Below are 115343 nucleotides of genomic sequence, written 5' to 3' on the forward strand. Positions count from 1 at the left end.
GGTCATCACGTCGATGAGCTGGCGGGCCTTGGTCGAGGCTGGGGCGCTGTTGAAGCCGTGGATGTAGAGGATCGAGGCCGACATGCCAACTTCCTGTGTTGGGGGCAAAGGCCGGAGTTTACAGGGAGATTGGGGTGGTTTGGGGGGATTTGGCCTTATCGTCGGCCCATCTCTATCAGCTGTACTCCGATCCAATTGTGGGAGCGAGCTTGCTCGCGATGGCGGCCTTACTGGGTACATATCCATTGCTGCGGTAACGGCCACTTAGGGTTCCGCCCTTACGGCGGGTCACTTTTGGATCCATTGCTGCGGTAACGGCTGCTTACGGTTCCGCCCTTACGGCGGGTCACTTTTGGAAGAGCGCCAAAAGTAACCAAAAACGCTTTGCCCCACCACTGGGCACCTCGCCAAGGCGAGGTGTTCCCTCACTCCGGCATTGCTCCGTGGGCCCGCCGCGAAGGGCCATCCATGGCCCAGCGCGGCTATCCCGGCATCCATGCCGGAATACCCACTACGCAATGCCTGCGTTCGGCCCTTGTGGTTAATGGGGCGTTCAAGATCAAAAGCCAAAGCAAGAGCAAGAGCACGATCGAAGCGGCCTGACGGCCGCTCTATCTCTCCCGGTTGTACCGAGAGTCACCATCTGCGGGAGCAAAGCTTGCTCGCTTTGGCGGTGGGTCAGGTTGCGTCAATGCAGAATGGTTCGACGTCAGCGCGGGTCAACGATATCCAATGCCCGATTTGCCAATAACTCACTGAGCTCGATCATCTGCTGGACACCCAAGGCAAAGTGTCGGCGAGAGCCTTCCAGATCGAAGGCCAGGTCGCTGAGCATGACGTTGGCGGAGGCTAGGGTTTCGCTGAGGTTGGTCAGGAGGGTTTCGGTGTCGAGCTTTTTGTTTACCGTGAACACTTGGCAGGGATCCGAAGAATTCGGGTTAGTGGATTTTGGCTTGAGATAAAAATCTAAAGTGCGCTTGGCTGCTTCATCAAGCTTTGGGGAATGCTGGCTTGTTTCGGAAGAGATGGAATCGTTTTTTGTTGGTCCAGAGTTATTTTCAGACATGTTGAGCGCTCCATTAGGATGAAATTTCGCTCCTTTTACTTCGGGTTTCCAGGCCCGACCGCTGAATCTTCAGCGACGGAAAAAGCTTAGCGACAGCCCTTCCCACCCAGCAACCGCCAGAACTCGTCGGAAAAATCTGCGCGGAGGTCCGAGCATTCCCACAGATGTAAGTCGACTGTAAAGCCGCCTTCGCGGGCAAGCCCGCTCCCACAGGGAACCAAGGTCAGCCGTAAGAACAGGCCGGCCACAAGGCGGCCTTGTTTTGCTTTTGCTTTTGCTTTAGCTTTTGCTTTTGCTTTTGATCTTCAGGCCCCGTTAACCACGACGGCCGAACGCAGGCATTGCGCAGTGGGCAACCCGGCATGGATGCCGGGTTAGCCGCGCTGGGCCACGGATGGCCCTTCGCGGCGGGCCCTCGGAGCAATGCCGGAGTGAGGGTATGCCGAGCCTAGGCGAGGCACCGAGTGGTGGGGCCAAGCCTTTTTGGTTACTTTTGGGGCGTTTGCCAAAAGTGACCCGCTGTAAGAGCGGAACCGTAAGTAGCCGTTACCGCAGAAATGGATATGTACGCGGTTCAAAAAACCACACAGTCCGCCAGTCCGCCATCGCGAGCAAGCTCGCTCCCACAGTTGATCAGAGCCAGTGGATGAGTGCTCAGTACCCATTGGCCCCATAGTCGACCGCAAACTCAAACCCAATCACCCGCTCAACCCCCGTCTCCAACCGCCCATCCGCCAAAAGCCGCAACCACCGATACCCCGGCACCTGCTCCCCCACCGCAAAATCCACAGAACCAGGCTCAAACTGAATACAGGTCGAAGGCGAAGCCAACAACCGCACCCCATTGCGCACCTGATCAACCTCCTGATGCACATGCCCCCAAAGCACCGCCCGTACCTGGGGAAACCGATCCAACACCGCAAACAACGCCTCAGGATTACGCAACCCGATGGGCTCCATCCACGCACACCCAATCGAAACCGGATGATGATGCAAGCACACCAGATGATGCCGCTCCGGCGCCTCACTCAGGGCATTGGCCAGCAGAATCAGTTGCTCTTCGGCTAAAAAACCCGGCACCGATCCGGGCACGGCGGAGTCGAGCATCGTCACGCGCCAGTTGCCAACGTCCACCACCGGATCGAGCAATGTGCTCTGGACCGCCGCCTGGAGCATCACCTGCGGCTCATCGTGATTGCCCGGCAGCCAGCGCGCCGGAGCGTCGATCCGCGCGCTCATCTGGCGGAACGCCTCGTAGGATTGCAGCGTGCCGTCCTGGGACAGATCCCCGGTCGCCAGCAGCAGGTCGATCTTCGGTTGCTGGTCCAGCACCAGATCCACGACCGCCCGCAGGCTGTCGCGGGTGTTCATGCCCAGCAACGAGGCGTCGGCCTCGGCGAACAAGTGGCTGTCGGAGAGTTGGACCAGCATCACCGGGTCGGTGGCGGTCAGGGTGGATACGCTCGGCAAATCGCTCGCTCCCAGGCGCGATCACGCCATTGGATGAAGTGGCAATTATGCTGGGGTTGATCGAAAGGTGAAACCCGCGAACCGGAACCGGTTCACAGACTGACACCCACTAGCGAACCGCTTCGAACTCGTGCCCCAGCGCCAGGCAATGACTCAACCACTCGCCCAGGAACAGGTTCAACTGGGCTTTTTCATCCGGCTGGTGCATCGAGGCGTTGGGATAAGGATAGATGCCGCGAAAGCGTCGTGCATGCTCGGCGCTCACGACTTCGGCCATGCGCGCGTCGTGATAGACCTGAACCTCCAGTTGCGGCACCGGCAGCCACGGCAGGCTGTGCTCCTGGCGCACCTGCAGCGTGGTGGTGTAGGGACAGGTCTGCAGCACTTCGAGGGCCAGCACGCCGAGCATCTGGTCGCCATGGGTCACCGCGATACGCCGCGGCGCCGGGTCGTTGCGCATGTCGGGCAACAGGCGCATCAGGCGGGCGTAGTTGGCCTCGCAGGCTGCTTGCAGCCCTACCAGGTCGACGCGATAACGATCGCGCAGCTTGCTCAGGACCATAGCCCCCTCACTTCATCGCGGTTCAAGGCCAGCCATTGCAGGGCAATGATGCTGGCAGCGTTGCAGATACGCCCGTCGCGCACCGCTTGCAAGGCGTCTTCAAAAGCCCAGGTTTTCACGCGGATGTCTTCGGCTTCTTCCTCCAGGCCATGCAGGCCGCCGGCCCCCGTGCTGTCGCAGCGCCCCAGGAAAAGATGCACGAATTCATCACTGCCGCCCGGCGAGGGAAAATACTTGGTCATTGGCCACAACGCCGCGAAGACCAACCCAGCTTCCTCCTGCGCTTCGCGATGAGCAACTTCTTCCGGTTGCTCGTCCTTGTCGATCAGGCCCGCCACCAGCTCTACCAGCCAGGGGTTGGCGGCCTTGTCCATGGCGCCGACGCGAAACTGTTCGATCAACACCACTTCATCGCGCAGCGGGTCATATGGCAATACGCACACCGCGTCATGGCGCACGAACAACTCACGGCTGATTTCACGGCTCATGCCACCGGCGAACAACTCATGGCGCAAGCGGACACGATCGAGCTTGTAGAAACCCTGGAAGCAGTTCTCGCGCTTGACGATGTCCACGGCGCTCGGGGTGGTGTTGGCGAAATCGGTCATGACTGTCCTCGTTTGCGGTGATCAATACGAGGTTCCAACCTCGGCTTCGCGCCATCCTAACGCGCCCGTACCCTTTGATGCAGCCCCTTTCCCGTCATCGGGATGGACGGCCAGGCGCAAAATCACTCTAATGAGCTTAGTGGCGAACTGATTGCCTTGCTGACAGTCGAAGCGGGTAACTTTTCGCCTTTCCCTGTTCCACGAAGGACGCCCATGTCGCTTTTCAGAATTGTCTCGCTGGCCGCCATTGCCCTGACGCTGGGTGCCTGCCAAAGCCTGTTCCAACCCAACTACCGCGCCCCGCTGGAAACCACCCGCGACGCCTCGGAGCAATTGCAGCCGGGCTGCGCCAGCGCCGACTGCCCGCTGGTGAACATCGACACCGTGCATTTTCCTGCCGAGCCGGCCTTGGACAGCCTCATTGAAAAACGCCTGCTGCAAATGACCCGCACCACCCCGGACGCCCCGGTCGCGCCCACGCTGGCCGCCTACCGCGAGCAGTTCCTGCGCACCGCGGGGCCGCGCACCAGCAGTTATTTGCAGGCCAAGGTACGTGAGCAGCATGACGGCTTGGTGATCATCGAATTGTCCAGCTACCTGGACACCGGCGGCGCCCACGGTACGCCGGGACGCGGCTTCATCAACTATTCGCGCCAGCAGCACAAGGTGCTGACCCTGGCAGACATGCTGCTGCCGGGCCAAGAAGACGCATTCTGGAAAGCCGCCCAGGTCGCCCACAACAGCTGGTTGATCAGCACCAAGCTGGATCAGGAACCGGACTTCCTGAAACAGTGGTCCTTCCAGAAAACCCCGCACATCGCCCTGACCTATGGCGGGGTGATCCTCAAGTATGAAACCAGCACCATCGCGCCCTACGCCCTGGGCCACATCGAGCTGAAGATCGCCTACCCGCGCCTCAACGGCATCCTCAAGCCCGAGCTGTTTCCCGGCCGTAGCTGAACGCCCGGCCCAGCAGCAGTTGCAGCAGCCCTGCCAGGATGAGTGATGGCAGGGTCGCACCGATGTCCGGGTAGACATTGGCGAGCAGGTGATACGTGCTCACCCCACCCAGCCAGGCCAACAGTGCCGGCCAGCGCAACGCGGCCGATGCCACCTGGCTGCTGCGTTTGCGCAGGATGAAGTGGTCCACCAGCACCACGCCGAACAGCGGCGCGAACACCGAGCCGATCAGCAACAGGAAATTCTGGTACTGGGCCAACGGCGCGAAGCAGGCGATCAAGGTACAGACCAGACCAATCGCCAACGCCAGGTGCTCGACCTTCAGCCCCGACAACATGCCACTGGACACCGCAGCAGAATGGATATCGGCGAAGGCGTTTTCCGACTCGTCCAGCAGAATCAGCAGCAATGGAATACCCAATCCGGCACCCGCCAGCGCCAGCAACAGCGCGTTGACCTCACCGCTCGGGGCGAACGCCAGTGTGTAGGCGACGCCCAGGCTCATTAGCCAAAAGTTACCGATGAAGAAGCCCAGGGCGGTGCCGCCGAAGACATTCCGGGCGCGCTGGCCGAAGCGTGAGTAGTCGGCGATCAGCGGCAGCCACGACAACGGCATGGCGATCGCAATGTCGAACCCCACGGCCAGCGGCATCGAGCCGTCACCGGGCCGGGCCCATAGCGCCGCCAAGTCGGCCTTGGCGAACAGGTTCCAGGTCAACCAGATGCACGCCGCCAGCAACAGCCAGATACCCCACTTGCGCAGGACCTTGCGCACGAACGTCAACGGCCCGCTCACCGCGAGTAAGGTTGCCAGGGCACCGAAGAACAAGGTCCACAGCAGCGGATTCGCCCCGAGGCTGCCTTCGCTGAAGGCCCGGGCGCCGAGCAGGCTGGCGGCGTCGCGCATGACGATGATTTCGAATGAACCCCAGCCGACCAACTGCAACAGGTTCAACAGCGCCGGCACGCTTGCACCCTTGCTGCCGAGGCTGAGCTTGAGGGCGGCCATGGCCGACAGGCCGGTGTCGCTGCCGATCACCCCGACGACCGCAAGCAGCAGCACGCCCACCAGCGTGCCAAGGAAAATCGCCAGCAACGAACCACTCAGGCCCAGGCCCGGCGCCAGCAAGGCCCCGACCTGCAAGACCATCAGGCCGATGCCGAGGGAAAACCACAGGGAAAACAGATCGCGGGCGCCGAAGACGCGTTTGTCCAGGGGGACGGCGATGTCGGGGGAGTAGGTGCTGGGTTGGATGTTCAAAGGTGCTATCTCAGATGAATACTTGTTGTTCTGGCGATTGCTTTCGCGAGCAAGCTCGCTCCCACAGGGGATCGGGGTAAGCACAAAAATCTGTGTGCACCAGTGATCCACTGTGGGAGCGAGCTTGCTCGCGAAGGCGGCGGCAAGGACACCACCGCCTCCAGCTCACATCACACTTTCTTGTAAAGCTGACTGCCTTCCTGCTTGAACCGCTCGGCCTGTTCCGCCATCCCTTGTGCGACTTCCACATCCACCGCCTCGATGCGCTGGTTGGCCGCGTACTCGCGCACTTCCTGGGTGATTTTCATCGAACAGAACTTCGGCCCGCACATCGAGCAGAAATGCGCGACCTTGGCCGAGTCCTTCGGCAGGGTTTCGTCGTGGTATGAACGGGCGGTGTCCGGGTCCAGGCCGAGGTTGAACTGGTCTTCCCAACGGAACTCGAAGCGTGCCTTGCTCAAGGCGTTGTCGCGGATCTGCGCGCCCGGGTGCCCCTTGGCCAGGTCCGCGGCGTGGGCAGCGATCTTGTAGGTGATGATGCCGGTTTTCACGTCATCCTTGTTCGGCAACCCCAGGTGTTCCTTGGGGGTCACGTAGCAGAGCATCGCGCAACCGAACCAGCCGATCATCGCCGCGCCGATGCCGGAGGTGATGTGGTCGTAGCCCGGCGCGATGTCGGTGGTCAGCGGGCCGAGGGTGTAGAACGGCGCCTCGTCGCAGCACTCGAGCTGCTTGTCCATGTTTTCCTTGATCAACTGCATCGGCACGTGACCCGGGCCTTCGATCATGCATTGCACGTCGTGTTTCCAGGCGATCTTGGTCAGCTCGCCGAGGGTTTCCAGCTCACCGAACTGCGCTTCGTCGTTGGCGTCGGCGATCGAGCCCGGACGCAGGCCATCGCCCAGCGAGAAGCTGACGTCGTAGGCCTTCATGATTTCGCAGATGTCTTCGAAGTGGGTGTAGAGGAAGTTTTCCTTGTGGTGCGCCAGGCACCACTTGGCCATGATCGAGCCGCCACGGCTGACGATGCCGGTGACACGCTTGGCGGTCATCGGCACATAGCGCAGCAGCACACCGGCATGGATGGTGAAGTAATCGACGCCCTGCTCGGCCTGTTCGATCAGCGTGTCGCGGAACAACTCCCAGGTCAGGTCTTCGGCCACGCCGCCGACTTTTTCCAGGGCCTGGTAGATCGGCACGGTGCCGATCGGCACCGGCGAGTTGCGGATGATCCACTCGCGGGTTTCATGGATGTGCTTGCCGGTGGACAGGTCCATGACCGTGTCCGAACCCCAGCGGATGCCCCAGGTCAGCTTCGCCACTTCTTCTTCGATGGACGAGCCCAGCGCGCTGTTGCCGATGTTGCCGTTGATCTTCACCAGGAAGTTGCGGCCGATGATCATCGGTTCCAGTTCGGTGTGGTTGATGTTGGCCGGGATGATCGCGCGACCACGGGCGATTTCGTCGCGGACGAATTCCGGGGTGATGACCTTAGGAATGCTGGCGCCGAAGCTGTGGCCGGCGTGTTGCTGGTCCAGCAGACCGGCTGCGCGGGCCACTTCCAGCTTCATATTCTCGCGGATGGCGACGTATTCCATCTCGGCGGTGATGATGCCCTTGCGCGCGTAGTGCATCTGGCTGACGTTGGCGCCCGGCTTGGCCCGGCGCGGGTTGTTGACGTGAGCGAAGCGCAATTGGGTCAGCTCGGGATCGGCCAGTCGCTGCTGGCCGAAGTTGGAACTCAGGCCGGCCAGGCGCTCGGTGTCGCCACGGGCCTCGATCCACGGCGAGCGCACGTCGGCCAGGCCTTTGCGCACGTCGATGATCACGTTCGGGTCGGTGTAGGGGCCCGAGGTGTCGTACACGGTCACCGGCGCGTTGATCTCGCCGCCGAAGTCGGTCGGGGTCACGTCGAGGCTGATCTCGCGCATGGGCACGCGGATGTCCGGGCGACTGCCCTGGACATAGATTTTTTGCGAGCGGGTAAAGGGCTGAACCGATTGCTGATCGACCTGGGCCGAATCACTGAGGTTGATCGCGTTTTTTGATTTTGTCGTCATCACGGGCTCTCCAGACACACATCCAGGCAGTGGATTTTTGTCGGAGCGAACCTGTAGCGAATGGACGCAATCGCGCACGACGGTGCGGATGCTGTGCTTGCTGCGGAGCGTGCTCGAAGATCGAAAGTCGATGGTCGAACCACATCCCGGACGAAGCACAAGAGGACTCGCCGGGTGACGAGAAATCTTGTTCCCTACGCAGGCGTTAACCTGATCAGGTTCAACGGGATCCGAAATTATTCGATCTCAGCCTCATAGCAAGGCACCCCGACAAGAACCTGGCCAGTCTAGACACAACTCCCGCGGAACGCCATCACCTGGGCAAAAGCCGTGATGAATGGCGCATATACAGGATTGTTGCCGTGCGTGCGCGCAACTACACTCGCTACGCCGCGCCTCTTTAGTGCGCACTCATCCGTGAAATAGGGATCGCCTCATGCTGCGCAAACTCTCACTGGCCCTCGCCGTGTCTTGTGCGTCCAATGGACTGGCCTGGGCTGCCGAAGCGCCCTTGACCACCAAAACCGATCTGGTGAGCGTGTATCAGGAAGCGGTGGACAACAATGCCGACCTGGCCGCCGCCCGCGCCCAGTATGGCGCCCAGAAGGAAGTGGTGCCCCAGGCGCGTGCCGGGTTGTTGCCCAACCTGTCCGGCGGCGCCGAAGTGGCCAACGTGCGCACCGACATCGACCAGCCGGCCGCCGTCGCCACCCGCAGCGCTCGCTCGTATCAGGCCACGCTGTCCCAGCCGCTGTTCCGGGCCGACCGTTGGTTCCAGTTCCAGGCCGCCAAGTCGGTGAATGAACAGGCCTCGCTGCAACTGTCGGCCACCGAGCAGAACATGATCCTGCAAAGCGCCGAGAGCTACTTCAACGTGCTGCGCAGCCAGGACAACCTGGCCTCGACCAAGGCCGAGGAAGCCGCCTTCAAGCGCCAGCTCGACCAGTCCAACGAACGCTTTGACGTGGGCCTGTCGGACAAGACCGACGTCTTGCAATCCCAGGCCAGCTACGACACTGCGCGCGCCAACCGGATCCTTGCCCAGCGCCAGGTCGAGGATGCCTTCGAGGCGTTGATCACCCTGACCAACCGCCAATACAACTCGATCCAGGGCATCGTCCACACGCTGCCGATCCTGCCGCCGGCACCCAACGATGCCAAGGCCTGGGTCGACACGGCCGCCAAGCAGAACCTCAACCTGCTGGCCAGCAACTACGCGGTCACCGCGGCCGAAGACACCTTGCGCCAGCGCAAGGCCGGCCACGCACCGACCCTGGACGCCGTGGCGAGGTACGAAAAAGGCGACAACGATGCCTTGGGCTTCAGCAACCCGAACGCGTTCGGCCAACCGTATGGCGGTGACGTCGAACAGCGCACCCTGGCGTTGCAACTGAACATTCCGATCTACAGCGGCGGCTTGACCAGCTCCCAGGTGCGCGAGTCCTACTCGCAACTCACCCAGACCGAGCAGCAACGCGAAGGCCTGCGCCGCCAGGTGGTGGAAAACACCCGCAACCTGCACCGCGCGGTGAACACCGACGTGGAACAGGTCCAGGCGCGGCGCCAGTCGATCATTTCCAACCAGAGCGCGGTGGAAGCCACGGAGATCGGCTATCAGGTGGGGACGCGCAACATCGTCGACGTGCTGGATGCCCAGCGCCAGCTGTACACCTCGGTGCGCAACTACAACAACGCCCGCTACGACTACATCCTCGACAACCTGCGCCTCAAGCAGGCCGCCGGCACCTTGAGCCCGGCCGATCTGCAAGACCTGTCGCGCTACCTCAAGCCCGACTACAACCCGGACAAGGACTTCCTGCCGCCGGACCTGGCGCAAGCCGCGGCGCAGCAGTTGCGTTCACGGCCGGCGCAGTAACCCATTCAACAGGCAACGGTTCCCTGTGGCGAGGGAGCTTGCTCCCGCTGGACCGCGAAGCGGTCCCCGCCTTGGTGGGCGCTTCGCACCCAAGCGGGAGCAAGCTCCCTCGCCACAACAGCGTTCTCGGCAGATGCGGGTACATTCAGCCGATCAACCGCCCCAGCCCGTCCAGCAACCGCTGCAACGCACCCTGGTTGGCCCGCATCACCTTCAGTCCCGCCTCGGCCATGCGCTGGGCATCGCGGGGCAGCTCGAACAGGCGTTGCACCGCCAGGGCCAGGCTCTCGGCATCCTCGACCTCCTGCAACGCACCGGCGCTACGCAATTGCGCGGCGATGTCGAGGAAGTTGAACAGGTGCGGCCCGCTGAGCACCGGCTTCGCCAGCGCCGCCGGCTCGAGCAGGTTGTGCCCGCCGTTGGCCACCAGGCTGCCACCGACGAACGCACTGTCGGCCAACGCATAGAGAAACAGCAGCTCGCCCATGGTGTCGCCGAGCAAGACCGAAGCCTGGGCGGTGATCGGTTGTGCGCTGGAGCGCCGGACCGTGGCGAAGCCCTGGCTTTCACAGAGCTGGTGCACGGCGTCGAAGCGTTCGGGGTGACGCGGCACCAGGATCAGCAACGCATCGGGATAACTGTCGAGCAGCCGGCGGTGGGCGTCGAGCACCACCTCATCTTCCCCTTCATGGGTACTGGCAGCGATCCACACCGGGCGCTCCATGGCTTGCCACTGACGCCGCAAGGCGCCGGCGTTTTCCAGCAGTTGCGGGTCGATGGCCAGGTCGAACTTGATCGAGCCCGTGACCTCGACGGTCTCCGTCCGGGCGCCCAGTTGCCGGAAACGTTCGGCCTCGGCTTCGGTCTGGACGGCGAACAGGCTCATCTCGGCGAGCATCGGCCGAGTGAGCCCGGGCAAGCGCGCATAGCCTCGGGCCGAACGCTCTGACAATCGCGCATTCGCCAAGGCCACGGGAATGCCCCGGCGAGCACACTGGTGAATGTGATTGGGCCACAACTCGGTTTCCATGATCACCGCCAGGCACGGACGCACCTGGTCGAGAAAACGCCTGGCCGCGCACGGCAGGTCGTACGGCAGGTAGCAATGCTGGATGCGCGGCTCGTTGGCGAACAACGCCTGGATCCGCTCCGATCCCGTCGGGGTCATGCAGGTGACCGTGATCGGCAACTGTGGATAACGTTGCAGCAAGGCGCGGATCATCGGTGCGGCGGCAATGCTCTCGCCCACCGAAACGGCATGGACCCAGATCCCTCCCGGCGCCATCGCCGGCAGCCCCCGAGAGAAACGCTCGCCAATGCGCCGGGCATACGCCGGCGCCTTGCGGGCCCGCAGCCACAGCCGAATCGCTACCAGTGGCAGCCCCAGATAAAACAATGCGCTATAGAGAGTTCTGTTCATGGCGGCGGAGTTTATCGGTTTTTCAGCCGATCGCCTGCAACTGCACGGCAAAACGTTCCGCCAGCCAGCGCGCCGCCGGCCCCAAAGGTTCGTCGCGGCGCCAGACCAGTTCCACCACCAGGGCCGGCGGGGTCCACTCGCTGTTGAGCTCCACCATGTCGCCCAGATACGCCGGGTACTGCACGACGTGCCGTGGCAACCAGGCCCACCCCAGGCCACTTCGCAGCCATTCGGCCAACACATAGAAACTGTCGGCGCGCCAGACCTGCGGGCTGGCCTGCTCGCTGCCGGGATAGACACTGGATTGAGTCGCCATCAGCAACTGCCGATGCCGGGCCATCTCTCGGCAGGACACATAAGCGTGGCTGGCCAGCGGATGCCCCTTGCCGCACACGGTGACCATCTCGACGCTGCCCAACACGCGGCGCTCCAGGGCTTCGGGGATCTGGTCGTGGTAGAACAACAACCCCAGATCCGCGCGGCGCTCCACCAGTTTGCGCGCCACGTCGCCCTGGGCGGCGCTGGCCAGTTGCACCTCAAGGGTGGGGAATTGCTCGGCCAGCGCCGCCAGGCTGTCGATGACCGGTTGATACGGCATGGCTTCGTCCTGGGCCAGACGCAGGGAGGCTTCCTGGCCACGCATCAGCGCCATAGCCCGGCCGTTGAGGCGCTCGCATTGACGCAAGACCTCCCAAGCCTCTTCCAGCAAGACCTCGCCGGCCTCGGTGAGCGTCGGCTGCCGGCCGCTGCTGCGCTCGAACAGGCTCACCCCCAGGTCGGTTTCCAGCCAGGCGATCGCACTGCTGATGGCCGACTGGGCTTTGCGCCGGTCCCGTGCCACGGCAGAAAACGAGCGCTTCTCGGCGACTTCCACGAACAGCTGTATTTGTTCCAGATCCCACTGCACAGGCATGGCGCAACCTATCTCTTAGACAGATAGGTAATGACTTTACCGCATCTGCCCAGCTTCTAGAATGGCGCCATCGAAAGATGCAACGCTGACCGAGGACTGCCCATGAACGCTTACTACTACCTGGCTATTGCCATTTGCGCGGAAGTGATCGCCACCGTTTCGATGAAAGCGGTGAAAGGCCTGAGTACACCTCTGCCCCTGATCCTGGTGATCGCCGGCTACGGCATTGCCTTCTGGATGCTGACCCTGGTGGTGCGCACGGTGCCGGTGGGCGTGGCGTACGCGGTGTGGGCCGGAATGGGGATCGTCATGGTCAGTGTGGCGGCGTTGTTCATCTATGGGCAGAAGCTGGATGTACCGGCGATGCTGGGGATGGCGCTGATTGTGCTGGGGGTGGTGGTGATTCAACTGTTCTCCAAGACGGCCGGGCACTGAAGCTGCAAGCTGCAAGCTGCAAGCCAGGGACAGCCTCTCGCTTGTAACTTGCAGCTTGAAGCTTGAAACTTGGGGCTTCATTTCATCCGAGGTCGCTGCATGCCATCCGTTATTTCCACCGACGTTCTGATTGTCGGCGCTGGAGTCGCCGGCCTCTGGCTCAATGCACGCCTGCGTCGCCTGGGCTTTTCGACCGTGCTGGTGGAGAGCGCCAGCCTCGGCGGCGGGCAGAGCGTCAAATCCCAGGGCATCATCCACGGCGGCGCCAAGTACGCCTTGCACGGCGCCCTGACCGGTGCCTCGGAAGCCATCGCCGACATGCCACGTCGCTGGCGTGAAGCCCTCAAGGGCGAAGGCGAGCTGGACCTCTCCGGCGTGCGCATGCTGTCGGATGCCCATTACCTCTGGTCCCCCGGCACCCTGGCCGGCAACCTCACCAGTTTCTTCGCCAGCAAGGCCGTGCGCGGCCGGGTCGACCAGGTCAAGGGCGAACAACTGCCGCCGGCCCTGCAAGACAAGCGCTTCAAGGGCAAGGTCTATCGCCTGGCCGAACTGGTGGTAGACGTTCCCAGCCTGATCGCGCGCCTGGCGGAATTGGCCGGCGACGGCTTGCTGGCCGGGCAGCGCATCGAGCCGCTGCGCGAGGGCGGCGCACTGGTGGGCCTGAAGGTGGACGACCGCGAGATCCGCGCCCAGCGCATTGTCCTCAGCGCCGGCGGCGGCACCGCCGACCTGCTCGGCACCCTGGGCCTGGACCAGCCGGCCATGCAGCGCCGGCCGCTGCACATGGTGCTGGTCAAGGGACCGACCCTCAAGCCGCTCTACGCCCACTGCCTGGGAGGCGGGCCGAAGCCGCGCGTCACCGTGACCACCCACCCGGCCGCCGACGGCCAGTGGGTCTGGTACCTGGGAGGCGACCTCGCCGAAGGCGATGGCGTGGCCCGCGAGCCCGCCGCACAGATCGCCGCCGCCCAGAAGGAGCTCGGCCAGTTGCTGCCCTGGATCGACCTCAGTTCCGCGCAATGGGCCACGTTGCGGGTCGACCGCGCCGAACCGTTGCAAACCGGCCTGACCCGTCCGGACAACGCCTTTCTCGCCGAGCAGGATCGCCTGCTGGTGGGCTGGCCGACCAAGCTGGCCCTGGCCCCGGATTTTGCCGACCGGGTGATCAGCGCGCTGCAACGCGACGGTGTCGAACCCCATCAAGCGGCGCCGTTGCCGGAGTTGCCGAAACCGCCCATGGGCGTCCCGGCGTGGGAGCAACTGCTGCCATGAGCCAACCGACCCTGCACGATCTCTACCGGCCGCTGGGTCATAACGGCCCCCAGGTCTCGCCGCTGGGCCTGGGCACGGTCAAGCTCGGCCGCGACCAGGGCGTCAAGTACCCCAGCGGCTTCCAGATCCCCGATGACGAGCAGGCGCGCATGTTGCTCAAGCTGGCGCGCGACCTGGGCATCAACCTGATCGACACTGCGCCGGCCTACGGCCAGAGCGAAGAACGCCTCGGCCCGTTGCTACGCGGCCAGCGCCAGGACTGGGTGATTGTCAGCAAGGTCGGCGAGGAATTCAGCGACGGCCAGTCGCGCCACGACTTCAGCGCCGCCCACACCCGACGCTCGGTGGAACGCAGCCTCAAGCGCCTGGAAACCGACTACATCGACCTGGTGCTGGTGCATTCCGACGGCAATGACCTGGCGATTCTCAACGACAGCGAGGTTTACCCGACCCTCGCGGCGCTCAAGCGCGAAGGCAAGATCGGCGGCTTCGGTTTTTCCGGCAAGACCGTCGAAGGCGGCTTGAAAGCCCTGGAGCAAGGCGATTGCGCGATGGTCACCTACAATCTGAACGAACAGGCCGAGAAGGCGGTCATTGACTACGCCAACGCTCACGGCAAGGCGATCCTGGTCAAGAAAGCCCTGGCCAGCGGCCATGTCTGCCTGAGCCCCGGCGTGGACCCGGTCCGGGCCAGCTTCGAACTGTTGTTTGAACATCCTGGGGTCGCCAGTGCTATTGTCGGCACCATTAATCCGCTGCACCTCGCCCATAACGTCGCGACCGTTGCCAAGGTCCTGCGTGAGAACTGACGCCGCTTGACGCGGCATGAAGAAGGAGTCGACATGCCGCGTACGCTCATCCGCAAGAACCCAAGCAACTTCAAGACCCTGCCCCTGTTTGTCGAAGCGACGCCCGAAGGCCTGGCTTACCAGAGCGTCGGGATGCCGATGAATTTCGCCCAGACCCTGCAGCGCCGCCGTCCTGTCACCGTGGCCGACGCCGAACGCTTTTCCCTGGAGCTGGCCAACCTGGGCGTTTCGGTGCGCCTGACCGTGCATTGGCAGAATCGTGACTATTGGGTGTTGGTGCGCCAGCGCCGGCAGGACCGTGGCGATGTGGTGCTCAAGTTGATTTCCGGCTACGTCCCGGCCCACGAGCTGAACCTGCCACTGCTCACCGCCATCAGCGAAATCGCCGAGGAATGCCTGCTGGAAACCCCGGAAGGCTGGCTCGGCGGACGCTTCAACGACACCTGGCTGCCGGCCCCTTACGCCAGTGCCTTGCACTATCGCGAAGCCCTGCCGTTCCGCCTGACGCCGCTGTCGGGCTCCGCGAGGCCGGTGCGCAGCGCGAACCTGCAACTGATCGAACGGCCTCGGGCCTATGTGCACCTGCCCACGGCGTCCCTGCAATTGATCTATGACCTGCGCCTGGACGTGCCCAAGGAAGCCAAGTCCCTGAGCCTGTTCCATGTGGATGAGCGCCTGGAGGGCGACCAGTTGGTGGCGCGCCTGGACCGCAAAAGGCCGGATCTGTACCTGATGCCGCTGCAGGATGGGCAACCGCTGCCGGAGCTGTATACCTTGAAGAAGGACCAGTTATACCCGGCCAGCACCCGGGGGCTGTACCTGGCGGAAAGTTTTGCCCGGCAGGACGGCTGGCTGGTGCGTGACGAGCGGATTCGCTGGAAGGACTGGTTGCGCCAGCAAGGCTTGGCGCCACCGGGCAAGGAATCGGGACTGACCCGACTGAAGGGCAAGGCCCGGCAATTGTTCAAGAAGATCGTGCCGCGCAAGACGGCTCGCTAAGCCTGATGCCCATTTTCTGGCTGGACAATGGGCCCTGTGGGAGCGAGCTTGCTCGCGATTGCGTTGGAGCATTCAGCCTCGATTAGGCTGATACACCGCTATCGCGAGCAAGCTCGCTCCCACAGGTTCTGCGCTTTGCCAGACCCATCAGTTGTTGCGAATTTTCTCCACAATCGCCGTCGTCGAGCTGTTCTCCACCAGCCCCAACACCTTCACGGTGCCGCCGTAGGCCGCGACGATGTCCGCGCCCACGACCTGGTCGATCCCGTAGTCACCGCCCTTGACCAGCACATCCGGCTTGACCTGGCGCAGCAGGTTTTCCGGCGTGCTTTCGCTGAAGCTGATTACCCAGTCCACCGCACCCAGCCCGGCCAGGACCGCCATGCGCCGGTCGACGCTGTTGATCGGCCGGCCCGGGCCCTTGAGACGGCTCACGGAGGCATCGTCATTGACCGCGACGATCAGACGATCGCCTTGGGCCCTGGCCTGTTCCAGGTAGGTCACATGGCCCGCGTGGAGAATGTCGAAGCAGCCATTGGTGAAGACGATTCTCTCGTTATGGGCTCGGGCGTCGTCAACCGCCAGCAGCAGTTGCTCCAGGCCCAGCACACCGCGCTCGGAGCCTTCTTCGCGCTGGATGGCACGCCGCAATTCCGGGGCGCTGATGGCCGCCGTGCCCAGCTTGCCGACCACGATGCCCGCCGCCAGGTTCGCCAGGGCCACCGCATGGGGCAGTTCCTCACCCGCGGCGATGGCCGCCGCCAGAGTGGAGATCACGGTGTCGCCGGCGCCCGTCACGTCGAACACTTCGCGGGCCCGGGCCGGCAGGTGCAACGCCGGATGATCGGGACGCAGCAGGGTCATGCCGTGCTCGCCACGGGTTACCAGCAAGGCGCCGAGGTCCAGATCCTGCATCAGCTGGGCACCCTTGCTCACCAACTCGTGCTCATCGACGCAACCGCCGACGATGGTTTCGAACTCGCTGAGGTTCGGCGTGATCAGGCTGGCGCCACGGTAGATGGAGAAATCCTTGCCCTTGGGGTCGGCCAGGACCGGAATGCCGCGGGCACGGGCGGCCTGGATCAGCACCTGGTGGTTTTTCAACGCACCCTTGCCGTAGTCGGACAACACCAGCACCTTGACCCCATCGAGCAGGCTCTCGACTTCCCCGCCGAGGGCCAGGGGATCGGTGGAAAATGGTTCTTCGAAGTCGATGCGCAGCAGTTGCTGGTGACGGCTCATGACCCGCAGCTTGACGATGGTCGGCTGGTGCGCAATGCGCTGGAAGATCGCCCGCACGCCCGCGCCCTTGAGGCTGTTGGTCAGGCTGTCGGCGGCCTCATCGTCGCCGGTCACGCCCACCAGTGAAGCCGGTGCGCCCAGCGCGGCGATGTTCAGGGCAACGTTGGCGGCACCACCGGGGCGGTCCTCGATGTTCTCGACCTTCACCACCGGTACCGGTGCCTCGGGGGAAATCCGTGAGGTACCGCCATGCCAGTAGCGGTCGAGCATGACATCGCCGACCACCAATACAGGGGCTTGATCGAATCGCGGCATGGACAACTTCATGGAGATCCCACATACAAAATGAACAGGGGCGCGATATTAGCACAGGGTTGGTGAAGGCTGATTCATGGCTGTGTGCCACTGCTTTCACTCGTCGATGCGCGCCCCCATTCGGAGGCGCGACGCGATGTAGGTTTGCCCGCCCGATCAGCGTTGCAGCAACGCCGACAACCGCTCGCAGGCCTGGACCAGCGCCGTTTCACTGGTGTCGATCTGGCAGTCCGGAGCGAGCGGGGCCTCGTAGGGGCTGTCGAGCCCGGTAAAGTTCTTGATTCGCCCGGCGCGGGCTTCGCGGTACAAGCCCTTGGGGTCGCGCTGGGCACAGACGTCCAGGGGGGTGCTGACGTAGACCTCCACGAAGGTGCCTTCCGGGAACAACTGCCGGGCCGTCTCGCGGTCGGCGCGAAACGGGGAGATCGCCGCGACGATGACGATCAGGCCGGCATCGACCATCAACCGCGCCACCTCGCCGATGCGCCGGATGTTTTCCTTGCGTGATTCGGCATCCATGCCCAGGCCTCGACACAACCCTTGACGCAGGTTGTCGCCATCGAGCAAGGCCGTGTGCAGGCCCTGCCGGTTGAGCTGTACTTCCAAGGCATTGGCCAGCGTCGTCTTGCCCGCCCCGGACAACCCGGTCAGCCAGATGCAGCGTGGACGCTGGGCCTTGATCGCGGCCCGATCCTGGGGCGTGAGCGCCGGCGCACAAGGACGTGTCTGCGCCTGCAATACCTTTGACGTTTCATTCATAGCCGAGCATCTCATAGTCACGTTGGTACACCCGCCGCACCAGGCGGCGCGTGCGCACCGAGCACAGGTCCCGTACCGGCACCGCGGCGCGCTGCTGCGAACGGTTCACATGGGGCAAGGTCGCACGCCCGCCGAGACGTTCGTATAGCTGCCGATAATCGCGCCCCAGGTGTTCCTGATAACCGATGAAGTCCATCGCCAGATGGCCGAGGGAGTCGGTGAGAAAATCCGTCTGGGCAGCGAAATGCAGTTGCCGGGTGATGTTTTCCGGGTGCAGCCAGCGGGCGACGAAATCATCGAAATCGCGGTAATGCCTCACCATTGCCTGCGCCGCGTGATCGCGTTGCCCCAGCGTATTGCCCCGCAGGAAAGCATAGGCTGAATATGCCCGCTCCAGCGGATCACGCACAAAAGCGAATTTGAAGCTGTCGGCGTACTGCCGCGCAAACTGTTGCTCGTACCAGTACAACGGCAGGTGTCCGGGGGTATAGCCTTCGAACAAGCCGGCGCAAACACTGCTGCCGGCGCATTTTGGCACATGGATGAACAGGCAGGCGCGCTGGGCGAAGATTTCGGGGAAATGGCAGTTGGCCGACATCGACTTGTTCACGACCTGGCGGTCGACCACCGACAGGCGCCCCAACAGAAAGGACCGCTGCGCCTTGGGCAGCAGCTTCCAGAGATAGCGTTGCAGCATTCGGATACCCACGCGAGAAGGATGAGCCCCTCGATCGCTGAAGTGCGTTCAGGAAAGTTCTGTGGGCAAAACCTTACCAAGCGCGGGTCGCCGTTTTATGGTGGTTTGGTCAAGCCTGGTAACGGCTTCGATACAAACCCGAGGGGACAAGCCCGCCCTCACCCAGTGGGTCGGTGCCAACGGACATCAGCACCGGGACGGGCCTGTGGGTCAGGCAATATTATGGGCTGGCGCATCCAACCCCATGGCGTGAAGACGCGCGTAGTAGCCGTTCTGGGCCAGCAGCTCGCCGTGGGTGCCGCGCTCGACAATACGGCCCTGGTCCATCACCAGGATCATGTCGGCCTTCTCGATGGTCGACAACCGGTGCGCGATGACCAGGGTCGTACGGCCTTTCATGACCTGGTCCAGCGCAGCCTGGATATGCCGCTCGGACTCGGTATCCAGCGCCGACGTCGCCTCATCGAGAATCAGCAGTGGCGCATTCTTGAGCAGGGCCCGGGCAATCGCCAGGCGCTGGCGCTGGCCGCCCGACAGCAGCACGCCGTTTTCCCCCACCTCGGTGTCCAGGCCATTGGGCAACTGGGCGATGAAGTCCATCGCATAGGCATCCTCGGCGGCTTTTTCAATGTCCGCCCGGGGCGCTCCGGCCAGGTCGCCGTAGGCGATGTTGTTGGCCACCGTGTCGTTGAACAGCGTGACATGCTGGGTCACCTGGGCGACGTGCCGACGCAGGTTGCGCAGGCGATAGTCTTCGATCTCCACGTCGTCGAGCAGGATCTGGCCGACCTCGTGGTGGTAGAAACGCGGGATCAGGCTCGCCAGGGTCGACTTGCCGCTGCCCGAACGGCCCACCAGCGCAATCATCTGCCCAGGGGCGGCAGTGAAGCTGATGTCCTTGAGCACCTCACGGTCGGCACCGGGGTAGGTGAAGCTCAGGTTGCACACGTCCAGGCGACCGCTGACACGCTCCTGCTCGACCGTGCCGGAATCGACCTCCGGCTCGACGTCCAGTTGCTCGAAGATACTCTCGGCACCGGCCACGCCTTTCTGGATGGTGGAGCTGACTTCCGAGAGCTGGCGAATCGGCTTGGGCAGCAGGCCGGCGGCGGTGATGTAGGCCACCAGGTCACCGGCCGTGGCGTCGCCGCGCAGGAACAGCACCAGGAACATCAGCGCCGCCATGGCGGTGTAGATCACCAGTTGCAGCATCGGCGTATAGACCGCGCCGGTGCGGGTCATGCGCAACTGCTTATCGGTATTGCCCTGGCTGGCACGGGCAAAGCGTTCTTGCTCGTAGGCCTCGCCACCGAAGCTGCGCACCACGCGATAGCCCTGGATGGTCTCGGACGCGACATGGGTCACGTCGCCCATGGCCACCTGGATCTTCTTGCTTTGCTTGCGAAACTTCTTGCTGGTGCTGCTGACCATGACCGCGATCAGCGGCAGGATCGCCAGCATCACCAGCGTCAGTTTCCAGTTCATCCACACGAGGTACATGAAGAGAAACACCACGGTGAGGCCTTCGCGAATCACCACCTTGATGGCGTCGGTGGCGGCCCCGGTGACCATCGTCACGTTGAACGTGATGCGGGAAATCAGGTGTCCGGAGTTATGGGTGTCGAAATAGCGGTTGGGCAACACCAGCAACTTGTTGAACAACTCGACCCGCAAATCGTGGACCAGCCCCAGGGACACCCTGGCCAGGTAGTAGTTGCCCAGGAACGACCCCAGGCCCTGCCACGCCGCGATCAGGATGATCAGCAGCGGCACCGCCATCAGCAGTTTCAGGTCCTTGAGGTAGGGCACGCCGGGGAAGAGCACCGCATCGGGGTTGCTCAAGCCGTCGACGAAATATTTGAGGATCCCGGCCAGCATGGGCTGGGTGGAAGCAAATATCACGAAACCCACGATACTCAGCAGGAAAATGCCCGCGTAGGGTTTGACGTATCCCAGCAGCCGAAAATAGATCTTCAGGCTGGAATCCTGTTCCGCTTTGGGCGGTGCGTCACTCATCGTCGAGCTCACTGGTTAGGAAGAACGCGGAATTTTATCACAGCCGCCGGACTTGGCCCGCGCCCAGGTCAAAACGCCGGCCAGGCCGATCGGCAGCCAACTGATGAACCATTCGGCACGTGGGGTTCCGGTGAGGTTCGAGGCATCGAATTGCATCGCCAGGAACGAGAACACCCACATGCCGAGCATACCCCGGCCCAGCAGGCTGTCCCGGGTTCGCCAGGCTTCGCGCAGCACGGCGAACCAGGCGATGCACCACAACAGCAGCCCAGGCAGACCGAGGAGGATGGCGATGTGGCTGAACAGGTTATGGGCGTGATCGAATGTCAGGCCGTTGCTGAGCACCCGATAATCCGTCCCCACTCCCAGCCCACCCCATGGATGTTCAGCAATCATGTGCAGGCTCGACATGAAGATCTCGGGCCGATAGGAAGCGCCACGCGCCATCACCAACGGTTCGAGCAGCCAGAAGGTGAACATTGCCAGCACCAGGGTTGTCGCCGCGATCAACCGGGCCCGTTGGTCAGGGCAGTAGATCGGCATGGCCAGGACGCTGAGCAGCAACGCCAGCGCCGCCCCCCGACTCTGGCTCATCACCACGAACGCCCCGAGAAAAGCCAGGGCCACTGCCCACAGCACCTGCAGCCCGATGCGCCGTGGCACCCAATGGAGCATCCAGACGGCCGCCAATCCGATCACGTAGCCGCCCAGGATCGGATGGGACAATTCCCCCAGTCCTTCCAGGCGCTCATCCCACGGTTTTTGCTTGATACCGTAGAACTGGGCGATGGCCATCAAGGCTGTCAGCGCAAGCCCCACGCCCCCCCATTGCATCAGGCGCATCATTCGCTCAGGCCGGCCATCGGCAAGAATCGGAAAGAACAACAGAAACACCAGGATATAGAGCAACCGTTTGACTTCCCGCACCGGCTCAACCGCCTCGGACCAGGCCAGACTGATCAACGCCCAGGTCATCAACCCCAGCAAAGCCGTGTACATCAGGCGCTGCGCGCGCCACACCTCCAACAACCGGTGGCGGGCCGACCAGACGAAGACAATCGCCGGCAACCAGACGAACGCAACCAACCCCTGTTGATAGATTTTGTTGGTCGGTGCCAGAGCTATCGCCAGCAGGAACCACAGCAAGCCAAGGGCCAACCATCCCTGAGCCCAACGTGTCGTGTGCATCTATCGCTCCTAAACGTTCCGCCGGCCAAACCGGCATGGTTAAAACGTGAACTTTTGGGCATCATGGCCCGCCACGGCACCGGTTTATCAACAAGGTTTCCCTACGATGCAATCCTTACGGCTTCCCCAAGCCGCTTTAAATCAATTGATTGAAGGCGCCAGCATTCTGGAGGCCGACAGCTACGGCCCAAAAGTCTATCTGCTGAAGGATGGGAATATTCTCAAATTGTTCCGCCGCAAGCGGCTTTTTTCTTCGGCTCTTTTACGACCGTATTCAACGCGATTCATCAATAACGCCGTGCGCCTGCAAAAACTCGGCGTGCCGACACTTCAGGTGCTGGCCTCCTACATCTTGGACAAGCCCGGCATGACGGCCGTGTTGTACCGGCCCTTACCGGGCAAAACCTTGCGACAATTGTCGACCCAGGAAAATTTCAACTGGCAACAAGCGCTGCCGGCGCTGGTCGAGTTGATCCGGCGCCTGCACACCAGCGGCATCTATTTTCGCTCACTGCACCTGGGCAATATCGTCGTGACGCCTGAAAACGAATGGGGATTGATCGATGTGGCTGACATGCGCTTCCTGCGCTCGCCGTTGCCACGCTACCTGGCGCGGCGCAACTTGCAGCATTTCGCGCGTTATATTGCCCGAGAGAACCTGAACGGGAGCTTTCCAATGCAGGCATTGGAAAACGCCCTATTGGCCGCCTGAGATCAATTGCCGGGCGGCCTGACTGAAACGCAGCCAGGCCTCCTCTGGCGCCAGGGCCTGGTATTGGGCCGCCGCGACCTTATCGACCGGAACCTGCGCAGCCCGGGTGATCGCCTCGCTCCACCCGCCCTCGTCGTTGATCGGCGCATACCAGCCGGTGTCGCCCAACTGCTCCCGGAAAACAGCCAGTTCGCTGGCCAGGACCGGTGTACCAGCCAGTACCGCCTCCTGGAGAGTCAGGCCAAGCCCCTCGTCCAGGGACGGGATCAGCACCCAATCGAAAGCTTTGTAGAGCCTGGCGACGTCCTCCAGGTGCCCGGTCAGCAAGACCTTACCAACCAGATCCGGCTGGGCCATCCGCGCTTGTAGCGCCGAGCGCCGGGGACCTTCGCCAACGATGACCAGGCGCCAGTCCGGATGATCGGCCGCCGCCCGGCCAAAAGCCTCCAGCAGGCTGGCGAATCCTTTTTTGCTCACCAGCCGCCCCACCGCACCGAACACCCGCCCACCGGTGCCAGACAACCCCAACCGCGCGCGCGCCTCTTCGCGGGACAGGAGCGCGGACCGGAAGGCCGCAGGGTCGAAGGCGCTGCGCAGCGCCGTCACCGGGATGCCCAATGTTTGCTGGAGCGACGTCGCCAGGGTCTCGGAGACAGCCGCCAGGGTCAGGCGCGAAACCGGGAATCCGCGCAGCAGTTCCCGGGCCGCGATGCTGAGGCGCGTCGCACCGTGGAAGATCACTACCACACGGATCTGCGGCATGTCCTTGAGAACCGGCAACAGCGCCCGAGCCACGCCCACCCCGTCGAGCAACACCACCTGGGCATCGCTGTCGAGCAATGCCTGGCGGAAACGGCTATGCATCAGGGGTTTGAACAGGCGCCAGATATGACGGCCCTTGAGCCGCGCAGAGGTCAGCCTCCATTCACGCGCCGGGCCGACGTCGACCTGGCAGGCCGCTGCCGACCCCTGCAAGAGCCAGGTCTTGACAGGCGTCGCTGGCTCCATTCGCGAAAGGATCTGATGATGAACCTTGTGCACCGAAGCGAACGGCGCGCCGCCCGCCCACATGACATTGATAATGCTCATCAAGCCGGAAACCCTTTATCACGGACCGGTATTCGAGCTTTGCAGCGTTCAGTAATCGATAAGCCAGCCAATGCAGACTCCGAGCAAGAGAACCAGGGACAGCTTGACTTGCTCGCGGTGCTGGCGATATGCCTGCGTTGACGCTCCGCGGGCACTTCCATGTGAACCCCGAATCCGGTGTGTAAAACAGCATCCCCTTCCAGCATGACTGCCGTCAAGTTCGGCCGCGCATAGCAACGTGGGCAGGCTTTTCGCCGACGAAACCGGCAAAGGGACGCAACGCCGATCGCTCTTCAGCCGCAGGTCCGGGACTACAGAACAAACCCAGCCATGCGAGCTGGCCGCAGATCGGCGAACAGCGAGACAAGACACCCATGGCTAGACAAGTGGACCCCGAACCGGATGACAGAACGAGGGCTTTCAAATGCCCAGCCGCAGGCGACATTTTGCCAGCATGCTCAAGGGTGCACGAGGCCGCAGGGGCGGCTCCATTGTTTCAACGATTTTCTGGCCTATGCGGGCAAAACTGAACTGGTCCAGCGCCAACTGCTGGCCATTGCGCGCCACGCTTTGGGCCAACTCGGGATCGGCGCGCAGCCGGGCGAGCTTTTCCTGAAGCTGCGGGATGTCCTTGTACAAGACCACGTTGTGCATGTCTTGCAACCCCAGCGCGCGCGCCTCGTCGGCGCCCTGGTCAAAGGCCAGCAGCACGCAGCCACAGGCCATGGCTTCGAAGTTCTTGATCATGAACTCGCCCATGCCGACATCGGCACTGACGAAAAAGCGGATGCGATTGAGGGTCTCGCAGTACTCCTCGCCGGATTTGGTCCGGGTCACCACCAACGGCTCGACGCGTCCCAGCTCATCGAGCAAGGCCTTGCGACCGCTGTAGGCAACGCTGTTGGTGCTGCCGACGAAGGCCAGCTCGATATCCCGTTCCCGGCCCCGGTCCTGCAGCAACGCCTGATCGTAGCCCTTGGGCACGAACACCGCGTCGAAGCCTTCGCCACGCAGGCGCTCGGCGACCATGAAGCCGGAACTGATCACCCGCACCCAGGGCAGTTGCCGGTAATGCGCACTGAACTTGCCGGTGTACTTGCACGGGATGTAGTTCTGGTAGGCGTCGTGTTCGAGGATCACCAGGTTAGGGATCGTGCGGATGAAGGCGACCTGGCGGATTTCCTGCTTGAAGCGCAGGAAAAACACGATCCGGTCATAGCGCGACACCTCCACGTGGTGGCGGAAGTATTTGCGCAGGTTGCGTTGCTCCTGGCTGTCGAGCCAGCGCAGGTCACACTCGCAATGAGCGGCCACGCCTTCGTAGAGTCGGTCCAGGATGGCCCGCTGCTCTTTCTGCACCAGAAATAGAACTTTCATCGTCTTCCTTGCGGCAGCGAACGACTTGATGGATGACCGGGGACACCGACGCGCCATCGCGCACGGGCACCCCGCGTTGGGCCCTTACAGTCGCCAGAACAGTTCATGGCGACGCACAGCCTTGCGAAAGAATTCGTTCTCGCCATAAACGGAGCCCTTGCGCCCCGCCAACAGGCGTTGGATGCCACGACGCAGGCGGCGCTTGAACGGCGCGCGTGGCTGCAGGTCATGCATCATTCCCAGCGCCATGGCCTTGTCGCGCTGGTCGGCCAGCGCCAACGGCAGGCTGACCGGTTCCATTGGCCCGGCTGACTCGAAACACGGCGGCAATGCAATGCCGCTACCGGCATCGCCCATGGGCCAGCGATCATTGTCATGCAGGTGATTGGCGTAGCCCAACACGGTGCCGGGCTGCCACTCCAGGCCTTCAAGGGCTTGCAGGACGGCATGATGGGCGCAGAGATGGTCGGGGTGTGGGTCCAGGGTCGGGTGCGGCAACACAATGACCTCGGGCCGCGCCATCAGCAACAACGCGCGCAAGTCGGCCAGCAGGTTGTTCCAGGTCGGTGCACCGTCGGTATCGCCGGGCAGGACAACAGGGTTGAGCTGGCGCAACGGCCGCGTATCGTTCAGGTCTGCCTCACGAGAACCCTGGGGCTGGCCCGGCGCGGCCTGCATGGCCGCCAGTTGCAGGCAGAAGTAACCTAATTGCACGCAGTGCTCTTGCGGTACCCCGGCCCAGCGCGGCACGGCGATGCTATCCCAGGCCCGCAGGCGCCCCTTGAGCCGCGCCGCCTCGACACGGTCCAGCCCCATCTGCTGATAATGCTCGGCTTCGATTTCACCGGCGGTCAACGTCACGATCCAGGCTTCGTCGGCCCGGCTGTACAACCCATAGGCCGCCAGTTCCGCATCGTCGGCATGGGGAGCGATGACCATGACGCGCCGGTGCTGCAATTCAGGCGGCGTGAACGACCAGAGCGTCGGTTCGCCCAGCAAGCGGCAGAAACGCCCGCGCAGACGCAACTCGCCGCGGGAAAGCGCCGGGCCCTGCTCGCTGAGGTTCAGGTAGCGCAGGCCGTTGACGCCGCGCTCGAACGTTTGCCGATCCGGGCAGTCGCCGCCCGAGAGTTCGACGACCGGGTCGAAAAACCGCCCCAGCCAAGCACTCTTGACCTGCAAGCCGAGGACCAGCGTCGCGCCATCGTCCAGGATAACCCCGTCATCCAGCCGCAGCCGACCGGCGTTCAGGTGCACCTTCGGTTGCTGGGTGAACGGCGGGAAGTTGTACTGGTAGTCGTCCTTGGGCGAGTAGAACAGATGGTCCGCGAACCAGGCCTCATGGGCGACCCAGCCCAGCACCGCCAGCACCAGCGGCAACCACCAAGCCACCAGCACCCCAAGCAGGATCAGCACCACCAGGGCAAGCAACAACCCCACGCGCTTGTTGCGGCGGTGACGCTTGAGCAACTGCTGCTTGCGACTCATCGGTGGGTTCATACGGTAAAGACCGGCACAGGGTTGCACCAGCGATCCTTGTATTCGCGGTCCGCGCGACCGAAGGAAAAACGCAACGGCTTGCCCGCGGCCCGGGCATGCTCCCAGGCACTTTGGGTGTTGAGGAAACTCAACACACTGCCGGGGCTGAATTCACGGGTCTGCGGATCGACGCCACCGTTGATGTACTCGACGCTGATCCACTCGGGTGCTTCCACGCGGTACACCAGTTGAATGGCGATCGGCGCATCGTTGAGGAAAATCACCGAACCGATCAGCCACTCGCGCAACAACTCGATCACCTCGCCCATGCGCTCGGCCCCGGTGGCCGCAAAGCCCCAGCGACGCAGGAACAGATCGCAATAGATCGAGGCCAGGTCCGTACTGGAAAACGCTTCGACAGGCCGTACCACACCGCCCGCCTCTTCCAGCAGGCGCAGCTCACGGCGCTGGTTGTAGCGAAATTTCTTGGACAGCTCTTCCGGCGTGCGCGCCATGGCCAGCTGTTCCGACTGCAACTTCAAGCCACTGAAGCGGCCCTCATTGAGCGCCGACAAATAGCGCGCGCGATGGCGCAAGGGCGCCTGGGCATCAGGGGCCGCCGGCAGAATCAGCTCGGCGTTGCCCAGGTCGAACAGGCCCTTTTTGCCGTTGCGCTTGAGCACGTCCTTGGACAACGCCAGGTCTTGCCCCCAGGTCGCAATGGCCGCCTTGAGGTCGCCATCGTGTTCGTAGGCCAGGTAGCGCACGGCAATCCCGGCCAGGCCTGCCAGACGTTCGACCACGAGTGGATGGGTGGCGACGCTGCCGCCGTAACGGTGCCATGCCTGCGCGTAGATCGACGCGTCTACGGCCGTCCAGCCGCGCTCGCGCCAGCCTTGGAATCGGTTGAGCATCAGGCCCTCGGCGCCAGTTCGATGACTTGAGGCAAGCGCCAGAAGGTGTCGCGTACGGCGCGGTCCGAAAAGCGTTCGCGCAAACGGTCGAACATCAACTCGGCACACTGGCGACGCTGCTGCTCGTCCATGGCCGCCAGGTGTTGCAGCCCCTGGGCCATGTGCTCGGCATCGCCCAACGGGAACAGGATGCCCACGCCTTCGACCACTTCCTTCGCGCCGCCGCACGCGGTGGCCAGCAGCGGGACGCCGGCGGCCATGGCTTCGAGCAGCACCATGCCGAATGGCTCATGGTCGGAACTCAGGGCAAACACATCGAACGCACGGAAATAACGCCGCGCCTCGGGCACCTGGCCAAGCAGCAGCACGCGGTCGGCAATGCCCAACTCCAGCGCCAGCGCCCGGAGATCCTGCTCCAGGCGTCCCTTGCCGAGGATCGCCAACTGGCTGTTGGCCGGCAGATACGCCAGCGCGGCGGCAAAGCCACGCAGCAACGTGGCCTGATCCTTGTCCGGGTGCAGGCGACCGACGTTGCCGACAATCCAGGCATCCTTGTCCAGCCCCAGGGTCTGCCGCGCTTCATCCCGGGCAAGCAGGGCTGCCTGCGAGGCTTGAAGGTCGATGCGGTTGTAGAGGGTCTGGATCCGGGCCGCCGGCCAGGCCGGCAAGCAGCGGCGCATGTCGTCACGCACCGCATCGGAAACCCCGAGCAGGCTCAGGCGCTTGCGAAAAAGATGGGCGAACAGCCGACGGGTACGCCGCTGGTAGTCACCAAAGGCGTGGTGCACGCCGATCACCGGCAGGCGAGTGCCCAGCAGGGCGATGTAAATGGGTTTGAAGCGATGGGCAATGCAGAAACTGAAATTGCGCGACGCGGCGATCTTGCGCAGGTCGGCGATGGCGCCCAGCTTCAGGCCGCGAACAGCGCTGGAGCTGTACTCCATGAACAGCACCTCGTCCGAGGCGCAACCGGCGGCGACCTGCGCATCCGCCGCTCCCGTCAGAAACACCGTGGTCACACGATAGCCGGTGCCGGCGAACAAGCTGGCGTATTGACGGGCACAGTCGAGGAACGGCCCGTCATAGCCGTGGCAGAACTGCAGCACATGTCGCTCAGCCGAGCGTGTCATAAGCATCCACGCCGTCTTTGACCACCAGAATGTCTTCCATGATCAGGTACTGCAGGTCGGAACCGAAGAACATGTTCAACGCATCGGTCGGCGAGCAGATCATCGGCTCGCCACGACGGTTGAGCGAGGTGTTCAGGGACACGCCGTTGCCGGTCAGCACTTCCAGGGCCTTCATCATGTCGTAGTAGCGCGGGTTGTATTCGCGCTTGAGCACCTGGGCCCGGGAGGTGCCGTCTTCATGGACGACTTCCGGTACGCGGGTTTTCCATTCCTCGGCCACTTCGAACGTGAAGGTCATGAACGGCGCCGGGTGGTCGACCTTGATCATCTGCGGTGCAACGGTGTCAAGCATCGACGGGCAGAAAGGCCTCCAGCGCTCGCGGAACTTGATCTGCTCGTTGATCCGGTCGGCCACGCCGCTGGCGCTTGGGCAACCGATGATCGAACGACCGCCCAAGGCCCGTGGACCGAACTCCATGCGCCCCTGGAACCAGGCCACCGGGTTGCCATCGACCATGATCTTGGCGATACGCTCCGGGGTGTTGTCGATCTTGCGCCATGCCGGCTTGCTCGGGTGACGAGCGCACGCGGCGATCACGTCTTCGTTGCTGTAGGCCGGGCCGAGGTAGACGTGTTCCATCTTCTCCACCGGCACGCCACGGGCGTGGGACACGTACGCCGCCGCGCCCACCGCGGTGCCGGCGTCGCCGGAAGCCGGTTGCACGAACAGTTCCTTGACGTCGTCGCGGGCGATGATCTTCTGGTTGAGCTTGACGTTCAACGCACAGCCGCCGGCGAACGCCAGCTTGCCGGTTTCCTTGAGCACGTCGCCCAGGTAGTGATCGATCATCTGCAGCGCGAGCTTCTCGAACAGCGCCTGCATGCTGGCAGCGTAGTGAATGTATGGCTCGTCGGCGATGTCGCCTTCACGTTTCGGGCCGAGCCATTCGATCAGCTTCGGCGAGAAGTAGAAGCCCTTGCCCTTCTCTTTATAGCGGCGCAGGCCGATCACATTGGCATAGTCGGTGTTGATCACCAGCTCGCCGTTCTCGAACGAGGCCAGGCGCGAGAAATCGTACTTGGTGGCGTCGCCATAGGGCGCCATGCCCATGACCTTGAACTCACCGTCGAGCATTTCAAAGCCCAGGAATTCGGTGATCGCGCCATACAGGCCGCCGAGGGAATCCGGGTCGTAGAATTCCTTGATCTTGTGGATCTTGCCGTTTTCGCCGTAGCCAAAGAACGTGGTCGCGTATTCACCCTTGCCGTCGATGCCCAGGATCGCGGTTTTTTCCTGGAAACCCGAGCAGTGGTAGGCGCTGGAAGCGTGGGCCAGGTGGTGCTCGACCGGCTCGATCTTGATCTTTTTCGGATCGAAGCCCAGTTGCTCCAGGCACCAGACGATCTTGCGGCGATAGCGCTTGTAGCGACGGTTACCCATCAGGATCGCGTCGAGGGCACGGTCCGGGGCATACCAGTAGCGCTTGGCGTAGTGCCAGCGCGCTTCGCCGAACAGGCTGATCGGGGCGAAGGGGATCGCCACCACATCGACGTCGGACGGTTTGATACCGGCCTGTTCCAGACAGAACTTCGCCGACTCGTAGGGCATGCGGTTCTTTGCATGTTTATCGCGTACGAAGCGCTCTTCCTCGGCCGCCGCAATCAGCTTGCCGTCGATGTACAGCGCTGCGGAAGGATCATGGCTAAGGGCGCCGGACAGGCCAAGAATCGTCAATGCCACAGGGTCTAGCCTCTTTTCTGCTTACGGGCGACAAGCGCCGCGAAAAATGAATGTGCCGCTCGCCGGGGCGTAGGGCAGCTAAAGGGCGGGATTATAGCGTAAAAGCGCCGGTAAGCCTCTAGCGGTGAATGGCAAGGTTCCAGGAGTTACCCTTTGCCTGTTCGTTGACAGCTGAGGGCTACGCACATAGACTTCGCGCAAATGGACTGGGGGATCCCGGTCGGCGTCTAAGCCTCGGTGAGTTTCACCGGGGCTTTTCGCTTTCTGGAGGAGGGAAAATTTTCAGCCCCCAGTTTTCGAAACCCTCCCCCGCTTTATCGCGCCCACCACTGCAATAAAATTTTCGCTTAAGCACCTCAAATGCCCGATTTTCCTGGCCGGCACGCAAAACACTCATGCCGATGGGCCTCGCAACAAGATCGGCCAGCTGAAGGCCCGTGGAATTAACCTGCTTAGTTGCGAAAACAATATCAAAAGGGAGCTGGATTCCCATACGGTTAGCGCCATCACACATACGACGAAACTCTAATTCAAGCTCGTTATCTTCCTTCTTTCCTCTTCGCTCGACAATCACGTGAGTGAGGGCATGCTGCTGGTTCTTTTCTTTTAAGAATTCATAAAGTGTTTCAAGACAGAATCCCAAAGCAACATGATACGGATTATCCGCGCCACCCTGTTTATCACGCAGCCTTTCTTTATCTATAACGCAACTGATCAGAATAAAATTGCTTGCCTCGATGATGCTGGTCAGCTCATCAAGAAATGCATGCTTGTGCTGCCTGGATACGAACAAATTGGAAAAGGCCCCTTTCTCTTTGCGAATTTCCAGCTCATGCAACCCAATCAAATCATGCCCCATGTGATTGAATTTGAACTTCTGCAACGCAGGGATGACTTTTTCGCAATAGTGACGTTTATGAAAAACGCAAAAGGCAAGTACAAACATTGGATAGTTCGGGTCCAGCGTCTGCATTCCGTGATCGCCACTTTCATCCACATACACGACAAAGTCGCTGAACTTCCCGCTCAGTACCAACGGTGGATCCTTCCTGGCGGCATCTTCGGCTTCAGTCTCAAAAAGTGAAAATTGCTGAGAAGACATAGGGCGATCCGACATGGCGTCATATCCTTTTCAAGGCGTACTGGGCGTCAACTCAACCACCTGCATATGATCCGGCAATGATATCTCACGCCTTTTGGGGCAACCGCTGGTCGATCAGCCGATGCAACGCACTGTCCTGCGGCCAATTGCGCATGAAGCGGGCGCGGTCGCGGGCGTAGGCCGGGGCGAAGCTGGCGTGGGTGCGGTGCTGGCACATCGAGTCGAGGTCGATCAGGGCCCAGCGGTCGTGCTGCCAGAACAGGTTATGCCCCTTGAGGTCACCGTGGCTGATGCGCTCGCGGATCAGGCTGGCGAACAACTGGTCCAGCGCCAGCAGCTCGGACTCGGGCGCGTCGCCGTTGTCGATGTACGGCGCGAAGCGTTCGATGATGTCTGGCCCCGACAGGTGCTCGGTCACCAGGTAAGCGCCCCGGCGCAGCCACAGGAAACGCTTCTCCAGCAATGCCAGGGGCTTGGGCGTGGCGATGCCGAGGAACGCCAGGCGATGGCCTTCGCGCCAGGAATGCCAGGCCCGGCTGGGACGCCAGAAGCGCTTGAGCCAATGGGCAAGGTTCTTGATGTTGTAGCGCTTGATCACCAGGGCCCGGCCATCCACTTCGACCTTGCCGACGCTCGCCGCCCCACCGGTCTTGTACAGATGGCCCTGGTCAAGCAAGGCGTCCGCACGTTCCAGCACCGGCAGCATGGCCGCCTCTTCGTCTCGCCGGATCGCCCGCAGGCCGAAGGGCCCGCGTTGCACGCTGAACAGACTGCATTCGCGCCCGACCTTGTCCAGGAAGTCTTTCAGGCGCCAGGCCTGCACCTTGTCGATCTGCTTTTGCAGCGCTTCCATGGGCAGCGCGTGTTCGGCGTTGCCCAGCAGGTAATGCACCAACAGCTCTTCAGTGAACGGTTCGAGGGACTTGGGCAACTGGGCGAAGAACACTCCCAGGTTCTCCAGCACTTTTTGCCGCGACAATGGCTGTCCCGGTGTTTCGGCACGGATGCCGGCGCCATCGATCAGGTAGAGCTGGCCACCGTGGCGCAGCAGGTTGTCCAGGTGCAGGTCCTCCTGCCACAGCCCTTTGCCGTGCAGTTGCGCAATCGCGCCCAGGGCCTCGGCCAATACCGTCGCCTGTTCGTCGGCCAGCAAGGGCAGTGGCTCGACCTGTTTCCAGGCGTCCCCCAGGCTCTCGGCGCCTTCGAGCAATTCGAACAGCAACCAGCCGCCCTCGCCGTCCTTCAGGCCATCGGCCAACAACAACGGCGTCGTCATACCCTGCTCGGCCAGCAGGCGCACACCTTGCAGTTCCCGCTGGAAGTGCCGGGGCGCCTTGCTGCCCACCAGCAGCTTGGCCAGCACCGGCCGACCGCGCCAGATACCGGCGCCGACGTAGCGCTGCCCCGGCAGCACCCGCAACAACGACAGCAACTGCAATTGCGCCGGGCCGGCGGCATCGGCCAGTTCCAGGCTCAGAGGCAGGGCTGGGCGGCGACCGGCGTTCTTCAATTCGGACAAGTGCATCAGCGGGTTTCCTTGTGGCTGCGCCGGGCAGTCAGGCGGGTCAACCAATTGTCCACCAGCGCGGCGTCCTGGGGCTGATCCAGGTAAGTGGACAGCAACTGGCGAACCTCGCCTTCATTCCAGACGGACGCGCGCCGCAGCAAGGGTTCGAGATCCTTGACCCGATCGCGCTGGCCGAACAGCAGCGGCCGGGTCTTTTCCAGGTCGATCAGTTGCGCCTGATAGCCGCTGGCAGTGGCTTGCAGGAAGATGTGCTTGGGGTAGAAGCAGCCATGCACCTGGCGCATGCCGTGCAGCCGCCGCGCCAATTGGCCGCAAGCCTGCAGGATGGTGGTGCGCTGCGCCGCCGTGAGGCTCGGCCAACGTAGCAAGAGGGAGTCCAGGTCATCCCAGCCGTCCAGGGCCCGCGTCAGCAGGATCGCCCGCACTTGGCCGTCAACCTTGCGCTGACCGTAGAACACCGCCTGCAACGCCGGGATTCCCAACTCGCGATAACGACTGATATTGCGAAACTCCCGGGAGAAACTCGGCTCGCCAAACGGGTGCGACAGCGTGCGCGTCAGGTAGTTGTTCTGACGCTTGAGGTAATACCCCTGGCCCTCCAGGTCCAGCCGGAACACGCTGCTCCAGCCCTCGCCCGAGGTGTTGGGTTCGTCCACCGCGTCCAGTTGCCGCGCCCAAAGCGCATCAAAGCTGTCCAGGCCGTGACGCTGCAGCAGCGCACGGTCTTCAGCGGCCAGGAAATCAGTCATTCACGCCCCTCGAAAAATCTCACCACGTGACGAATGCGCTTCTTGTCGCACGCGTCGAGCCGGTCACGCTGGCGGTACTGCAGGTAAAAGCGCAGCCGCTGGGTCGCCGACAGATGATACTTGGCCACTTTGTCCAGGCAGGCCAGGTCCTTGGTGATACGGTACTTGAGCCAGAAGCCGCGCCAGAAATCGCCGTTCGGACAGTCGATCAGGAACAGCCGCGAGCGGTCATCGATCAGCAGGTTGCGCCACTTCAGGTCGTTGTGGGTAAAGCGATGATCGTGCATGGTCCGCGTATAGGCGGCCAGTTGCCGGCTCACGCCGTCGACCCAGGCACGGTCGCCCAGCCGCGGATCATGCCGCTCGGCCAGCGCCGAGAGGTCCTCGGTGCGGGGCAGCTCGCGGGTAATCATCGCACCGCGGGCGTAAGTGGCGCCATGTCGCTCCAGGCCCCAGCCCACGATTTCGGCGGTGGGAATCCCCCACTTGGCGAAACGCTTGAGGTTCTGCCATTCGGACTTGACCCGTGGCTTGCCCAGGTAACGACGCAAGCCCTTGCCAGCCCCGACGTAGCGCTTGACGTAATAGTTCACGCCATTGCGTTGCACCCGGATCACTTCCGACAGCGGGTCGCGGGTCAGCCGCTCCCCTTGCAAGGCAAACACCGCGTCGAGGCTGCCGAAGTCCTGCGCCAGCTCGGCATAGGAAGGTTCCAGTTTCCAACCCGACATCAGAGCGCGTCCCCATACCGCTGCTTACGGGCATAGAGCTTGTTGGCCTTGCCTTCGAGCCAGCTCAGCAGGGCCGCCTCCTGCGTGAGGATCTCGCGCAGTGGCTGCTGGAAATAGCCCTTGAGAAAGCGCAGCTTGTCGCGGCGGGTCAGGCCGATGTCCAGCGCCGAGAAATACAGCGCGGCCAGGTCCTTGTTGCGCCAGCGTCGGGTGATCGCCGCGCGGGTCTGGGCACGGTGCAGGTCGATTACCGAGAGCTTGAAGTCCTGGGCGGTCACCGGCTTGTCGGTGTGCAACAGGAAGTGGCAGATGTAGCAGTCCCGGTGGTTGACCCCGGCGCGGTGCATCATGCCGGTCATGCGCGCCACTTCGGCAATCAGGGCACGCTTGAGGGCCGGTTGCGGCGGCTGCTTGACCCAGTCGATGCTGAAATCTTCGAGGCTGATCGTCGGCGCCAGTTCTTCGGTGACGATGAACGAGTGCTGGTCAGCCGGGTTGCGGCCCTTCTCGCCGTAGGCGACGGCCGTCATGGTCGGTACGCCGACTTCCTGCAGGCGCTGGATCGCGGCCCACTCCTGCCCCGCACCGAGCACTGGCAACTTGGCGGTGAGCAGGTTCTTGAAGATCTCGCCCCAGCCAATGCCACGGTGGATCTTGACGAAAAAACCGTGGCCGTCCACCTCCGTGCGCAAGGTGCGCCGGGCTTCGAGTTCACGATAGACCTCGCCCTGGAGCGCCTCGACTTCGACGAACGCATCGCGCCCGGCCCACAGGCGCTTGAACGGTTCGGCCAGCATCAGTTTCATTGCGCTTGCTCCGCCAATATCACATCGGCCGCGTGCTGCGGCATGCTGTAGAGGTCAGCCGTCTCGGCGAAGGCCAGGCCATTGCGGCTCCACGCCGCCCGGGCGTCGGCATCGCTGAGCATACGCCCCAGGTATTCGGTGAGCTGCGCCTGTTCGAACGGCTCGTCCAGCACCAGGCCGCTGTCGGCCTCGGCGATGTAATGGGCGTACCCGCACACCGCGCTGACCAGCACCGGCAACCCGGCCACCAACGCTTCGAGCAGCACGGTACCGGTGTTTTCGTTGTACGCAGGATGGATCAACAGGTCGGCCCCGAGCAGGAAACGCGGGATGTCGCTACGGCCCTTGAGGAACCGTACGTTGTCACCGAGCCCCAGCGCGGCACTCTGCAATTGAAATACCTTGGGGTCGTCCTGGCCGATTACAAACAGCCGGGTCCGTTTTCTCAACTCGGCAGGCAACGCGGCCAGGGCCTTGAGGCTGCGGTCCACGCCCTTGGTCTTGAACCCGGAGCCGATCTGCACCAGCAGCAGCTCATCATCGGCCAACTCGAACTCGGCCCTGAACGCGGCGCGGATCTCATCGGCATCGGCGGGCCGGCGGCGGTCCTGGGCGATGCCCGGCGGCAGCAAGTGGAAGCGCTCCAATGGCGTGCCGTAGTGCTTGATGAACAACGGCTGCTGGACTTCGGAGATCATCAGCACTTCGGTCCTGGCATCCCTGGCGAACACCGCCCGCTCGTACTCGGCGAAATGCCGGTAACGGCCCCAACGCCGATACAGGGAATTGCGCAGGTTCTGCGCCTTGTCTTCGAAGCAGCCATCGGCGGCGTAATACACGTCCAGGCCGGGCATCTTGTTGAAACCGATCAAGCGGTCCACCGGGCGCTTGGCCAGGTCGGCCTCCATCCACGCACTGAGTTTTTCGTTGCGCCGGTGGTTGAACAACGCCTTGACCGGCGCCACCAGCACTTCGAAACCCGGCGGGACGTCGCCTTCCCAGATCAGCGTGTAGACGCGGATCTGGTGACCTCGCCGCTGGCATTCCAGGGCGATGCGCATGAAGTCACGCTGCAAGCCTCCGAACGGGAAATACTTGTAAAGGACAAAAGCCAATTGCATCAGCGCGGCTCCTCAGCCAATAACGTGCTCAGGTGGCTGGCCACACGCTCGGGGTTCAGACGCGTGAAGCACAGGGGCTGCTCGCGTTTCAGGTCAAACCGACGGGCATCTTCGGCGGTCGGCGGGTAAGTGCACTGCTTCTGCATGCAGGGTGCACAGGGAAAATCGCTGGCGAGGTGAACCTGGCCCTTGCCATAGGCGCCGGTCAGAATCGGGTTGGTGGGGCCCAGCAGCGAAATCGTCGGCACGTCCAGGGCCGCAGCCAGGTGCCCGAGACCAGTGTCCACTGCCACGCAGGCCTGGGCGCCGGCAAGCACCTTGCCCATGCCACCCAGGTTCAGCTTCGGCAACACTTCGACATTGCGCAGGCCCTTGGCGATACGCTCGGCCCGGGCCTTCTCCAACGGGTTGCCCCACGGCAGCTTCACCACCACGCCGAACTGCCCCATGCGCTCGGTGAGCTGGCGCCAATACAGCTCGGGCCAGTGCTTGGATTCCCAGGTCGTGCCGTGCAGGAACACCACATAAGGGTACTTGCGCGGCAATTCAACCAGGCGATCGACATTCAGGCCGTAGCTGCCCTGGGTCCGGGGCAAATCATACCCCAGCGCCACGGCGAACAACTGGCGCACGCGCTCCACCGCATGCTGACCGCGGGCCACCGCCAGGCGGCGATCGTAGAAGCGCGCGGCGATGGGCTCGCGGGCCGAATCCTTGTCCAGGCCGGCGACCGGCGCCTTGACGTAACGGGTCAGCCAGGCACTTTTCAACAGGCCCTGGGCGTCGATGACCAGGTCGTACTTTTCGGCGCGCAGGCTCTGCTTGAAGCGTCGCCACTCGCCGCTCTTGATCGTTTGCCAGAGGTTCTTGCGCCAGCGACGGATCGCCACCGCGATGACCTTGCCCACGGCCGGGTGCCAGGTCGGGATCTCGGCGAAGCCTTCTTCCACCACCCAATCGAACTTGATCCCGGGGATCGCCCGCGCCGCATCGGTCAGGGCTGGCAACGTGTGGACCACATCCCCCAGCGAGGAGGTCTTGATCAGCAATACCCGCAAGTTACTCGACCTCCACGGGTGTGCCCTGCAAACGCTCCAGGGCCTCGTTCACCGACTGCGGCATGAGCTGGCGCAGGCAGTTGTAGTGCCCGAAGCGGCAGGTGCGGTCAAAGCATGGGCTGCATTCCAGGCCCAGGCGCACGATTTCGACCTGGTCGGCCAGCGGCGGGGTGAAGCCCGGCGAGGTGGAGCCGTAGACCGCCACCAACGGGCGATTCAAGGCCGCGGCCACGTGCATCAGGCCGGAGTCGTTGGAGACCACCGAATCGGCACAGGACAGCAGGTCGATGGCTTCGGCCAGGGACGTGTCGCCGCTGAGGTTCACCGACTCTTCGCGCAGCCCCGGGATCAGCCGCGAACGGATGTCCTCGCCCACCGGATGATCCTTTTTCGAGCCGAACAGCCAGACCTGCCAGCCTTCCCGAATCTTCGCCTCGGCGACCTGGGCGTAGTGCTCGGCCGGCCAGCGCTTGGACTCGCCGAATTCGGCGCCCGGACACAGGGCCAGCACCGGGCGGTCCAGGCTCAGGCCGAACTTGGCCAGGGCTTGCGCGCGACTCACCGGGTCAATGGCCAGGCTGGGGCGCGGATACGGCGTGGGCAACTCGGCCCCGCGCTCGTAGGCCAGGGCCATGAAGCGCTCGATCATCAGCGGATAACGCTCTTTGTCCAGCGTGCGCACGTCATTGAGCAAGCCGTAGCGGAACTCGCCGCGCCAGCCGGTGCGCTTGGGGATGCCGGCAAAGAATGGCACCAGCGCCGACTTCAACGAGTTGGGCAGCAGGATCGCCTGGTCGTACTGGCCGGCCAGGGACTTGCCGATGCGCCGCCGGGTCGCCAGCTCCAGCGCGCCGTGGCCGAGCGGGAAGCTCAAGGCCTTGCGTACCTGTGGCATGCGCTCCAGGATCGGCCGACTCCACTCGGGGGCCAGGACGTCGATTTCGCACTGCGGGTGGCGCTGCTTCAGGCACTGGAACAGTGTCTGCGCCATCACCATGTCACCGACCCAACTGGGCCCAACGATCAGAATATTCATGTGGTTTCCAAAAACGCTACGGGGAGGCCTACGCCTCCCCGCCTAAAGACACTGCAATCCACTGTGGGAGCGGGCTTGCTCGCGAAAGGGCCGGCACATCCAACATCTATTTTGCCTGACACTGCGCTTTCGCGAGCAAGCCCGCTCCCACAAGGGGTCTTCATTCGCCTCAAGTGCGGTGAAGCACCGCCAATCCAACTGTGGGAGCGGGCTTGCCCGCGAAGAGGCTGGCACATGCAGCCTCTACTTCGCCTGACACTCCGCCTTCGCGAGCAAGCCCGCTCCCACATCAATCAGTACTCAATTCAACCCCAACGTCCGCCAGATCCGCAGCACCTGCCGGCGTTCATCCACGAACTGGTCGCCTGCAATCACCCCGGCCTCTTTCTGCAGGGCCTGGCGGTGGGCGGCGGAGCGGTAGGCTTTGTAGGCCTCGCGCAACAAGGTGGCGTCTTCGGCCGGCATCAACCCGACCTCCTGCAACCCTTCCAGAATGCGGATGTTATCGGTGTAGCGCAGCAACGACGGGTGTTCCTCGGACCACGCCAGGGCCGCGTATTGCACCATAAATTCAATATCGACGATACCTCCGGCGTCCTGCTTGAGGTCGAACGGCGCCGTGGCCTCGAAGGCATTTGCCGCGGTTCCGGCAGCGGTGGCCTTGCTGCCGAGGTTATCGCGCATCTTGGCGCGCATCTCGCTGACCTCCTGGCGCAACATCGACAAGTCACGCTTGCGCCCCAGGACCTGGGCGCGGACATTTTCAAATGCCAGGCCCACGTCCTGGCTGCCCACCAGCACCCGGGCCCGCACCAGTGCCTGATGCTCCCACGTCCAGGCTTCATTTTCCTGATAACGGGCAAACGCCCCGAGGGAGCTGACCAGTAACCCCGACGCCCCGGACGGACGCAAGCGCATGTCCACTTCATAGAGCTGCCCGGAGTTGGTCTGGGCCGTCAGCAAGTGAATGATCCGCTGGCCAAGCCGGGTGAAGAACTGGGCGCCATCGATCGGCTTCGGCCCGTCGGTTTCGGCCTGCGGGTCGCCGTCGTGGATGAAGACCAGGTCCAGATCGGAACCATGCCCCAATTCAAGGCCGCCGACTTTCCCATAACCGACAATGATGAAGCCCGGATCGCACAAACTGCCGTCAGTGCGCAACGGCACGCCATGCTTGGCGGTCGTCTGGCGCCAGGCCAGGGCCAGCACTTGTTCGAGAATCGCCTCGGCCAGCCAGGTCAGGTAGTCGCTGACTTTCATCAGCGGCAGGCTGCCGGCGATTTCCGATGCAGCCACCCGCAGGCGGTGCGCCAGCTTAAAATGCCGCAGCGCCTCCATCTGCTGTTCAAGATCATCCTCGGGAATTCGTGTCAGGCGCTCGCGCAACTCGGCGGCCAGCTCCGGCGCCAGCGGCGGCTTGAACAAGCGCCCCTCGTTGAGCAGTTCATCGAGTAATAAAGGAAAACGCGTGATCTGCTCGGCGATCCACGGGCTCGCCGCGCACAAGGTCAGCAAGCGCCGCAGGGCGCCGGGGTTTTCCGTCAACAGCACCAGGTAAGCCGAGCGGCGCGCCACCGCTTCAACCAGCGGCAATACGCGCTCCAGCACCAGGTCCGGGTTGGCATGCTCCACCGCCTGGGCCAGCAAGCGCGGAATGAAGGCGTCCAGACGCTCGCGCCCCAGGCGTTGCATCGCTCGCAATTGCGGGCTGCCGCGCAAGACAGCCAGGGCCTTGAGGGCCTTGGCCGCATCGCTGAAACCGCCCGCCTCCAACTGGCGGCAGGCCGCCTCCTCATCCTGGCTGTCTTCCCACAACGGCAGCCATTCGCCGCCCACCACCACTTCGCTCTCACTGCCCTCGTCTTCGTCGGGGTCAGCAATGACCTGGCCGAAGTGCCAGGCCACCCGCTCGCGCCAATACATCAACCGCTCATGGAACGCCGGCCAGTGCGCAAACCCCAGCATGAAGGCAATCCGCGCCTGGTCCTGCGGGCTGTCCGGCAGCATCTGGGTCTGGCGATCGCCGATGGCCTGGATCGCGTGCTCGGTATAACGCAGGAATTCATAACCCTGGCGCAACTCGTCGACCACCTTGGTCGGCAGATACCCCTGGCCTTCGAGAGTGCCCAGCACTTTGAGCAGCGGGCGCTGCTGCAGGCTCAGGTCGCGACCGCCGTGGATCAGCTGGAACGCCTGGGCGATGAACTCCACCTCGCGAATCCCGCCCGACCCGAGCTTGATGTTGTCGGCCATGCCCTTGCGCCGCACTTCCTGCTGGATCAGCTGCTTCATGGTGCGCAGCGCTTCGATGGCGGAAAAGTCCAGGTAACGGCGATAAACGAACGGACGCAGCATGTCGAGCAACTGCGCACCGGCCACCTGGTCACCCGCGACCACGCGCGCCTTGATCATGGCGTAGCGTTCCCAGTCGCGCCCCTGGTCCTGGTAATACTGCTCCAGGGCATTGAAGCTCAGCACCAGTGCGCCGGCCGAACCATAAGGACGCAGGCGCATGTCCACGCGGAACACGAAACCGTCGACGGTGATCGGGTCCAGGGCCTTGATCAGGCGCTGGCCGACCCGGATGAAGAACTCCTGGTTATCCAGCGGCCGCTTGACGCCGACGGTTTCGCCCCCCTCCGGGTAGGCAAAGATAAGGTCGATGTCCGACGACAGGTTCAGCTCCACCGCCCCCAGCTTGCCCATGCCGAGAATGACCATCTGCTGCGGCTCGCCGCTGCGCCGCCCGGTGGGGGTGCCGAACTGCTGGGCGAGGCGCTGGTACAACCAATGGTAGGCCTCGTCGATGCAGGTATCGGCCATGTCGGAGAGATCGCGGCAGGTTTGCACCAGGTCGGCCTGGCGGGTCAGGTCGCGCCAGATGATCCGCACCTGCTGGCGCGTGCGCTGGCGACGCAGGACGCGGCCCAGTTCGTCTTCGGTCTCGGCAGCCTGGACCGCGGCACCAATCTGCGCACGCATCTCGCCGGGGGCGAAGCCGCGGTCCAGCTCGCCGCTGCGCACCAGCGCCAACAGCATCGCCGGGTCACGCACACTTTGCTCGATGACAAAGTCACTGGCGGCAGCGACGCGCCGGAATGCCTCCCAGTGCTGCGGCGTCCAGCTCGACAGGCCGTGGTCGTCGTCGAGCGAAGCGACCGCCGCACGGAACGACTCCTCGGCCCGACTGACCAATGACTGGAGAATGACCGGTACTTCGGCAAGCGAGGGCAGGCTCATGGTCTATCCTTGATCGGCGCGGGGAAGGCTGGATGTAGTGTTTTTTCAAAAACCACTACCTGATCGACTGTCGAACAAAGATGATAAATAGCTGAAAATCTGATTTTATTGGCAGCCGACATCAAGTTTTTACCTGTTCGAGTTGGGTAAAGACCAACAGTAACGATTATTCTCACAACGAAACGAGGGGCCATAAGCCGCTCTTGTGTAGTTTTACTACTCGTCTATACATTCGAAAAGCTGAAACGGCCAACGATTTGTAGTAAAACTACACGCCGTCGAATCTACCTTCGGCAATCCAAGAATTTATATCGTCTGCCCACAAGGCCAGTCGCAAACTCAGGCAACCGATTCTGGTAGCCTTTCCGCCCTGGAGCAAGCCATGCAAGACCTCGATCCCGTCGAAACCCAGGAATGGCTGGACGCCCTGGAATCGGTTCTCGACAAAGAAGGCGAAGACCGTGCTCATTATCTGATGACCCGTATGGGTGAACTCGCGACCCGCAGCGGCTCGCAACTGCCCTACGCCATCACCACGCCGTACCGCAACACGATCCCCGTGACCCACGAAGCACGCATGCCTGGCGACCTGTTCATGGAACGCCGCATTCGCTCGCTGGTACGTTGGAACGCGTTGGCCATGGTCATGCGCACCAACCTGAAAGATTCTGACCTGGGCGGTCACATCTCCAGCTTCGCTTCCAGCGCGACGCTGTATGACATCGGCTTCAACTATTTCTTCCAGGCCCCGACCGATGAACACGGCGGCGACCTGATCTACTTCCAGGGTCACGCATCGCCCGGCGTCTACGCCCGTGCGTTCATGGAAGGCCGTATCTCCGAAGACCAGATGAACAACTTCCGCCAGGAAGTGGACGGCAACGGCCTGTCCTCGTACCCGCACCCTTGGCTGATGCCTGACTTCTGGCAGTTCCCGACCGTTTCCATGGGCCTGGGCCCGATCCAGGCGATCTACCAGGCACGTTTCATGAAGTACCTGGAAGCCCGTGGCTTCATCGAGCCGGGCAAGCAGAAAGTCTGGTGCTTCATGGGCGACGGCGAGTGCGACGAGCCGGAATCCCTGGGCGCGATCTCCCTGGCCGGCCGCGAGAAGCTGGACAACCTGATCTTCGTCATCAACTGCAACCTGCAGCGCCTCGACGGCCCGGTTCGCGGCAACGGCAAGATCATCCAGGAACTCGAAGGCGTGTTCCGTGGTGCCCAGTGGAACGTCAACAAAGTCATCTGGGGCCGTTTCTGGGACCCACTGCTGGCCAAGGACGTCGACGGCATCCTGCAACGCCGCATGGACGAAGTCATCGACGGCGAGTACCAGAACTACAAGGCCAAGGACGGCGCGTTCGTCCGTGAGCACTTCTTCAACACGCCTGAACTCAAGGCGATGGTTGCCGATCTGTCCGACGACGAGATCTGGAAACTCAACCGTGGCGGCCACGACCCGTACAAGGTCTACGCGGCGTACCACGAAGCGGTCAACCACAAAGAGCAGCCGACCGTCATCCTGGCCAAGACCATCAAGGGTTATGGCACCGGCGCCGGCGAAGCGAAGAACACCGCGCACAACACCAAGAAGGTCGATGTCGATAGCCTGAAGCTGTTCCGCGACCGCTTCGACATCCCGGTCAAGGACAGCGAGCTGGAAAACCTGCCGTTCTTCAAACCTGAAGAAGGCAGCGCCGAAGCCCGTTACCTGGCCGAGCGCCGTGCCGCGCTGGGTGGTTTCGTGCCACAGCGTCGCGCCAAGAGCTTCAGCGTCCCGACCCCGCCACTGGACACCCTCAAGGCGATCCTGGACGGCTCGGGCGACCGTGAAATCTCCACCACCATGGCCTTCGTGCGGATCCTCGCGCAACTGGTCAAGGACAAGGAAATCGGCTCGCGCATCGTCCCGATCATCCCGGACGAAGCCCGTACCTTCGGTATGGAAGGCATGTTCCGCCAACTGGGCATCTACTCGTCCGTCGGCCAGCTCTACGAGCCAGTCGATAAAGACCAGGTGATGTTCTACCGCGAGGACAAGAAGGGCCAGATTCTCGAGGAAGGCATCAACGAAGCGGGCGCCATGAGCTCCTTCATTGCCGCCGGTACCTCGTACTCCAGCCACAACCAGCCGATGCTGCCGTTCTACATCTTCTATTCGATGTTCGGCTTCCAGCGGATCGGCGACCTGGCCTGGGCCGCTGGCGACAGCCGCACCCGTGGCTTCCTGATCGGCGGCACCGCCGGCCGTACCACCCTCAACGGTGAAGGCCTGCAGCACGAAGACGGTCACAGCCACATGCTGGCCGGCACCATCCCGAACTGCCGCACCTATGATCCAACCTACGGCTACGAGCTGGCGGTGATCATCCAGGACGGCATGAAGAAGATGACCGAAGAGCAACAGGACGTCTTCTACTACATCACCGTGATGAACGAGTCCTACCAGCAGCCAGCCATGCCGGCCGGCGTGGAGGAAGGCATCGTCAAGGGCATGTACCTGCTCGAGGAAGACACCCGCGAAGCCGCGCACCACGTCCAGCTGATGGGCTCCGGCACCATCCTGCGCGAAGTGCGTGAGGCGGCGAAGATCCTGCGCGAGGAATTCAACATCGGTGCCGATGTCTGGAGCGTCACCAGCTTCAACGAACTGCGTCGCGACGGCCTGGCCGTGGAGCGCAGCAATCGTCTGCACCCTGGCCAGAAGCCTAAGCTGAGCTATGTCGAAGAGTGCCTGAGCGGCCGTAAGGGTCCGGTCATTGCCTCTACCGACTACATGAAGCTGTTCGCCGAGCAGATCCGCCAGTGGGTTCCTTCCAAGGAGTTCAAAGTGCTGGGCACCGACGGTTTCGGCCGTAGCGACAGCCGCAAGAAGCTGCGTCACTTCTTCGAAGTCGACCGTAAGTTCGTTGTGTTGGCAGCCCTGGAAGCCCTGGCTGACCGCGGCGATATCGAACCGAAAGTGGTGGCCGAAGCCATCGCCAAGTTCGGCATCGATCCAGAAAAACGCAACCCACTGGACTGCTGAGGAGAATTTTCGTGAGCGAACTCATTCGCGTACCTGACATCGGCAGCGGTGAAGGTGAAGTAATCGAACTGTTTGTGAAGGTCGGCGACCGTATCGAAGCCGACCAGAGCATCCTGACGCTCGAGTCGGACAAGGCCAGCATGGAAGTGCCTGCGCCGAAGGCCGGCGTCATCAAGAGCCTGAAAGTGAAGCTGGGCGATCGCCTGAAAGAAGGCGACGAACTGCTGGAGCTGGAAGTCGAGGGCGCCGCCGCGGCGCCTGAAGCGGCCGCGCCGGCAGCGGCCCCGGCCGCCGCTGAAAAGCCTGCTGCCGCACCGGCTGCCGAAGCAGCCCCAGCACCGGCGGCCGCACCAGCCGAAGCGTCTGTCCAGGACATCCATGTCCCGGACATCGGTTCGTCGGGCAAGGCCAAGATCATCGAAGTCCTGGTCAAGGTCGGCGACACCGTCGAAGCCGACCAGTCGCTGATCACCCTGGAATCCGACAAAGCCAGCATGGAAATCCCATCGCCCGCCGCCGGTGTGGTGGAGAGCGTCGAGATCAAGCTGGAAGACGAAGTCGGAACCGGTGACCTGATCCTGAAGCTGAAAGTGGCCGGCGCTGCTGCTCCTGCCGCGCCAGCACCTGCTCAAGCCGCCGCGCCGGCTGCCAAGGCCGAAGCCGCTCCCGCTGCCGCCCCTGCCGCTAAGGCCGAGGCTGCGCCAGCACCGGCCCCTGCCGCGACCCCTGCGCCAAGCGGTGCCAAGGTTCACGCAGGCCCTGCAGTGCGACAACTGGCCCGTGAGTTCGGCGTCGAGCTGTCGGCTGTCAGCCCAAGCGGCCCACACGGCCGCGTGCTGAAAGAAGACGTGCAGGTGTACGTCAAGGCCATGATGCAGAAGGCCAAGAACGCACCGGCCGAAGGCGCCTCGGGTGGCGCGGGCATTCCGCCGATCCCGGCGGTGGATTTCAGCCGCTTCGGCGAAACCGAAGAAGTAGCCATGACCCGCCTGATGCAGATCGGCGCGTCGAGCCTGCACCGCAGCTGGCTGAACATTCCGCACGTGACCCAGTTCGACCAGGCCGACATCACCGAGCTGGAAGCTTTCCGCGTGGCGCAGAAAGCCGTGGCGGAAAAGGCCGGCGTGAAGCTGACCGTGCTGCCCCTGTTGCTCAAGGCTTGCGCGCACCTGCTCAAGGAACTGCCGGACTTCAACAGTTCGCTGGCTCCAAGCGGCAAGGCTGTGATCCGCAAGAAGTACGTGCACATCGGCTTCGCCGTCGACACCCCGGAAGGCCTGCTGGTACCGGTCATCCGCAACGTCGACCAGAAGAGCCTGCTGCAACTGGCTGGCGAAGCCGCTGCCCTGGCCGAAAAAGCCCGAAACAAGAAGCTCACCGCCGACGACATGCAGGGCGCCTGCTTCACGATCTCCAGCCTCGGCCATATTGGCGGCACCGGCTTCACGCCGATCGTCAACGCGCCGGAAGTGGCGATCCTGGGTGTTTCCAAGGCCACCATCCAGCCGGTCTGGGACGGCAAGGCCTTCCAGCCGAAGCTGATGCTGCCGCTGTCGCTGTCCTACGATCACCGCGTGATCAACGGTGCCGCTGCTGCACGCTTCACCAAGCGTCTGAGCGATCTGTTGGGCGACATTCGTACCATCCTGCTGTAACGCCGAGTGGCCCTTCCCCAGGGAAGGGCCACTCGCACCGCTGTTTTCCGAGCGCCACGCTCGTACCTCAACCCCGTCCATTTGACGGGGCTTTTTTTGCCTGGCCGTCAGGGCTGAAGCGCCACGCCGTACACCGGCAAACTTTCCTACCCTTCCCCGCCTGACTGACTACGCCCTCTGTTAGTCATTGCCCACATCCTGCGTCCCCTCGCCTGTCGATATTTGTCCCGCCTCGCGCCTTAGCATCGGCACAGCGCGACACCCTTGCGCTCGTACCCTCCTTAACTGAAACGCTGCATTTCGAATGGATTCGAATATGTTCATACCCACCGTCGGCCCGATCGTTGGCCACACCACGACGGATCACGCGCGGATATTCTTGCGCGGCGATCATGACAACAGCCTGGTATTCGCCGGTGTTCGCTACCGGCGCCTGGGCGACGCCCACTGGTCGAAGGGCCATTTCGTCCAGTTGAAGGCCTACCGCGACATGTCCGATGTCATCGTGCTCGATGGCCTTGAGCCCGGTACGGCCTATGAATACCAGGCAGGCTGGTTCAGCCCGCTAAGCCCGACCCACACCATAGGGACCGTTGAGGAACTGCCGCTGCAATGGCCCAGGAACACCTATCGCCTGCGCACGCCAACCAACGAGCCCGGCCTGCCGCGCGCCTATATCGTCGGCTCCTGCCGCTACCTGCGGATCACCGCCGGCGTGCCTTCGCGGCCCGCGCTCGGGGACCGCACCTTTGCCGGCATCAACCGCGTCGTGGCCCAGGCCGACCCGCCGATCAGCGCGGTCCTGATGACCGGGGACCAGGTCTACCTCGACGACCTGAACGTGGTGGCCCCTGACCGGACCTACAAGGACATTCTCTTCAAGTACCGCACGGCATTCTCCCAGCCGCACATCCGGCGACTGATGGCGCAGGTGCCCACCTACATGATCCTCGACGACCACGAAATCGAAGACAACTGGCCCGCCAACAGGTCCGGCAACGACGAGGTGCTCTATGCCAACGCCATGAGTGCGTACGCGCTTTACCAGGCCAGCCATGGCCCGGCCCATGAACGCTTGGCCAACGGCACGCTGGATAAGTCGCTCAAACGCTACTGGTACCGGTTTGCCCACGGCGACGTCGGATGGTTCGTCACCGACAGCCGTACCCAACGCAACCTGTCGGCAGATGACCGCCGCCTCCTGGATGAAGAGCAGGAGCAGGCCCTGCTCCAATGGCTCGTTGGCAGCCCCGCCCGGGTCAAGTTCGTGGTGACCAGCGTGCTGTTCTACCCCGACAGCAAGCGCAATGATGGAGATGCCTGGCAGGCCTTCCCGCAACAGCGCCTGCGGCTGCTGGAAACCCTGCGCAAGCATCGGGTCAGGAACGTGATCTTCATCTCGGGCGATGTCCATGGCGCCATGACCAGCCGCCTGCGACACAGCGAGGATCCTGATTTCGAAGTCAACACCCTGGTGGCCTCGCCGTTCTGCAACAGCAAGCTGCTGCCTTATGCCAAGGCCACGGATTTTATCTTCGACCAGCCCATGGCCCGCACGGGCGACGGAGAATATCGCTACGAACTGACCAGCAAAGTCCTCAGCCAGGATAACTTCGCACGCCTGAACATCACGGCCCAGAGCGTCCAGGCCACGTTCCACGACCGTGACGGCAACCCGGTGCAGACCGTCGATATTCCCTTGCGGTGACGGACGGCATCACCTGGCGTGCCCTCTGATCGGCTGGCGACTGGAGAAATCCCTTCGTCGGCCGATAAAAGGTTTATAGCACTTGGCCTTCATGTCTCTTGTCAGCCAGTGCCGCAATGATGCAACCTTGCGGCAGTCCGTAAGAACGAGGGCGTCAGCCCGGCGCGATCAGCATTTTCGAAGCGAGTTTCCCCATGAAAAGCCAACCCGATGCCGCCAGCCGTATGGCGGCCGAGGTAGTGACGCAGTTACCGGTGCCCTCGCGGCTCGGTATGCTGCGTTTCGAACGGCTGAATGAAGCGAGCTGGGCGCTGCTGTTCCTCGATCCCAATTGCGAGCGCTACTTCGGCCTGCCGGCGGTGGAGCTCTGTTCGCTGGTCAGCGCGCCCTACGCCAGCCTGATGGAACCCGAAGCGCGCTACCAGTTGCATGACACCATCCAGGAACAACTGGCTCAAGACTCGCATTACCAGATCCGCTATACGCTGCACACCGCCAAGGGCCCGATGAACCTGCTGGAAACGGGCGAAGCCTATAAGCAGCACAATCGTCAGTTGTTGCGCGGCTACCTGCTGGTGGTGGACAGCCTGCTGCAAGACGAGCCGTCCCTGCCGGCCGTCGACCTGGAAACCCAGAACTCGCGCCTGCAGATTGCCTTGGAGTTGAACCAGCGCGCCCAGCAGGAGCAACTCCAGCACCTGGACCGGGTACGCGCCCAGCAGGACCTGATCCTGCTGCTGACCCGACAACGCTACAGCGCTAACAACTCCCTGCTCGAAGCCGCCGAACTCATCACCCGCAGTGCCTGTGACATCTATCAGATCGACAGCGCCAGCCTCTGGAACCTTGAAGACGGCAAGCTGGTGCCGATCACCGCCTTCAACCGAGCCTCCCAAGCGCACTTCCTGCCAGCGGCCATCGACGCCAGCGACTACCCCAACTACATGGAAGCGCTGCAATCGTGTCGTGCCATCGATGCCCACAACGCCATGCGCGACCCGCGCACCCGGGAACTGGCGGAGAACCTGCGCGCCCGCGACGTCAACGCCATCCTCGACGCCAGCGTGCGCATCGACGGCCAGGTGGTGGGCGTGCTGTGCCTGGAACAGGTCGGCGTCACCCGCGCCTGGCAGTCCGACGAAATCGCCTTTGCCGGTGAGCTGGCGGACCAGTTCGCCCAGGTGATCAACAACCACAACCGACGCACCGCCACCAGCGCCCTGCACCTGTTCCAGCGCGCCGTGGAACAGAGCGCCAACGCCTTCCTGCTGGTCAATTGCGACGGCGTGGTGGAATACGTCAACCCGAGCTTCACGGCGATCACCCAGTACTCCACCGAGGAAGTCCACGGCCAGCGCCTGTCCGAGCTGCCGGCCCTGGAGAATCTCAGCGAGCTGCTGTTCGACGCACCGTCCGCCCTGGCCCAGAGCAACAGCTGGCAAGGCGAGTTCAAGAGCCGGCGCAAGAACCTGGAACCCTACTGGGGCCAGCTGTCGATTTCCAAGGTCTATGGCGACAATCGCGAACTGACCCATTACATCGGCATCTACGAAGACATTACCCAGACCAAGCTGGCCCAGCAGCGTATCGAGCGCCTGGCCTACACTGACAACCTGACCAACCTGGGCAACCGTCCGGCGTTCATCCGCAACCTCGATGAACGCTTCGCCCGGGACAGCGATTCGCCCATCAGCCTGCTGCTGGTGGACATCGACAACTTCAAGCGCATCAACGACAGCCTCGGCCACCAGACCGGCGACAAGCTGCTGATCAGCCTGGCCCGGCGCTTGCGCAACAGCCTGAGCCCCAGCGGCAGCCTGGCGCGGTTCGCCAGTAACGAGTTCGCCGTGCTGCTGGACGACACGGACCTGGAAGCCGGCCAGCAGGTCGCCAGCCAGTTGCTGATGACCCTCGACAAACCGATGTTCGTCGACAACCAGTTGATCAGCGTGACCGGCTCCGTGGGCCTGGCCTGCGCACCGTTGCACGGTCGCGATCCCCAGACCCTGATGCGCAACGCCGGGCTCGCCCTGCACAAGGCCAAGGCCAACGGCAAGCATCAGGTGCAGATCTTCACCGAGGCCTTGAACGCCGAGGCCAGCTACAAGCTGTTCGTGGAAAACAACCTGCGCCGGGCCCTGACCCAGAACGAACTGGACGTGTTCTACCAGCCCAAGCTATGCCTGCGCAGCGGTCGACTGCTGGGCATGGAAGCGCTGCTGCGTTGGAACCATCCCGAAAAGGGCATGATCCGTCCCGACCAGTTCATCAGCGTGGCCGAAGAAACCGGCCTGATCATCCCCATCGGCAAGTGGATCGCCCGCCAGGCCTGCCGCATGAGCAAGCAACTGACCGCCGCCGGCCTGGGCAACCTGCAAGTGGCGATCAACCTGTCGCCCAAGCAGTTCTCCGACCCGGACCTGGTCGCCTCCATCGCCAGCATCCTCAAGGAGGAGCAACTGCCCGCCCGGCTGCTGGAACTGGAGTTGACCGAGGGCCTGCTGCTGGAAGCCACCGAAGACACCCACCTGCAGCTCGACCAGCTCAAGCGCCTGGGCCTGACCCTGGCGATGGACGATTTCGGCACCGGTTATTCGTCCCTGAGTTACCTGAAGAAATTCCCGATCGACATCATCAAGATCGATCGCAGCTTCATCCATGAGATCCCGGACAACCAGGACGACATGGAAATCACCTCGGCGGTGATCGCCATGGCCCACAACCTCAAGCTCAAGGTCGTGGCCGAAGGCATCGAGACCGCCCAGCAACTGGCCTTCCTGCGGCGCCACCGATGCGACGTCGGCCAGGGCTACCTGTTCGACCGGCCGATCCCCGGCGCCGAGCTGATCGAGAAGCTCAAGCGCTACCCGCGCGGACCAATTGACTGACAGCGATGTAACACTCGGGCACACTGACAGTCTTATTGCGTGAACTCGCTCAACTCAATCTGACTGAGAGGACTGATGATGGTCTTGCGCTCGGAAATCCTGGTGAACAAAAACGTGCTCCCTACTCAAGAACAAGCCCTGCCCGGCCGCGAAACCCCGATCAAGGTGCCGGACGAGCACTTCGTCAACGGCAACCCGCTGCTCGGCCCATTCCCAGGCAACGTCGAATTCGCCATCTTCGGCCTGGGTTGCTTCTGGGGTGCGGAACGCCGCTTCTGGCAACGCGAAGGCGTCTACAGCACGTCGGTGGGCTACGCCGGCGGCTTTACCCCCAACCCGACTTACGAAGAAGTCTGCTCCGGCCTGACCGGCCACAGCGAAGTGGTGCTGGTGGTCTACGAGCCGGAGAAGGTCAGCTACGAAGCCCTGCTGGCGATGTTCTGGGAACTGCACAACCCGACCCAGGGCATGCGCCAGGGCAACGACATCGGCACCCAGTACCGCTCGGTGATCTACTGCACCACGCCCGAGCAACTGGAAGCCGCGAAGAAGAGCAAGCAAGTGTTCCAGGCAGAGCTGGCCAAGGCTGGCCTGGGGGACATCACCACCGAGATCGACGAGGCGCCGACGTTCTACTACGCCGAGGCGTATCACCAGCAATACCTGGCGAAGAACCCCGAGGGCTACTGCGGGATTGGCGGCACAGGCGTCTGCATGCCGCCGAGCCTCGCGGGTAACTGAGCCCCAGCCCGATGCAAGGGAAGAAGGTGTCCGGTCATCGCCCTTCCCTTGCACTTGACCGCAAACTTGATCTACAGACTGCATATTGCTACTTTTGGCTCTACAGACCAAAAAGGTAATCGTCATGACCCCTGCTCTTTCAGCCCAAGCCTTGACCAAGGACGAGTGCGTGACCGGTCTTCGGACGGTGCTGGGCATCCTGGAAAAATGGCAGGCAACCAGTGACCAGGCCTGTCGGATCCTGCGTATTTCCCGCAGCACCTATACACGCGCCAAGCAACGTGAAACCAACTGGTCCGTCAGCCTGGACTCCGACCAGTTGCAACGCATCAGCCTGGTGCTGAATATCCACGGCGCCTTGCGCCTCATTTTCGACAACCCCGAAAACGTCTATGGTTTTGCGGCGATGCCCAATGAGAACGAGTTTTTCAATGGGCACGCCCCGCTGGAGATCATGGCCCGGGGCGACATGATTTCCCTCTACGAGACGTTTCGCAGGATCGACGCGTTGCGAGGCGCGCAATGGTGAAGGCCGTCGATCTGCCCGAACGGCCCGGCGAGCCCCTGACGGCCCATAGGCTGGTGAACTCCAAATTCCCGCCCATCGCCCTGTTCGACGATGTGGCCGACGCTGATGAGTTCGAAGTCCTTTATCGGATCCAGGCCCTGACCAACCCCAGGTTGCAGAACGAAGTGGGACGCCTGGAACTGATCGCCCGCCAGGAAATCCCCTTCGGCATTCCGGGCTGCGCCTACGCGACGGCGCCGTTCACCCACGTCAATCCCGCCGGTTCGCGGTTCAGCGACGGCAGCTTCGGCGTGTTGTACCTGGCCGACACCGCCGAAACGGCGCTGGCCGAAGTGCAGTACCACCAGAACCACTACTGGTCGAAGGTGCAGGGCCTCAACTATGAACGCTTTGTCTTCCGCGAGCTTTCCTGCCACTTCACGGACGCAGCGATGAAAGATGCGCTGATCTTGCCCATGACAGACCCCATCTATGACCCGGATGACTACAGCACCGCCCATCTGCTGGGCAAGGCCGTCAAGCGCGAAGGTTGTCCGGGGCTGCGCTACCGATCGGTACGCAACCCGGGTAGCCATTGCTGGGCGCTGATGACCCCGCGCCCGGTGTCATCGATTCTTCAGGCCGCTCACTACGAGATGATCTGGAACGGCCGAATCACCAGCGTCAACCTGATCACCGGGGCTTGAGCCGGGCTTCAGGAGGGCTTTGTGGGAGCGAGATTGCTCGCGAAAGCGCCCGCCCTGGCGCCTCGTCAACACGAATCAATGCTCGGCGATCAACCAATCCATCTGCCAGCCACCCTGGGTCTGCCCGAGCTTTTTCGACAGCCACGGCAGCAGATCGCGCAACTCTTCCTCCAGTCCCCACGGCGGGTTGGCAATGGCCAGGCCGGAGCCGTTCAGGCTGTTGGGAGTGGCGAGCGGGTGGACCAACAGCTCCACGCGCAACAATTTCGGCGCGCCGGTGCCAGCCAGGTCCTGGTAGAAACGGCGCAACAGGCGCTGATCCTTCACCGGGTACCAGATCGCCGCCACCGTCTGGCGCATCCGGCCGATGGCTTCCTTGAGGGAGGCGGCGCAGCGCTGCATATCGTCAAGCTGTTCGAAAGGCGGGTCGATCAACATCAGGGCGCGCTTCTGCGGGACCGGTAGCAACGCCCGAGGCACATGCCAACCTTCACCCAAGTGCACCGCCACGCGACGGTCGCCCTTCATGTTGTCCTTGAGCAGTACGCCGTCTTCGGGGTGCTTCTCGTTGAGCAGCACGCGGTCCTGCGCACGGGTCAGGCGCCGCGCCAATTCCGGGGAACCGGGGTAGTAGCGCAACTGCCCGTCCGGGTTCATGTCGTGCAGGACTTTCATGTAATCGGCGGTCAGCGGCGGCAGGTCATCCTGGCCCCATAACCGCGCGATGCCTTCCAGGTATTCACCGGTACGATTGGCCTGGTCGCCCTGCAAGTCGTACAACCCGATGCCCGCGTGGCTGTCGAGGTAGGCGAAGGGCTGCTCCTTGCGCGACATCAGCGCGATGAGGCGGGTCAAGGTCAGGTGTTTGAACACGTCGGCGTGATTGCCGGCGTGGAAGGCATGGCGATAATTCATGGCGGCTCCTGCGAAGGGCGACGAGTTTACCTTGAAGTGCGCCGAACGTCAGGGTTCGCAGCCGAGTGGGCGGTCCCCCAGTTCGAGCGCCAAAAATTGCAGCAATGCCGCCTTCAGCGGTTGCCCGGGCGCCTTGAGGAAATGCGCAACCTTGCGCCGCAGGATGCGCTCGTCAACCTGCTCGAACAGGTCCGGGTGCGCTTCATCCAGCCACCTGAGCAGGTTATCCAGCAGGCAATCGCTCGACCCATCAGCCAATGACCTGAGCAACGCCTCCGGCACCGTCCACCATGGGAACGCCCGAGCCTCACACCGGGCATTGCCTTGCAGCGCCAGCGGCTGGCCATTGATCAGACAGCGGCTGAGCACCGGCAGCAACACGGCGGCATCAACGTGCGCCGATTGCAGGATCGGCCGCACGAAGCGCCCATCCCAGAAGCGGAAAAATACCGCCTTGGCGTCGGGCAACAACACCTGTGTCAACCCGCACAGATGTTCGGCAACCCTTTGCTGGCTGGCAGAAGACACCGCCAGCCAGCCCCAATCGAGCGCATCGGTGGTCGCTATCCAATCAAGAAACTCACTGTCCGGAGTGACAAGCCCTACATATGGCATGACCGATTCCCACTCGGCGTACGGCGTGCCCGCCCAGATCGGGCTTGCCGGCGTGGTCATCGAGCGCTTCCAGGCAGACAGCGGCCCTGCGCCGCTGGCGTTGCTGACGACGGCGAACAGTTGCTCGGATGCCCGCAACGGGTGGTCTCGGAGCCAGGCACGGGGCGTCATGGGCGCACCTGGAAAACAGCGGGCCCATGAAGGTCCGGCGGCATGCTGCAAACGCCCATCCGGCATCGCTCACATTCTTCACAGAACGGCGCCTGGCCTTGCAAGCTCAGGATTTGCCCAAGACTCAGCCGAGGAGCCGCGGCGGCGAGCGGGCTCTCAGGGCCGCGGGAAACGCCAGGCGCCGCGCCCATCACGGCCATCGGCGCGCCGCCCACTTCGATGGGCACGCTACTGAATATCCCGCCGGCACCGATATTGATCCAATGACCACCGGCCTGGATCGTCGCACTGACGCCGGCATCCAGCACCACCTGCTGGCCGGCACCGACATGGTATTGCTGGGCAGCACTGAGGGCCTGGCTGGTCACGTGGATATGCCGTTCGCCGATCACCCGCAAGTGATCGTCCTGACGGACTTCAACCTGGCGCCGGCCGTGGGTCGTGCGCAGCTCATCAGCCTTGAGCTCGTGCCGCGACGCCCCCGTGACCACGATGCTGCGCTCGTGATCGACTTGCACCCGCTGGTCATGCAAGACGTGCTGGGTCCAGTCGCGCTGGGCGCGCAGATAGATTTCCTCGGCGCCCTTGCGGTCTTCGATACGCAATTCGTTGTAACCACCGCCTCCCGGGCTGCTCTGGCTGCGCAGGATGCTGCGGGTCTTGTCCGCCGGCAGGTCCAGCGGCACCGGGTTGGCGCCGTTGGGCAGGCAACCCACCACCAACGGCTTGTCTACGTCACCGTCGATGAATCCGACCAGCACTTCCATGCCAACCCGAGGGATCATCACCCCGCCATAGCGATCATGGGCCCAGCCGGAGGCCACGCGCAGCCAGCAACTGGCATGCTCATCGCCCTGGCCGTCGCGGTCCCAGACCAGTTGCACCTTGACCCGCCCGAACGCATCGCAATGGATCTCGCTGTCGACAGGCCCGGTCACCACGGCTGACTGGTAACCGTGGGCACGGGGCTTTTCCTGCGCCAGGGGCGGACGGTAGAGCACATCCCAGGGCGTGGCATGGAAGGTGTTGCGGTAGCCTTGGAAATCCTCCAGGCCGTCATCGCTCGCGTCCTCCAGCACCTGTGGCTGGCGGCCATGATGGGTGATGGCCGTGAGCAACCAGAGATCGTTCCACGGCGCGCGAGGATGGCCCTGTATGTGCAGGAAGTGCCCGCTGGCCAGGGCTCGCTGGTCACTGTGCCCTTGCGCCAGTTGGTAGTCGGCGCCGTGGCGCTCGAGTGCACGCTGGGCCAGGTGCCGGCCCTGCTCGCGATCGGCAAACTGGCCGGGGTAGCGATAGTCCTCCAGCGCCGGCAGTTGCTGGCTGTCGACATCAGCCTGCAGCACCAGCCCGGGCTTGCGAAAGTCGTGGTCGCGCAACGTCACGGCAGTGGTCCGGGCTTCGAGCCGCACCGCCAGGCGCATGATCGTCGGCTCGCTGGCCGCCATGCCATTGCCCGGCAGATAGCGCGTCGGCTCGGGCAAACGGGGAAACACCGTCTGATCGTCGCCAAACACCAGCAGATGGCCGCCGGGGCTGTGCCGGAAGTGATAATGGATGCCCACCTCGGCACAGAGCCGTTCGATGAAGGCCAGGTCGCTCTCGGCGTACTGCACGCAATACTCACGCTCGGGGTACTGGCCACCGAGGCTGAACTGGAATGCATCGCCCTGGATACCGTGCTCACCGAGGATCCGGGCGACGATCGCCGGCACGCTCAGGTGCTGGAAAATCCGTTGATTGATGCGGTGACGCAGGTAGGCGAGGCGCGGCACCAGCGTGATCCGGTAACGGGTCAGGCGCTTGCCCGAGTCGCCCTGGGCCACGCTGTAGACCTGGCCGTGAAGACCCCGGCCATGATCGTCTAGCCCCAGGAAGGCCTGGCGGTGCAGGAGTTCTTCCAGGGCCAGGTCGGGCCGCTCGCTAACCAGCTCCAGGTCAACGCGATAGGGCTGGCTGATGGCTTCCTTGCCTGTGAATTCCAGCACCTTGAGCGCATGGGGCACGCCGTCGAGCGTCAGGGTGAAACGGGGCAAGTGGGCAGGTGCGACCATCCGATGTCCCTCTGCTGAATGAAGGCTGGCGATTCTGCACGAACCATCGGGTGAACAACCCCCTCACCCGGAAAAACAGATTTGCCCTACGACCTAGACGTAGAAAAAGCCGCGAGACAGGCAGTATTTTCCGATAGACATTCTTCAACGGTGGGAGCGAGCCTGCTCGCGAAAGCGGCGCCCCCTTCAACCCGGCTCCATGCACCGCCCCTGGACACCCGCCATAAAAAAACGGCCCGCCTCCACAAGAGACGGGCCGTTTTGCGATACAACCTTCAGCCAGCCATCAAGGCTTCGCTGAACACCTTACTGGTTCAGGCGGAAATCTTTCTCGGCCGCTTCGAAGCGCTGCAGCATACCGGTGGTAGGCGAGCCCATCTTGCTGACGAAATAGATGGCCAGGCTGGCGAAAATGAAGCCCGGGATGATTTCGTACAGGCCCAGCAGCTCGAAGTGCTTCCAGACGATCACGGTAATCGCGCCCACCAGGATGCCGGCCAATGCGCCGTTACGGGTCATGTTTTTCCAGATCACCGAGATCAACACCACCGGGCCGAACGCGGCACCGAAGCCGGCCCAGGCGTAGCTCACCAGGCCCAGCACGCGGTTATTCGGGTTGGCCGCCAGGGCAATGGCGACCAACGCCACCAACAGCACCATGGCCCGGCCGACCCAGACCAGTTCCAGCTGGGAAGCGCCCTTGCGCAGGAAAGTTTTGTAGAAGTCTTCGGTCAGGGCGCTGGAGCACACCAGCAACTGGCAGCTCAGGGTACTCATCACCGCCGCCAGGATGGCGGACAGCAGGACACCGGCGATCCATGGATTGAACAGCAGCTTGGCCAGCTCGATGAACACGCGCTCGTGGTTCTCGGTCACAGGACCTGCCACCTCAGGGTGAGCCGAGAAATAGGCAATCCCGAAGAAGCCGACCGCCACGGTGCCGCCCAGGCACAGGATCATCCAGGTCATGGAGATGCGACGGGCGTTGGCGATCGACTTGACCGAATCAGCGGCCATGAAGCGCGCCAGGATGTGCGGCTGGCCGAAGTAACCCAGGCCCCAGCCCATCAGCGAGATGATGCCGATGAAAGTGGTGTTCTTCAGCATGTCGAAAGACGCAGGGTCTTTCGCCTCGATGGCCAGGAACGTGGTGTCCACGCCACCGGTGGCCAGCAGCACGATGATCGGCGTCAGGATCAACGCGAAGATCATCAAGGTGGCCTGGACGGTATCGGTCCAGCTCACGGCCAGGAAACCGCCGACGAAGGTGTAGGCAATGGTCGCGGCAGCGCCGGCCCACAGCGCGGTCTCGTAGGACATGCCGAAGGTGCTCTCGAACAGACGGGCACCGGCGACGATGCCGGAAGCGCAGTAAATGGTGAAGAACACCAGAATCACCACGGCGGAGATGATCCGCAGCAGGCCGCTCTTGTCTTCGAAACGGCTGGCGAAGTAGTCCGGCAGCGTCAGCGCGTCACCGTTGTGTTCGGTCTGTACCCGCAGCCGCCCGGCCACGAACAGCCAGTTCAGGTAGGCACCGACGATCAGGCCGATGGCGATCCAGCTTTCCGAGAGGCCCGACATGTAGATGGCGCCCGGCAGGCCCATCAACAACCAGCCACTCATGTCGGAGGCACCGGCAGACAGGGCCGTGACTACGCTGCCGAGGCTGCGACCGCCCAGGATGTAATCGGAAAGGTTGTTGGTGGAGCGGTACGCCATCAGGCCGATCAGGACCATGGCTGCGATATAGATCACGAACGTGATCAGGGTTGGATTGCTAACACTCATGAATAACGCCCTGGCTTTGTTTTTATGTTGCGGTGGCAGAGGCAGGCGTCGACCACACGAACAGTATGGCGACGATTGGCAGGCCCGCGAATGTATGACCGATGTTTCCCCAGGAAAGCCATCGGCGGATGCTCCTCGGTCGAAACCGGTTGCACCTTGGCGGCGAATCCTATTCAAGAAACGAAATTAGGTGCAACCAGTTTCGCTCGAATAAGTTGCACCTGATCGGTTTTATCGGAAAAACACCAGGTTTTGCGCCGTTTTAGTGCAAAGGCGACGGCGCAATCGGAGCATCGGGCACCAATAAAGTGCAACACCAGCAAATCGGAGATTCTTTCCTGATGAGCTGCCGAGTATTTCATCCAAAAAAGGGTTGCACCCGGTTGCACCTCATTCGGCGCGCAGCTAATCTTGCCGCCAGCTGATGCCACGCGATCGTGGCAAACATGAGGATAAAAATATGGCTACCACTACCCTCGGGGTCAAACTCGACGACCCGACCCGCGAACGCCTGAAGGCCGCCGCAACCTCGATTGATCGCACGCCCCATTGGCTGATCAAGCAGGCAATTTTCAATTACCTGGAGAAACTCGAGGGTGGTGCAACCCTGACCGAGCTGAACGGTTCGACCCGTGCCGACAGCGACGATGCCGGTGAGGTCCAGGCCGACCACGCCCACCAATGCTTCCTCGAATTCGCCGAAAGCATCCTGCCGCAATCGGTGCTGCGCGCGTCCATCACCGCAGCCTACCGTCGCCCCGAGCCGGAAGTGGTGCCCATGCTGATCGAGCAGGCCCGCCTCCCCGCGCAAATGGCCGAGGCCACCAACAAGCTGGCCGCGTCGATTGCTGAAAAACTGCGCAATCAGAAGAGTGCCGGCGGACGTGCCGGGATTGTTCAGGGCTTGCTGCAGGAATTTTCCCTGTCGTCCCAGGAAGGCGTGGCACTGATGTGCCTGGCCGAAGCCCTGTTGCGGATCCCCGACAAAGGCACCCGCGACGCGCTGATCCGCGACAAGATCAGCACCGGCAACTGGCAGCCGCACCTGGGCAACAGTCCTTCGCTGTTCGTCAACGCCGCCACCTGGGGCTTGCTGCTGACCGGCAAGCTGGTCGCCACCCATAATGAAGCAGGCCTGACGTCGTCCCTGAGCCGCATCATTGGCAAAAGCGGCGAGCCGATGATCCGCAAGGGCGTCGACATGGCTATGCGCCTGATGGGCGAGCAGTTCGTCACCGGCGAGACCATTGCCGAAGCCCTGGCCAATGCCAACAAGTTCGAGACCAAGGGTTTCCGCTATTCCTACGACATGCTGGGTGAAGCGGCACTCACCGAGCACGACGCCCAGAAGTACCTGGCCTCGTACGAACAAGCCATCCACTCGATCGGCAAGGCGTCCCACGGCCGTGGGATTTATGAAGGCCCGGGTATTTCCATCAAGCTCTCGGCCCTGCACCCACGCTACAGCCGCGCCCAGTACGAACGCGTCATGGACGAGTTGTACCCGCGCCTGCTGTCGCTGACCCTGCTGGCCAAGCAATACGACATCGGCCTGAACATCGACGCCGAAGAAGCCGACCGCCTGGAGCTGTCCCTGGACCTGCTCGAGCGCCTGTGCTTCGAGCCGCAACTGACCGGCTGGAACGGCATCGGCTTCGTGATCCAGGCGTACCAGAAACGCTGCCCGTATGTGATCGACTACGTGATCGACCTGGCCCGCCGCAGCCGTCACCGCCTGATGATCCGCCTGGTAAAAGGCGCCTACTGGGACAGCGAGATCAAGCGTGCCCAGGTCGAAGGCCTGGAAGGCTACCCGGTGTACACCCGCAAGGTGTACACCGACGTTTCCTACATTGCCTGTGCCCGCAAGCTGCTGTCGGTGCCGGAAGTCATCTACCCGCAGTTCGCCACCCACAACGCCCATACCCTGTCGGCCATCTACCACATCGCCGGACAGAACTATTACCCGGGGCAGTATGAGTTCCAGTGCCTGCACGGCATGGGTGAACCGCTGTACGAGCAAGTTGTAGGCAAGGTTTCCGAAGGCAAGCTGAACCGTCCGTGCCGCGTGTACGCTCCAGTCGGCACCCACGAGACACTGCTGGCCTACCTGGTTCGTCGCCTGCTGGAAAACGGCGCCAACACCTCGTTCGTCAACCGCATTGCCGACCAGTCCATCTCGATCCAGGAACTGGTGGCCGACCCGGTCGCCAGCATCGAGCAGATGGCGACCCTGGAAGGTGGTTTCGGCCTGCCGCATCCGCGCATCCCCCTGCCGCGTGACTTGTACGGCAGTGAACGCGCCAACTCCAGTGGCATCGACATGGCCAACGAGCATCGCCTGGCTTCGCTGTCCTGCGCGCTGCTGGCCACCGCTCATAACGACTGGAAAGCCGCGCCGATGCTCGGTTGCGCCGCCAGCGAGCAGACCCCGGCACCGGTGCTGAACCCGTCCGATCATCGCGACGTGGTTGGCCATGTCCAGGAAGCCACCGTCGCCGATGTCGACAACGCCATCCAATGCGCCCTCAACGCCGCGCCGATCTGGCAGGCCACGCCACCGGCCGAACGCGCCGCGATCCTGGAGCGTGCCGCCGACCTGATGGAAGGTGAGATCCAGCCATTGATGGGCCTGCTGGCCCGCGAGGCCGGCAAGACCTTCGCCAACGCCATCGCCGAAGTGCGTGAAGCGGTGGACTTCCTGCGTTACTACGCGGTGCAGGCGCGCAACGACTTCACCAACGACGCCCACCGCCCATTGGGCCCGGTGGTCTGCATCAGCCCGTGGAACTTCCCCCTGGCCATCTTCAGCGGCCAGGTGGCGGCCGCCTTGGCCGCGGGCAACCCGGTCCTGGCCAAGCCCGCCGAACAAACCCCGCTGGTGGCGGCACAGGCCGTGCGCCTGTTGCTCGAAGCCGGCATCCCCGAAGGCGTCCTGCAACTGCTGCCGGGCCGCGGTGAAACCGTCGGCGCCGGCCTGGTGGGCGACGAGCGGGTCAAAGGCGTGATGTTCACCGGTTCCACCGAGGTCGCTCGCCTGCTGCAACGCAACATTGCCGGTCGCCTGGACAACCAGGGTCGCCCGATTCCACTGATCGCCGAAACCGGCGGCCAGAACGCGATGATCGTCGACTCCTCGGCCCTGACCGAACAAGTGGTCATCGACGTGGTGTCCTCGGCCTTCGACAGCGCCGGCCAGCGCTGCTCGGCCCTGCGGGTCCTGTGCCTGCAGGAAGATTCCGCCGACCGCGTCATCGAAATGCTCAAGGGCGCGATGGCCGAGTCGCGCCTGGGCAACCCCGAGCGCCTGTGCGTGGATATCGGCCCGGTGATCGACGCCGAGGCCAAGGCCGGCATCGAGAAACACATCCAGGCCATGCGCGACAAGGGCCGCACGGTGTACCAGATGGCACTCGCCGACAGCGACGAGTGCAAGCGTGGCACCTTTGTCATGCCGACCCTGATCGAGCTGGAAAGCTTCGACGAATTGCAGCGCGAGATCTTTGGCCCAGTGCTGCACGTGGTGCGCTACAAGCGCAAGGAGCTGGACCAGTTGATCAACCAGATCAACGCCTCCGGCTATGGCCTGACCCTGGGCGTGCACACCCGCATCGACGAGACCATCGCCAAGGTGATCGACAACGTCCACGCCGGCAACGTCTACGTGAACCGCAACATCGTCGGTGCCGTGGTCGGCGTGCAGCCGTTCGGCGGCGAAGGTCTGTCGGGCACTGGGCCGAAAGCCGGTGGTCCGTTGTACCTGTACCGCCTGTTGTCGACTCGTCCTACCGACGCGATCCAACAGTCCTTCGTACGCAGCGATGCCCTCAATGCACCGGACCTGCGCCTGCGCGACGCCATGAGCAAGCCGCTGACCGCCCTGCAAGCCTGGGCCGAGAGCCACAAGCTCGCCGAACTGAGCGCCCTGTGCGTGCAGTTCGCGGCCCAGTCGCAAAGCGGCATTACCCGCCAGCTGACCGGCCCGACCGGCGAACGCAACAGCTACGCGATCCTGCCGCGCGAACACGTGCTGTGCCTGGCCGACGTGGAAGGCGACCTGCTGACGCAGCTGGCGGCCGTGCTGGCGGTGGGCGGCTCGGTGGTGTGGCCGGAAACCGACACGAGCAAGGCCTTGTTCGCACGCTTGCCGAAGGACATTCAGGCGCGCATCCAGCGGGTTTCCGACTGGACCAAAGACGACGTGGTGTTCGACGCCGTCCTGCACCACGGTGACTCGGATCAACTGCGCAGCGTTTGCCAGCAAGTGGCCAAGCGTGCCGGCGCCATCGTCGGGGTCCACGGCCTGTCACAAGGGGAAACCGGCATCGCGCTGGAACGCCTGGTGATCGAACGCGCCCTGAGCGTCAACACCGCGGCGGCGGGCGGCAACGCCAGCCTGATGACCATCGGTTAAGCCGCTGCAAGCCAGGCGCCCGCAATGGGTGCCTGGCCATCGAAATCCCCTGTGGGAGCGGGCTTGCTCGCGAAGTCGGTGTATCAGTCGACATCTATCCGTCTGATACACCACCTTCACGAGCTAGCCTGCTCCCACCAGGGATTAGTGTCCCCCTCGCCCCTCCATCACTGTCATCAATCATCCTGTTCAACCTCTATTCCCACACCTAGACTCGGCCCATTCCAAACAAGGTAGGCCGCCATGTCCGAGACGTTGCTCAGTTCCCGCAATCTGGCTTTCGAGCTGTATGAAGTCCTTGATGCCGAGGGCCTGACCCAGCGCGAGCGGTTCGCCGAACACAATCGCGAGACCTTCGACGCCGCCATCGGCACGGCCCGCAGCATCGCCGAAAAGTACTTCGCGCCACACAACCGCAAGAACGACGAAAACGAACCCCGTTACGAAAACGGCCAGGCCGTGCTGATTCCCGAGGTGAAGCCGGCGGTGGACGCGTTCCTGGAAGCGGGCTTTCTGAACGCCGCACGCAGCTTCGACGCTGGCGGCATGCAATTGCCGACGTTGCTCTCGCAAGCCTGCTTCGCGCATTTCCAGTCAGCCAACGCCGCGTCCACTTCTTATCCGTTCCTGACCATGGGCGCGGCGAACCTGATCGAGAGCTTCGGCAGCGAGGAGCAGAAGCAACGCTTCCTGCAACCGATGATCGACGGCCGCTTCTTCGGCACCATGGCCCTGACCGAACCCCATGCGGGCTCGTCGCTGGCGGATATTCGCACGCGAGCGGAGCCGGCAGCCGACGGCACCTACCGGCTCAAAGGCAACAAGATCTTCATTTCCGGCGGCGATCATCCGTTGTCGGAAAACATCGTGCACATGGTCCTGGCCAAACTGCCGGACGCCCCGCCGGGGGTGAAGGGCATCTCGCTGTTCATCGTGCCCAAGTTCCTGGTCAATGACGACGGCAGCCTCGGCCAACGCAACGATGTGCTGCTGGCCGGGTTGTTTCACAAGATGGGTTGGCGCGGCACCACCTCCACGGCGCTGAACTTCGGCGACAACGGCGAGTGCGTCGGTTACCTCGTCGGGAAACCGCACCACGGCCTGAGCTATATGTTCCAGATGATGAACGAGGCCCGGATCGGCGTCGGCATGGGCGCGGTCATGCTCGGCTACGCCGGTTACCTGTATTCCCTCGAATACGCCCGCGAACGTCCGCAGGGCCGGGTCCCCGACAGCAAGGACCCGACCACCGCCCCGGTGGCGATCATCCAGCACGCCGACGTGCGCCGCATGCTGCTGACCCAGAAGGCCTACGTCGAAGGCTCGTTCGACCTCGGCCTGTACGCAGCGAGGCTGTTCGACGACACCACCACCCTCAAGAGCGAAGTCGAGCGCCGGCAGGCCCATGAATTGCTGGACCTGCTGACGCCCATCGTCAAATCCTGGCCCTCGGAGTTTTGCCTGAAGGCCAACGAACTGGCGATCCAGATTCTCGGCGGCCATGGCTACACCCGCGAATACCCGGTGGAACAGTATTACCGCGACAACCGCTTGAACCCGATCCACGAAGGCACCCACGGCATTCAGTCCCTGGACCTGCTGGGGCGCAAACTGGCGCAGAACGGCGGCGCCGGTCTCAAGCAACTGATCCGCCTGGTGGCCGACACCACCGAGCGCGCCCAGGCACACCCGTCGCTGACGCCGTTGCGCCAACCACTGGAAGCCCTCGTGGCGCGCCTGCAGACCGTCACCCTCGGGCTGCTGACAGACCTGGCCCAGGGCAAGGTCAACAGCAGCCTGGCCAACTCGGCGCTGTACCTCAAGGTGTTTGGCCATATGGTGATTGGCTGGCGCTGGCTGGAACAGGCGATTCGCGCCGAGGAAGGCCTCGCCAGAGGCACTGCGGTGGACCAGGACTTCTATAAAGGCAAGCTGCAGGCGGCGCGCTACTTCCTGACGTGGGAGGTGCCGGGTTGTCATCATGAATTGGCGTTGCTTGAAGCGCGGGATGGGACTTGCCTGGAAATGCGGGATGAGTGGTTCTGAGGCTGGGGGCGCTTTCCAATTCTCTGGGGAGTGAGCCTGCTCACGAAGGCGGCCTTAAAGCCGACCTGTTCTTGAGTGAACGCATTTCCCCTGTGGGAGCGGGCTTGCCCGCTCCCACAGGAATCATCGAACCCTTCAGGCCTGCTGAATGGTTTTGGAAATGACATCCACCGTGGCGCTGACCTGCTCCTGGTACCGCTCAAGCTCCGCCTGATGCTGCTTCTGCATATCGATCTGCTGCGAACACAGGTTCATGGCCGCCAGGACCAACAAGCGATCACCGATCAGCGTCGGGTATTTGCGCTTGGTATCGGCCAGCGCAGCCTTGAGCATCGCGGCCGCGTCCAGCAAGGCCTGTTCCTGCCCGGCCGGAGCCTTGATCGAATAATCCTCTCCCAGGATCGAGATGACCGTCACCCCCTCGGCGCCGTGCCTCATGCGCTGACAGGACCGGCGCTGGCGCGCTCGATCAAGGCCTGGATGCGGGCGGCGGCGGTGCCGTGCAGTTCTTCCTGCTCCATCAGGCTCAGTTGCAGACTCTCGTTTTCATCCTTGGCCCTGGCGAGGTCCGCGCTCAGGGTTTCGTTCAGGCCAGTGAGGTGGCGATTCTGTTGCACCAGGTCATTGACCAGTTGCTCCAGCTGGCTGAGGGATGTTTCCAACATATTGATTTCCAGGGTTTTTCAGGGGGCGCGTACGATAAAGAAAAGTCATCGGCGACGCCACGGTTACGGGCAGCGGTGCTTCGCTGACGAGTTTTAGAGACTGCGATTCAGGGATCTGGTTCCTACCCTTCGTCGCGCCACCGCCCTTGAGCCGCGACAAAAGCCCGCAGCGCCCTCAAGACTTCAGGTGCATGACCGATAAGTCCGGTATATCCGTCACAGCCCGCACGGAAGCGCTTCCATCCGGTACTTTCCATGTCTCTACGTAATATGAATATCGCCCCGCGGGCGTTCCTGGGGTTTGCCCTGATCGGCGCCCTGATGCTGATCCTCGGGGTGTTTGCCCTGGCCCAGATGAGCAAGATCCGCACGTCCGGCGAGAACATCGTCCAGAACAGCGTGCCCAGCATCAAGGCCCTGGACGAGTTCACCCAGCTCACCTTGCGCCTGCGGGTGCTGTCCTATCGTCTGCTGGTGAACCGCGAACCGGACATCCAGCAAAAAACCTACGAGCTGTTCGAACAACGCAACCAGCAGATCCGGGCCGCCCAGGCCACCTATGAAAAGCTCATCAGCGCCCCGGAAGAACGGGCCGCCTACGAGCAATACGTGCAACTGCTGGGGCAATACCGTCAGCTCGAAGAGCGGATGAAGACCCTGTCGCGCAATAACCAGATCGATGAGCTGCGCACGCTGCTCAACACTGAGCTGCTGACCAATTCCGATGCCATCAACGTGGTGATCAACCGCCTGATGGAGATCAACAACCAGCAGGCCGAGCACCTCAACCAGAGCGCTGTGCAACAGTATTCAACGGCGTTCACCTGGGTCGTCGCGCTGCTGGTCATCGCCACCGGCCTGACCCTGCTGTTCGCCTGGCTGCTGACCAACAGCATCACCCGGCCGATTGGCAGCGCGCTGCAAGCCGCCGAAGAAATCGCCAAGGGCAACCTGACCCGGCCCGTGCTGGTCGATGGCAGCGACGAAGCCGGTCGCCTGCTGCGGGCGATGGCGACCATGCAGGACAAACTGCGCGACACCTTGCAGCGCATCTCCGGCTCGGCCACGCAACTGGCCTCCGCCGCGGAAGAACTCAACAGCGTCACCGACGAAAGCGCCCGTGGCCTGACCCTGCAAAACAACGAAATCGAGCAGGCCGCGACCGCGGTCAACGAGATGACCAGTGCCGTGGAAGAAGTGGCCCGCAATGCGGTCAGCACCTCCGAGGCCTCTAAGAATGCCACCACCTCCGCTGGCGATGGCCGCGACCTGGTGCAGGAAACCGTCGGTGCCATCGAACGCATGAGCGCCGATGTGCAAAGTACCGCGACGCTGATCGGCAACCTGGCCGACGAATCCCGGGACATCGGCAAAGTACTGGACGTGATCCGCGGCCTGGCCGATCAGACCAACCTGCTGGCGCTCAACGCGGCCATCGAAGCCGCCCGTGCCGGTGAAGCCGGTCGTGGTTTCGCCGTGGTGGCGGACGAAGTGCGCGCCCTGGCGCATCGCACCCAGCAGTCGACCAGCGAAATCGAACGCATGATCGGCAGCATCCAGAACGGCACCGAACAGGCCGTGGATTCGATGCGCAACAGCACCGAGCGCGCCGAGTCGACCCTGAACATCGCCCGCGGCGCCGGCCTGTCCCTGGACACGATCAACACCGCCATCGTCGAGATCAACGAACGCAACCTGGTGATCGCCAGCGCCGCCGAAGAACAGGCGCAAGTAGCTCGTGAAGTCGACCGCAACCTGGTGAACATCCGCGACCTGTCGGTGCAATCGGCCACCGGCGCCAACCAGACCAGCGCCGCCAGTGCCGAACTGTCGCGCCTGGCCGTCGACCTGAACAGCATGGTGGGGCGCTTCAGTCTTTAAGACCCTATCTGCCTTTGTGGCGAGAGCTTCCTGTGGCGAGGGGATTTATCCCCGATCGAGTGCGAAGCGCTCGCCATCGATTTGTATGGCAGCAAAGATTTTGGGGCTGCTTCGCAGCCCAACGGGGATAAATCCCCTCGCCACAAAGGGCAGTACCAATCCCATGGCCGCAGATGGCTATCCAAGGTTTCATCGCTCCCTCGTTCAAAAGCTTTTTTGACAGCAGCGCATTTCAACAGGTTAGAATCGCTGGCACGCAGACTGCATGGTCAGTCTGTGTCAGCCCTTAAGCTTTTCCGGAGTACTGCCTTTGACTGCGACGACCATCAACAGCCTGTTCTTGATCGGCGCGTTGCTGGTGAGTGCGAGCATTCTGGTCAGTTCTCTTTCGTCCCGCCTGGGCATCCCGATCCTGGTGATCATCCTGGCCGTGGGCATGGCAGCCGGTATCGACGGCGCCGGTATTCTGTTCGACAACTACGCCACGGCCTACCTGGTCGGCAACCTCGCCCTGGCTGTCATTCTCCTGGACGGCGGCTTGCGCACGCGGGTCTCGAGCTTTCGGGTGGCGCTCTGGCCGGCGTTGTCGCTGGCCACGGTAGGCGTGCTGATTACCACTGGGCTGACCGGCCTGGCGGCGGCGTGGCTGTTCAACCTCAACCTGATCCAAGGCTTGCTGATCGGCGCCATCGTCGGCTCGACCGACGCCGCGGCGGTGTTCTCGCTGCTGGGCGGCAAGGGCCTGAACGAGCGGGTCAGCGCCACCCTCGAGATCGAGTCTGGCAGCAACGACCCCATGGCGGTGTTCCTGACCGTCACCCTGATCGGCATGCTCGCCAGCGGCGAAACCGGCCTGCACTGGAGCCTGCTCGGACACTTGGTGCGCGAGTTCGGCATCGGTGCGGTACTCGGCCTGGGCGGTGGCTGGTTGATGCTGCAATTGGTCAACCGTATCCACCTGGCCAACGGTCTCTACCCGATCCTGGTGATCAGCGGCGGCCTGGCGGTATTCGCCCTGACCAACGCCTTGCACGGCAGCGGTTTCCTCGCGGTGTACCTGTGTGGCCTGGTGCTGGGCAACCGCCCGGTGCGCAGCCGCCACGGCATCCTGCACATGCTCGACGGCATGGCCTGGCTGGCCCAGATCGGCATGTTCCTGGTGCTGGGGTTGCTGGTCACGCCCCACGACCTGCTGCCGATCGCCCTGCCCGCCCTGGGCCTGGCCCTGTGGATGATCCTGTTCGCCCGCCCGTTGTCGGTGATGGTGGGCCTGCTGCCGTTCAGGGCGTTCCACGGTCGCGAGAAAGCGTTCATTTCCTGGGTCGGCCTGCGCGGCGCGGTGCCGATCATCCTGGCGGTGTTCCCATTGATGGCCGGCCTGCCCCACGCCCAGCTGTACTTCAACCTGGCGTTCTTCATCGTGCTGGTGTCGCTGCTGGTGCAGGGCACCAGCCTGCCATGGGTCGCCAAGTTGCTGCATGTCACTGTCCCACCCGAGCCGCTGCCGATTTCCCGGGCCGCACTGGAAGTCCACGTCACCAGCGAGTGGGAGCTGTTCATCTACCGCCTGGGCAAGGAAAAATGGTGCATCGGCTCGCCCCTGCGAGACCTGAAAATGCCCGAAGGCACCCGCATCGCAGCGCTGTTTCGCGGCCAGCAACTGCTCCATCCGTCGGGTAGCACGGTGTTGGAAGTCGGTGATTTGCTGTGTGTCATCGGCCACGAACACGACTTGCCGGCCCTTGGCAAACTGTTCAGCCAGGCACCGCAACGGGGCCTGGATCTGCGCTTTTTCGGCGACTTCGTACTGGAAGGAGATGCCCAGTTGGCTGCGGTTGCGGCGCTGTACGGGCTGAAGCTCGACGGCATCGATCCGGACATGTCCCTGGGCCGTTTCATTGCCCAGAAAGTTGGCGGCGCGCCGGTGGTCGGCGACCAGGTGGACTGGAACAATACCCTGTGGACCGTCGCGGCCATGGACGGGAACAAGATCGGCAAAGTGGGCGTCAGATTCCCCGAAGGAAGTCGCCCGGGTCCCGGCTTGTTCCTCTAAACTGCTCCCACTCTCACTTGCTCGACCGGTCTCTATGCCTACCCTGCGCTCCTTTTTCGCCGCCGCCCTGCTGGGCCTGAGTCTCTCCGTCTGCACCCTGCAAGCTGCCGAAGTGCCCGCCCGTGAGTCGGTGCAGGCCAACCTGGACAAGATCGCCGACCGCAAGCTGCCGGAAGCCGACCAGAAGGCCTTGCAAGCGGTGCTGCAAGGCACCCTGACCCAGCTGAACAACAAGGCGGACTACGAACAGAAGCTGCACGCCCTCAAGCAACAACTGGCCAACGCGCCGAAACAGAACATCGAAAACCAGCGCGAACTGGCCCGGCTCAAGGGCACCAGCGTGGTGCCGGTGGCGCAACGCTACGCCAACCTGCCGATCCCCCAGCTCGAACAGATGCTCGCGGAGCGCTCCACCCAGCAGGGCGATCTGCAAAAAGCCCTGGCCGACGCCAACAGCCTGATCATCACCGCCCAGACCCGCCCCGAGCGCGCCCAGGCTGAAATTTCCAGCAGCCAGACCCGCATCCAGCAAATCAACGCCATCCTCAAAGCCGGCCGGGACGCCGGCAAGCCCCTGAGCGGCGAACAGCGCGACCAACTCAATGCCGAACTGGCCGCGCTCAACGCCCTGATCCCGTTGCGCCGCCAGGAACTGGCCGGCAATAGCCAGTTGCAGGACCTGGGCAACGGCCAGCATGACTTGCTCACGGAAAAGATCGACCGCATGGAGCAGGAAATCCAGGACCTGCAAAACCTGATCAACCAGAAGCGCCTGGCCCAATCCCAGGAGACGGTGACCCAGCAATCCATCGAGGCCCAGAAAGCCGGGAGCAGCAGCCTGCTGGCCACCGAAAGCGCCGCCAACCTGAAGCTTTCCGACTACCTGCTCAAGAGCACCGACCGCCTCAACGAAGTCACCCAGCAGAACCTGCAAACCAAGCAACTGCTCGACAGCGTCACCCAGACCGACGCGGCCCTGGACGAGCAGATCAGCGTGCTCAAGGGCAGCCTGCTGCTCTCCAAGATTCTCTACAAGCAGCGCCAGACCCTGCCCCGGCTGAAGCTGGATCAGAACCTGGCCGACCAGATCGCCGACATCCGCCTGTACCAGTTCGAAGTCAGCCAGCAGCGCGAGTTGCTGAATAACCCCAGCGCCTATGTCGACAGCCTGCTGGCGTCGCAACCGTCGGAGCAGGTCACGCCGCAACTGCGCAAGACCCTGCTGGACCTGGCCCTGACCCGCGTGGACCTGCTGGAGCGACTGAACCGTGAGCTGAGCGCGGTCCTCAACGAATCCATCACCTTGCAGCTCAACCAGAAGCAACTGCTCAGCACCGCCCAGAACCTGCGGGCCACCCTCGAAGAGCAGATGTTCTGGATCCCCAGCAACAAGCCGCTGGACCTGGAATGGTTGCGCGCAGTGCCGGCGCGGCTGGAAAAACAGGTCGATTCGTTGCCCTGGGCCTCGAGCCTCAGCGAACTGGCCGACGGCCTGACTCAACGGCCGCTGCTGTTCCTGCCCCTGGCGTTGCTGATCGGTGCCCTGCTGTGGCGGCGCAAGAGCCTGTACGCGCGCCTGAACAAGGTTCACCAGGACGTCGGCCACTTCAAGCGCGACAGCCAACTGCATACCCCCCAGGCGATCCTGATCAACATTCTGCTGGCAATGCCGGTGGCTCTGGCACTGGCGCTGTGCGGCTACGCCCTGCAGATCGACGCCCGCGGCCAGAACGCCAACCTTGGCGCGGCGCTGTTGCAGATCGGCCAGGCCTGGCTGGTGTTCTACACCGCCTATCGAGTGCTGGCGCCGGGCGGCGTAGCCGAGCTGCATTTCCGCTGGGAGAAACCCCAGGTCGAATTCCTGCAAGGCTGGATCCGCCGCCTCGGGCTGGTGGTGCTGGCGCTGGTGGCCGTGGTGGCGGTGGCCGAGTTGCAACCGGCGGCCCTGGCCGACGACGTGCTGGGCATGCCGGTGGTGCTGACCTGCTACGCGCTGATGGCGTGGCTGCTCAGCCGCTTGCTGCTCAGCAGCCCGACGCACAAGAACACCTCGCTGTTTCGCAAGGCCGTCGGGGTGATGTTCACGGCCTTGCCGATCGCGCTGTTCGTGGCCGTGTGCTTCGGCTACTACTACACCGCGCTGAAGCTCAGCGACCGCTTGATCAACACCCTGTACCTGCTGATGTTCTGGCTGGTGATCGAAGCCACGTTCGTGCGCGGCCTGTCGGTGGCGGCGCGGCGCCTGGCCTACCAGCGCGCCCTGGCCAAGCGCCAGGCCGCCAAGGAAGCCGGCGACGGCGAGGCGGTGGTCGAGGAACCGACGCTGGACATCGAAAAGGTCAACGAACAGTCCCTGCGCCTGATTCGCCTGGCTCTGCTGGGCGGTTTCATGGCCGCGCTGTACTGGGTCTGGTCGGACCTGATCAGCGTGTTCTCGTACCTGGACAACATCACCCTCTACGAATACACCAGCGGCACCGGCGCCAACATGAGCATGGTGCCCATCAGCATCGGCGACATGCTCGGCGCCCTGATCATCATCGGCATCACGTTCGCCCTGGCCCGCAACCTGCCGGGCCTGTTGGAAGTCTTCGTGCTGTCGAAGCTGAACCTGGCCCAGGGCAGCGCCTATGCCACCACCACGCTGCTGTCCTATGTGATCGCCGGTGTCGGTTTCGTCACCACCCTCTCCACCCTCGGCGTGAGCTGGGACAAACTGCAATGGCTGGTGGCCGCGCTGTCGGTGGGCCTGGGCTTCGGCATGCAGGAAATCTTCGCCAACTTCATTTCCGGGATCATGATCCTGTTCGAGCGCCCGGTGCGCATCGGCGACACCATCACCATCGGCAACCTGTCGGGCACGGTCAGCAAGATCCGCATTCGCGCCACCACCATCACCGACTTCGACCGCAAGGACATCATTGTCCCGAACAAGACCTTCATCACCGGGCAACTGATCAACTGGTCGCTGACCGACACCGTCACCCGGGTAACCCTGAAACTGGGCGTCGACTACGGCTCGGACCTGGACCGTGTCCGCGAACTGCTGCTCAAGGCCGCCCGCGAAAACCCACGGGTGCTCAAGGAGCCGGAACCGATCGTGTACTTCCTGAACTTCGGTGAAAGCACCCTGGACCACGAGTTGCGCATGCACGTGCGCGACCTCGGTGACCGCAACCCGGTGCTGGACGAGATCAACCGCTTCATCAACCGCGAATTCAAGAAAGAGCACATCAACATTTCGTTCCGGCAGATGGAGATCTACCTGAAGAACCTGCACGGCCAGGAGTACAAGCTGGTCCCGGCCGAGCCCGACAACAAGACGCTCTCGCCCGTGCCTTCGACCGTCGCCAGCATCAAGCCGGTCCCCGAACCACCGCAACAGACACTCGACTGATCGCGGGGTGCCTTGAGGCATCGCGCCGGAGACGGCCATGAAAACGCTGGAAACCCTGACCTTCGACAACCGCTTCGCCCGCCTGGGCGACGGTTTCTCGGCCCATGTGCTGCCCGAGCCGATCGACAATCCCCGGCTGGTCGTCGCCAGCCCGGCCGCCATGGCGTTGCTCGACCTGGACCCGGCCGAAGCCCAGTCATCGTTGTTCGCCGAGCTGTTCGGCGGGCACAAGCTGTGGGCCGAGACCGAGCCTCGGGCGATGGTGTATTCGGGGCACCAGTTCGGCCATTACAACCCGCAACTGGGCGATGGCCGCGGGCTGCTGCTGGGTGAGGTGTACAACGAAGCCGGCGAGCATTGGGACCTGCACCTCAAGGGCGCCGGCCAGACCCCTTTCTCGCGGATGGGCGATGGCCGCGCGGTGCTGCGTTCGTCGATCCGCGAATTCCTCGCTTCCGAAGCCCTGCACGCCTTGGGCATCCCCACCACTCGCGCGCTGTGCGTGATTGGCTCGGACACCCCGGTCTGGCGCGAAAAACAGGAGCGCGCCGCCATGGTCCTGCGCCTGGCCCCCAGCCATGTGCGCTTTGGTCACTTCGAGTATTTCTACTACACCAAGAAGCCCGAGCTACAGGCGGCCCTCGCCGAGCACGTGCTGAACCTGCACTTTGCCGAATGCCGTGAACAGCCGGAGCCGTACCTGGCGATGTTCCGCGAAATCGTCGAGCGCAACGCCGAGCTGATTGCCAAATGGCAGGCCTACGGCTTCTGCCATGGCGTGATGAACACCGACAACATGTCGATCCTGGGCATCACCTTCGATTTCGGGCCGTTCGCCTTCCTCGATGACTTCGACGCCCACTTCATCTGCAACCATTCCGATGACCAGGGCCGCTATTCATTCAGCAACCAGGTGCCCATCGGCCAGTGGAACCTCAGCGCCCTGGCCCAGGCCCTGACGCCTTTCATCAGCGTCGAAGCCCTGCGCGAAACCCTTAGCCTGTTCCTGCCGCTGTACCAGGCCCACTACCTGGACCTGATGCGCCGCCGCCTGGGCCTGACCTGCGCCGAAGAGGACGACCAGGCACTGGTGGAGCGCCTGCTGCAATTGATGCAGAACAGCGGCGTCGACTACAGCCTGTTCTTTCGCCGGCTGGGTGAGCACGACCCCGAACAGGCCATCGCGCAACTGCGTGATGACTTTGTCGACCTCAAGGGCTTCGACGCCTGGGGCGAACTGTACGTCGCCCGCGTCGGCCGTGACGGTGCGCCGGACCAGGCCCAGCGCCAGGCCCGCATGCACGCGATGAACCCGCTGTATGTGCTGCGCAACTACCTGGCGCAAAACGCCATCGATGCCGCCGAGGCCGGCGACTACGACGAAGTCCGCCGCCTGCACACGGTGCTGAGCAAACCGTTCGAAGCACAACCGGGCATGGACCGCTACGCGCAACGTCCGCCGGAGTGGGGCAAGCACCTGGAGATCAGTTGCTCTTCGTGATGCCGTTCCACAGTAGCAATGGCATCACATAACCCCGTCAGATAAAGGTTTCCACCGAGACGCCGAAACGCTCGGCCAACCAACGGATCTGCCGCACGTTGAGTTGGCGCTTGCCGCTCAGCACCTCCGACACCACCGATTGGGTACCTACCCCAGGCAGGTCGCTCTGGTTCAGCCCATGTTCACGCATCAGATAACGCAACGTCTCGACGCCGCTGGCCTTGGGCATGGGACGATGCTGATGATCCCATGCCTCGATCCATTCGCCGATGATGTCCACCAGGCTCATAAGTGGATGGGTTTCGTCTTCGCCGATCCGCTCCAATAATTCATCCAAGGCCCCGGCCAGCCGATCGTAATCGTCTTCACTCCTGGGTTTGCGCAGCAGAGGCGACACAAACTCCCAATGGGCGGCGACTTGCTCAATCAGTGCACTCATCCCTTTTCCTCCTTCCACTTACCTTTATCGTACGCTTGATGGTCCAACACGCTCTTGATGTACAAACGCCGGGCCCGATAGCGAACCACGGCGATCAATCGCAATTTATTGCCACCGATGTCGAACACATGGAGCGGCCCGACTTTGTCGATGGCAGGAAAAATCGACTTCATCGCTGCAAAATCGATCGGATTGTTGCGCTTGATCAACCGATACCATTGATCCAACGCGCTGGCTGAATGTGGCCATCGCTCCTTGGCCTCCCAGATACGCTTCTCAGTTATCACATGCATGCAATGTCCTTATCGCACTTTGCTATAGAGGAGTTAAACATAGATCGAGCTCATCGCAAATCGCGATAATCCCGAGTAGACAAGCGGTTGCCAAAGTGCAACTTCAGCCTAGCGACCGCAGACGCCACCCTCCGGCTGAAAATGTGAGCAGGTGTGAGACTTGCGCACACCTGCAACCCATCGAACACGCCCTGTGTTCTGCGCTAGGCCATGTCACTGCGACTGAATTCCTCGGCCAGGAAGTCAATCAGCGTACGCACCGACGGCAGCAACCCGCGCCGTGAGGCGAAGATCGCGTGGACGATCCCGCATTTGGGCGTCCAACCCGGCACCAGTTCCACCAGGCGACCGGCCGCCAGGTCCTCGCGCACCACCACGTTGGGCAGGTGGGCGATGCCGACGCCCGCCAGCACGGCGTGACGCAGGGCCAGCAGGTCGTCGGTGACCATGCGCGGTGCGTGACGAATCAACGCACTGGCGCCGTCCGGGCCGAACAGCTCCCACTGGTATTCCCGCTGCGCCGAGCCCCAATGCACGCTGGGCAGCCCATTGAGGTCCGCCGGGGAAGCGGGTGACGACAAGCGCTCGCGGTACATCGGGCTGCCCACCAGGCATTGAGTGCTGTTGCCCAGCACCTTCATGACCATGTCGGTGTTTTCCAGCGGTGGGAAGCGCACCCGCAGGGCGATGTCGAACCCTTCGTGGATCAGGTCGACCCGGCGGTTGGTGCTCTCGATGAACAGCTCCACCCGCGGGTACTGGAGCATGTAGCGGGTCAGCATCGGCCCGACCCAGCTGTTGAGCAGCGCCGTCGGGCAACTGATGCGCACCAAGCCCTGGGGCTCGGAACGGTTGCGCTCGATCACTTCGGCCGCGCTCTCGGCCTCGACCCGCATCGCCAGGCAGCGCTGGTAATAGGCCTGGCCGATCTCCGTCAGCGTGCAAAGGCGGCTGGTGCGGTGGATCAATCGCACGCCAAGCCGCTCCTCCAATTGGGCAATACGCCGGCTGAGCTTCGACTTGGGCATGTCCAGCGCCCGGCCAGCGGCGGCGAAACCACCGTGTTCCACCACTTGGGTGAAGTAGTACAGCGTGTTGAGGTCTTCGATGATCGTTCTCCAAATAGAACGCTAAGGCGGATTTTTGCAGTCTAGCGCATCAAAGGTGTCGCTTTTAATCTATATCCATCGCTTAGGAACACCTTCACACCCGTTAATCACGCCGAACCGATCGGCACCCTAACTTAAGAGGACTGCACCATGACCACTTCCTACAACCGCCTGGACAAAAACAACGCCGCCGTTCTGCTGGTGGACCATCAGGCCGGCCTGCTGTCGCTGGTACGCGACATCGACCCGGACCGCTTCAAGAACAACGTGCTGGCCCTGGCCGACCTGGCGAAGTACTTCGAGCTGCCGACCATCCTCACCACCAGCTTCGAAACCGGCCCCAACGGCCCGCTGATGCCTGAACTCAAGAACCTGTTCCCGGATGCGCCGTACATCGCCCGCCCCGGCCAGATCAACGCCTGGGACAACGAAGATTTCGTCAAGGCGATCAAGGCCACCGGCAAGAAACAACTGATCATCGCCGGCGTCGTCACCGAAGTCTGCGTGGCCTTCCCGGCGCTGTCGGCCCTGGCCGAAGGTTTCGAGGTGTTCGTGGTCACCGATGCCTCCGGCACGTTCAACGAGCTGACCCGTGACTCGGCCTGGGACCGCATGTCCACTGCCGGCGCTCAATTGATGACCTGGTTCGGCCTGGCCTGCGAGCTGCACCGCGACTGGCGCAACGACGTGGAAGGCCTGGCGACATTGTTCTCCAACCACATCCCGGACTACCGCAACCTGATGACCAGCTACAACACACTGACCAACGCTAAATAACAGCGACGTCGTACACAATGTGGGAGCGGGCTTGCTCGCGAAGGCGGTGTATCAGTCGACATCCAGGTGTCTGATACATCGCCTTCGCGAGCAACCCCGCTCCCACATGGGTTTTCGGTGGTTTCTATATAGTGTTCAATCTGTGCCAATGATTTTTCCGGGAGACTGACCAGATGCTGATCCCCTGCCCGCACTGCAACGGGCTCAACCGCATACCCGCCGAACGCCTCGGCGACCAGCCCAAGTGCGGGCGGTGCAAGGCCCCCGTGCTGTCGAGCGGACCGTTCGAACTCAAGCAAGGCGATTATGCCAGCCAGATCAAGGGCGACCTGCCGTTGTTGGTGGATGTGTGGGCCGACTGGTGTGGGCCGTGCAAGGCCTTCGCCCCCGTGTTCGAGCAGGCAGCCGCGCAACTGGTGGGCAAATGCCGGCTGGCCAAGCTCGACAGCGAGGCCAACCAGGCGTTATCGGCGCAATTGGGAATCCGCTCGATTCCCAGCCTGATTCTGTTCAAGGACGGTCGGGAAGTGGCGCGCCAGAGCGGGGCGTTCCCGTTGCCGCAACTGATGGCCTGGTTGCGCAGCCAGGGGATTTGAAGCCACCTCATTGTGGGAGCGGGCTTGCTCGCGAATACGCTATGTCATCCAAAGCTTGGGTGGCTGATACACCGCATTCGCGAGCAAGCCCGCTCCCACAGAGGGTTATGCTCGGATTCAGGCGCTTTCCAGCATCCCATGCAACTCGACGAACTGCTGGGTCAGCTTGTGCCGTGGGTCCAGGTGGATCAGCGGCAGGCTGGCCTGGTGGGACTCGCGCATCCGCACCGAACTGCTCAGGTACACCGGCAGCACCGGCAGGCCCTCGGCAATCAGTTCGTCCAGGATCTGCTGGGGCAGGCTGGCGCGGGCCTGGAATTGGTTCACCACGATCCCTTCGACTTCCAAGCCCTCGTTGTGGTCGTCCTTGAGCTCTTCGATTTCCGCCAGCAGGCCATACAAGGCCTGCCGGGAGAAGCTGTCGCAGTCGAAGGGTATCAATACACGATCGGCGGCAATCAACGCAGAAACCGCATAGAAGTTCAACGCCGGCGGCGTATCCAGGTAAATCCGGTCGTAGTCCTCCTCCAACTCTTCGAGCAGTTTGCGCAACTTGTTGATCTTGTGTTTCGCCTCGAGCTTGGGCTGCAAGTCCGTCAGCTCAGAGGTGGCGGTGATGACGTGCAGGTTGTCGAACGGGGTTTCGTAGATGTCCACCTTGTTCTTTTTCGAGAAGGGCCCGGACGACAGGGTCTGCTTGAAGAAGTCGGCGATGCCCATGGGAATGTCGTCGCCCGTCAGGCCGGTCAGGTATTGGGTGGAGTTGGCCTGGGCATCCAGGTCCACCAACAGCGTGCGATAACCCTCGCTGGCGCTGACCGCCGCCAGATTGCAGGCGATGCTGGACTTGCCCACGCCACCTTTCTGATTGAACACCACACGCCGCATGACAAGACCTCCGTGTATCAAAGATTCCCGAGTGTAGTTGGCCGCAGCCCCGCTTCGCTACCTTCTACGTAGAAGGACTACAGCATCAGTGGCTTTTTCCAACAAGGCGACGTCCATAAGCGCCGGGAATGACGGAAAACACCGGCAGACAGGCGGGCTCCGATCACCAGAATGAGCCGTCCCTCACATTAAGCGGACCAACCGGTACATTTTGCTGGGCAAAATGTAACCAGTATTTGCTACAAGCCAACCGCACCGGGATAATGCGCGCCACTTGGGTCGCAGGACCGTGCAGGGTTGGACGCGGGTCAGATCGCTGACCGTGACAAATAAAAAGCCCGCAGGGGTGGGGTGAACGCTTTTGATCAACTTCAACATCGCCCAATGGCGCGCGTGGGCCCCTGGGCTCGAAAGCGTGGACGATTGGCAGGCGTGGAGCCGACAGCCGGTCGTGCTGGCCGCCAGCGATGCCGCCCCGGACGTGTCGTTCCTGCCCGCCATGCAGCGCCGGCGCCTCAGCCGCCTGGCGCGGATGGCCTTCAGTGTCGGCTGGCCCCTGGCCGAAGACCGGCCGGACCTGCCGTTGGTCTTTATTTCCCGCCACGGCGAAACCCCACGCACATTTGAGATTCTCAAGGACCTGGCGGCCGACCAACCCTTGTCGCCGACCCAGTTCAGCTTGTCGGTGCACAACGCCGTGATCGGGCTGTGGTCGATCATGCGGGGCGAAACCAGCGAAATGACTGCCCTGGCCGCCACTGGCGACGGGCTGGAGCACGGCGTGCTGGAAGCCGCCGCGTTGCTGAACGAAGGGGCGCCGGCGGTATTGCTGGTGATCACCGAAGAACAACCGCCGCAGGTCTATGCGCCGTGGGTCGACGACGTACCGTTCCCCTACGCGCTGGCACTGCTGCTGACCCGCGGCGACGACTGGCAACTGGACCTCGCCGCCCAGGACGGACAACCGCCGGGCAGCGAGTGGCCCCATGCCCTGGACCTGGTGCGTACGCTGCTGAACCACCAAACCACCTGCCAACATGCCTGGAAGAATCGTCTATGGACCTGGCAACGCAACCGGTGACCGGTAAACAACGCGACGCCTACTATTGGCGCCTGGTCGCGACCGCCGCAAGCTTTGCCCTGTTCGGGTTTGGCGGGTTGTGCCTGCGCCTGCTGGTGTTCCCGTTGCTCGCCTGCCTGCCCGGCGATGCCCAGGCCCACCGGCACAGAGCCCGCCGCACGGTCGGGCGATTGTTCTGGTGCTTTATCCGCTTCATGGCCCGCACCGGGGTGCTCACCTACCAGATCGACGGAGCCGAACGACTCGGCCGGCCCGGGCAGATGATCATCGCCAATCACCCGTCGCTGATCGACGTGGTGTTCCTGATCGGGCTGGTGCGCGACACCAACTGCGTGGTCAAGCAAAGCCTGTGGGACAACCCTTTCACCCGCGGCCCGCTGCGCTCGACCCAGTACATCAGCAACGACGGCAGCATGGACATGCTCGATGCCGCCAGCAACGCCCTGCAAGAGGGCCAGACCCTGATCGTCTTCCCCGAAGGCACCCGCACCCAGCCAGGCGAAGCGCCGGCATTTCATCGGGGCGCGGCCGCCATCGCGCTGCGGGGTGCGAAAATCCTCACGCCCGTGACCATCAAGGTCAGCCCCACCACCCTGACCAAGGCCGAACCCTGGTATCGCATTCCCGCGCGCCGCGTGCATTTCAGTTTCCGGGTCGGTGCCGATATAGACCCACAGGCATTCGCCGCGCTCGGCCCGCCGCCGCAAGCGTCGCGCAGGCTCAACGATTTTCTGCATCACTATTTCATCAAGGAGCTCGCCGAAGATGAGCGATCTGCACCGTGACATCAAACAGCTGATCATCGACGCCCTCGGCCTGGAAGACATCGGCATCGACGACATTGGCGACCACCAGACCCTGTTCGGCGAAGGCCTGGGGCTGGACTCGGTAGATGCCCTGGAGCTTGGCCTGGCGATCCAGAAACAGTACGGCATCAAGATCGACGCCGACGCCAAGGACACCCGTAACCATTTCAGCAATGTGGCAAGCCTTGCGGCCTTCGTCACTGCAAAACGCCCCTGAGACCGGACCATGCAAACTCGTGACGACATTTTCAACACCCTTCGCGATGCTCTGGTCGAGCTGTTCGAGCTGGACCCCGAGCGCGTCACCCTGGAATCGAACCTGTACCAGGACCTGGAGATCGACAGCATCGACGCGGTCGACCTGATCGATCACATCAAGCGCCAGACCGGCAAGAAGATTGCCGCCGAGGAATTCAAGTCGGTGCGCACCGTCAACGACGTGGTCGAGGCGGTCTATCGACTGGTCCAACCGGCCGCATGACCCGGCTGATTGGCCTCGGCCTGCTGCTGGCGGGCCTGCTGTACCCCTTTGCGGTGTATTTCGGCATGGAGCATTTCGCCCCATGGCAGTTCGGACTGCTGCTGGGTAGCCTATGGTTGGCCCGGGCCCTGCTCGGCAGGGGCGGGCCCGGCAGCCATTGGATGGCGGCCACGGCGATCGGCTTCTGTGCCTTGCTCGCGTGGTTCGACAGCCCGGCCCTGCTGCGTTGGTACCCGGTACTGATCAGCGCATTCATGCTGGGGCTGTTCGCCCTGAGCCTGAAGTACGGTCCGCCGATGATCGAACGCCTGGCCCGCCTGCGCGAGCCGCAGTTGCCAGCCCGGGCCGTGGTGTATACGCGTCAGGTCACGTGGGCCTGGTGCGTGTTTTTCCTGTGTAACGGTTTGCTCGCCGCTGCCCTGACCCTCTGGGCGCCGCTGAGCTGGTGGATGTTGTACACCGGCCTGATTTCCTACGGATTGATGGGGCTGCTGTTTGCCATTGAATGGCTCATACGACAACGGGTAAGAGGCCGCCCATGAATTGGATAACACTTGAGCAGATGCTGCTCGAGGCTCAGCCGGAGCGTGCCGTCGCGGTCGCCCCGGCACTGGATCATGCGCAACTGCGCGACGCCGCGCTGCGCCTGGCCGCTGGCCTGCAAGCCCGGGGCGTGCGACATGCGGCCGTCCACCTGGAGGACGCCGCCGACCTCGCCATCACCCTGCTCGGTGCCTGGCGCGCCGGAGTGCGCGTGCTGTTGCCCGCCGACCTGCAAGCGCAGACCCGCCAGCGTTGGGCGGCGGAGGTCGACCTGTGGCTGACCGACCAGCCCGGCGACACTCACCCCGATGACGTGCAACAGGCGCCGATGACCGCCGCCCCGCTGGACCTGGACCGCTGCTGGCTGAGCCTGTGCACCTCCGGCTCCAGCGGCGAGCCCAAGCGCATCGAGAAAACCCTGCGCCAGTTGAGCAACGAGGTCCACGCCCTGGAGCAACTGTGGGGCGCCGAGCTCGGCCCGGCCTGCATGATCGGCAGCGTCGCCGCCCAGCATATCTATGGCTTGCTGTTTCGCGTGCTGTGGCCACTGTGCGCCGGGCGCACGTTCGTGCGTCGACAGCTGGCGTTCCCGGAAGACCTGCAACGCGCCAGCCGCGAGCATCCGGCTTTTGCCTGGGTCGCCAGCCCGGCGCTGCTCAAGCGCATGGGCGACAACCTCGACTGGACAGCCCTGAGCGCCGTGCGCCGGGTGTTTTCTTCCGGCGGCGCGCTGCCGTCCGACGCCGCGCACAGCTTGCAGCAGCGCCTGGGACAATGGCCGACGGAAATCTTCGGCAGCTCTGAAACCGGCGGCATCGCCTGGCGCCAGGGCGCTGAGCTGTGGCAACCCTTCGCCGACGTCGAACTGAGCCAGGACAGTGACGGCGCCCTGCTGATCGCCTCGCCCTACTTGCCGGCCGGGCACGTGGAACACAGCGCCGACGCGGCGCGAATCGCCGATGATGGACGCTTCGAGCTGCTCGGGCGGCTGGACCGGATCGTCAAGCTCGAAGAAAAACGCATCTCTCTGCCGATGCTGGAACAGGCACTGGTGGCCCACGACTGGGTCAGCGAAGCCCGGCTGGGGGTGGTGCAGGAAAATCGTGCCTCCCTCGGCGCGTTGGTGGTGTTGAGCGAAACCGGCCTGCGCACCTTGCGCAACCAGGGCCGCCGCGCCGTGACCGAAGGCTTGCGCCGCCACCTGGGCGAACATTGCGAAACCCTGGCCTTGCCACGGCGCTGGCGCTGGCTGCGGCAGCTGCCGCTCAATGCCCAGGGCAAGCTGCCCCAGGCCGAAGTCGAAGCGTTGCTGCTGGCACCCCGTCCCAAGGCCCCGGAAGTACTGGCCCAGGTCGAAAGCGACGGTGAGTGGAACCTGCAACTGCGGGTGCCGCCGGACCTGGCCTACTTCAGCGGCCATTTCCCCACCGCACCGGTACTGCCGGGGGTGGTGCAGGTCGATTGGGCCATGAGCCTGGGCCGGCAACTGCTGGACCTGCCACCCCGGTTCGCCGGCATGGAAGTGCTCAAGTTCCAGCAACTGGTGCGCCCCGGCGATGAACTCCAGCTGCACCTGCGTTTCGACGGTGAACGCGGCAAGCTGTACTTCGCCTACCGCAACGATACGGCGGCGTGCTCCAGCGGGCGGATTGTGTTGGGGGCGGCTGATGACTGACTCGCATGTCTGCATCACTGCCCCGTGGCGAGGGCGCTTGCTCCCGCTCGAGTGCGCAGCGCTCGCTTCAGAAAAGCGGGGGGCTGCTGCGCAGCCCAGCGGGAGCAAGCTCCCTCGCCACAGGGGAACGTCGGAGGCCAGGAACCATGCATAACCCCTGCGCCGTCATCCCCGTCTACAACCACGAAACCGCCCTCACGGCGGTGGTCCAGGCGTTGCTCGCCCATGGCCTGCCCTGCGTGTTGGTGGACGATGCCAGCAGCCCGTCCTGCGCGGCGGTGCTGGAACGCCTGGCCGAGGATGAGCGGGTGCATCTGGTCAGGCTGGCGGTCAACCAGGGCAAGGGCGGCGCCGTCATGACCGGGCTGCGGGAAGCATCGCGCCTGGGCTTCACCCACGCCTTGCAGGTGGATGCCGACGGGCAGCACGACCTCGGCGACGTGAACACCTTCATCGAGCAGTCCCGCGCCTACCCCGACGCCCTGATCTGCGGCTACCCCCACTACGACGCCAGCGTGCCGAAAGGCCGGCTGTACGCGCGCTACCTGACCCACGTGATGGTCTGGATCAACAGCCTGTCCCTGCAAATCCGCGACTCCATGTGCGGCTTCCGGGTCTACCCGCTGCCCCCGACGCTGGCGCTGATCGGCTCGGCCAACATCGGCAAGCGCATGGATTTCGATTCGGACATCCTGGTGCGCCTGGCCTGGCGCAACCAACCGATGCGCTGGCTGCACACCCGGGTGCATTACCCCCAGGACGGTGTCTCGCACTTTCGCCTGTTCCACGACAACGTGCTGATCTCCAGCATGCATACCCGGTTGTTCTTCGGCATGCTGGTGCGCCTGCCGCTGATTCTCTGGCGACGGTGGCGGGCATGAGCCTCGACGCGGACAAACAACACTGGGCCGACCGCCAGGAGCGCGGCAGCTTCTGGCTGATGAAACTCACCGCGTTCGCCGCCAAGGTCCTGGGCCGGCGCCTGCTGACGCCGGTGCTCTACGGCATCGTGCTGTACTTCTTCATTTTCGGCCGCAGCGCTCGCCAGGCCGCCTGGCAATACCAGCAACGCCTGGCCGAATGGAGCGCGCGCCCCGAACTGCGTCCGACCCGCCGGCGGGTGTTCGGGCAGTTCATGGCGTTCGCCGACTCCCTGCTCGACAAGCTCGATGTCTGGAACGGCAAGCTGAGCATCGAGCAGATCGAGATCGTCGACACCGCGCTGCTGCGCAATCACCTGCGTGACGCCCGTGGGCAGATGCTGGTGGGCGCGCACCTGGGCAACCTGGAAATGTGCCGGGCCCTGGCCGAGCTGGGCGAGAAGGTCACCATGAACGTGCTGGTGCACACCAAGCACGCCGAGCAATTCAACCGTTTGCTGGGCGAAGCCGGCGCCACGCACCTGCGCCTGATCCAGGTCAGCGAGCTGGACCCGGCCGTGATGCTGCAACTGAGCGAGCGCCTGGAGCGCGGCGAGTGGCTGGCAATTGCCGGCGACCGCGTGCCCCTGCACGGCGGACGCAGCGTGACCGTGGACTTCATGGGCCACCCGGCCGCCTTTCCCCAGGGACCGTGGCTGATGGCCGGCCTGCTCAAATGCCCGGTCAACCTGCTGATGTGCCTCAAGCACGAGGGGCGTTACCGCGTCACCCTCGAACCTTTCGCCGACGCCGTGGTGTGGAAACGCAGCGAACGCGAGCAAGTGATCGCCCACTGGGCCGGCCGCTACGCCGAGCGCCTGGCGCAATTCTGCCTCCAGGGGCCCCAACAGTGGTTCAACTTTTACCCTTTCTGGAAGACCGATGACGATGCCCACTCTTGAGCCGGTAATCTTTGGCGAACGCCCCTTGCGCATCGAAGAGGTGCTGGCCCTGGCCAACCGTCAGGCGCCGACGCAGTTGCAGGACGACCCGGCGTTCCGCCAGCGCATCGCCAAGGGCGCGCAGTTCCTCGACTCCCTGCTGGACAAGGAAGGCGTGATTTATGGCGTGACCACCGGCTACGGCGATTCCTGCGTGGTGGCGGTGCCGCTGCACCACGTCGAGGCCCTGCCGCGTCACCTCTACACGTTCCACGGCTGCGGCCTGGGCAAGCTGCTGGACGCCCAGGCCACCCGCGCGGTGCTGGCCGCGCGCTTGCAGTCGCTGTGCCACGGCGTGTCCGGGGTGCGGATCGAATTGCTGGAGCGCCTCCAGGCCTTTCTTGAACACGACATCCTGCCGCTGATTCCGGAAGAGGGCTCGGTCGGTGCCAGCGGCGACCTCACGCCGCTGTCCTACGTGGCCGCGACGCTCTCCGGCGAACGCGAGGTGATGTTCCGGGGCGAACGTCGGCAGGCCGCCGATGTGCACCGCGAACTGGGCTGGACCCCACTGGTGTTGCGCCCCAAGGAAGCCCTGGCGCTGATGAACGGCACCGCCGTGATGACCGGGCTGGCGTGCCTGGCTTTCGCCCGGGCCGATTACCTGCTGCAACTGGCCACCCGCATCACCGCGTTGAACGTCGTCGCCCTGCAAGGCAACCCCGAGCACTTCGACGAACGCCTGTTCGCCGCCAAGCCGCACCCAGGGCAAATGCAGGTCGCCGCGTGGCTGCGCCAGGACCTGGCGATCGACGCACCGACCGCGCCGCTGCATCGCCTGCAAGACCGCTACTCCCTGCGCTGCGCGCCCCACGTGCTCGGCGTGCTGGCCGACAGCCTGAACTGGCTGCGCGCGTTCATCGAGACCGAACTCAACAGCGCCAACGACAACCCGATCATCGACGCCGAAGCCGAACGGGTGCTGCACGGCGGGCATTTCTACGGCGGTCACATTGCCTTCGCCATGGACAGCCTGAAGAACCTGGTGGCCAACGTCGCCGACCTGCTCGACCGGCAACTCGCCCTGCTGGTGGACGAGCGCTACAACCATGGCCTGCCGAGCAACCTGTCGGGCGCCAGCGCCGACCGGGCGATGCTCAACCATGGCTTCAAGGCCGTGCAGATCGGCACCAGCGCCTGGACCGCCGAAGCCTTGAAGAACACCCTGCCGGCCAGCGTGTTCTCGCGCTCCACCGAATGCCACAACCAGGACAAGGTGAGCATGGGCACCATCGCCGCCCGGGACGCGATCCGGGTACTGGAACTGACCGAACAGGTCGCCGCCGCCACGCTGCTGGCGGCCCACCAAGGCGTGTGGCTGCGCAGCCGTGCCGAAGACGCACGACCGCTGCCGCCGGCACTGGCCGCCATGCACGCCGAACTGGCCGAGGATTTCGCCCCGGTGATCGAAGACCGTGCCCTGGAAGGTGAACTGCGCCTTTGCCTGCAACGCATCGCCGAGCAACACTGGAGGCTGCATGCGTAGTCAGGGTGTGTTGCACGTAGAGACACAGGTCGTCGTGCCGTTTTTCGACGTCGACTCGATGAACGTGGTCTGGCACGGCCACTACGTCAAATACCTGGAAGTGGCCCGTTGCGCCTTGCTCGACCAGATCGGCCACAACTACAACGACATGCTCGAATCCGGCCATGCGTGGCCGGTGATCGACCTGCAACTGCGCTACGTGCGCAGCGCGGTGTTCGGCCAGACGCTGACCGTACGCGCCAGCCTGGTGGAATGGGAAAACCGTCTGAAGATCAATTACCTGATCAGCGACGCCAGCACCGGCGAACGCCTGACGCGGGCCAGTTCGGTGCAGGTGGCGGTGGAGATCGCCAGCCGTGAAATGCTGCTGGCCTCGCCGCGGGTCTTCGTCGAAGCCGTTGAAAGGATGCTGCCATGAAACGCCTGTGCACCTGGTTGTTGCTGTGCTGCCTGTCGCCTTTGGCCCAGGCGTTCGACCTGCAACAGTTGAGCGAGCAACTGGCCCGCCCGGAAGTAATCCACGGCCCGTTCGTCCAGGAAAAACACCTGCGCGCCCTGCCCCAGCCGCTGATCAGCAAGGGCCGCTTCGTCCTGGCGAAAAACCACGGCCTGCTCTGGCTGCTGCAAACCCCGCTGCAACAGGACTACCGCATCACCGCCCAAGGCATCGCCCGACGAGACGGGAATGCCTGGCAAATGCTGCCAAACAAGAGCGCTGGCGCCGAACAGAACCGGCTGTTCCTGGCGGTCCTGCAGGGCGACAGCAGCGGCCTGCTGCGAGATTTCGAACTGAGCCTGGCGGGCGAGCCGCAGCAATGGAAGCTCACCCTGACCCCGCGTTCGGTGTTGCTCAAGCAGGTGTTCAACCAGATCAACATCGAAGGCGGCGAACTGGTACAGCGTATCGAGCTGATGGAGACCCAGGGCGACCGCACGGTGCTGCGCATGCAGGACAGCGTCGCCACGCAACCCTTGAGCGAAGCGGAGCAACATGATTTTGCGAAGTGAACGCAGGCTTCCAAGGCTGTTCCTGATCGTGCTGCTGGCGGTGCTGGCGCTTGCCGGTTGGCAATGGCGCCACGGCGCGCCGCTGTCGGCCAACCTGATGGAACTGGTGCCGGGCGTTTCACCCGATGCCTTGGAGCTCGTCGCCGAGCAACGCATGCAAGAACCGCTGAACCGCGAAGTGCTGGTGCTGGTCGGTCACGCTGACCGCCCGCACGCCATCGCCCTGGCGCAAGCGCTCGGCCAGCAGTGGCAGGCCAGCGGCCTGTTCGACAAGGTCCAGTGGACATTGCAGGCCGACCTGCCTGCGCTGCGCACACAGTTGCTCGACGGACGCCTGACGATGCTGTCGACGGCGGACCGGCAGCAACTGATCGACCAACCCCAGGCGTTCATCCAGCAACGGGTGCAGGCGTTGTTCGACCCGTTCAGCGGCTTCAGCCTGGTGCCCAGCCAGGACGATTGGCTGGGCCTGACCGGCCGTATCCAGAACAGCCAACCCCAGCGCGGCGCCATCCAACTGGACGTGGGCAGCGGCGCGCTGGTCGCCGATGCGGACGGCAAAAGCTGGGTGATGCTGCGGGCCCGCACCCGCGGCAACGCCTTCGACATGAACCTGCCGTTGCAAGTGGCCGACCTGCTGCAACGCAGCCGCGACCAGGCGACCCAGGCCCAGGGCCAACTGCTGGCGGCCAGCGGCCTGCTGTATGCCGCCGCCGGCCAGCAACAGGCCTCCCGGGAAATCACCTGGGTCGGTGGTGGCGCCACGGTGGGCATCCTGTTGCTGCTGTTGCTGGCCTTCGGACGCCTGCGGGTGTGGCTGGCGTTCGTGCCGGTGCTGGTCGGCATGCTGTTCGGCACCGTGGCGTGCGTGGCGCTGTTCGGCCGCATGCACGTCATGACCCTGGTGCTGGGTTCCAGCTTGATCGGCGTGGCGGTCGACTACCCGCTGCACTACCTGTCCAAGAGCTGGAGCCTCAAGCCATGGCGCAGTTGGCCGGCCCTGCGCCTGACCCTGCCAGGGTTGAGCCTGAGCCTGATCACCACCTGCATCGGCTACCTGGCCCTGGCCTGGACACCGTTCCCGGCCCTGACCCAGATCGCCCTGTTTTCCGCCGCCGGGCTGCTTGGTGCCTACTTGAGCGCGGTGTGCCTGCTGCCCGCGCTGCTCAAGGGCGCCGACCTGCGCCCCGCCCAATGGCCGCTGCGGCTGTGCGAGTGCCTGCTCCAGGCCCGCGAAGCCTTGCTGGCGCGGGTAGCCACGCCCATTCTGCTGGGGCTGCTGCTGGTCTTTTGTGCCGGCGGCCTCTGGCACCTGTCGACGAAAAACGACATTCGCCAGTGGATCGGCACGCCCCAGCACCTCACTGACGAGGCCCGCGAGGTGGCGCGCATCACCGGGTTCCAACCCACCAGCCAGTTCTTCCTGATTCGCGCCGACAACCAGGCCCAGTTGCTGGAGCGCCAGACCGCCCTCAACGAGCGGCTGGACCAGCTCGTCGGCCTGGAAAAACTCCAGGGCTACCTGTCACTCAACCAACTGGTCAGCCCGCCGGCCGAACAGCAGAGAGTCCGCGAGGCCCTGGCCCGGCTGCCGGCGTTCTGGCAACCGTTGCTGGACCTCGGCGTGCCGGTCGCGGCACTGCAGGCGGAGCTGGCGCAATTGCAGGCACTGCCAGTGCAAGACATCGACGCCGCGCTGACCGGACCGTTGGCCGAGCCGTACCGCACCCTCTGGCTCGGCCCGACCGCCCAGGGCGTGGCGGCCATGATCAGCCTGCAAGGCTTGAACGACGCCGCGCTGTTGCGGGTACAGGCCGTGGACCTGCCCGGCGTGCAACTGGTGGATCGCCTGGGCGACCTGAATAGGGTCTTTGCCGCCACGCAGATCAGCGCCGCCGAGCTGAAACTGGCCTCCTGCGCGCTGATCGTGCTGGTGCTGATCTGGCCCTTCGGCCTTGGCGCAGCCTTGCGCATCGTCGCCCTGCCGCTGCTGGCGGCGTTGTGCAGCCTGGCGAGCCTCGGCTGGCTGGGGCAGCCGCTGACCCTGTTCAGCTTGTTCGGCCTGTTGCTGGTGACGGCCATCGGCGTCGACTACGCAATCCTGATGCGCGAACAGATCGGTGGCGCCGCCGTGAGCCTGCTGGGCACCCTGCTGGCGGCGGTCACCACCTGGCTGTCGTTCGGCCTGCTGGCGCTGTCCAGCACCCCGGCGGTGAGCAATTTCGGCTTGGCGGTAAGCCTGGGGCTGGCCTTCAGCTTCATGCTCGCGCCATGGGCCGGGCACCGGGCCCACGATGCCGTCCTGGAGCCCGCGTCATGATGATCCTGCTGTTCTGGCTCATGGCCCTGGGTTTGTTTGCCGCCGCCACGCGCCTGGGCCGGCGGTTCGGGCTGATCCCGATCGTCAGCCAGTTGCTGCTGGCAAGCCTTGGCCTGCCGTTGCTGATGTATTTCTGGGTCGAGCCCGGCTGGCAACTCAGCGGCGCACAACTGGTGTCGCCGTTGTGGCTGAAGAACCTCTACAGCCTCGCGTTTGCCGTGTTGCTGGGGCACATCCTCAGCGACGTGATCGACCTGCGCCTGGACCGTCAGAGCGTGAAGATCGCCCTGCCGAGCTTCGCCGTGCCGTTTGCCTGCGGCCTGGCGACGGCGCTCTGGCTATTGCCGCCCCAGCCCTGGATCAGTTCCCTGGCCGTGGGCCTGCTGTTCGCAATCACCGCGATCCCCGTGTTGTATCTGTACCTGCGCCACATCGACTACCCGCCTGCCGCCACCCGGCGGCTGGTGCAAACGGCGATCCTCATCGACCTGGCCTGCTGGAGCCTGTTCGGCCTGGCCCAGGGTAGCCTGCACTTGGGCAGCCTGTTGCTGCCTCTGGCCGGTGCCTGCCTGCCGCTGGTGTTGCGCCTGCTGGGCTTGCGCCAGCCGTTGCTGCACAGCGGCCTGTTCTTCGCGCTGTTGGTGGTGGCTGAGCATTACCGGCTCAACGCGCTGATCGTCGGCATCGGCTACCTGCTGTGCATGGCCGCGCTCAAGGTGCCGCTGGTGCTGCCGCTCAACGCGGCCTGGATGCAGGGCTTGCAGACCTACCTGGCCATCCCGCTGATCCTTACGTTCGGCATCGTCCAGATCAACGTCCACAGCGTCCTCGACAGCCTCGGCGCCCTGCAACTGGCGGCGTTGCTGCTGTTGCCGATTGCCAGCAAACTGTTGGGCAACTGGCTGGGGCTGGGATGGGCCGGCGCGTCGTTCGCCGGTGCCAGTCGCTGGCGTGAAAGCGTCTTGCTGAATATCCGCGGCTTGAGTGAAATCGTGTTCCTCAACCTGCTCTTGCAACAACAGCTCATCAGCCCGGCGTTGTACTTCACGCTGATGCTGATGGGGCTGATCGCGACATTGCTGCCGGCCGTCGCCGGCTTCCACCGTCTACCCTTGATTGCCGCCCCGGCCAGGAGCCCCCGTGCCAACAGTTGAAATGGAACGTCGACAGGTCGTCATCATCGGCGCAGGCCCTTCCGGCGCCATCGCCAGCGCCTTGCTCAAGCGCAAGGGCCACGACGTGCTGGTCATCGAGCGCCAGCATTTCCCACGCTTCTCCATTGGCGAGAGCCTGCTGTCCCACTGCCTGGATTTCGTCGAGGAAGCCGGCATGCTCGAGGCGGTCAATGCCGCCGGGTTCCAGCGCAAGAATGGCGCGGCATTCGCCTGGGGCGAGCGCTACAGCGCCTTCGATTTCGGTGACACGTTCAGCGCCGGCAAACCCACGACCTTCCAGGTGCAACGCGCCGACTTCGACAAGTTGCTGGCCGACCAGGCCGCGCTGCAAGGCGTGGAGATCCGCTATGGCCAAGCCATCACCCAGGCCGATTTCAGCCTCGACCGGCCACAACTGGCGGTGCAGCGCGAAGACGGCAGCGAGTACCGGGTGCAGGCCGATTTTGTCCTCGATGCCAGTGGCTACGGCCGGGTCCTGCCACGCCTGCTGGACCTGGAAGCGCCGTCGAACTTCCCGGTGCGCCAGGCGGTGTTCACTCACATCGAGGATCGCATCGACGCGCCGACGTTCGACCGGGAAAAGATCCTGATCACCACCCACCCGACCCAGCGCGACGTGTGGTTCTGGACCATTCCGTTCAGCGGAGGACGCTGCTCGGTGGGCGTGGTGGCGGCCGCGGAGCATTTCGCCGGCCGCACCGACGACCTCGATGCTTGCCTGCGCGGTTTCATCGACGAAACCCCGAGCCTGGCCGGCGTGTTGCGCAACGCGCTGTGGGACACCCCGGCGCGGACCATCGGCGGCTACTCGGCCAATGTCAAAGCCCTGCACGGCCCGGGCTTCGCCCTGCTGGGCAACGCGGCGGAATTCCTCGACCCGGTGTTTTCCTCCGGGGTGACCATCGCCATGCGTTCGGCGAGCATGGCCGCCGACGTGCTGCATCGCCAGTTGCAAGGCGAAACCGTGGATTGGCAAGGCGAATTCGCCGAGCCCCTCAAGCGCGGCGTCGACACCTTCCGCTGCTATGTCGAGGGCTGGTACGCCGGCACCTTCCAGGACGTGATTTTCTACACCGAAGGCTCGGCCGACATCCGCCGCATGATCAGCTCGATCCTGGCCGGCTATGCCTGGGATGAGCGCAACCCGTTCGTCAGCGAGCCCAAGCGCCGCCTGCGCATGCTCTCGGAAATCTGCGCGAGCCCGGCGCCGGGTCAGCAGCCATGAACTACCTGAGCGACAACTACGTCGAAGAGACCCGCTTCGGGTTCTGGTTCCTGCGCAGCCACACCTGGCAACACCACGTGCTGCGGGTGGCGATCAATGACCTGCGCGGCCTGTTCAACAGTCCGCAGCCAACCGCCCCGGTGCTGTTGGACGCCGGCTGCGGCCAGGGCAAGTCGTTCCAGTACCTGCGCCAGGCCTTCGCACCGCAGCGCCTGATCGGCGTCGACGCCGACCCCCACAGCCTGGCACTGAGCGCCGAGGAAGCCGCGCGCCAGGGCATGGCCGTGGAGCTGATCGGCAGCGACTGCGCGCAACTGGCGGTGCCGGATGCCAGCGTCGACCTGCTGTTCTGCCACCAGACCTTCCACCACCTGGTGGAACAGGAAAAGGCCCTCGCCGAGTTCCATCGGGTGCTCAAGCCCGGCGGCTACCTGATGTTCGCCGAATCCACCGAAGCCTACATCGACACCTGGGTGATCCGCTGGCTGTTCCGGCACCCCATGCACGTGCAGAAAAGCGCCGCGCAATACCTGGACATGATCCGCCACCAGGGTTTCCAGTTCGAGCCAGCCAACGTCTCCTACCCGTACCTGTGGTGGAGTCGCGCCAAAGACTTCGGCCTGCTGGAGCGCTTTGGCCTGCGCCGCCCCAAGCCGTTCGGCGAGCGTGAGGAAACCCTGGTCAACGTGGTAGCCCGCAAGCCGCTCGAAGGGGCCGGCGAATGATCCGCACCGCCTTTCGCAACGCCCTGCTGGTCGGCTGCCTGCTGTTGCTCGGCGCCTGCGCCAGCCGTGTGCAGCTGCCCGAGCAGACGCCAACCCTGGCCCTGCCGATGCAATTGCACATCGAACGGCAACTGGCCGGGCAACGCCTGGACTGGTTGCTGGTGATCCAGCGCGAAGGCACCGGCATCCGCTGGTCGATGATGGACCCGCTGGGCATTCCGGTGGCCCGTCAGCGCCTGGTCGATGGCGCGTGGCAAGCCGACGGCCTGCTGCCGCCCAACGCCGAGGCCCGCGAGCTGTTCGCCGCCCTGTTGTTCGCCCTGACGCCTGCCGCCGAGTTGGCCGGCAACTACCCGAGCGCCCGGCAGCAGGGAGCGCAACGCAGCCTCGACCCTCGCTGGCAGGTGCGCTACCAGCAGCCGCAGGCTTTTGACCTGAGCCTGCCCCAAGGCCTGCACTACCGCATCACACCGTTGACCGAGAACGCGCCATGACCGCCTATTTGAATGCCCTGGGCGTGATCTGCGCCCTGGGCCGCGACAAGCGCACCGTGGCGCGCAACCTGTTTGCCGGCGACTGCTCGGGCGTGCGCGTCGAAGCCGGCTGGGTCGCTGAACGGGCATTGCCGGTCGCCGCGGTGACGGGCGAGCTCGCGGCCATCCCCCCGGCACTGGCCGCGCAAAACAGTCGCAACAATCAGCTGCTGCTGGAAGCTGGCTTGCAGATCCGCCCTGACATCGACCGGGCCATCGAGGCCTACGGTCGCGCGCGCATCGGCATTGTGCTGGGCACCAGCACCTCGGGCATCGACGAAGCCAGCCAGGGCATCGCCCATTACCTGCGCGAGCAGCGCTTTCCCGAGGGCTACGACTACCAGCAACAGGAACTCAGCGCGCCGGCCAACTTCCTGTCCGACTGGCTCGACCTGGGCGGTCCGTCCTACGTGATTTCCACCGCCTGCACCTCCAGTGCCCGCGCCTTGATGAGCGCGCGCCGCCTGCTGGACCTGGGCCTGTGCGATGCGGTGATCTGCGGCGGGGTCGACAGCTTGTGCAAGCTGACCCTCAACGGCTTTTCGGCGCTCGAAGCGGTGTCGAGCGAGCGCTGCAATCCGTTTTCGGTGAACCGCAGCGGCATCAACATTGGCGAAGCGGCAGTGCTGTTCCTGATGAGCAGGACGCCCGGCGCTGGCCCCTCGATTGCCCTGCTGGGCGATGGCGCCAGTTCCGATGCCCACCATATTTCCGCCCCGGAGCCCAGCGGCCGCGGTGCCCGCCAGGCCATGGAAAAAGCCCTGCGCAGCGCCGGCCTCGACGCCGGCCAGATCGACTATCTGAACCTGCACGGCACTGCCACCCAACACAACGACGCCATGGAGAGCCAGGCTGTGGCCGGGCTGTTTCCGGCAGGCGTGCCCTGCTCGTCCACAAAGCCCCTGACCGGCCACACCCTCGGCGCCGCCGGGGCCCTGGAAGCGGCGTTCTGCTGGCTGGCCCTGAGCGCCGACAACACCGCCCAGGCCCTGCCACCGCACGTCTGGGACGGCCAAGCCGATCCCGAGCTGCCGGCGCTGGGCCTGACCCAGGCCGACAGCCGCCTCAACCCGACTTTCCCGCGCCGCCTGATGAGCAACTCATTCGCCTTCGGTGGCAACAACGTCAGCCTGATTATCGGAGACGCCCCATGATTGACTGGCCGCTCGCCGAACTGCTGCCCCACGCCGGCGACATGATCCTGATCGACCGGGTCGTCGCCTTCGATGACGAGCAGATCCATACCCGTACCCTGGTCAAGCCTGGCAGCCTGTTCAGTCGCGACGACGGCGCCTTGCCGGCCTGGGTCGGCATCGAACTGATGGCCCAGAGCGTGGCCGCGTTTGCCGGCTGCCATGCGCGCCAGCGCGGCGATGCCGTGGCGCTGGGCTTCCTGCTCGGCACCCGCAAGTTCGAGTGCAACGTCGAGCACTTTCCAGCCGGCACCGAGTTGGCCATCCACGGTGTGCGCTCGCTGGAAGACGACAACGGCATGGGCGTGTTCGAATGCCATATCCATGCGCCCGGCATCCATGCCACCGCCCGCTTGAACGTGTTCCGCCCACCCCAGGCCGCCCATTACCTCAACGAACCGTCCGCAACAGGAAACCTGCCATGACTGAATCCGTACTGGTCACCGGCTCCAGCCGTGGCATCGGCCGCGCCATCGCCCTGCGCCTGGCCCAGGCCGGGCACGACATCGTGCTGCATTGCCGCAGCGGCCGCGCCGAGGCCGAAGCCGTCCAGGCCGACATCCAGGCACTGGGCCGCCAGGCGCGGGTGCTGCAATTCGACGTCAGCGACCGCGCCGCCTGCAAGGCCATCCTGGAGGCCGATGTCGAGGCCCACGGCGCCTACTACGGCGTGGTGCTCAACGCCGGGCTGACTCGCGACGGCGCCTTCCCGGCCCTGAGCGAAGACGACTGGGACACGGTGATGCGCACCAACCTCGACGGTTTCTACAATGTGCTGCACCCGGTGATGATGCCGATGATCCGTCGGCGCGCTGCCGGGCGGATCGTGTGCATGACCTCGGTATCGGGGCTGATCGGCAATCGCGGCCAGGTCAACTACAGCGCCTCCAAAGCCGGCTTGATCGGCGCGGCCAAGGCGTTGGCAATCGAACTGGCCAAGCGCAAGATCACCGTCAATTGCGTCGCGCCCGGGCTGATCGACACGGCCATGCTCGATGAAAACGTACCCGTGGAAGAACTGATGAAGATGATCCCCGCCCAGCGCATGGGCACCCCGGAAGAAGTGGCTGGCGCGGTGAATTTCCTGATGTCCGCCGAAGCCGGCTACATCACCCGGCAGGTCCTGGCCGTCAACGGAGGCTTGTGCTGATGAAGCGCGTCGTTGTCACCGGCATGGCCGGCATCACCTCCGTGGGCAGCGATTGGGAAACCATCGCCGCCAACTTCGCCGCCAACCGCAGCGGCATCCGGCACATGGAAGAGTGGGACCGCTTCACCGAACTGAACACCCGCCTGGCCGGGCCGATCGACGACTTCCAGGTCCCGGCCCACTGGACGCGCAAGCAACTGCGCAGCATGGGCCGGGTTTCACGCCTGGCGGTGGCCGCGGCGGAACAGGCCCTGGCCGATGCGGGCCTGTTGGGCGACGAGTCGATCAAGGACGGGCGCATGGGCGTGTCCTGCGGCTCGTCCACCGGCAGCACCGACGAGATCAAGGCGTTTGGCAACATGCTGCTCAACAGCGTGGCCGAAGGCCTGAATGCCAACTCCTACGTGCGGATGATGCCCCACACCACGGCGGCCAACATCAGCATTTTCTTTGGCCTGACCGGGCGCCTGATCCCCACGTCCAGTGCCTGCACCAGTGGCAGCCATGGCATCGGCTATGCCTATGAGGCGATCAAGTTCGGACGCCTGCCACTGATGCTCGCCGGCGGCGCCGAAGAACTGTGCCCGACCGAAGCGATGGTCTTCGACGCGCTCTACGCCACCAGCCTGAAAAACGACGCGCCGCAAACCAGCCCGCGCCCCTACGACAAGGGTCGCGATGGTTTGGTGATCGGCGAAGGCGCCGGCATGCTGGTGCTCGAAGAACTGGAGCACGCCTTGGCCCGGGGCGCGCGGATCCACGCCGAGATCGTCGGCTTCGGCAGCAACGCCGACGGCCAGCACGCCACCCGTCCCGAACTGAGCACCATGCGCCGGGCCATGGAACTGGCCCTGGAAGACGCGGGCCTGGCGCCTGCTGCCATCGGCTACGTCAACGGTCACGGCACCGCGACCGAACAGGGCGACATCGCCGAAACCCTGGCCACCAGCAGCCTGTTTGGCGAACGCATGCCCATCAGCTCGCAGAAAAGCTTCCTCGGCCACACCCTGGGCGCCTGCGGCGCGCTGGAATCGTGGTTCAGCATCGAAATGCTCAACCGCGACCTCTACGTACACACCTTCAACCTCGACGAGGTTGATCCCGAATGCGGCAAGCTTGATTATCTGCGCGACGCGTTCCGGCCGATGAGCCATGAATACGTGATGAACAACAACTTCGCCTTTGGCGGGGTCAATACTTCGCTGATTTTCCGCCGCTGGCGCTGAATCGGATTCAACTTCCCGTTACCCCCGTCAAGGAGACCATGATGTCGCTGAAGAAAATCGCCGTTACCGCCGCCCTGTTGCTCAGCACCCTGCCGGCCATCAGCCAGGCCCGTGATACCGCGTTGTTCCTGCCGTTCGACAAGGTTGTCGCCGAAGCCATCCGCACCGGCAAGATCGACGGCAGCGTGAAGTTCTACCTGGCGGGTAACAAGCCGGCCGGCAACGTCACCGTGATCAGCCCCGGTGCCGTGACCAACAAGAAGACCAACGCCTTCAACAAGTCCGACGAAGTGGCGTGCGAATGGGTCCTGCAATCGGCCCTGATCAGCCTGCACCAGGCGGCCAAGAACGCTGGCGCCAACGCCGTGACCAACATCGTCAGCTTCTACAAGAGCAACGAACGCAAGGACCCGACGACCTACGAATGCCACGCCGGCGCAATCATGGCCGGGGTCGCGCTGAAAGGAGACCTGGCAAAAGTCCAGTAAGCCAGCCTTGATCATTCCCACGCAGGAGCGTGGGAATGATCAAAGACCCTTGCTAGCCTGCCTGGCGCCGCCCCGGGCGGTATCTATCTACCGCCCGGCTTGCCCCCCGCTTCAATAGGTTGTTCTTCCGAACATATTTCAGGAAGAACCCATGCAGGACACCACCCCCTCGCGGGCCGATAGCCCGACAGACCCAAGCGCCCCGTTGACCAGCCTGCTGGAGACCTCGCAGCAGCGGATGATCCGCCTGAACAATGCCACGCCACGCGCCTCGACAGTGCTGGCCCGGCACCTGGATGACGGTTTGCGCAGCGCAATGCCCACGCTGTCCGAGCACCTCACCGCCCAGGACCTGTTCGTCTGCCGACAGCAGGACGGCATCAAGACCACGGTCCGCCTCGATACGCTGTTCGAGCGGGCGATTGCCGGGCGCTTGGATACGCGCGCATTCTTCGACGAAGCCAGCGACATCGAACTCGTCATCGATCAGCATCACACCCGGCCCACCTCCCAAGCCCTGGCCAACCTCAAGCACCTGATCAGCCTACCCCCGGCGTCGTGCATTCAACTGCTGACCCAGGCCTTGGACGACTTCTGGGCCAGCTCCGCCGATTTCAGCCAGGGCCTGAGCATCAGCCAATGGCTGGCCACCGAGCTGGCCCTGCAACTCAGGGCCCAGGCAGACCTGCACCAGCTGGACGCAACACTGCGCCCCTCGATGCACAAGGCGTTGACGGAGCGCACGCTGCCGGCACCGGACGCAGCGTCGCGGGCACGGATGCCGGAACACCAACGTCCCGGCGTCCACAGTCTGAGCGTGATCCCGTCCGGGTGGGCGGTCAGCGTGCCGGTGCCCATGGCCGTGGTGCTGACCCAACATGCAGACCCCAACGAGTCGGGCGGCGCGCTGCTGTACCGTCCCGGCGAGCCGCTGCACATCCACGACGACCTGGCGGCGCTCAAGGCCAGCCTGAAGGAAGACGGCAACCCCGGAGACGAGATCGAAACGGCCCCCATCACCGAAAATTTCCTGGCCCGCCTGGTCAGCGAACTGCGGACAGATCAAAAGAGCGCCGTCGCCAGCGTGTTCCTCGGCGGCCCGGAACAAACACAGGAGATCGGCACCTGGTTGGGCAGGCTGGACGCCGCCGCGCAACTGGGCAATCGGCTGGACCTGGCCGCGGCCATGGACGAACGCGAATTGCGGCTGGGGCTGAACAAGCTCGACGACTGGTTGCACGGCAACCCTCACGTCACCGGCGGCGATCGCCTGGCGTGGTGGGAAGCGACCCAAGCCGTGCAAACCACCCTGGCGGACAAACCGCCCGCGCCAGACCCGGTGGCACTGGCCACTCCGGATGCCCTTCGCGCCCGCACCCGCGCCCTGCTGGCCGGTTTCATTCGCGAGAAATACTCGCCGGTCGACCCCGACGACGTGTCGCTGAGCATCCGCAAAGAGGTGATCGACCCCCACGCCCCGACCGGCGGCTCACCGTTTGGGTCCGGAGTATCCCAAGGCAGTGTCAGGGGCGTCGTCGATGATCGTCGCTCCTTGACGCAATGGGCAATGTCCAACCTGACGCTGGAAGAACGCAATGCGCCTCACACCACCGTGGATGGGCCGCTGAGCTTCGCGCAGATTGTCGAGGTCATCGAAAGGGCCAATGTGGGCGCCCGCCTGCCGACCGAAGTGCAAGTGGCCGCCTGGCAGACCCAGGCGCCCTGGATGGCCCTGAAAGCGCAGCAGATGCGCGCACAGGTGTGGGCGGCGCACATTTCCGGCGACCTGCGGCATGACCGCGACAACACCGGACTCCATTTGGTGCTGGCGGCGCTGGACAGCCCCACGGCGAAAGGCCGTGGCAAGGTCGGCGGGCATGAGGCGGTGGTTCGTCAACTGCAGTGGGGCGACAGCGTCTTGAAAGACGTGTTGGCGTTCGGGGTCAAGTCACTCGCCAGTCGCCCTTCGCTGACGCTCTACACACCGGGCGCTCCCGACGGCAAGGTGTTCAGGGACGTCGACGCGGCGAGCAGCCGGACGCTGGAAGCGAGCGTGGTGCAGACCCTCACCGCCACACCGCAGATGACCCGCTGGCTGATTGCGCAGTTGCCGTTACTGGACCAGGCCGAGCAGCTTGCCAGCCTGGTGCCGCTGTCGGAAAACCTGACGTTCGAGCAAAAAATCAAGACAGTCACGCGCTCTGTCTTCGCTTGGACGAAGGACCGGGCACAGAATGACTTCGCGAAGAAAATCGCCGCCCCCACGGTGGAGGCCGACCTGTTCAAGGTGCTGCACGAAACGCAGATCACCCACGCGATCAAGACCACGCAGATGCTGACGGTGAGCAATGCCGAGCGCGACAGCGCGTTTGCACAGCAAGGGCGTCGGAACGCCGTCATGCTGCTGACGGGCGCCATGTCGATGTTCCCGGTGGGACGGCTCGGCGGTCTGTTGGGTCGCGCGATCCTGCCAACCATGGTGGGCGGTGCCGCGGTGTCGGCCATCGATGACGAAGGCGGTAGCGTTCACCAATGGACCACTGACTTTATCGCGGGGCTGGGCGAGGTCATCGCCGAAGCCGGCCAGGACCTGATCATGGCCCGCGCCGGGCGCCGTCGGCAGGCACGCCCGACGCTGTCGTCCCTGCCGCGGCTACCGGATCCGGAGCTGGAACCCTTCCGCCTCAACGGCTTCGACGGGCACGGGTTGATTGCCGAGGGGCGCCACCGGTACAGGGGCGCTGATGGCCAGGGCTACCTGATGCTGGGGGATGGCTATTACAAAACGGCGGTCCAGGCCGGCGAACGGATCATCTATGCGCCGGACAACCGCTCGAATCAGCGAACGGTCGTTTGGGAAAATGACCGCTGGCGCGTGGTGGAGCGCGATCGGCTCAGGGGCGGCGGCCCGCTCCTGAGCCTGTTCGGGCGTCCGCCGGAAACACCGCAGCAGCGTACATGCGCCGCCTTGGTGGAGGCCGTACTGGTGATGAATCGCTACCCCACCCGTGAAGCCGTCAGCACCGCAAAGGCCATTTTCGACTCGATGCCCGAAGCGCTGGCCGAACGCATACTCCGCGAGAGCATGGCGGACGTCGGTGTCGCCGACATCAACGCTTACCGTACCCAGATAACCGACTGGACCCGCAGCCAGGGTGATCTGGCCAAACGCAGGGCCAGCCTGCGGGACCTGCTGGACAAGATGAACACCTGGAGCATCGTCGTGCTCAGTTGCGAGAGCATCGAGACCAACGTCTCCAGCGTTACCCTGAGCGAAGCCCAGAAAATAAAAATCTACGACACGATAATGACGCACAAGAATATCTTCTTCACCGAAGACCGGATCCAGGTCCATACAACGGTCATCACCGACAACATCACCGGCGCCATCTTCATGACGTTCACCTCCAAAGGCGGAAAGAAGAAAGCGGCCATGGACAAGATCGCGAACGACACCCGGGAGATGCTGAATGCCGTGGAAGCCAGGCTGGAGGCCCACGTGCAGGCGCGATTGCCCGGCAATAATCCAGAAGCACAGTCGGCCCGGGACAGCTACACGAACTCGGCGCAATACTACAACGAGCTGATCACCGCCCTGCGCGAAGAAAAGCAGCGCAGGCACAAGCCCGGGCTGCTGACCGAGATCCGCAACAATCGAGTGCCCTACATCATCGCCAACAAAGGCCAGGCACAACGCGACGTCACACTGCTCACCGGGGAAGACATCACCAACTTCAGCCGGACACTGGCCAACTACGAACCCTTCGACATCGAGCTCGTGACCCAGGCCCGAAGCCACAAAGTGGAAGGCACAACGTCCGCCGAGCCCTCCACGGCCTTGCCCGCCCCGTCGCCGGCACCGGACAAGTTCATCGTCACCAACAGCCCATTGGCTGAAGCCCAGATGGCGTACGCCACCTTCTCGCAGGCCGCTCAAACCAGGGTGAACGTCATCACGGAAGATATTCGTGCGGGACGGATCACTACCAAGAAGATCAACCGCTACTACTGGTACACCATGGCCCAACTGACCCCGGGCGGCGGCAAGGGCGCCTGGCGCGCCGCGTTTGAACGCAAGGGCGATACCTGGACACTCCAGGGGTTCTACGACTACCACGTCAACGGACCTGCGACGGTCTGGGAAGGTTGACCCCTGCAAGCGTGCCCCCGCAAAAAAGTCCTTTTGGTCAGGGCTTTCGTCGCGGGGGCCTCGCTTCAAACAGCATCGCCTGCAGAGGAGGACTCAAATACAGAATATGGAGTGGGTATTTTCAGAAACTTCCTACAGGACGATTTTGACCCTCCGAGCTAGGGTCATTTCTTCAACCCTATCGGGACAAGCCGATGAACGAACTCACCTCCAAAGCCGTCATTGTCTTCAGCGGCGGCCAAGATTCGACCACCTGTCTCATTCATGCGTTACCGCGATACGAACAAATCCATTGCATAACGTTTGATTACGGCCAGCGCCATCGCGCTGAGATCGAAGTGGCTCGCCAGCTTTGCAAGAAACTACGCGTCACCGCACACAAAATCTTGGATACCTCGTTGCTCAACGACCTGGCCATCAGCAGCCTGACCCGCGACCACATCCCCATCCCGCCAGCAAACAGTGCCCCTCACGGCCTACCCACCACCTTCGTTCCCGGCCGAAACATTCTGTTTTTGACACTGGCGTCCATCTACGCTTATCAGGTAGGCGCCCAGGCCGTCATCACAGGTGTCTGCGAAACGGATTTCTCCGGCTACCCAGACTGCCGTGACGGGTTCATCAAGGCTATGAACAGGGCCGTTGAGCTGGGCATGGACTATAAACTGCGCATCGAAACACCCCTGATGTGGCTGACCAAGGCAGAAACCTGGGCGCTGGCCGATTATCACAACCAGCTGGAACTGGTCCATCAAGAAACACTGACCTGCTACAACGGGATCAAGGGACACGGATGCGGCAGTTGCGACGCCTGTAGCCTTCGCGCGAACGGCCTGGAGCAGTTCTTGAAGAACGGAGAAAAGGTGATGGACAGTTTGAAAAGCAAGCTAGCGTTGTAGTGAGTGCCGAGTACGTAGGGGATTGGGCTAACGCCCATCCCCTCGACGTCATGCCGCTTGAGTTCCAACCGCATAATGCCTGAATAATTTCCTGGCCCCATAGGCGGGCAACACATTAAAAAAGGCGAAAGCCACTTTTATAACTATCTGAACGTAAACGATGGCCAAAATATCTTCGTTCTTCATCGTGCCGTAGAATGCAATGAAGCAGAATATAAAGCTGTCTATGATCGCCGCAAAAAAAGTGCTGAAAAACACCCTAAAAAAAAGAAATCTTGATCGAGTCAGATTTTTGATTTTGCTTAGCAGATAGGAGTTGGCATATTCAGAAAAAAGAAACGAGACAGAAGATGCGATCAGCGCAGACGACACATGCGTAATCACCTCACCATAGGCTCCTTCTAACTTCCAGTCGGGCAATCCAGGTAGCCAACCGGTGATACTCAACAAAACCAGGATAAATGCATTATTGATAAAGGCAAAAAAAATTGCCTTACGCGCCAACCTGAGCCCAAATGACTCATTCAATACATCGACCACCAAAAAAGTCAGCGGGTAAAGAAATACTCCAGGTGTCACCACCACATCAAAACGCTCTATATAAACAAGCTTTGCTGCTGACACATTGGTAAAGACATAGAGCGCAAACAGCATCAGGTTCAGGGCGACGTAGGCTAACCAAGACCGCTCATGGCGATCCTTAATCTCATAAGCGGTTACAGCAGCCCCTCCAGAATAAAACTTTCTGTAGATGTCTTTTATCTCAGACTTGCTCAATTCATCAATCAAGTGGCTTCCCAAGAGCTCGTCGAGTTTTACCTTCACTACCCTCCCGGTAGTAATCACCATGATGACCGCCAAACCTTTACTGCTTTCATACCCTAAAAGCTTATACTTGGCACTTCCAGCATCCCCACCACTAACCATTGAATCTCTCCTCAATAACGGCTCCAATGACATAAAATCCATCTAACTCAAAACTCGGCTCGCTTACGATATTCAACTTTTTAGTCAGTTTATGGCAGACCAACTTTTCGCCCGCGCCATGAACACCCCCCTTGCTTATGATCAGCAGGTTCCCTGCCTCGTTTTTTCCGGCAATATCTGATTCCAAAAGGACGGCTATCAAATTGCGGGCTGAGCCAAAGTAATACGTTAAAGGGTGCGAAACAGCCAGCTCACCAATTCTTTTGTCAAGGTTCTGCAACAGCAAGCTCTCCCGGATCACTGGCACTGCTGCTGGATTCATGTTCCCGTGCAGAGAAATAGTGCTTTCAATAACCTCTCTAGCCTCGAAGTCAACAGTTTCTATTTCGTGATAAGAAACTCCAAAAAAATCAGATATTTTGCGAACAGTAGACTGTTGCACATTAACCACACGCCCTTCGAGAATGTTATAGATAGTCGTCCTAGTCAGACCGCTTGCATTGCACAGTGAGAGCTGCGTTTCGCCACGACTCTTTATAAGATATCTAATATTACTTTTTAACTTCTCTGTCCTGTCTTTTCTGTACATATAAACTTCACCATTTCCCTATAGCCGCAGAAATCTTCACTGGACTGGCTACGAGGCGATTTTCCAGGATCGGCATACTACACATCCAGCCCAAGAGAAAAAACCAGAATGTGAAATCCATCCCTCCACGCCACCCCACTTGTTTACTCCAATTAAACAATCAACAGAGCTTTCTTACACTGATTACGGAATGCACTTTCAGACATAAGGATGCAACGCCGCGATTAATCGCCACCCCAGCTCGACCGCCTAAATCAACACAGCTTCTAAGACCCACCAAAGAATCATTTTTTTACACTGATGTTAATTTTTTTGATTAATTACTTAAAATTTTCTGGTAATAAAATTCACACCGTCGGTTCATGCATGGATGCCAAAGATCTCGATTGAGTAGTGAGACTGACGTCTTCTTAACCTTGCAAGGAGCTGCTGTGATGAGAAAGGTCACCGCGACGGACCCCGAATCCCCGGAATCCATCAACACCATCAATATTTCCTCCACCCACAAAGGCCATGACACCCTCGCCAACGCACGCCTACATGATCAAGAGCGCCCCGATCCGGTGAACAACGTGTTCACCGTGATTGCGAACGTCGACACTGAATCCCTGCTCTGCCACGCCAGTGAAAATCTCGCCTCATTGAGCGTCATGGCCAGCGATCTTGCAGACCAATTGAACGGCCCCCGCCGTAACGTCGCCTTGGCTATGCAGCAACTCACCGTCCTGTGCGAGTTATTGGTGAATCGAGCACTCGATGATTTGGATCCTCCCCAGGAATTATCAGAAGCTTCTTTAGCCGGCCAACGCTAAGCCGTGCCATTTATCCAGGCCATGGAGGTTTGTTGTTATGGACAGGTACATCCCCATCACCGGCATCGATTGCACGTCCGCTTCGCTACTGATCGACACGCAGGCACCGCTGGACGTGTTGCATGAAACAGCGGCCGACCGGGTACGTGTGGCGACTCAGCTACTTGAAAGTCTGGCGTTTGAAGAGGGCCCCTACAGCGAATTGGCGCGCGTGCTGGTCGTTTCGCTACGCGAAGGCTGTGATTTACTGGACGTTGTTGGGCGACGATTGCAGACGCAGATGATGGAATAAAAAAGAAAGCGCGCCTTTGCAGACTGTGTGAAAACCTAGCAATCTGCCCGGTGCTCAAAAAAATGCTCCGTATCGAAAGATACGGAGCATTTTTCGTTATGGCCTACATCAAGGGACAGTCCCGCAGTCAGACGAGCCTGTTTCCGGTATCGCTGGAAGAGTTGATATCCGAGGATCACCTGGTTCACGTTATCGATGTCTACGTCGCCAAGCTGGATCTGGTGCGATTGGAATTTGATAAAGCGCTAGACGAACTGACGGTCACTGCCGATGCTAGGGCGACCGCATTTACCAGGCGAAAATGAGCGACTGCGCTGCACTGAGGCTAAGCGCCGATATGTCACACGTCATGCTCACGAAAAGGGCGTTTGCTTGGAACCACCGTCAGTGCGTTTTCACACAGTCTGTTTACGGAGCCGTTAGCACTCACCCTACGCAATAGAACCATCCCCACCACCGGTCAACAACGCCACGAACGCCCGCGCCATCGGCGAGCGCTGGTCCTTGCGTTGCACCAGCCACACCGCCGACACCGCCGCCGGATCGAGCAGCGGGCGGTAGACGACGCCGTCGATGCGCATGCGCTGGTAGGAGGCGGGCAAGACCGAAACACCCAGCCCCGCTGCCACCAGCCCGATGATGGTCATCGCCTCGCCGGCTTCCTGGGCGAAGTGCGGGCTGAAACCGGCGTCGCGGGCCAGGCTCAGCAATTGCGCGTAGAGACCGCTGCCGTAGCTGCGAGGAAAGAACACGAACGGCTCCTGGGCCAGCGCCGACAGGAACAGCCCGGCATCGCTGCCCTGGGCCAGCGGGTGCTTGGAGCTGAGCACGGCCACCAGCGGCTCGCGGCTGAGTTCGATCTCGCTCAGGGACTCGGGCAGCGGCAACGGTCGCATGATGCCCACCTCGATCTCCCCCTCCATCAAACCGTCGGCCACCTGGGTGCTGCTCATTTCCCGCAGGTTCAGGTGCACGGCGGGAAAGCGCTGGCGGAACGTGAACAGCGCCTGGGGGATCGTCGAGTTGAACGGCGCCGAGGAGGTGAAGCCGATCTTCAGTTCGCCCAGCTCGCCTAACTGCGCGCGACGGGCCACGTCGGCGGCCTTGTCGACCTGGGCCAGCACCCGCCGCGCCTCGTCGAGGAACAATCGGCCGGCCTCGCTCAACTCGACCCGGCGATTGGTGCGCTCGAACAAACGCGCACCGACTTCCTGCTCCAGCGCCTGGATCTGCTGGCTCAGGGGTGGTTGGGAGATGCCGAGGGCCAAGGCGGCACGGCCGAAATGCAGTTCTTCGGCCACGGCGATGAAGTAACGCAGGTGACGCAGTTCCATGGTCCACCTAACAAGTCGCAAAACGTCTTAAACAGGTCGAACAATATATTGGATAGAAACATTAGCCGGCTATATGCTTTTTTCACTGCCTGCCTGATCGTGCTCCTGCGAGGTCCACCGTGAAAACTGCTGTCGCGCCACTGGCCCATGAAATTCCCCCCCGCGTACAGGATGACGTCGTCACTGAACTGAAGGACATCTACATCGAGAAAGGCACGCCGATGTTCATGCGCACGGTGCTGGCGCTGTTTTGCGGCGGCTTCGCGACGTTCGCCCTGTTGTACTGCGTGCAGCCGATGATGCCGTTGTTGTCCAAGGAGTTTGCCGTCAACGCGGCGCAAAGCAGCCTGATCCTTTCGGTGGCGACCGGCCTGCTCGCCATCGGCCTGTTGATCACCGGCCCGATTTCCGACCGCATCGGCCGCAAGCCGGTGATGGTCGCCGCCCTGTTCGCCGCCGCCCTGTGCACCCTAGCCAGCGCCATGATGCCGACCTGGCACGGCGTCCTGCTGCTGCGTGCGCTGGTGGGGCTGTCGCTGAGCGGGCTGGCCGCGGTGACGATGACGTACCTGAGCGAAGAGATCCACCCCAAGCACATCGGCCTGGCGATGGGGCTGTACATCGCCGGCAATGCCATCGGTGGCATGAGCGGACGCTTGATCACCGGCGTGCTGATCGACTTCGTCAGTTGGCACACCGCGATGCTGGTGATTGGCGGCCTGGCCCTGATCGCCGCGGCGGTCTTCTGGCGGATCCTGCCGGAGTCGCGCAATTTCCGGCCCCGCTCGCTGCACCCGCGCAGCCTGCTCGACGGCTTTACCCAGCACTTTCGCGACGCTGGCCTGCCGCTGCTGTTCCTTGAAGCCTTCGTCCTGATGGGCGCCTTCGTGACCCTGTTCAACTACATCGGCTACCGCCTGCTGGCCGAGCCTTATCATCTGGACCAGGCCTTCGTCGGACTGCTGTCGGTGGTGTACCTGTCGGGTATCTACAGCTCGGCAAAAGTCGGCGCGCTGGCGGACAAGCTGGGGCGGCGCAAGATGCTCTGGGCAACCATCGCGCTGATGCTGGCCGGCCTCGCACTGACGATGGCCACGTCGCTGATGCTGGTGATCCCGGGCATGCTGGTGTTCACCTTCGGCTTCTTCGGCGCCCACTCGGTCGCCAGCAGTTGGATCGGCCGCCGCGCCCTCACCGCCAAGGGGCAGGCCTCCTCGCTTTACCTGTTCAGCTATTACGCCGGGTCGAGCGTGGCCGGCACGGCGGGCGGCGTGGCCTGGCACGTGGGGGGTTGGAACGGGGTCGGCCTGTTCATCGGCGCGTTGCTGGTGGTGGCCTTGTGGGTGGCGGTGAAGCTGGCGAAGTTGCCGGTGTTGCCAGGTAACCTGGCGGTTTAGACAGACACCGCCAGGATCGGCCCAGTCCCTGTGGCGAGGGGATTTATCCCCGTCAGGCTGCGAAGCGGCCTCGGTTTCTACGCCGCAGTGCAGTCCAATGGCGAGCGCTTCGCACTCGAACGGGGATAAATCCCCTCGCCACAGGCGCCTCTTTCCAACCAATCATTGTGCCAACACCACCCGCGCCTCCAACACCTTCCCCCGCACCTCCAGGGTCAGCGCGTGCAGCACCGCGCCGTCGCGTTCGTGGCGGTCCAGCCAGTGCAGCAATGGGTTGGCGTCACCGGTGACCATGAGTCGCAGCGCATCGCCATCGACCTCCATCTCGGCGATGTCTAGCCCTGCCGCCGTGGCGCTGTCATTGACGCGCACCGACAAGGGTCGGTCCGCGGTGTCCCGGGCCGGTGCCGCGCGCTGGATCCGCACGCTCAGTTCGGCCTGTTGGCGGTACTGCCGCTCGGCGACTTCAAGCCGTTGCGCCATGGGGCGCCCGATCGAGGTGTAGCCCACGGTCACCAGCACCAGCCCGGCCGTCCCCAGCAACAACCCTTGCTCACGGCGCGACACGCCTGCCCAGGCTTGTTTCAGCCTCTGTAGTGCCTTGACGTTCATCCACCGTTCTCCAGCGTCAGGATGGCCTGCACGCGATTGCCTTGTTTGCTCGCACTGCCCAGGATCAGGGGCAGACCGTTCTGTTGGCCGCGTTCGCGCAGTTGTTCCAGCTCGACAAAACTGTTGGCCGTCAGTTGGAGCTTCCAGCCCTCGCCTGCGCGAAAGTCGATGCGCTGCACCTCGACATGACTGGCGCCGACGACACGCTCCACCAGATGAACCAGGCGCGCCACCTGGGTGTCCTGGTCCTGTCCGCCGCGCCCCTGCATGGCCTGGAACTGCGCGGCCAGGTCGACGATGCGGCTTTGTCCGGGGTACAGCGCCCGGAACCGCTGCTCGCTCTGGCTGTACAGCCGTCGCGTTTCGCCTTCCAGAAAGCGCACGCGGGCTTCGCTGAACACCCAGCTCAGCACCAATACACCCAGCGCCGCGGCCATCGCACCGCGCCATGGCAAGCGCTGGCGGCGGCGCCGGAACTCGCCTTGCAACAAGTCAACGGGGTGTCCGCCCGCGCTCAGCAACCACTCATCGATGCCCGGACGGTCGCGGGCCTCGTCTAGCCAGTGGATGTCCTCGCCAAGACTCGGCTTGAGCACCGTCAGGGCCGGGCCCGACAATGCCACCCGTGCCGCCAGCGCGCCGCCCAGCAACCAGCGGCCAAACCAGCGCACGCCAAACGCCTGGTCACCGGCCAACAGGTCGGCATCGACGTGCACCGCCCGCACGGCGACGCCCTGTTCGTCGAGCAAGGCCAGTAACGCCCGGAACCGGTCCCGTTGCGTCACCAGCAGCGGGTAACGGTGCTGCCGGTCCCGGGCGCCGACGGCGATGTGCAGCACTTCCAGGTTTTCACTCAGTTGCTCTTCGATGGCGAATGCCAGCGCCTGGGGTCGCGGCGGGCGGCGAGAGGGCCAGGGGTCGCTGCGCACCCAACTGCACAGTTCCATCGGCAACAGCACGACGACCTCACGCCCGAGCAGTTCACGGGCCGCTTCGTGCAGGGGCAAGCAGCGTCGCCCGCCCGTCGGCGACCATATGCAGCAGGGCCAGTTGGCAGAGGGCGCGCCCAGGCCTTCGGCGGTCAGGTAAAGCCAGGTTTTCATCAGGGGAGCTCACCAGGGCTGAAGGGTAAGAAACGACGCTGGCGCACGGTCCAGCGTCCGGTCGTGGCATCACGCTCGAGGTCCGAAGCCAGGCGCAGACGGTTGCCGGCGCGGGTCACGCTCACGGTGATGCGGAACCAGCGACTGGTCACGCCCAGGCCATGGCTGCTGAGGCCCAGGCCGGCCACCAGCGGATCATTGGTAAACGCCTGCACACTGGCGTAGGGCGTTTGCCAGCGCCGCTGGGCCAACGCCCTGGCCGGCTCGCCCTCCATGCCGTCGAGGGTCATTAGCAACAGCGGCGGCGCGGTGTTGACGTTCAACCGGGCCTCCTTGGGCAGCAGCACCACCCAAGGCGCCAGGCGCCGCAGCATCGAGCCATCGATGCCAGGCAACAGGCGCAGTTGACTCAACTCGTGCACCACCCCGACCTGAGGCAACGACATCGATGGCAGATCCAGCAAGGCAAGCAATCGGCTCCATCGACCCAAGGTCACCTGGTCGACTTGCCCCTGGGCCAACAACGGGGTGAGGTTCAGCCGCGCAGACAAATCCTCGATCGCGACGTGGACCTGGGCGTCGTCCAGCGCCCAGGCCGGTTCGCGCCGCGCCCAGTCCTGGCTCAGGTCAACAACCCCGGACGGCGCGGCCACGCTCTCTTGCAGCACCGCTTGCGCCCAGGCTTCCCCGGCCAGCCCAAGCTGGCGCAGCTGGACCTGTTGCAGCGGCTGGGCGCTGCTGTGCAACAACAGGCGATGGCTATGCAACATGCCACCGATCACCAGCAACGCCAGGCTCAGCACCAGCAGCACGCTGATCAGCGCTACCCCTCGCTGTCGACTCACGGCAACGCTCCCGGCAACAGCAGCACCCGACGGACCTGTTCGAAACGCCCGGTCGACACCACCAGTTCCAGTGCCAGCGGCGCGACCTCACGCACGGTTTCGCTGCGCCAGCCGCGCTGCGGATCGAACACCCGCCAGCTCAGGCCGCGCACCTCGTCGAGCAATTTCTGCTGCTGCACAACGGTGCTGCCTTCTGCGCGACTGTCGCGCCACAGCACGCGGTCTTCGAGTCGATAAGCCACCGCCTGCCGCTCGCTGCGCGGCAGATCCTGTGGGTTGCGCCAATGGCTGCGCTGCAATTGCAGGCCCGTCGGCGCGAGCACGACCGAGCCAAGGACGGCCTGCCAGGCATCGCGCTCGATCACCCCCACGGCCCGTTGCAAGGCGCGGATGTCTCGCTCGTGATGACCGGCGCCTTGCTGGGCTCGCACGACGCCGTCGAACAGCCGCCAACTGGCCAGGCCGAGCAAGGCGAAAATGGCAATGGCGATGACCAGTTCCAACAAGGTGAAACCCGACTGTCTATTCATCACGCTGGCGGATCCACCCCAGGGTGCGGTGCACAACCGCCGGACTGCCGGCTCGGCTGACCTGGATCTCGACCTGGAGCAGGCGCGGATCATGGGCCGCGGCGATACGCTGTTGCAGCGTCCAGTCGCGACGCCCCAGGCGCAGGTCCAGCCGTTGCTGCCCAGGCGCCGGGGTCGGGTGCAGGCGCAGCTCGCTCAACTGATTGTCCGCCAGCCACGCGCCGAACAGCCGCTCCTCCAGCCCGGCGCCCTGCTTGAGCACGAACTGGCTGGCCGAAAGCACCGCTGCCGACACCATGGCAAAAATCGCCAAGGCGATCATGACTTCCAGCAGGGTGAAGCCGCGGCTATCGACCGCCAGCCTGCTCGCCTTACTCATCGATCGAGGGCTCCGACAGGCCATCGCTCGACACCGCGGACAAGCGCTGGCCGGCGACCTGGACAGACAGGCGAAACGGGCTGATTTCATCGCTGCTGAGCATCAGCAACTGCGGCGCGCCCGACGTGTCATCGAGGACCACGGCGTGGCCGTCCTGCTCCAGGCCAAGGGACAGTGGCTGCGGCAAGCGTTGCAAGGTCGCCACCGCGGTCCAGCCCTGGGCGTCGAGGCGCAGCGCCTGATAACCGTGCTTGTGGATGCGCAGTCCATATTCCTCGCTCTCCAGCACCGCCCGCTCGCGCAACTGCTGCACCACCCGGATGAACGCCCCGGCTTGCTGCCGCGCTTCCCTGGCCGGGTTCGGGCCCACGGCGAGGCTGACCATGCCGGCCGCGATCGCGATCAGGACGACGACCACCATCAGTTCCAGCAGGGTAAAACCCCGGTAACGGGCGCGCATGTTCATTCGGTCCAGTTGCCGATGTCGGCCGCCAGCCCATCGCCACCCGGTGCGCCATCGGCGCCCAGCGAATACAGGTCATAGCTGCCGTCCAACGACCTGAGGCCCGGACTGAGGTACTGGTAAGGCGTGCCCCACGGATCGATCGGCAGGCTCTTCAGATACCCCTGGGGGTTCCAGTTCCGCGGCGCGGGCGTGCCTCCCGGACGCTTGCTCAGCGCTTCGAGGCCCTGTTGGGTCGAGGGGTACTGGAAGTTGTCGAGCCGGTACATTTCCAGCGCCGTGGCGATGGCCTGGATGTCGGTCCGCGCCGCCGTGGCCTTGGCCTGGTCGGGGCGGCTCATGAACTGCGGCACCACGATGGCGCCGAGCACGCCGATGATGACCACCACCACCATGATTTCAATCAGGGTGAAGCCACGTTGAAGAGGTACCGCTCGGTTGTCTGGAGAGTGCATGGGTCAATTCACCAATTGGTTGAGGCTCAAGATAGGCAGGAGGATGGCCATGACGATCAGCAGCACGACGCCGCCCATCAACACCAACATGGCCGGTTCGAAAAGGCTCACCACCAGGGCAATCCGCGCCGCGAGGCTGGCTTCCTGTTGCTCGGCGGCGCGGGCCAGCATGCTGTCGAGCTCACCGGCCCGCTCGCCGCTGGCGATCATGTGCAGCATCAGCGGCGGGATATCGCCGCCGCGTTCCAGGCCGCGGGTCAGCGTCCCACCCTCGCGGACCGAGCGGGCGACGTCGGCAATGCGCGCGCGAATCGTCAGGTTGCCGATGACCTGCGCGGCAATGTGCAAGGCGTCAACCAGGGGCACCGCGCTCTTACTGAGGATCGCCAGGGTGCTGGCGAACCGCGCCGCTTCCATCGCCCGCAACACCTCGCCCAACAACGGCAGCCGCAACAGCAACCGATGCCAGCGCAGGCGCCACGCCGGTTGACGCAAGCTCCAGCGCCACACCGCCACGAGCCCGAGCAACGCCGCGAACAGCCACAGGCCGTGGCGGCGCAAGCCATCGCTCACGGCGATCAGCGCCTGGGTCAGCCAGGGCAGCGGCTGGCCGCTGTCGATGAAGATCTTCACCACGTCCGGCACCACGTAGCCCAGCAGGAAGGCGACGATCGCGACGCAGGCCAGCAGCAGGATCAGCGGGTACACCAACGCCAGTTGAATGCGCTGGCGCGACGCCTGGCGCGCCTGGGTGTAGCTCGCCAGTTGCTCCAGCACCTGGCCGAGATGACCGGACTGCTCGCCCGCCGCCACCGTGGCGCAGAACAGCTCGGGAAACGCCTGGGGAAACGCCCGCAGGGCCGTCGCCAGCGCATGCCCTTCCATCACCCGGCCACGCACCGCCGACAGCAGTTGGACAACACGACGTTTCTGGTTCTGTTGCGCCACCGCCGCCAGCGATTCTTCAAGGGGCAGGCCGGCCTGAATCAAGGTGGACAGTTGCAATGTCAGCAAGGCCAGCTCGGCCGGGCTCAAGCGCGATCCGGCATAACGGCTGCGCAAGGTTCGCCGTTCCCCGCCTTCGTGCAGTTCCCAGGGCAGCAAGCCGCGTTCGCGCAACAACTGCCGGGCCTGACGGGCGCTGTCAGCCTCCACTCGGCCCTTGCAGCGTCGGCCCTGGGCATCTTCGGCCCGATAATCGAAGGTCGGCATCGGGCTAATCCTCCTGGGTGACGCGCAACAGTTCATCGACGCTGGTCAGGCCTTCCAGGACCCGTTGGCGGCCGTCCTGGAACAAGCTGCGGGAGGTCTTGCGCGCCTCGCTCGCCAGCGCTTGCTCGGTGGCGCCCTGATGAATCAGTTGCGAAAACGGGCTGCTCACCGTCACCAGCTCATAGATACCGAAACGGCCGCGATAGCCTTTCTGGCATTGCTCGCAGCCCCGGGCCTTGAACAGCCGGGGCGCGGCCGTTGCAGCCAGCCCCAGGCGCTGGCAGGTGGCGGCATCGGCCACGTAGGGCACCTTGCAGGACGGGCATAACCTGCGCAGCAAGCGCTGGGCGACGATGCCGGCCAGGGACGATGCCAGCAGGTAGGCGTCCACCCCCATGTCCACCAGCCGCGTGACCGCACCGACGGCGGTATTGGTGTGCAGCGTGGAGAGCACCAGGTGCCCGGTCAGGGACGCCTGGACGGCAATTTCGGCGGTCTCGCGGTCGCGTATTTCGCCAACCATCACCACGTCCGGGTCCTGGCGCAGGATCGCCCGCAAGCCACGGGCGAAGGTCATGTCGACCTTCGGGTTGACCGGCATCTGGCCGATGCCCGGCAGGTGATATTCGATCGGGTCTTCGACGGTGAGGATATTGCGGCTCTGGTCGTTGAGGCTGCTCAACGCGGCGTACAGGCTGGTGGTTTTCCCCGACCCGGTGGGGCCGGTGACCAACACGATGCCATGGGGCTTGCCGAGCAATTGCCGCAGGCTCGCCAGGGTGTCGTCGGGCAGGCCCAGGCGCAGCACGTCCAGGCGTCCGGCCTGCTTGTCGAGCAGGCGCAGCACCACGCGCTCGCCGTGGGCCGAGGGCAGGGTCGAGACCCGCACATCGACTTCGTGCCCGGCCAGGCGCAAGGCGATGCGTCCGTCCTGGGGCACGCGTTTCTCGGCGATGTCCAACCGGGCCATGACCTTGATTCGCGACACCAGCAGGCTCGCCAGCTCCCGGCGCGGGCGCAGCATTTCCTGCAACTGACCGTCGATGCGCATGCGCACCGACAGGTATTGCTCGAACGTCTCCAGGTGCACGTCCGAGGCGTGCTCGCGAACCGCCTCGCTGAGCAAGGCGTTGATCAGCCGAATGATCGGCGCATCACCCTGTTGCTCCAGCAGGTCGGTGGTCTGTGGCACCTGGTCGGCCAGGCTGAGCAGGTCCAGTTCTTCGTCCAGGCCTTGGGCAACCTGCTCGGCGGCGCTCTGGCCCTGGCGGTAGACACTGGCCAGGCGCACCGCGAACAGTGCCGGCTCAAGCACCTGGATCGGCAATTCCCGACCACACAGGCGTCGCACTTCGGCAATCGCGGTCAGCGCCGCATCGCGGCGCATCACCAGGCTCAAGGTCGGCCCCGCGCCTTCCAGCAGCACGCCGAAGCGCCTGGCAAAACCAAAGGGCAACACGGCCTGCGGGTCACTCACAAGTCACCCGCCTGCGCGGTGCCCGCGGACGTCTCCGACGCCTCGAACAACTGGCGCGCGTCCCGGGGCAGCAACAGCGAATTGTTCTGCCGCGAGCCGGGCTTGCTCAGCTCACGCAACGCGTCGTAGCGCTGCCGGCTGACATCGGCCAGGTCTTCGTTGTTACGCACGATGGTGGGACGCAGGAAGACCATCAGGTTGCTTTTGGTCTGGGTGTCGCGGGTCCAGCGAAACAGCGCGCCCAGGTACGGAATGCTGCGCAGCAACGGCACGCCGCTTTCCTCGGTACGTACGCTGTCGCGGATCA

At 63.4% G+C, this 115343-nt stretch carries 99 protein-coding genes, 3 pseudogenes and 1 riboswitch (2 of these 103 cut by a window edge); of the genes and pseudogenes, 50 read left to right on the forward strand and 52 right to left on the reverse strand.

The window, feature by feature from the left end; translation table 11 throughout:
* The 5 genes from AD664_RS18240 to AD664_RS18265 all read right to left on the reverse strand — a co-directional run.
* Positions 1–84 carry the beginning of a YqiA/YcfP family alpha/beta fold hydrolase gene (locus AD664_RS18240; RefSeq protein WP_053148394.1) on the reverse strand. Its footprint begins 525 nt before the window's first position, so 84 of the gene's 609 nt are visible here — the first part of the coding sequence; it begins with the start codon at positions 82–84; its stop codon lies off the left edge, out of view.
* Positions 85–709: 625 nt separating this feature from the next.
* Complete coding sequence (locus AD664_RS18250) at positions 710–1066, reverse strand: DUF6124 family protein (protein ID WP_053148399.1); 357 nt, start codon at positions 1064–1066, stop codon at positions 710–712.
* 654 nt (positions 1067–1720) lie between these two features.
* A complete protein-coding gene (cpdA, locus tag AD664_RS18255; protein WP_053148402.1) occupies positions 1721–2536 on the reverse strand; it encodes a 3',5'-cyclic-AMP phosphodiesterase in 816 nt (271 codons plus the stop codon).
* A 109-nt stretch (positions 2537–2645) separates the two neighbouring features.
* Positions 2646–3098 carry a DUF1249 domain-containing protein gene (locus tag AD664_RS18260; RefSeq protein ID WP_053148405.1) on the reverse strand — a complete coding sequence of 151 codons (453 nt, stop codon included), beginning with the start codon at positions 3096–3098 and terminating at the stop codon, positions 2646–2648.
* The gene (locus AD664_RS18265; RefSeq protein ID WP_042731424.1) at positions 3089–3706 is read right to left on the reverse strand and encodes an NUDIX domain-containing protein; all 618 of its coding nucleotides are present in this window, start codon (positions 3704–3706) and stop codon (positions 3089–3091) included. Before AD664_RS18265 ends, AD664_RS18260 begins: the two co-directional genes overlap by 10 nt.
* 213 nt (positions 3707–3919) lie before the next feature.
* On the opposite strand from AD664_RS18265, the gene AD664_RS18270 reads away from it, so the two are divergent.
* Positions 3920–4666 (forward strand): DUF3298 domain-containing protein, encoded by a 747-nt coding sequence (locus AD664_RS18270; protein ID WP_053148408.1) that lies wholly within the window; start codon positions 3920–3922, stop codon positions 4664–4666.
* Here the strand turns inward: AD664_RS18270 and cytX are convergent.
* Together cytX and thiC are read right to left on the reverse strand one after the other, a co-directional pair.
* Positions 4635–6017 (reverse strand): putative hydroxymethylpyrimidine transporter CytX, encoded by a 1383-nt coding sequence (cytX, locus tag AD664_RS18275; protein WP_371260971.1) that lies wholly within the window; start codon positions 6015–6017, stop codon positions 4635–4637. The two genes, AD664_RS18270 and cytX, sit on opposite strands and share 32 nt — an antisense overlap.
* Before the next feature lie 80 nt (positions 6018–6097).
* The gene (gene thiC / locus AD664_RS18280) at positions 6098–7987 is read right to left on the reverse strand and encodes a phosphomethylpyrimidine synthase ThiC (protein ID WP_053148412.1); all 1890 of its coding nucleotides are present in this window, start codon (positions 7985–7987) and stop codon (positions 6098–6100) included.
* 174 nt (positions 7988–8161) lie between these two features.
* A riboswitch (TPP riboswitch) is annotated at positions 8162–8267 on the reverse strand.
* Between the two features lie 156 nt (positions 8268–8423).
* Between thiC and AD664_RS18285 the strand changes: the two genes are divergently transcribed.
* Positions 8424–9863 carry a TolC family outer membrane protein gene (locus tag AD664_RS18285; protein WP_047736072.1) on the forward strand — a complete coding sequence of 480 codons (1440 nt, stop codon included), beginning with the start codon at positions 8424–8426 and terminating at the stop codon, positions 9861–9863.
* Between the two features lie 145 nt (positions 9864–10008).
* Here AD664_RS18285 and waaA read toward each other — a convergent pair whose 3' ends face one another.
* Both waaA and AD664_RS18295 read right to left on the reverse strand, forming a co-directional pair.
* Positions 10009–11283 carry a lipid IV(A) 3-deoxy-D-manno-octulosonic acid transferase gene (gene waaA, locus AD664_RS18290; RefSeq protein ID WP_053148415.1) on the reverse strand — a complete coding sequence of 425 codons (1275 nt, stop codon included), beginning with the start codon at positions 11281–11283 and terminating at the stop codon, positions 10009–10011.
* A 22-nt stretch (positions 11284–11305) separates the two neighbouring features.
* Positions 11306–12196: a LysR family transcriptional regulator gene (locus AD664_RS18295; RefSeq protein WP_053148419.1), complete on the reverse strand. Its 891-nt coding sequence runs from the start codon at positions 12194–12196 to the stop codon at positions 11306–11308.
* Between the two features lie 102 nt (positions 12197–12298).
* Between AD664_RS18295 and AD664_RS18300 the strand changes: the two genes are divergently transcribed.
* The 4 genes from AD664_RS18300 to AD664_RS18315 all read left to right on the forward strand — a co-directional run bounded on the left by AD664_RS18300 (position 12299) and on the right by AD664_RS18315 (position 15714).
* Positions 12299–12631: a multidrug efflux SMR transporter gene (locus AD664_RS18300; protein ID WP_047736074.1), complete on the forward strand. Its 333-nt coding sequence runs from the start codon at positions 12299–12301 to the stop codon at positions 12629–12631.
* A 99-nt stretch (positions 12632–12730) separates the two neighbouring features.
* On the forward strand, positions 12731–13906 hold the full coding sequence (locus AD664_RS18305) for an FAD-binding oxidoreductase (protein ID WP_053148422.1): 1176 nt from the start codon (positions 12731–12733) through the stop codon (positions 13904–13906).
* Entirely contained in the window at positions 13903–14715 is an 813-nt protein-coding gene (locus AD664_RS18310) for an aldo/keto reductase (RefSeq protein WP_053148425.1), read from the forward strand. The genes AD664_RS18305 and AD664_RS18310 overlap by 4 nt, the downstream gene beginning before the upstream one ends.
* A gap of 33 nt (positions 14716–14748) precedes the next feature.
* Entirely contained in the window at positions 14749–15714 is a 966-nt protein-coding gene (locus AD664_RS18315; protein WP_042732485.1) for a hypothetical protein, read from the forward strand.
* Between the two features lie 147 nt (positions 15715–15861).
* Here AD664_RS18315 and hldE read toward each other — a convergent pair whose 3' ends face one another.
* The 5 genes from hldE to AD664_RS18340 form a co-directional block, all read right to left on the reverse strand.
* Positions 15862–17283: a bifunctional D-glycero-beta-D-manno-heptose-7-phosphate kinase/D-glycero-beta-D-manno-heptose 1-phosphate adenylyltransferase HldE gene (hldE, locus tag AD664_RS18320; protein WP_053148428.1), complete on the reverse strand. Its 1422-nt coding sequence runs from the start codon at positions 17281–17283 to the stop codon at positions 15862–15864.
* Between the two features lie 144 nt (positions 17284–17427).
* Positions 17428–18030: an adenylyl-sulfate kinase gene (gene cysC, locus AD664_RS18325; protein ID WP_053148431.1), complete on the reverse strand. Its 603-nt coding sequence runs from the start codon at positions 18028–18030 to the stop codon at positions 17428–17430.
* Positions 18023–18727 carry a sulfotransferase family 2 domain-containing protein gene (locus tag AD664_RS18330; RefSeq protein WP_053148434.1) on the reverse strand — a complete coding sequence of 235 codons (705 nt, stop codon included), beginning with the start codon at positions 18725–18727 and terminating at the stop codon, positions 18023–18025. The genes cysC and AD664_RS18330 overlap by 8 nt, the downstream gene beginning before the upstream one ends.
* Before the next feature lie 210 nt (positions 18728–18937).
* Entirely contained in the window at positions 18938–20743 is a 1806-nt protein-coding gene (gene msbA / locus AD664_RS18335; RefSeq protein ID WP_053148436.1) for a lipid A export permease/ATP-binding protein MsbA, read from the reverse strand.
* 15 nt (positions 20744–20758) lie between these two features.
* Positions 20759–21931 (reverse strand): O-antigen ligase, encoded by a 1173-nt coding sequence (locus AD664_RS18340; RefSeq protein ID WP_053148439.1) that lies wholly within the window; start codon positions 21929–21931, stop codon positions 20759–20761.
* A gap of 106 nt (positions 21932–22037) precedes the next feature.
* Here AD664_RS18340 and AD664_RS18345 point away from each other — a divergent pair, with 106 nt between their 5' ends.
* The gene (locus AD664_RS18345; RefSeq protein WP_053148442.1) at positions 22038–22643 is read left to right on the forward strand and encodes a toluene tolerance protein; all 606 of its coding nucleotides are present in this window, start codon (positions 22038–22040) and stop codon (positions 22641–22643) included.
* On the opposite strand, the gene AD664_RS18350 is transcribed toward AD664_RS18345, so the two are convergent.
* From AD664_RS18350 to glnE, 15 genes are all read right to left on the reverse strand, one after another.
* The gene (locus tag AD664_RS18350; RefSeq protein WP_053148445.1) at positions 22629–23732 is read right to left on the reverse strand and encodes a glycosyltransferase; all 1104 of its coding nucleotides are present in this window, start codon (positions 23730–23732) and stop codon (positions 22629–22631) included. The genes AD664_RS18345 and AD664_RS18350 overlap by 15 nt on opposite strands.
* Positions 23733–24152: 420 nt before the next feature.
* Complete coding sequence (locus tag AD664_RS18355) at positions 24153–25109, reverse strand: glycosyltransferase (RefSeq protein ID WP_053148448.1); 957 nt, start codon at positions 25107–25109, stop codon at positions 24153–24155.
* A gap of 84 nt (positions 25110–25193) precedes the next feature.
* Positions 25194–26597 carry a PIG-L deacetylase family protein gene (locus tag AD664_RS18360; RefSeq protein ID WP_053148451.1) on the reverse strand — a complete coding sequence of 468 codons (1404 nt, stop codon included), beginning with the start codon at positions 26595–26597 and terminating at the stop codon, positions 25194–25196.
* Between the two features lie 8 nt (positions 26598–26605).
* Positions 26606–27502, reverse strand: coding sequence for an antimicrobial resistance protein Mig-14 (locus AD664_RS18365; protein ID WP_053148454.1), 897 nt, complete (start codon positions 27500–27502; stop codon positions 26606–26608).
* Positions 27502–28632 carry a glycosyltransferase gene (locus AD664_RS18370; protein WP_053148457.1) on the reverse strand — a complete coding sequence of 377 codons (1131 nt, stop codon included), beginning with the start codon at positions 28630–28632 and terminating at the stop codon, positions 27502–27504. Before AD664_RS18370 ends, AD664_RS18365 begins: the two co-directional genes overlap by 1 nt.
* Positions 28616–30373 (reverse strand): carbamoyltransferase, encoded by a 1758-nt coding sequence (locus AD664_RS18375; protein WP_053148460.1) that lies wholly within the window; start codon positions 30371–30373, stop codon positions 28616–28618. Before AD664_RS18375 ends, AD664_RS18370 begins: the two co-directional genes overlap by 17 nt.
* Before the next feature lie 244 nt (positions 30374–30617).
* Positions 30618–31490: a DUF3800 domain-containing protein gene (locus AD664_RS18380; protein WP_053148463.1), complete on the reverse strand. Its 873-nt coding sequence runs from the start codon at positions 31488–31490 to the stop codon at positions 30618–30620.
* A 70-nt stretch (positions 31491–31560) separates the two neighbouring features.
* On the reverse strand, positions 31561–33000 hold the full coding sequence (locus AD664_RS18385) for a lipopolysaccharide kinase InaA family protein (protein ID WP_053148466.1): 1440 nt from the start codon (positions 32998–33000) through the stop codon (positions 31561–31563).
* Positions 33000–33752 carry a lipopolysaccharide kinase InaA family protein gene (locus tag AD664_RS18390; protein WP_053148470.1) on the reverse strand — a complete coding sequence of 251 codons (753 nt, stop codon included), beginning with the start codon at positions 33750–33752 and terminating at the stop codon, positions 33000–33002. The genes AD664_RS18385 and AD664_RS18390 overlap by 1 nt, the downstream gene beginning before the upstream one ends.
* On the reverse strand, positions 33749–34483 hold the full coding sequence (locus AD664_RS18395) for a lipopolysaccharide kinase InaA family protein (protein WP_047736085.1): 735 nt from the start codon (positions 34481–34483) through the stop codon (positions 33749–33751). Before AD664_RS18395 ends, AD664_RS18390 begins: the two co-directional genes overlap by 4 nt.
* A complete protein-coding gene (rfaP, locus tag AD664_RS18400) occupies positions 34483–35289 on the reverse strand; it encodes a lipopolysaccharide core heptose(I) kinase RfaP (RefSeq protein ID WP_042731224.1) in 807 nt (268 codons plus the stop codon). The genes AD664_RS18395 and rfaP overlap by 1 nt, the downstream gene beginning before the upstream one ends.
* Positions 35286–36410 (reverse strand): glycosyltransferase family 4 protein, encoded by a 1125-nt coding sequence (locus AD664_RS18405; RefSeq protein ID WP_042731223.1) that lies wholly within the window; start codon positions 36408–36410, stop codon positions 35286–35288. Before AD664_RS18405 ends, rfaP begins: the two co-directional genes overlap by 4 nt.
* Positions 36410–37468: a lipopolysaccharide heptosyltransferase I gene (waaC, locus tag AD664_RS18410; RefSeq protein ID WP_042731222.1), complete on the reverse strand. Its 1059-nt coding sequence runs from the start codon at positions 37466–37468 to the stop codon at positions 36410–36412. The genes AD664_RS18405 and waaC overlap by 1 nt, the downstream gene beginning before the upstream one ends.
* A 1-nt stretch (position 37469) precedes the next feature.
* The gene (gene waaF / locus AD664_RS18415; protein ID WP_042731221.1) at positions 37470–38504 is read right to left on the reverse strand and encodes a lipopolysaccharide heptosyltransferase II; all 1035 of its coding nucleotides are present in this window, start codon (positions 38502–38504) and stop codon (positions 37470–37472) included.
* Between the two features lie 300 nt (positions 38505–38804).
* Entirely contained in the window at positions 38805–41744 is a 2940-nt protein-coding gene (glnE, locus tag AD664_RS18420) for a bifunctional [glutamate--ammonia ligase]-adenylyl-L-tyrosine phosphorylase/[glutamate--ammonia-ligase] adenylyltransferase (RefSeq protein ID WP_042731220.1), read from the reverse strand.
* 382 nt (positions 41745–42126) lie between these two features.
* Here glnE and aceE point away from each other — a divergent pair, with 382 nt between their 5' ends.
* From aceE to AD664_RS18455, 7 genes are all read left to right on the forward strand, one after another.
* On the forward strand, positions 42127–44772 hold the full coding sequence (aceE, locus tag AD664_RS18425) for a pyruvate dehydrogenase (acetyl-transferring), homodimeric type (RefSeq protein WP_047736087.1): 2646 nt from the start codon (positions 42127–42129) through the stop codon (positions 44770–44772).
* A gap of 11 nt (positions 44773–44783) precedes the next feature.
* The gene (aceF, locus tag AD664_RS18430; RefSeq protein ID WP_047736088.1) at positions 44784–46427 is read left to right on the forward strand and encodes a dihydrolipoyllysine-residue acetyltransferase; all 1644 of its coding nucleotides are present in this window, start codon (positions 44784–44786) and stop codon (positions 46425–46427) included.
* 316 nt (positions 46428–46743) lie between these two features.
* Positions 46744–48135 carry an alkaline phosphatase D family protein gene (locus AD664_RS18435; protein WP_047736089.1) on the forward strand — a complete coding sequence of 464 codons (1392 nt, stop codon included), beginning with the start codon at positions 46744–46746 and terminating at the stop codon, positions 48133–48135.
* Between the two features lie 194 nt (positions 48136–48329).
* Positions 48330–51023, forward strand: coding sequence for a bifunctional diguanylate cyclase/phosphodiesterase (locus AD664_RS18440; RefSeq protein ID WP_047736090.1), 2694 nt, complete (start codon positions 48330–48332; stop codon positions 51021–51023).
* 78 nt (positions 51024–51101) lie between these two features.
* A complete protein-coding gene (gene msrA / locus AD664_RS18445) occupies positions 51102–51764 on the forward strand; it encodes a peptide-methionine (S)-S-oxide reductase MsrA (RefSeq protein ID WP_042730827.1) in 663 nt (220 codons plus the stop codon).
* A gap of 124 nt (positions 51765–51888) precedes the next feature.
* Complete coding sequence (locus tag AD664_RS18450) at positions 51889–52293, forward strand: antitoxin Xre-like helix-turn-helix domain-containing protein (protein ID WP_047736091.1); 405 nt, start codon at positions 51889–51891, stop codon at positions 52291–52293.
* On the forward strand, positions 52287–52979 hold the full coding sequence (locus AD664_RS18455; RefSeq protein ID WP_047736092.1) for an RES family NAD+ phosphorylase: 693 nt from the start codon (positions 52287–52289) through the stop codon (positions 52977–52979). The genes AD664_RS18450 and AD664_RS18455 overlap by 7 nt, the downstream gene beginning before the upstream one ends.
* A 75-nt stretch (positions 52980–53054) precedes the next feature.
* Here the strand turns inward: AD664_RS18455 and AD664_RS18460 are convergent, their stop codons facing one another.
* The 4 genes from AD664_RS18460 to putP all read right to left on the reverse strand — a co-directional run bounded on the left by AD664_RS18460 (position 53055) and on the right by putP (position 58525).
* Complete coding sequence (locus AD664_RS18460; RefSeq protein WP_047736093.1) at positions 53055–53894, reverse strand: 23S rRNA (adenine(2030)-N(6))-methyltransferase RlmJ; 840 nt, start codon at positions 53892–53894, stop codon at positions 53055–53057.
* A 48-nt stretch (positions 53895–53942) separates the two neighbouring features.
* The gene (locus AD664_RS18465; RefSeq protein ID WP_047736094.1) at positions 53943–54680 is read right to left on the reverse strand and encodes a DUF4123 domain-containing protein; all 738 of its coding nucleotides are present in this window, start codon (positions 54678–54680) and stop codon (positions 53943–53945) included.
* Positions 54677–56734 (reverse strand): type VI secretion system tip protein VgrG, encoded by a 2058-nt coding sequence (locus AD664_RS18470; protein ID WP_047736095.1) that lies wholly within the window; start codon positions 56732–56734, stop codon positions 54677–54679. The genes AD664_RS18465 and AD664_RS18470 overlap by 4 nt, the downstream gene beginning before the upstream one ends.
* A 306-nt stretch (positions 56735–57040) precedes the next feature.
* A complete protein-coding gene (gene putP / locus AD664_RS18475; RefSeq protein WP_042727908.1) occupies positions 57041–58525 on the reverse strand; it encodes a sodium/proline symporter PutP in 1485 nt (494 codons plus the stop codon).
* A 460-nt stretch (positions 58526–58985) separates the two neighbouring features.
* On the opposite strand from putP, the gene putA reads away from it, so the two are divergent.
* Together putA and AD664_RS18485 are read left to right on the forward strand one after the other, a co-directional pair.
* Complete coding sequence (gene putA / locus AD664_RS18480; protein WP_047736096.1) at positions 58986–62939, forward strand: trifunctional transcriptional regulator/proline dehydrogenase/L-glutamate gamma-semialdehyde dehydrogenase; 3954 nt, start codon at positions 58986–58988, stop codon at positions 62937–62939.
* Positions 62940–63182: 243 nt separating this feature from the next.
* Positions 63183–64985: an acyl-CoA dehydrogenase gene (locus AD664_RS18485; RefSeq protein ID WP_047736097.1), complete on the forward strand. Its 1803-nt coding sequence runs from the start codon at positions 63183–63185 to the stop codon at positions 64983–64985.
* A gap of 135 nt (positions 64986–65120) precedes the next feature.
* Here the strand turns inward: AD664_RS18485 and AD664_RS18490 are convergent, their stop codons facing one another.
* Positions 65121–65423, reverse strand: a complete 303-nt coding sequence (locus tag AD664_RS18490; protein ID WP_042727911.1) for a cell division protein ZapA — start codon at positions 65421–65423, stop codon at positions 65121–65123.
* On the reverse strand, positions 65420–65650 hold the full coding sequence (locus AD664_RS18495; RefSeq protein ID WP_042727912.1) for a hypothetical protein: 231 nt from the start codon (positions 65648–65650) through the stop codon (positions 65420–65422). The genes AD664_RS18490 and AD664_RS18495 overlap by 4 nt, the downstream gene beginning before the upstream one ends.
* Before the next feature lie 321 nt (positions 65651–65971).
* Here AD664_RS18495 and AD664_RS28245 point away from each other — a divergent pair.
* From AD664_RS28245 to selO, 5 genes and pseudogenes are all read left to right on the forward strand, one after another.
* A pseudogene (locus tag AD664_RS28245) lies at positions 65972–66628 on the forward strand (MCP four helix bundle domain-containing protein); the annotation flags it as partial.
* A 303-nt stretch (positions 66629–66931) separates the two neighbouring features.
* Positions 66932–67531, forward strand: a pseudogene (locus AD664_RS28250) (methyl-accepting chemotaxis protein); the annotation flags it as partial.
* Between the two features lie 310 nt (positions 67532–67841).
* Positions 67842–69584 (forward strand): potassium/proton antiporter, encoded by a 1743-nt coding sequence (locus AD664_RS18505; protein ID WP_042727914.1) that lies wholly within the window; start codon positions 67842–67844, stop codon positions 69582–69584.
* A gap of 34 nt (positions 69585–69618) precedes the next feature.
* Complete coding sequence (mscK, locus tag AD664_RS18510; RefSeq protein WP_042727915.1) at positions 69619–72981, forward strand: mechanosensitive channel MscK; 3363 nt, start codon at positions 69619–69621, stop codon at positions 72979–72981.
* Between the two features lie 37 nt (positions 72982–73018).
* Positions 73019–74482, forward strand: coding sequence for a protein adenylyltransferase SelO (gene selO / locus AD664_RS18515; RefSeq protein ID WP_047736098.1), 1464 nt, complete (start codon positions 73019–73021; stop codon positions 74480–74482).
* Positions 74483–74519: 37 nt separating this feature from the next.
* Here the strand turns inward: selO and AD664_RS18520 are convergent, their stop codons facing one another.
* The 3 genes from AD664_RS18520 to AD664_RS18530 all read right to left on the reverse strand — a co-directional run bounded on the left by AD664_RS18520 (position 74520) and on the right by AD664_RS18530 (position 76323).
* Positions 74520–74921, reverse strand: a complete 402-nt coding sequence (locus AD664_RS18520; RefSeq protein ID WP_042727917.1) for a type II toxin-antitoxin system HigA family antitoxin — start codon at positions 74919–74921, stop codon at positions 74520–74522.
* Positions 74918–75214, reverse strand: a complete 297-nt coding sequence (locus AD664_RS18525) for a type II toxin-antitoxin system HigB family toxin (protein WP_047736099.1) — start codon at positions 75212–75214, stop codon at positions 74918–74920. The genes AD664_RS18520 and AD664_RS18525 overlap by 4 nt, the downstream gene beginning before the upstream one ends.
* 203 nt (positions 75215–75417) lie before the next feature.
* On the reverse strand, positions 75418–76323 hold the full coding sequence (locus AD664_RS18530; protein WP_218187113.1) for a LysR family transcriptional regulator: 906 nt from the start codon (positions 76321–76323) through the stop codon (positions 75418–75420).
* 150 nt (positions 76324–76473) lie between these two features.
* Between AD664_RS18530 and ycaC the strand changes: the two genes are divergently transcribed.
* Entirely contained in the window at positions 76474–77100 is a 627-nt protein-coding gene (gene ycaC, locus AD664_RS18535) for an isochorismate family cysteine hydrolase YcaC (RefSeq protein ID WP_053148476.1), read from the forward strand.
* A 173-nt stretch (positions 77101–77273) separates the two neighbouring features.
* A complete protein-coding gene (trxC, locus tag AD664_RS18540; protein WP_053148479.1) occupies positions 77274–77696 on the forward strand; it encodes a thioredoxin TrxC in 423 nt (140 codons plus the stop codon).
* Between the two features lie 117 nt (positions 77697–77813).
* On the opposite strand, the gene AD664_RS18545 is transcribed toward trxC, so the two are convergent.
* Positions 77814–78584, reverse strand: a complete 771-nt coding sequence (locus AD664_RS18545) for a ParA family protein (RefSeq protein ID WP_042727922.1) — start codon at positions 78582–78584, stop codon at positions 77814–77816.
* Positions 78585–78945: 361 nt separating this feature from the next.
* On the opposite strand from AD664_RS18545, the gene AD664_RS18550 reads away from it, so the two are divergent.
* The 23 genes from AD664_RS18550 to queC all read left to right on the forward strand — a co-directional run bounded on the left by AD664_RS18550 (position 78946) and on the right by queC (position 102609).
* Positions 78946–79665: a beta-ketoacyl synthase chain length factor gene (locus tag AD664_RS18550; RefSeq protein WP_042727923.1), complete on the forward strand. Its 720-nt coding sequence runs from the start codon at positions 78946–78948 to the stop codon at positions 79663–79665.
* On the forward strand, positions 79641–80450 hold the full coding sequence (locus AD664_RS18555; RefSeq protein ID WP_042727924.1) for a 1-acyl-sn-glycerol-3-phosphate acyltransferase: 810 nt from the start codon (positions 79641–79643) through the stop codon (positions 80448–80450). Before AD664_RS18550 ends, AD664_RS18555 begins: the two co-directional genes overlap by 25 nt.
* Positions 80431–80688, forward strand: a complete 258-nt coding sequence (locus tag AD664_RS18560) for a phosphopantetheine-binding protein (protein ID WP_042727925.1) — start codon at positions 80431–80433, stop codon at positions 80686–80688. Before AD664_RS18555 ends, AD664_RS18560 begins: the two co-directional genes overlap by 20 nt.
* A 9-nt stretch (positions 80689–80697) precedes the next feature.
* Entirely contained in the window at positions 80698–80952 is a 255-nt protein-coding gene (locus AD664_RS18565) for an acyl carrier protein (protein ID WP_030140951.1), read from the forward strand.
* A complete protein-coding gene (locus AD664_RS18570; protein ID WP_042727926.1) occupies positions 80949–81494 on the forward strand; it encodes a membrane protein in 546 nt (181 codons plus the stop codon). Before AD664_RS18565 ends, AD664_RS18570 begins: the two co-directional genes overlap by 4 nt.
* Entirely contained in the window at positions 81491–83170 is a 1680-nt protein-coding gene (locus tag AD664_RS18575; RefSeq protein WP_053148482.1) for an AMP-binding protein, read from the forward strand. The genes AD664_RS18570 and AD664_RS18575 overlap by 4 nt, the downstream gene beginning before the upstream one ends.
* A 146-nt stretch (positions 83171–83316) precedes the next feature.
* Positions 83317–84051 (forward strand): glycosyltransferase family 2 protein, encoded by a 735-nt coding sequence (locus tag AD664_RS18580; protein WP_042727928.1) that lies wholly within the window; start codon positions 83317–83319, stop codon positions 84049–84051.
* Complete coding sequence (locus AD664_RS18585) at positions 84048–84992, forward strand: glycosyl transferase (RefSeq protein WP_042727929.1); 945 nt, start codon at positions 84048–84050, stop codon at positions 84990–84992. The genes AD664_RS18580 and AD664_RS18585 overlap by 4 nt, the downstream gene beginning before the upstream one ends.
* Positions 84973–86517 (forward strand): histidine ammonia-lyase, encoded by a 1545-nt coding sequence (gene hutH, locus AD664_RS18590; protein ID WP_042727930.1) that lies wholly within the window; start codon positions 84973–84975, stop codon positions 86515–86517. The genes AD664_RS18585 and hutH overlap by 20 nt, the downstream gene beginning before the upstream one ends.
* Positions 86510–86935 (forward strand): thioesterase family protein, encoded by a 426-nt coding sequence (locus AD664_RS18595; protein WP_053148485.1) that lies wholly within the window; start codon positions 86510–86512, stop codon positions 86933–86935. Before hutH ends, AD664_RS18595 begins: the two co-directional genes overlap by 8 nt.
* Positions 86932–87525, forward strand: coding sequence for an outer membrane lipoprotein carrier protein LolA (locus AD664_RS18600; protein ID WP_053148488.1), 594 nt, complete (start codon positions 86932–86934; stop codon positions 87523–87525). Before AD664_RS18595 ends, AD664_RS18600 begins: the two co-directional genes overlap by 4 nt.
* The gene (locus tag AD664_RS18605; RefSeq protein WP_053148491.1) at positions 87509–89845 is read left to right on the forward strand and encodes an MMPL family transporter; all 2337 of its coding nucleotides are present in this window, start codon (positions 87509–87511) and stop codon (positions 89843–89845) included. The genes AD664_RS18600 and AD664_RS18605 overlap by 17 nt, the downstream gene beginning before the upstream one ends.
* On the forward strand, positions 89842–90999 hold the full coding sequence (locus tag AD664_RS18610) for a hypothetical protein (RefSeq protein ID WP_053148494.1): 1158 nt from the start codon (positions 89842–89844) through the stop codon (positions 90997–90999). Before AD664_RS18605 ends, AD664_RS18610 begins: the two co-directional genes overlap by 4 nt.
* On the forward strand, positions 90986–92245 hold the full coding sequence (locus AD664_RS18615) for an NAD(P)/FAD-dependent oxidoreductase (protein ID WP_053148497.1): 1260 nt from the start codon (positions 90986–90988) through the stop codon (positions 92243–92245). The genes AD664_RS18610 and AD664_RS18615 overlap by 14 nt, the downstream gene beginning before the upstream one ends.
* Entirely contained in the window at positions 92242–92970 is a 729-nt protein-coding gene (locus tag AD664_RS18620; protein WP_053148500.1) for a class I SAM-dependent methyltransferase, read from the forward strand. The genes AD664_RS18615 and AD664_RS18620 overlap by 4 nt, the downstream gene beginning before the upstream one ends.
* A complete protein-coding gene (locus AD664_RS18625; RefSeq protein ID WP_053148501.1) occupies positions 92967–93464 on the forward strand; it encodes a DUF3261 domain-containing protein in 498 nt (165 codons plus the stop codon). The genes AD664_RS18620 and AD664_RS18625 overlap by 4 nt, the downstream gene beginning before the upstream one ends.
* The gene (locus tag AD664_RS18630; RefSeq protein ID WP_053148502.1) at positions 93461–94657 is read left to right on the forward strand and encodes a beta-ketoacyl-[acyl-carrier-protein] synthase family protein; all 1197 of its coding nucleotides are present in this window, start codon (positions 93461–93463) and stop codon (positions 94655–94657) included. Before AD664_RS18625 ends, AD664_RS18630 begins: the two co-directional genes overlap by 4 nt.
* On the forward strand, positions 94654–95121 hold the full coding sequence (locus tag AD664_RS18635; protein ID WP_053148503.1) for a hotdog family protein: 468 nt from the start codon (positions 94654–94656) through the stop codon (positions 95119–95121). Before AD664_RS18630 ends, AD664_RS18635 begins: the two co-directional genes overlap by 4 nt.
* Entirely contained in the window at positions 95118–95846 is a 729-nt protein-coding gene (gene fabG / locus AD664_RS18640) for a 3-oxoacyl-ACP reductase FabG (protein ID WP_042727940.1), read from the forward strand. Before AD664_RS18635 ends, fabG begins: the two co-directional genes overlap by 4 nt.
* Positions 95846–97072, forward strand: coding sequence for a beta-ketoacyl-ACP synthase (locus AD664_RS18645; RefSeq protein WP_042727941.1), 1227 nt, complete (start codon positions 95846–95848; stop codon positions 97070–97072). The genes fabG and AD664_RS18645 overlap by 1 nt, the downstream gene beginning before the upstream one ends.
* 41 nt (positions 97073–97113) lie before the next feature.
* The gene (locus AD664_RS18650; RefSeq protein ID WP_042727942.1) at positions 97114–97560 is read left to right on the forward strand and encodes an excinuclease; all 447 of its coding nucleotides are present in this window, start codon (positions 97114–97116) and stop codon (positions 97558–97560) included.
* Between the two features lie 151 nt (positions 97561–97711).
* Complete coding sequence (locus AD664_RS18655; RefSeq protein ID WP_053148504.1) at positions 97712–101710, forward strand: dermonecrotic toxin domain-containing protein; 3999 nt, start codon at positions 97712–97714, stop codon at positions 101708–101710.
* 194 nt (positions 101711–101904) lie between these two features.
* Complete coding sequence (gene queC / locus AD664_RS18660; protein WP_053148507.1) at positions 101905–102609, forward strand: 7-cyano-7-deazaguanine synthase QueC; 705 nt, start codon at positions 101905–101907, stop codon at positions 102607–102609.
* Between the two features lie 48 nt (positions 102610–102657).
* On the opposite strand, the gene AD664_RS18665 is transcribed toward queC, so the two are convergent.
* Together AD664_RS18665 and AD664_RS18670 are read right to left on the reverse strand one after the other, a co-directional pair.
* Positions 102658–103536: a queuosine precursor transporter gene (locus AD664_RS18665; protein ID WP_047736116.1), complete on the reverse strand. Its 879-nt coding sequence runs from the start codon at positions 103534–103536 to the stop codon at positions 102658–102660.
* A complete protein-coding gene (locus AD664_RS18670) occupies positions 103529–104125 on the reverse strand; it encodes a helix-turn-helix transcriptional regulator (RefSeq protein WP_047736117.1) in 597 nt (198 codons plus the stop codon). The genes AD664_RS18665 and AD664_RS18670 overlap by 8 nt, the downstream gene beginning before the upstream one ends.
* 434 nt (positions 104126–104559) lie before the next feature.
* On the opposite strand from AD664_RS18670, the gene AD664_RS18675 reads away from it, so the two are divergent.
* From AD664_RS18675 to AD664_RS18685, 3 genes and pseudogenes are all read left to right on the forward strand, one after another.
* Positions 104560–104937, forward strand: a complete 378-nt coding sequence (locus tag AD664_RS18675) for a DUF6124 family protein (protein WP_047736118.1) — start codon at positions 104560–104562, stop codon at positions 104935–104937.
* A 37-nt stretch (positions 104938–104974) separates the two neighbouring features.
* Complete coding sequence (locus tag AD664_RS18680; RefSeq protein WP_047736119.1) at positions 104975–105229, forward strand: hypothetical protein; 255 nt, start codon at positions 104975–104977, stop codon at positions 105227–105229.
* Between the two features lie 98 nt (positions 105230–105327).
* Positions 105328–105489: pseudogene (locus tag AD664_RS18685) on the forward strand (IS5/IS1182 family transposase); the annotation flags it as partial.
* A 171-nt stretch (positions 105490–105660) separates the two neighbouring features.
* Here the strand turns inward: AD664_RS18685 and AD664_RS18690 are convergent.
* Complete coding sequence (locus tag AD664_RS18690; protein ID WP_047736121.1) at positions 105661–106563, reverse strand: LysR family transcriptional regulator; 903 nt, start codon at positions 106561–106563, stop codon at positions 105661–105663.
* A 221-nt stretch (positions 106564–106784) separates the two neighbouring features.
* On the opposite strand from AD664_RS18690, the gene AD664_RS18695 reads away from it, so the two are divergent.
* A complete protein-coding gene (locus tag AD664_RS18695; protein ID WP_234407999.1) occupies positions 106785–107960 on the forward strand; it encodes an MFS transporter in 1176 nt (391 codons plus the stop codon).
* A gap of 162 nt (positions 107961–108122) precedes the next feature.
* On the opposite strand, the gene gspM is transcribed toward AD664_RS18695, so the two are convergent.
* The 10 genes in view from gspM to gspD are tightly spaced (at most 4 nt apart) and all read right to left on the reverse strand, a layout consistent with a single transcriptional unit that may run on beyond the window.
* A complete protein-coding gene (gspM, locus tag AD664_RS18700) occupies positions 108123–108572 on the reverse strand; it encodes a type II secretion system protein GspM (protein ID WP_042731793.1) in 450 nt (149 codons plus the stop codon).
* Positions 108569–109675 carry a type II secretion system protein GspL gene (gene gspL / locus AD664_RS18705; protein WP_047736123.1) on the reverse strand — a complete coding sequence of 369 codons (1107 nt, stop codon included), beginning with the start codon at positions 109673–109675 and terminating at the stop codon, positions 108569–108571. The genes gspM and gspL overlap by 4 nt, the downstream gene beginning before the upstream one ends.
* Entirely contained in the window at positions 109675–110520 is an 846-nt protein-coding gene (locus AD664_RS18710; protein WP_053148510.1) for a type II secretion system protein GspK, read from the reverse strand. The genes gspL and AD664_RS18710 overlap by 1 nt, the downstream gene beginning before the upstream one ends.
* On the reverse strand, positions 110517–111050 hold the full coding sequence (locus AD664_RS18715) for a type II secretion system protein GspJ (protein ID WP_042731796.1): 534 nt from the start codon (positions 111048–111050) through the stop codon (positions 110517–110519). Before AD664_RS18715 ends, AD664_RS18710 begins: the two co-directional genes overlap by 4 nt.
* On the reverse strand, positions 111043–111429 hold the full coding sequence (gspI, locus tag AD664_RS18720) for a type II secretion system minor pseudopilin GspI (protein WP_047736125.1): 387 nt from the start codon (positions 111427–111429) through the stop codon (positions 111043–111045). The genes AD664_RS18715 and gspI overlap by 8 nt, the downstream gene beginning before the upstream one ends.
* On the reverse strand, positions 111422–111889 hold the full coding sequence (gene gspH / locus AD664_RS18725) for a type II secretion system minor pseudopilin GspH (protein WP_047736126.1): 468 nt from the start codon (positions 111887–111889) through the stop codon (positions 111422–111424). The genes gspI and gspH overlap by 8 nt, the downstream gene beginning before the upstream one ends.
* A 2-nt stretch (positions 111890–111891) precedes the next feature.
* Entirely contained in the window at positions 111892–112347 is a 456-nt protein-coding gene (gene gspG / locus AD664_RS18730; protein ID WP_042731799.1) for a type II secretion system major pseudopilin GspG, read from the reverse strand.
* A gap of 3 nt (positions 112348–112350) precedes the next feature.
* Positions 112351–113559 carry a type II secretion system inner membrane protein GspF gene (gene gspF, locus AD664_RS18735; protein ID WP_042731800.1) on the reverse strand — a complete coding sequence of 403 codons (1209 nt, stop codon included), beginning with the start codon at positions 113557–113559 and terminating at the stop codon, positions 112351–112353.
* A 4-nt stretch (positions 113560–113563) separates the two neighbouring features.
* The gene (gspE, locus tag AD664_RS18740; protein ID WP_042731801.1) at positions 113564–115036 is read right to left on the reverse strand and encodes a type II secretion system ATPase GspE; all 1473 of its coding nucleotides are present in this window, start codon (positions 115034–115036) and stop codon (positions 113564–113566) included.
* Positions 115033–115343, reverse strand: partial view of a type II secretion system secretin GspD gene (gene gspD, locus AD664_RS18745; protein WP_172679740.1) — the 3' portion only. Its footprint extends 1606 nt past the window's final position; only the last 311 of its 1917 coding nucleotides appear in the window; the start codon falls outside the window, past its right edge — the gene reads right to left on this strand; it ends in the stop codon at positions 115033–115035. Before gspD ends, gspE begins: the two co-directional genes overlap by 4 nt.

This window comes from Pseudomonas sp. P97.38 (assembly GCF_001269745.1).
Lineage (GTDB): Bacteria > Pseudomonadota > Gammaproteobacteria > Pseudomonadales > Pseudomonadaceae > Aquipseudomonas > Aquipseudomonas chlororaphis_E.

What these genes read in the sequence shown, in the direction of transcription:
- AD664_RS18675 (WP_047736118.1), top strand. Translation starts at nt 104,560, where the DNA reads ATGAGAAAGGTCACCGCGACGGACCCCGAATCCCCGGAATCCATCAAC.
- AD664_RS18405 (WP_042731223.1), bottom strand. Translation starts at nt 36,410, where the DNA reads ATGCAATTGGCTTTTGTCCTTTACAAGTATTTCCCGTTCGGAGGCTTG.
- AD664_RS18295 (WP_053148419.1), bottom strand. Translation starts at nt 12,196, where the DNA reads ATGCCTGTGCAGTGGGATCTGGAACAAATACAGCTGTTCGTGGAAGTC.
- cysC (WP_053148431.1), bottom strand. Translation starts at nt 18,030, where the DNA reads ATGAATGAAACGTCAAAGGTATTGCAGGCGCAGACACGTCCTTGTGCG.
- AD664_RS18645 (WP_042727941.1), top strand. Translation starts at nt 95,846, where the DNA reads ATGAAGCGCGTCGTTGTCACCGGCATGGCCGGCATCACCTCCGTGGGC.
- aceE (WP_047736087.1), top strand. Translation starts at nt 42,127, where the DNA reads ATGCAAGACCTCGATCCCGTCGAAACCCAGGAATGGCTGGACGCCCTG.
- glnE (WP_042731220.1), bottom strand. Translation starts at nt 41,744, where the DNA reads ATGAGCCTGCCCTCGCTTGCCGAAGTACCGGTCATTCTCCAGTCATTG.
- AD664_RS18620 (WP_053148500.1), top strand. Translation starts at nt 92,242, where the DNA reads ATGAACTACCTGAGCGACAACTACGTCGAAGAGACCCGCTTCGGGTTC.
- AD664_RS18330 (WP_053148434.1), bottom strand. Translation starts at nt 18,727, where the DNA reads ATGCTGCAACGCTATCTCTGGAAGCTGCTGCCCAAGGCGCAGCGGTCC.
- trxC (WP_053148479.1), top strand. Translation starts at nt 77,274, where the DNA reads ATGCTGATCCCCTGCCCGCACTGCAACGGGCTCAACCGCATACCCGCC.
- AD664_RS18570 (WP_042727926.1), top strand. Translation starts at nt 80,949, where the DNA reads ATGACCCGGCTGATTGGCCTCGGCCTGCTGCTGGCGGGCCTGCTGTAC.
- fabG (WP_042727940.1), top strand. Translation starts at nt 95,118, where the DNA reads ATGACTGAATCCGTACTGGTCACCGGCTCCAGCCGTGGCATCGGCCGC.
- ycaC (WP_053148476.1), top strand. Translation starts at nt 76,474, where the DNA reads ATGACCACTTCCTACAACCGCCTGGACAAAAACAACGCCGCCGTTCTG.
- AD664_RS18485 (WP_047736097.1), top strand. Translation starts at nt 63,183, where the DNA reads ATGTCCGAGACGTTGCTCAGTTCCCGCAATCTGGCTTTCGAGCTGTAT.
- AD664_RS18465 (WP_047736094.1), bottom strand. Translation starts at nt 54,680, where the DNA reads ATGACGCCCCGTGCCTGGCTCCGAGACCACCCGTTGCGGGCATCCGAG.
- AD664_RS18345 (WP_053148442.1), top strand. Translation starts at nt 22,038, where the DNA reads ATGCAATCCTTACGGCTTCCCCAAGCCGCTTTAAATCAATTGATTGAA.
- waaA (WP_053148415.1), bottom strand. Translation starts at nt 11,283, where the DNA reads ATGAACAGAACTCTCTATAGCGCATTGTTTTATCTGGGGCTGCCACTG.
- AD664_RS18605 (WP_053148491.1), top strand. Translation starts at nt 87,509, where the DNA reads ATGATTTTGCGAAGTGAACGCAGGCTTCCAAGGCTGTTCCTGATCGTG.
- gspI (WP_047736125.1), bottom strand. Translation starts at nt 111,429, where the DNA reads ATGAGTAAGGCGAGCAGGCTGGCGGTCGATAGCCGCGGCTTCACCCTG.
- AD664_RS18395 (WP_047736085.1), bottom strand. Translation starts at nt 34,483, where the DNA reads ATGTCGGGTTGGAAACTGGAACCTTCCTATGCCGAGCTGGCGCAGGAC.
- AD664_RS18440 (WP_047736090.1), top strand. Translation starts at nt 48,330, where the DNA reads ATGAAAAGCCAACCCGATGCCGCCAGCCGTATGGCGGCCGAGGTAGTG.
- AD664_RS18450 (WP_047736091.1), top strand. Translation starts at nt 51,889, where the DNA reads ATGACCCCTGCTCTTTCAGCCCAAGCCTTGACCAAGGACGAGTGCGTG.
- AD664_RS18285 (WP_047736072.1), top strand. Translation starts at nt 8,424, where the DNA reads ATGCTGCGCAAACTCTCACTGGCCCTCGCCGTGTCTTGTGCGTCCAAT.
- gspL (WP_047736123.1), bottom strand. Translation starts at nt 109,675, where the DNA reads ATGAAAACCTGGCTTTACCTGACCGCCGAAGGCCTGGGCGCGCCCTCT.
- mscK (WP_042727915.1), top strand. Translation starts at nt 69,619, where the DNA reads ATGCCTACCCTGCGCTCCTTTTTCGCCGCCGCCCTGCTGGGCCTGAGT.
- AD664_RS18580 (WP_042727928.1), top strand. Translation starts at nt 83,317, where the DNA reads ATGCATAACCCCTGCGCCGTCATCCCCGTCTACAACCACGAAACCGCC.
- AD664_RS18625 (WP_053148501.1), top strand. Translation starts at nt 92,967, where the DNA reads ATGATCCGCACCGCCTTTCGCAACGCCCTGCTGGTCGGCTGCCTGCTG.
- AD664_RS18610 (WP_053148494.1), top strand. Translation starts at nt 89,842, where the DNA reads ATGATGATCCTGCTGTTCTGGCTCATGGCCCTGGGTTTGTTTGCCGCC.
- AD664_RS18665 (WP_047736116.1), bottom strand. Translation starts at nt 103,536, where the DNA reads ATGGTTAGTGGTGGGGATGCTGGAAGTGCCAAGTATAAGCTTTTAGGG.
- AD664_RS18575 (WP_053148482.1), top strand. Translation starts at nt 81,491, where the DNA reads ATGAATTGGATAACACTTGAGCAGATGCTGCTCGAGGCTCAGCCGGAG.
- AD664_RS18270 (WP_053148408.1), top strand. Translation starts at nt 3,920, where the DNA reads ATGTCGCTTTTCAGAATTGTCTCGCTGGCCGCCATTGCCCTGACGCTG.
- AD664_RS18585 (WP_042727929.1), top strand. Translation starts at nt 84,048, where the DNA reads ATGAGCCTCGACGCGGACAAACAACACTGGGCCGACCGCCAGGAGCGC.
- AD664_RS18300 (WP_047736074.1), top strand. Translation starts at nt 12,299, where the DNA reads ATGAACGCTTACTACTACCTGGCTATTGCCATTTGCGCGGAAGTGATC.
- AD664_RS18310 (WP_053148425.1), top strand. Translation starts at nt 13,903, where the DNA reads ATGAGCCAACCGACCCTGCACGATCTCTACCGGCCGCTGGGTCATAAC.
- AD664_RS18265 (WP_042731424.1), bottom strand. Translation starts at nt 3,706, where the DNA reads ATGACCGATTTCGCCAACACCACCCCGAGCGCCGTGGACATCGTCAAG.
- AD664_RS18460 (WP_047736093.1), bottom strand. Translation starts at nt 53,894, where the DNA reads ATGAATTATCGCCATGCCTTCCACGCCGGCAATCACGCCGACGTGTTC.
- AD664_RS18315 (WP_042732485.1), top strand. Translation starts at nt 14,749, where the DNA reads ATGCCGCGTACGCTCATCCGCAAGAACCCAAGCAACTTCAAGACCCTG.
- AD664_RS18470 (WP_047736095.1), bottom strand. Translation starts at nt 56,734, where the DNA reads ATGGTCGCACCTGCCCACTTGCCCCGTTTCACCCTGACGCTCGACGGC.
- gspH (WP_047736126.1), bottom strand. Translation starts at nt 111,889, where the DNA reads ATGCGCGCCCGTTACCGGGGTTTTACCCTGCTGGAACTGATGGTGGTC.
- AD664_RS18355 (WP_053148448.1), bottom strand. Translation starts at nt 25,109, where the DNA reads ATGAAAGTTCTATTTCTGGTGCAGAAAGAGCAGCGGGCCATCCTGGAC.
- AD664_RS18545 (WP_042727922.1), bottom strand. Translation starts at nt 78,584, where the DNA reads ATGCGGCGTGTGGTGTTCAATCAGAAAGGTGGCGTGGGCAAGTCCAGC.
- AD664_RS18560 (WP_042727925.1), top strand. Translation starts at nt 80,431, where the DNA reads ATGAGCGATCTGCACCGTGACATCAAACAGCTGATCATCGACGCCCTC.
- AD664_RS18565 (WP_030140951.1), top strand. Translation starts at nt 80,698, where the DNA reads ATGCAAACTCGTGACGACATTTTCAACACCCTTCGCGATGCTCTGGTC.
- AD664_RS18435 (WP_047736089.1), top strand. Translation starts at nt 46,744, where the DNA reads ATGTTCATACCCACCGTCGGCCCGATCGTTGGCCACACCACGACGGAT.
- AD664_RS18350 (WP_053148445.1), bottom strand. Translation starts at nt 23,732, where the DNA reads ATGAGCATTATCAATGTCATGTGGGCGGGCGGCGCGCCGTTCGCTTCG.
- AD664_RS18555 (WP_042727924.1), top strand. Translation starts at nt 79,641, where the DNA reads ATGGACCTGGCAACGCAACCGGTGACCGGTAAACAACGCGACGCCTAC.
- AD664_RS18635 (WP_053148503.1), top strand. Translation starts at nt 94,654, where the DNA reads ATGATTGACTGGCCGCTCGCCGAACTGCTGCCCCACGCCGGCGACATG.
- hutH (WP_042727930.1), top strand. Translation starts at nt 84,973, where the DNA reads ATGACGATGCCCACTCTTGAGCCGGTAATCTTTGGCGAACGCCCCTTG.
- waaF (WP_042731221.1), bottom strand. Translation starts at nt 38,504, where the DNA reads ATGAATATTCTGATCGTTGGGCCCAGTTGGGTCGGTGACATGGTGATG.
- AD664_RS18340 (WP_053148439.1), bottom strand. Translation starts at nt 21,931, where the DNA reads ATGCACACGACACGTTGGGCTCAGGGATGGTTGGCCCTTGGCTTGCTG.
- AD664_RS18655 (WP_053148504.1), top strand. Translation starts at nt 97,712, where the DNA reads ATGCAGGACACCACCCCCTCGCGGGCCGATAGCCCGACAGACCCAAGC.
- AD664_RS18600 (WP_053148488.1), top strand. Translation starts at nt 86,932, where the DNA reads ATGAAACGCCTGTGCACCTGGTTGTTGCTGTGCTGCCTGTCGCCTTTG.
- queC (WP_053148507.1), top strand. Translation starts at nt 101,905, where the DNA reads ATGAACGAACTCACCTCCAAAGCCGTCATTGTCTTCAGCGGCGGCCAA.
- AD664_RS18305 (WP_053148422.1), top strand. Translation starts at nt 12,731, where the DNA reads ATGCCATCCGTTATTTCCACCGACGTTCTGATTGTCGGCGCTGGAGTC.
- putA (WP_047736096.1), top strand. Translation starts at nt 58,986, where the DNA reads ATGGCTACCACTACCCTCGGGGTCAAACTCGACGACCCGACCCGCGAA.
- AD664_RS18370 (WP_053148457.1), bottom strand. Translation starts at nt 28,632, where the DNA reads ATGACACGCTCGGCTGAGCGACATGTGCTGCAGTTCTGCCACGGCTAT.
- AD664_RS18380 (WP_053148463.1), bottom strand. Translation starts at nt 31,490, where the DNA reads ATGTCGGATCGCCCTATGTCTTCTCAGCAATTTTCACTTTTTGAGACT.
- putP (WP_042727908.1), bottom strand. Translation starts at nt 58,525, where the DNA reads ATGAGTGTTAGCAATCCAACCCTGATCACGTTCGTGATCTATATCGCA.
- msbA (WP_053148436.1), bottom strand. Translation starts at nt 20,743, where the DNA reads ATGAGTGACGCACCGCCCAAAGCGGAACAGGATTCCAGCCTGAAGATC.
- AD664_RS18595 (WP_053148485.1), top strand. Translation starts at nt 86,510, where the DNA reads ATGCGTAGTCAGGGTGTGTTGCACGTAGAGACACAGGTCGTCGTGCCG.
- hldE (WP_053148428.1), bottom strand. Translation starts at nt 17,283, where the DNA reads ATGAAGTTGTCCATGCCGCGATTCGATCAAGCCCCTGTATTGGTGGTC.
- msrA (WP_042730827.1), top strand. Translation starts at nt 51,102, where the DNA reads ATGGTCTTGCGCTCGGAAATCCTGGTGAACAAAAACGTGCTCCCTACT.
- gspG (WP_042731799.1), bottom strand. Translation starts at nt 112,347, where the DNA reads ATGCACTCTCCAGACAACCGAGCGGTACCTCTTCAACGTGGCTTCACC.
- AD664_RS18520 (WP_042727917.1), bottom strand. Translation starts at nt 74,921, where the DNA reads ATGAGTGCACTGATTGAGCAAGTCGCCGCCCATTGGGAGTTTGTGTCG.
- AD664_RS18250 (WP_053148399.1), bottom strand. Translation starts at nt 1,066, where the DNA reads ATGTCTGAAAATAACTCTGGACCAACAAAAAACGATTCCATCTCTTCC.
- AD664_RS18260 (WP_053148405.1), bottom strand. Translation starts at nt 3,098, where the DNA reads ATGGTCCTGAGCAAGCTGCGCGATCGTTATCGCGTCGACCTGGTAGGG.
- AD664_RS18385 (WP_053148466.1), bottom strand. Translation starts at nt 33,000, where the DNA reads ATGCACTTGTCCGAATTGAAGAACGCCGGTCGCCGCCCAGCCCTGCCT.
- AD664_RS18495 (WP_042727912.1), bottom strand. Translation starts at nt 65,650, where the DNA reads ATGTTGGAAACATCCCTCAGCCAGCTGGAGCAACTGGTCAATGACCTG.
- gspF (WP_042731800.1), bottom strand. Translation starts at nt 113,559, where the DNA reads ATGCCGACCTTCGATTATCGGGCCGAAGATGCCCAGGGCCGACGCTGC.
- AD664_RS18360 (WP_053148451.1), bottom strand. Translation starts at nt 26,597, where the DNA reads ATGAGTCGCAAGCAGCAGTTGCTCAAGCGTCACCGCCGCAACAAGCGC.
- AD664_RS18680 (WP_047736119.1), top strand. Translation starts at nt 104,975, where the DNA reads ATGGACAGGTACATCCCCATCACCGGCATCGATTGCACGTCCGCTTCG.
- AD664_RS18455 (WP_047736092.1), top strand. Translation starts at nt 52,287, where the DNA reads ATGGTGAAGGCCGTCGATCTGCCCGAACGGCCCGGCGAGCCCCTGACG.
- AD664_RS18490 (WP_042727911.1), bottom strand. Translation starts at nt 65,423, where the DNA reads ATGAGGCACGGCGCCGAGGGGGTGACGGTCATCTCGATCCTGGGAGAG.
- AD664_RS18670 (WP_047736117.1), bottom strand. Translation starts at nt 104,125, where the DNA reads ATGTACAGAAAAGACAGGACAGAGAAGTTAAAAAGTAATATTAGATAT.
- AD664_RS18365 (WP_053148454.1), bottom strand. Translation starts at nt 27,502, where the DNA reads ATGCTCAACCGATTCCAAGGCTGGCGCGAGCGCGGCTGGACGGCCGTA.
- AD664_RS18390 (WP_053148470.1), bottom strand. Translation starts at nt 33,752, where the DNA reads ATGACTGATTTCCTGGCCGCTGAAGACCGTGCGCTGCTGCAGCGTCAC.
- rfaP (WP_042731224.1), bottom strand. Translation starts at nt 35,289, where the DNA reads ATGAAACTGATGCTGGCCGAACCGTTCAAGCGCCTGTGGGCCGGGCGC.
- AD664_RS18695 (WP_234407999.1), top strand. Translation starts at nt 106,785, where the DNA reads ATGTTCATGCGCACGGTGCTGGCGCTGTTTTGCGGCGGCTTCGCGACG.
- AD664_RS18650 (WP_042727942.1), top strand. Translation starts at nt 97,114, where the DNA reads ATGTCGCTGAAGAAAATCGCCGTTACCGCCGCCCTGTTGCTCAGCACC.
- AD664_RS18630 (WP_053148502.1), top strand. Translation starts at nt 93,461, where the DNA reads ATGACCGCCTATTTGAATGCCCTGGGCGTGATCTGCGCCCTGGGCCGC.
- AD664_RS18715 (WP_042731796.1), bottom strand. Translation starts at nt 111,050, where the DNA reads ATGAATAGACAGTCGGGTTTCACCTTGTTGGAACTGGTCATCGCCATT.
- selO (WP_047736098.1), top strand. Translation starts at nt 73,019, where the DNA reads ATGAAAACGCTGGAAACCCTGACCTTCGACAACCGCTTCGCCCGCCTG.
- AD664_RS18690 (WP_047736121.1), bottom strand. Translation starts at nt 106,563, where the DNA reads ATGGAACTGCGTCACCTGCGTTACTTCATCGCCGTGGCCGAAGAACTG.
- thiC (WP_053148412.1), bottom strand. Translation starts at nt 7,987, where the DNA reads ATGACGACAAAATCAAAAAACGCGATCAACCTCAGTGATTCGGCCCAG.
- gspM (WP_042731793.1), bottom strand. Translation starts at nt 108,572, where the DNA reads ATGAACGTCAAGGCACTACAGAGGCTGAAACAAGCCTGGGCAGGCGTG.
- AD664_RS18525 (WP_047736099.1), bottom strand. Translation starts at nt 75,214, where the DNA reads ATGCATGTGATAACTGAGAAGCGTATCTGGGAGGCCAAGGAGCGATGG.